Annotated in this window: 62 protein-coding genes; 14 read left to right on the top strand and 48 right to left on the bottom strand. The window is 56.2% G+C overall.

All coding sequences use genetic code 11. The features are described from left to right. The coding region (locus RBR60_RS07460) for a hypothetical protein (RefSeq protein ID WP_320355299.1) at positions 1-360 on the bottom strand (360 nt) is incomplete at its 3' end. A gap of 469 nt (positions 361-829) precedes the next feature. Between RBR60_RS07460 and RBR60_RS07455 the strand changes: the two genes are divergently transcribed. Continuing rightward, positions 830-3,067, top strand: a complete 2,238-nt coding sequence (locus tag RBR60_RS07455; protein ID WP_320355297.1) for an NADP-dependent isocitrate dehydrogenase — start codon at positions 830-832, stop codon at positions 3,065-3,067. Between the two features lie 247 nt (positions 3,068-3,314). Here the strand turns inward: RBR60_RS07455 and RBR60_RS07450 are convergent, their stop codons facing one another. The 21 genes from RBR60_RS07450 to RBR60_RS07350 form a co-directional block, all read right to left on the bottom strand. Next, the gene (locus tag RBR60_RS07450; protein ID WP_320355294.1) at positions 3,315-4,664 is read right to left on the bottom strand and encodes an acetyl-CoA hydrolase/transferase family protein; all 1,350 of its coding nucleotides are present in this window, start codon (positions 4,662-4,664) and stop codon (positions 3,315-3,317) included. A gap of 361 nt (positions 4,665-5,025) precedes the next feature. Then, positions 5,026-6,432 carry a DUF1302 family protein gene (locus tag RBR60_RS07445; RefSeq protein WP_320355292.1) on the bottom strand — a complete coding sequence of 469 codons (1,407 nt, stop codon included), beginning with the start codon at positions 6,430-6,432 and terminating at the stop codon, positions 5,026-5,028. An 89-nt stretch (positions 6,433-6,521) separates the two neighbouring features. After that, positions 6,522-7,325: an outer membrane lipoprotein-sorting protein gene (locus RBR60_RS07440; RefSeq protein ID WP_320355290.1), complete on the bottom strand. Its 804-nt coding sequence runs from the start codon at positions 7,323-7,325 to the stop codon at positions 6,522-6,524. Then, the gene (locus RBR60_RS07435; protein WP_320355288.1) at positions 7,315-10,329 is read right to left on the bottom strand and encodes an efflux RND transporter permease subunit; all 3,015 of its coding nucleotides are present in this window, start codon (positions 10,327-10,329) and stop codon (positions 7,315-7,317) included. The genes RBR60_RS07440 and RBR60_RS07435 overlap by 11 nt, the downstream gene beginning before the upstream one ends. Positions 10,330-10,703: 374 nt before the next feature. Beyond that, positions 10,704-12,842, bottom strand: a complete 2,139-nt coding sequence (locus tag RBR60_RS07430) for a methyl-accepting chemotaxis protein (protein ID WP_320355286.1) — start codon at positions 12,840-12,842, stop codon at positions 10,704-10,706. A gap of 20 nt (positions 12,843-12,862) precedes the next feature. After that, entirely contained in the window at positions 12,863-13,510 is a 648-nt protein-coding gene (locus RBR60_RS07425; RefSeq protein ID WP_320355284.1) for a TetR/AcrR family transcriptional regulator, read from the bottom strand. 109 nt (positions 13,511-13,619) lie between these two features. Further along, positions 13,620-15,737, bottom strand: coding sequence for an EAL domain-containing protein (locus RBR60_RS07420; protein WP_320355282.1), 2,118 nt, complete (start codon positions 15,735-15,737; stop codon positions 13,620-13,622). Beyond that, the gene (locus RBR60_RS07415) at positions 15,734-18,337 is read right to left on the bottom strand and encodes a hybrid sensor histidine kinase/response regulator (RefSeq protein ID WP_320355279.1); all 2,604 of its coding nucleotides are present in this window, start codon (positions 18,335-18,337) and stop codon (positions 15,734-15,736) included. The genes RBR60_RS07420 and RBR60_RS07415 overlap by 4 nt, the downstream gene beginning before the upstream one ends. 157 nt (positions 18,338-18,494) lie before the next feature. Beyond that, positions 18,495-18,950: a hypothetical protein gene (locus RBR60_RS07410; RefSeq protein ID WP_320355278.1), complete on the bottom strand. Its 456-nt coding sequence runs from the start codon at positions 18,948-18,950 to the stop codon at positions 18,495-18,497. Between the two features lie 180 nt (positions 18,951-19,130). Then, on the bottom strand, positions 19,131-22,802 hold the full coding sequence (locus tag RBR60_RS07405) for a DUF3683 domain-containing protein (protein WP_320355276.1): 3,672 nt from the start codon (positions 22,800-22,802) through the stop codon (positions 19,131-19,133). Between the two features lie 168 nt (positions 22,803-22,970). Beyond that, positions 22,971-23,126 (bottom strand): hypothetical protein, encoded by a 156-nt coding sequence (locus RBR60_RS07400; RefSeq protein WP_320355274.1) that lies wholly within the window; start codon positions 23,124-23,126, stop codon positions 22,971-22,973. Positions 23,127-23,233: 107 nt separating this feature from the next. Beyond that, positions 23,234-24,829 (bottom strand): peptide chain release factor 3, encoded by a 1,596-nt coding sequence (locus RBR60_RS07395; RefSeq protein WP_320355272.1) that lies wholly within the window; start codon positions 24,827-24,829, stop codon positions 23,234-23,236. After that, positions 24,826-25,758, bottom strand: a complete 933-nt coding sequence (locus RBR60_RS07390; protein WP_320355271.1) for a DMT family transporter — start codon at positions 25,756-25,758, stop codon at positions 24,826-24,828. Before RBR60_RS07390 ends, RBR60_RS07395 begins: the two co-directional genes overlap by 4 nt. A 137-nt stretch (positions 25,759-25,895) precedes the next feature. Beyond that, entirely contained in the window at positions 25,896-26,018 is a 123-nt protein-coding gene (locus tag RBR60_RS07385; protein ID WP_320355269.1) for a hypothetical protein, read from the bottom strand. Further along, entirely contained in the window at positions 26,015-26,701 is a 687-nt protein-coding gene (locus RBR60_RS07380) for a DUF4276 family protein (protein WP_320355267.1), read from the bottom strand. Before RBR60_RS07380 ends, RBR60_RS07385 begins: the two co-directional genes overlap by 4 nt. Then, positions 26,694-27,800 (bottom strand): AAA family ATPase, encoded by a 1,107-nt coding sequence (locus RBR60_RS07375; RefSeq protein ID WP_320355265.1) that lies wholly within the window; start codon positions 27,798-27,800, stop codon positions 26,694-26,696. Before RBR60_RS07375 ends, RBR60_RS07380 begins: the two co-directional genes overlap by 8 nt. A 505-nt stretch (positions 27,801-28,305) precedes the next feature. After that, positions 28,306-29,991: an energy-dependent translational throttle protein EttA gene (gene ettA / locus RBR60_RS07370; protein WP_320355263.1), complete on the bottom strand. Its 1,686-nt coding sequence runs from the start codon at positions 29,989-29,991 to the stop codon at positions 28,306-28,308. A 219-nt stretch (positions 29,992-30,210) separates the two neighbouring features. Continuing rightward, positions 30,211-30,801: a peptidylprolyl isomerase gene (locus tag RBR60_RS07365; RefSeq protein WP_320355261.1), complete on the bottom strand. Its 591-nt coding sequence runs from the start codon at positions 30,799-30,801 to the stop codon at positions 30,211-30,213. 104 nt (positions 30,802-30,905) lie between these two features. Further along, complete coding sequence (locus tag RBR60_RS07360) at positions 30,906-35,297, bottom strand: translocation/assembly module TamB domain-containing protein (protein WP_320355258.1); 4,392 nt, start codon at positions 35,295-35,297, stop codon at positions 30,906-30,908. A 38-nt stretch (positions 35,298-35,335) separates the two neighbouring features. Then, the gene (locus RBR60_RS07355) at positions 35,336-37,135 is read right to left on the bottom strand and encodes an autotransporter assembly complex family protein (protein ID WP_320355256.1); all 1,800 of its coding nucleotides are present in this window, start codon (positions 37,133-37,135) and stop codon (positions 35,336-35,338) included. A 14-nt stretch (positions 37,136-37,149) separates the two neighbouring features. After that, the gene (locus RBR60_RS07350) at positions 37,150-39,306 is read right to left on the bottom strand and encodes a DEAD/DEAH box helicase (protein ID WP_320355254.1); all 2,157 of its coding nucleotides are present in this window, start codon (positions 39,304-39,306) and stop codon (positions 37,150-37,152) included. Positions 39,307-39,353: 47 nt separating this feature from the next. Here RBR60_RS07350 and RBR60_RS07345 point away from each other — a divergent pair, with 47 nt between their 5' ends. The 4 genes from RBR60_RS07345 (at position 39,354) to pyrF (ending at position 43,560) form a co-directional block, all read left to right on the top strand. Continuing rightward, positions 39,354-39,908 (top strand): hypothetical protein, encoded by a 555-nt coding sequence (locus tag RBR60_RS07345; protein WP_320355253.1) that lies wholly within the window; start codon positions 39,354-39,356, stop codon positions 39,906-39,908. Beyond that, complete coding sequence (gene galU, locus RBR60_RS07340) at positions 39,905-40,735, top strand: UTP--glucose-1-phosphate uridylyltransferase GalU (protein WP_320355251.1); 831 nt, start codon at positions 39,905-39,907, stop codon at positions 40,733-40,735. Before RBR60_RS07345 ends, galU begins: the two co-directional genes overlap by 4 nt. 84 nt (positions 40,736-40,819) lie before the next feature. Beyond that, positions 40,820-42,799 carry a peptidase U32 family protein gene (locus tag RBR60_RS07335; RefSeq protein ID WP_320355249.1) on the top strand — a complete coding sequence of 660 codons (1,980 nt, stop codon included), beginning with the start codon at positions 40,820-40,822 and terminating at the stop codon, positions 42,797-42,799. 38 nt (positions 42,800-42,837) lie between these two features. Then, a complete protein-coding gene (gene pyrF / locus RBR60_RS07330) occupies positions 42,838-43,560 on the top strand; it encodes an orotidine-5'-phosphate decarboxylase (RefSeq protein WP_320355246.1) in 723 nt (240 codons plus the stop codon). Positions 43,561-43,646: 86 nt separating this feature from the next. Here the strand turns inward: pyrF and RBR60_RS07325 are convergent, their stop codons facing one another. The 7 genes from RBR60_RS07325 to RBR60_RS07295 form a co-directional block, all read right to left on the bottom strand. Beyond that, positions 43,647-44,879 (bottom strand): aspartate kinase, encoded by a 1,233-nt coding sequence (locus tag RBR60_RS07325; protein ID WP_320355244.1) that lies wholly within the window; start codon positions 44,877-44,879, stop codon positions 43,647-43,649. 158 nt (positions 44,880-45,037) lie between these two features. Then, positions 45,038-45,529 carry a tRNA (adenosine(37)-N6)-threonylcarbamoyltransferase complex ATPase subunit type 1 TsaE gene (gene tsaE, locus RBR60_RS07320; RefSeq protein WP_320355242.1) on the bottom strand — a complete coding sequence of 164 codons (492 nt, stop codon included), beginning with the start codon at positions 45,527-45,529 and terminating at the stop codon, positions 45,038-45,040. Beyond that, entirely contained in the window at positions 45,526-47,115 is a 1,590-nt protein-coding gene (locus RBR60_RS07315; protein WP_320355240.1) for an NAD(P)H-hydrate dehydratase, read from the bottom strand. Before RBR60_RS07315 ends, tsaE begins: the two co-directional genes overlap by 4 nt. A gap of 3 nt (positions 47,116-47,118) precedes the next feature. After that, entirely contained in the window at positions 47,119-47,838 is a 720-nt protein-coding gene (locus RBR60_RS07310; RefSeq protein WP_320355238.1) for a pyridoxine 5'-phosphate synthase, read from the bottom strand. Between the two features lie 21 nt (positions 47,839-47,859). Next, positions 47,860-48,327 carry an rRNA maturation RNase YbeY gene (ybeY, locus tag RBR60_RS07305; RefSeq protein WP_320355237.1) on the bottom strand — a complete coding sequence of 156 codons (468 nt, stop codon included), beginning with the start codon at positions 48,325-48,327 and terminating at the stop codon, positions 47,860-47,862. After that, positions 48,227-50,614, bottom strand: a complete 2,388-nt coding sequence (locus tag RBR60_RS07300; protein ID WP_320355236.1) for an HDIG domain-containing metalloprotein — start codon at positions 50,612-50,614, stop codon at positions 48,227-48,229. Before RBR60_RS07300 ends, ybeY begins: the two co-directional genes overlap by 101 nt. Continuing rightward, positions 50,611-51,621 carry a PhoH family protein gene (locus RBR60_RS07295; protein WP_320355301.1) on the bottom strand — a complete coding sequence of 337 codons (1,011 nt, stop codon included), beginning with the start codon at positions 51,619-51,621 and terminating at the stop codon, positions 50,611-50,613. The genes RBR60_RS07300 and RBR60_RS07295 overlap by 4 nt, the downstream gene beginning before the upstream one ends. Before the next feature lie 358 nt (positions 51,622-51,979). Between RBR60_RS07295 and RBR60_RS07290 the strand changes: the two genes are divergently transcribed. Genes RBR60_RS07290 through hisF form a run of 4 tightly spaced genes read left to right on the top strand, consistent with a single transcriptional unit; the run spans position 51,980 to position 54,738 of the window. Further along, on the top strand, positions 51,980-52,519 hold the full coding sequence (locus RBR60_RS07290; protein ID WP_320355235.1) for a CvpA family protein: 540 nt from the start codon (positions 51,980-51,982) through the stop codon (positions 52,517-52,519). Continuing rightward, positions 52,516-53,337: a nucleoside triphosphate pyrophosphohydrolase gene (gene mazG / locus RBR60_RS07285; protein ID WP_320355234.1), complete on the top strand. Its 822-nt coding sequence runs from the start codon at positions 52,516-52,518 to the stop codon at positions 53,335-53,337. The genes RBR60_RS07290 and mazG overlap by 4 nt, the downstream gene beginning before the upstream one ends. Further along, positions 53,321-53,953 (top strand): imidazole glycerol phosphate synthase subunit HisH, encoded by a 633-nt coding sequence (gene hisH / locus RBR60_RS07280; protein WP_320355233.1) that lies wholly within the window; start codon positions 53,321-53,323, stop codon positions 53,951-53,953. The genes mazG and hisH overlap by 17 nt, the downstream gene beginning before the upstream one ends. Next, the gene (hisF, locus tag RBR60_RS07275) at positions 53,950-54,738 is read left to right on the top strand and encodes an imidazole glycerol phosphate synthase subunit HisF (RefSeq protein WP_320355232.1); all 789 of its coding nucleotides are present in this window, start codon (positions 53,950-53,952) and stop codon (positions 54,736-54,738) included. Before hisH ends, hisF begins: the two co-directional genes overlap by 4 nt. 61 nt (positions 54,739-54,799) lie before the next feature. Here hisF and RBR60_RS07270 read toward each other — a convergent pair whose 3' ends face one another. The 19 genes from RBR60_RS07270 to RBR60_RS07180 form a co-directional block, all read right to left on the bottom strand. Then, positions 54,800-55,261 (bottom strand): hypothetical protein, encoded by a 462-nt coding sequence (locus tag RBR60_RS07270; RefSeq protein ID WP_320355231.1) that lies wholly within the window; start codon positions 55,259-55,261, stop codon positions 54,800-54,802. 280 nt (positions 55,262-55,541) lie between these two features. Continuing rightward, entirely contained in the window at positions 55,542-55,862 is a 321-nt protein-coding gene (gene flgM / locus RBR60_RS07265) for a flagellar biosynthesis anti-sigma factor FlgM (RefSeq protein WP_320355230.1), read from the bottom strand. Then, positions 55,859-56,299: a DVU0524 family FlgM-associated protein gene (locus RBR60_RS07260; protein ID WP_320355229.1), complete on the bottom strand. Its 441-nt coding sequence runs from the start codon at positions 56,297-56,299 to the stop codon at positions 55,859-55,861. The genes flgM and RBR60_RS07260 overlap by 4 nt, the downstream gene beginning before the upstream one ends. A gap of 99 nt (positions 56,300-56,398) precedes the next feature. Further along, the gene (locus RBR60_RS07255; RefSeq protein WP_320355228.1) at positions 56,399-56,902 is read right to left on the bottom strand and encodes an NUDIX hydrolase; all 504 of its coding nucleotides are present in this window, start codon (positions 56,900-56,902) and stop codon (positions 56,399-56,401) included. A 91-nt stretch (positions 56,903-56,993) separates the two neighbouring features. Next, positions 56,994-58,277, bottom strand: a complete 1,284-nt coding sequence (locus RBR60_RS07250; RefSeq protein ID WP_320355227.1) for a class II fructose-bisphosphate aldolase — start codon at positions 58,275-58,277, stop codon at positions 56,994-56,996. 146 nt (positions 58,278-58,423) lie between these two features. Continuing rightward, on the bottom strand, positions 58,424-59,032 hold the full coding sequence (locus RBR60_RS07245) for a lysine exporter LysO family protein (RefSeq protein WP_320355226.1): 609 nt from the start codon (positions 59,030-59,032) through the stop codon (positions 58,424-58,426). After that, the gene (locus tag RBR60_RS07240; protein ID WP_320355225.1) at positions 59,019-59,330 is read right to left on the bottom strand and encodes a LysO family transporter; all 312 of its coding nucleotides are present in this window, start codon (positions 59,328-59,330) and stop codon (positions 59,019-59,021) included. The genes RBR60_RS07245 and RBR60_RS07240 overlap by 14 nt, the downstream gene beginning before the upstream one ends. Positions 59,331-59,566: 236 nt before the next feature. Beyond that, complete coding sequence (locus tag RBR60_RS07235; RefSeq protein WP_320355224.1) at positions 59,567-62,896, bottom strand: hypothetical protein; 3,330 nt, start codon at positions 62,894-62,896, stop codon at positions 59,567-59,569. 167 nt (positions 62,897-63,063) lie between these two features. Then, complete coding sequence (locus RBR60_RS07230; protein WP_320355223.1) at positions 63,064-65,532, bottom strand: TonB-dependent receptor; 2,469 nt, start codon at positions 65,530-65,532, stop codon at positions 63,064-63,066. A 226-nt stretch (positions 65,533-65,758) separates the two neighbouring features. Next, positions 65,759-66,466 (bottom strand): 5'-methylthioadenosine/S-adenosylhomocysteine nucleosidase, encoded by a 708-nt coding sequence (gene mtnN, locus RBR60_RS07225; protein ID WP_320355222.1) that lies wholly within the window; start codon positions 66,464-66,466, stop codon positions 65,759-65,761. A 244-nt stretch (positions 66,467-66,710) separates the two neighbouring features. Next, positions 66,711-68,513, bottom strand: a complete 1,803-nt coding sequence (locus RBR60_RS07220; RefSeq protein ID WP_320355221.1) for an acyl-CoA dehydrogenase — start codon at positions 68,511-68,513, stop codon at positions 66,711-66,713. 173 nt (positions 68,514-68,686) lie between these two features. Next, complete coding sequence (locus RBR60_RS07215; protein WP_320355220.1) at positions 68,687-68,944, bottom strand: hypothetical protein; 258 nt, start codon at positions 68,942-68,944, stop codon at positions 68,687-68,689. A 129-nt stretch (positions 68,945-69,073) separates the two neighbouring features. Then, the gene (locus RBR60_RS07210; protein ID WP_320355219.1) at positions 69,074-69,616 is read right to left on the bottom strand and encodes a C-GCAxxG-C-C family protein; all 543 of its coding nucleotides are present in this window, start codon (positions 69,614-69,616) and stop codon (positions 69,074-69,076) included. 58 nt (positions 69,617-69,674) lie between these two features. Next, a complete protein-coding gene (locus RBR60_RS07205) occupies positions 69,675-69,983 on the bottom strand; it encodes a hypothetical protein (RefSeq protein ID WP_320355218.1) in 309 nt (102 codons plus the stop codon). A 125-nt stretch (positions 69,984-70,108) separates the two neighbouring features. Then, on the bottom strand, positions 70,109-70,714 hold the full coding sequence (locus RBR60_RS07200; RefSeq protein ID WP_320355217.1) for a DUF2284 domain-containing protein: 606 nt from the start codon (positions 70,712-70,714) through the stop codon (positions 70,109-70,111). An 81-nt stretch (positions 70,715-70,795) separates the two neighbouring features. After that, the gene (gene cobO / locus RBR60_RS07195; protein WP_320355216.1) at positions 70,796-71,353 is read right to left on the bottom strand and encodes a cob(I)yrinic acid a,c-diamide adenosyltransferase; all 558 of its coding nucleotides are present in this window, start codon (positions 71,351-71,353) and stop codon (positions 70,796-70,798) included. 82 nt (positions 71,354-71,435) lie between these two features. Continuing rightward, complete coding sequence (meaB, locus tag RBR60_RS07190; protein ID WP_320355215.1) at positions 71,436-72,407, bottom strand: methylmalonyl Co-A mutase-associated GTPase MeaB; 972 nt, start codon at positions 72,405-72,407, stop codon at positions 71,436-71,438. A gap of 1 nt (position 72,408) precedes the next feature. After that, complete coding sequence (locus RBR60_RS07185) at positions 72,409-72,813, bottom strand: cobalamin B12-binding domain-containing protein (RefSeq protein WP_320355214.1); 405 nt, start codon at positions 72,811-72,813, stop codon at positions 72,409-72,411. A 156-nt stretch (positions 72,814-72,969) separates the two neighbouring features. Further along, positions 72,970-74,652 carry a methylmalonyl-CoA mutase family protein gene (locus tag RBR60_RS07180; RefSeq protein WP_320355213.1) on the bottom strand — a complete coding sequence of 561 codons (1,683 nt, stop codon included), beginning with the start codon at positions 74,650-74,652 and terminating at the stop codon, positions 72,970-72,972. 1,243 nt (positions 74,653-75,895) lie between these two features. Between RBR60_RS07180 and RBR60_RS07175 the strand changes: the two genes are divergently transcribed. The 5 genes from RBR60_RS07175 (at position 75,896) to RBR60_RS07155 (ending at position 81,582) form a co-directional block, all read left to right on the top strand. After that, a complete protein-coding gene (locus tag RBR60_RS07175) occupies positions 75,896-76,645 on the top strand; it encodes a DUF6125 family protein (protein ID WP_320355212.1) in 750 nt (249 codons plus the stop codon). Between the two features lie 376 nt (positions 76,646-77,021). Continuing rightward, on the top strand, positions 77,022-77,807 hold the full coding sequence (locus tag RBR60_RS07170) for an ABC transporter ATP-binding protein (protein ID WP_320355211.1): 786 nt from the start codon (positions 77,022-77,024) through the stop codon (positions 77,805-77,807). Beyond that, positions 77,807-78,793 (top strand): iron ABC transporter permease, encoded by a 987-nt coding sequence (locus RBR60_RS07165; RefSeq protein WP_320355210.1) that lies wholly within the window; start codon positions 77,807-77,809, stop codon positions 78,791-78,793. Before RBR60_RS07170 ends, RBR60_RS07165 begins: the two co-directional genes overlap by 1 nt. Before the next feature lie 76 nt (positions 78,794-78,869). Further along, positions 78,870-79,622: a DUF4465 domain-containing protein gene (locus RBR60_RS07160; protein WP_320355209.1), complete on the top strand. Its 753-nt coding sequence runs from the start codon at positions 78,870-78,872 to the stop codon at positions 79,620-79,622. Between the two features lies 1 nt (position 79,623). After that, positions 79,624-81,582 carry a TonB-dependent receptor gene (locus RBR60_RS07155; protein WP_320355208.1) on the top strand — a complete coding sequence of 653 codons (1,959 nt, stop codon included), beginning with the start codon at positions 79,624-79,626 and terminating at the stop codon, positions 81,580-81,582. Position 81,583: the final 1 nt, after the last annotated feature.

Genomic DNA, 81,583 nt, shown 5'->3' with positions numbered 1-81,583 from the left:
GTGCTTTAATCCTGGAAACTTAGGATAAGTGGAACTAGAATCATATTTATCTCCCAAATAAATTTTTGATAGAGTCCTTAAATCATTCATTCGTGGGGTTGCGTCTATTTCAGGAACATTCATAATACGTTTTCCGATAAGATCTTTTATGGGGGTATCTCCATCAATAAAAATTTTGGGAGGCCCTGTATCTTCTTCAATGTGCCCAAGGGTTACGGTATAACCTTCTGCCTGCTTATCAGCGGCGGTTATGTGCTTAATTTTTGTATGCTGGTTATTTGGTGATTGTTTGACGGAGTTCAGGTTTTCAGGTGTTTTAGCTGTAACCTTAAAATTTGCTGTTGAATTCAAGGTGATCATCGCATTATCTCCTTTTTTCAATACTTTATCGTAATATTAACAAATCTTGATTATTTTAAAAAATTTTGTTCCCCGTTTTTATGGGGATTTTTATCTGGCAGGTCAGCTCAATGAGAATGCTGTATAGATGTATCGGCATTATAATGAAAAATTTTAGAAAAAAAATGAAATATTTGATTCTGAATAGCAAGTTGCGATGTCTTGTCGTAGCTCAAGCTGTTGTTTGCCCCGAATCCGTTGCAGTTGCTCCCCAGTCGGAAGAGAAGGGAAATGCGAAAGAATTCTTTTTCAAAGAGGCAGTAGTAATGAAGCAGAAGAAAGCATCCAGGAAGCGGATACGTTTTTTTCTGTTCGCAGGGTGATCCGGGGGCTAAGAAATTGCAATCCGGGGCGGGGTGTGGTAATGCATTTTCCGCATCAATGACGGCAAAAAGCCTTTCTATAACCCTGAAATCATTCGAGGCGGAAGATGAGCACCCATACCATAATCTATACGGAAGTCGATGAAGCTCCGGCCCTGGCCACCTACTCCCTGCTTCCCATCCTTCAGGCCTACACGGGCTGGTCCGGGGTGGTGATGGAAAAGAGGGATATTTCCCTTGCGGGCCGCATCATCGCCGCTTTTCCGGAGAGGCTGACTCCTGAACAGCGCCAGTCCGATGCTCTGGCCGAACTGGGCCAGCTCTGCCAGCAGCCCCACGCCAACATCATCAAACTCCCCAACATCAGCGCCTCCATTCCCCAGCTCAAAGACGCCATTGCAGAGTTGCAGGGCCAGGGCTACGCCCTTCCCGATTATCCCGATCAGCCCGTTACGGAGGCGGAAAAAGACATTCAGGCCCGGTACGCCAAAGTTCTGGGCAGTGCCGTGAATCCGGTGCTGCGTGAGGGCAACTCCGACCGCAGGGCTCCGGCGGCGGTGAAGCGTTTCGGGCAGAAAAACCCCCACCGCCTGATGAAGCCCTGGCCCTCAGAGTCCAGATCCCGGGTGGCCCATATGGATGGGGGCGATTTCTACGGCAGCGAAAAATCCATGACCTTTCCCAAAGACTGCCGGGTACGGATTGAATTTGTGGGGGCGGACGGTCAGGCCCAGGTGCTGAAAAAGGAGCTTTCCCTTCTGGCAGGAGAGGTGGTGGATACGGCTGTGATGAACGTCGTGAGACTGAGAGCCTTTTTTGCCGCCCAGATTGCTGCGGCCCGGGAAGAGGGGCTGCTTTTTTCCCTGCACCTCAAAGCCACCATGATGAAAATCTCGGATCCCGTCATGTTCGGTCACTGCGTTGCCGTTTATTATGAGGATGTTCTGACCCGGCACGCTGAAACGCTCAAATCCCTTGGGGCGAATGTCAACAACGGCTTTGCCGACATCGAAGCCCGTCTGGAAAAACTGCCCGAGGCGGAAAGGGAAGCCATCAAGGCCGATATCGCGGCCTGCTACCACAAGAGCTGCGGGCTTGCCATGGTGGATTCCCGCCATGGGATTACCAATCTTCACGTTCCCAACAATATCATTGTGGATGCCTCCATGCCGGTCTTTATCCGGGACGGCGGCCGCATGTGGGGGGCGGATGATGAACTCCATGATACCATTGCCGCCATTCCGGACCGCTGCTATGCCACCATTTATCAGAAGGTGGTGGAAGACTGCCAGAAGAACGGGGCCTTTGATCCGGCCACCATGGGGACAGTGGCCAACGTGGGGCTGATGGCCCAGAAGGCCGAGGAATACGGCTCCCACGACAAGACCTTTATCGCGCCGGGGCCGGGCAGTATCCGTCTTGTGGCCGAAGACGGGGCTATCCTGCTGGAGCAGACGGTGGAAACGGGCGATATTTTCCGCAGCTGCCAGACCAAGGACGCGCCGATCCAGGACTGGGTGAAACTGGCCGTGACCCGCGCCCGTGCAGCCGGAACCCCGGCGGTTTTCTGGCTGGATGAAAACCGCGCCCATGACCGGGAACTGATGGCCAAAGTGAAAAAATATCTTTCAGATCACGATACCACGGGGCTGGATATCCGCATTTTGAGTCCTGTGGCGGCCATGGGTTTCAGTCTGGAGCGCATCCGCAAAGGGGAGGATACCATTTCCGTTACCGGCAATGTGCTGAGGGATTATCTCACGGATCTTTTCCCCATCCTTGAAATCGGCACCAGCGCGAAAATGCTCTCCATCGTTCCGCTGATGCAGGGCGGCGGGCTTTTTGAAACGGGTGCCGGCGGATCTGCGCCCAAGCATGTGGAGCAGTTTCTCCGGGAAGGGCATCTGCGCTGGGATTCTTTAGGGGAGTTCTGCGCCCTGGTGCCTGCCTTTGAGCATATTGCCCGCACTTCCGGCAGCGAAAAGGCCCGTCTCATTGCCGAAACCCTGGATCAGGCCATTGGAAAATTCCTTGAAAAGGGCAAGTCTCCCTCCCGCAAGGTGGGCGAGCTGGACACACGGGGAAGCCATTTCTATCTGGCCCTCTACTGGGCTGAAAGCCTTGCGGCTCAGAAAGAAGATGCGGCGCTGGCAGGACGTTTTGCGGGTGTTGCCAGGGATCTTCTGGCGAACGAGGAAAAGATTGTTGCTGAACTGAAGGCGGCCCAGGGCAGGCCTGTGGACATCGGCGGCTATTTCCATCCGGATAAGGCAAGAACGGCTGCTGCCATGCGGCCGAGCGCCACTCTGAATGCCATTATTGATGCGGTTACGGATGCCATCTGAGGCCGTATGATGTGAACGTGCGTTGTGTTTGCGGAACAGGGGCTGACCCGTCCGCTGCGAAGCGGCGGGTTTTGCGTTAAGGATTTTCCGGTGGGCCTTCTTTATTCTTGAGGGGCAGACGAACGCAGTTTTTTTCCTGCACCTTGCCGTCTTTTTCCATGCAAAGGGCGGGATGGCTGTGAAAGCCACCCCGCCTGATCTTAAAAAAATCCCTTCCTATCCCCCTCTTTTTACGGCGGAAGAATTTTTAAGCGTCGTACTTGTTGCTTTTCACCCAGATATGCATTTTATCGGCTTCCCGGATGAGTTCTTCCCTGAGATCGGGGTGGGCGAGGTTGATGAGGGCTTCGGCCCGCTGCCAGGTGGATTTTCCCTTGAGCATGGCGATGCCGTATTCCGTGGCCACATAGTGGGTGATGGATCTCGGAACGGTGACAATGGCACCGGGTTGCAGGGTGGGAACAATCCGCGACTTAAGGGTGCCGTCCTTGTCCGTGTAGGTGGAGGTGAGGGCGATGATGCCCTTGCCACCCTTGGAGTTGAAGGCTCCGAAGATGAAGTCGAACTGTCCGCCTGTGCCGGAAATCTGCCTGTAGCCCGAAGACTCGGAGCAGACCTGGGAAAAGAGATCCACTTCCACGGCGTTGTTGATGGCCATAACCTTGGGGTTTAAGGCCACAATCCTCGGATCATTGACGTAGTTCACCGGATAGGAGGCGCATCCGGGATTCAGGTGCAGGAAATCGTAGAGTTTTTTGGTGCCCATGGCAAAGGTGTAGGCCATTTTGAAATGGTCGATGTTCTTGTTTCTTCCCGTTACCCGGCCGGATTCGTAGAGATCCACGCAGGAGTCCACCAGCATTTCCGTATGGATGCCGATGTCTTTGAGATCGCTTTCTGCGATGAGCTGGCCGATGAGATTGGGTAGACCGCCGATGCCGAGCTGCAGGGTGGCGCCGTCCTCGATTTCTTTCAGGATATGGCCCGCAATCTGACGATCCACCTCCTTGGGCGGGACGGGGGGCACTTCAATGAGGGGAAAATTGCTTCCCTCCACAATGAAATCCACCTTGGAAACATGGATGGATTCAAAGTTGCCGCCCAGGCAGTAAGGGACGTTCTCGTTGATCTCAACGATGATCTTTTTGGCCTTGCTCAGGTTGGCCCCGGTGACGGAGTTGGCAAGGCCGTAGTTGAGATAGCCGTTTTTGTCCATGGGAGCCGTGGTGATGAAGGCCACATCCGGCTCAATGTATTTGCGGATGAATCTTGGAGACTGGTGGTAGGTGATGGGCACATAGTTGCAGAGATTCTTGTCATGGAGCCTGCGGGAGATGCCGCTGAAATGGTAGTCCGAGGCGATGACGTGCTTTCTTAAGGGGTCTTTTTCAACGACCTTGGGAAACTGGGTGAAGCAGACGCCCCGGATTTCTACATTCTTCAGTTCTTCAATCCGGTTGGCCAGGGCCGCGTCCAGGCTGCGGGGGAAAAGGACAAATTCTCCGTAGAAAACATGATCCCCGGACTTTACCACCTTGACGGCGTTTTCTGCTGTGGTCAGTCTGGATCTGTACTCCTGGATGAAATTAAGGGGCATTTTTTCCTCCTGATTGTGGGGGTGTCCCGAAATGAAATGGTCTGGCGAAGGCCTGGAAGACCTACCACTCCAGGTCCTCCAGTCCAAGTCTGCTGTGTTTTTTTAAGGTTCAGGCAGAGGACTCTGCCTTGTGTGCCGGAAGCATCAGAGCCTCCATGCTCCGAGGCCCTGATCTGATGGCAGGGATACCGGAGGGTGGGGTGGGGGTCAAGGGCGTCTTCTTTTTCTCAGGCAGGGCAAGGGGTGGAAATGATGGCGGAAAAGTGCGTCGATCCTGGATATGAACTAAAATTCAGAAAAAATCGATATGATTTTAAAAAAGAGGATAAAGGCACTTTTTTTTAAGATTATTCAGATGTTTTCAGAAGAGAACACCGACCCTTAAAAAAGAGAAGTCTTTCTCCCTGAACTGTCCGAAAAGATCCTTTTCCGTGCCGCCGTCATAGAAGAAGGCACCCAGGGTGAAAAGGGTGTTCCGCGCAGGTTTCCAGGAAAGCTCGATCTGGTGCTGGCGATCCTGGGAATTCAGCCAGGTGAAGACCCGCCACATGCCGCTGATGCGGGAATCCAGGAGTGAATATTTCAGGGTGAAGCTGAAACCCTGGGTGAAGGCGTCCGCTTCCAGGGCCTCCTCGTGGTCATGGATGAGAACAGCCATGTACTGGACGTTGACGAAGAGATTACGGACGAAAAGGTCGTTTCGATCCATGCCGATGAGAAATTCTCCCTTCTGTTTTTCCGCAAGGCCATTCGTGAATCGGTTGAGAAGTGATGGATTTTTTTCAAAATTTACCCGTTCATGATGGCCTTCGGCCTGCCAGGCGCCTTCGGCCCGGAACACAAAGGACCCTGCGGTAAGCTCCAGATCTGTGCCAAAGACAAGGGCGTTGCTGTGAAAATAGGAAAGTTCGGTAGGCGTGGGCGGAATATCCATCACATAGGGCGGGGTGGGCAGGGGGATCTCGCGGATCACGCGGGAAACCTTCAGCGTGGGCATGGGATCCTTTCCCTTCCATGCATAAAGAGAGAGATCGGCGTGGCGCAGGGGAAAGGCGACTCTGAGCCCGAGGGAGGCGTCGGCTTCCCATTGCCAGTCTTCGTCTGCATTCCGGATGAGACCTCCGGCTTTGCGGAACGCTTCCATGCGGGAAGGGCTGAAATAGCTGTCCGGTTCCGGAAGCGAGGAGCCCACAAAGACCGGAGACCAGAAGGCTTCCACCCGCAGGCCCTGGGGCATGACCGTGTTGAGGAAAAGGCCTGGAATGCCTGTTTTTCTGTCGTTTTTGTCATAATAGAGAAAACTTGTCATGTCTTCGGGGTTGATGCGGTCCATGGGACGGATTTCATCCCCCTTTCCCCAGTAGAGAATTTTTCTGCCCGCACTCAAGGAAACATGGGTGCGTCCGGCCTGCCACCTCTGGGTGAGGTAAAGCTCCCGGATATCGGCCTCTGTCCCTTCGTCATCGTTTATATTCTGGTAATCCGCCCGTGCTCGCACTGCGAAGGTGGTGTTCCTGTGCTGTTTTTCAACAAAGAGATCCATGCGGTTTGTGGTTTTGAGGTCATGGGGAGACTTCATGGGATACCAGACGGAGGGCCGGATTTCACCCTCAAAGATCCAGTTGCCGGGCGAGGTGGATTCTGGCTGCGGGCTCGGGATCATTTGGCTTTGGCTGCCAAGAAGATCCGAGAAATCCAGGTCTCCGTCCAGATCCCCATCCAGATCCTGGGCCTGAAGGCAGAAAGGAGAAAGGAGGAGGGCCAGCATGAGGAAAAGGGGCCATTTAAAAAAAGGAGACCTTCCTGCAAAAGCAGGCCTTTCAGCGGGAAAAGAAAATTTTTTCCGGAAAAAGAATGTCATCGCCAGGTTTCTCCCATCTGATCCCTGTTGAAGCTCAAACCGTCAAGGCCCGTATCCACCAGGGCATCGGTGAGGGTGATTTCCGTTGTGTGTCTGGCTTTCAGATCCTTGGCCACGACCTTGAAGGGGATGTGGATGTTCTGGATTTTCCGGACATCGCCCGCCACAATCACCCGTTCCAGGCTGCCGTCCCTGCCGAAAAACCGCACCTGAAGGGGGACGAAGTTCTCCTTGTCGATCCAGCTCAGCTGCTTTGGGTATTTGGCGGAACTCTCTTTTGCAAGGGACTCCACCCGGAAGCAGTCCCTTCCGGAAAAGGCGGCATCGGTTTTTCGCTCATGCACATAATCGCTTATTTTCCGGCCTCCCAGATCCTCAAAGGAAAAATCCGTATCCTCAAAGGCGTTCTGTTTGTCGCTTAGGGCCACCTTTCTTGCCCTGCCCAGGGCCGGGATGTAGAGGTACTGATCGTTGTCCCGGTCTTGATTTTCGATGGTGAGAAAGGTGACTCCACGCTTGATGGAATCGAGAAAACGCAGGGCATGGAGGCTGACCTCCCCTTCGGTTTTCTGGCGCATGGCCACCTGCCGGGTGTCGGTGATTTTGTCTCCTGCCAGAAGCACCATGATGCCCCGGGTGGAAAGATCCTTTGCCGGTCTGTTGAAATGCTTCACCGTTTCCGCGAGGCTCTCACCCTCTTCTCTGGCCGTGGCCGGGTTGAAGGGGCCAAGCTCCGCCAGGGCGGGACCGGAAAGGCTGAGAAGGGCGATGAGCATCCAAAAAAGGGGTTTATGCCGCATGGGAATGTCCTCCTGAATCCAGGGTAAGGGGGTCTTGGCTGGAGCTGCTGACGGAGAGCTTTCCGGCCTCCCCGGTGATGGTGTGAGCCGGGTGAAGCTTTGCCGCAGTAAGGGTCAGCACTGCGGGAAGAAGGGTGACAGCGGCCAGGGCTGAACAGACCATGGTGAGGGAGATGAGCAGCCCCAGATGGACAAGGGGAATGAAGGCCGATGCGAGAAGCACAAGAAAGCCCGCTGTGACGGCTGCGGCATTGAAGAAAATAGCCTTTCCCGTACCCGCTGCCGTTTCTTTTATGGCCTCCGTGTGGCTCCGTCCCCGGTTGCGGGCATCGCGGTAGTGCACCAGATAATGGATGCCGTAATCAATGCCGATGCCGATGGCCACACAGGCGGTGATGGCCGTGGCCACATCCAGGGGAATGGCGGTAAAGCCCATGAACCCGAAGATGCCCATGATGGTGAAGGTGAGGGGAATGAGGCTGAAAAGCCCGTAAATAAAAGATTTCATGATGCGGCTGACCACAAGGAAAACCAGAACAAGGGAGATGAGGATGGAGCCGATCTGCCCTTTCACGATGAGCTGGTTGGCCTCGATGTAAAGAAGTCCTGCGCCGGTGAGCCTTGCCCCTATGCCTTTATCTTTCAGGATCTGGCCTTCCGGGCCGTTCAGGAAGGCGCGTACAGTCCGGGCCACCTCTTCCACCTTCGAGCTTGCGCCGGTTCGAAGCTGGATGCTGAGCAGTCCTTCCTTTTTTTCAGGATCCAGAAAGGATTTTGTGTCTTTGCGCTGATACTTGTCCATGTAGGCCTCATACTGGGCCTTCAGGGCCGTTTCACTCTGTTCTCCGGAGAGTTCTTCCAGCGTGGGCAGCCTGTAGCGGGCAGGATCATTGTCAAAAAAAGCCTGATTCATTTTCCGGATGAAATCTGCGACACTTACGATTTTTCCGATTTCAGGGTGGCTTGCCGTGAGATGGCGGCCGAGGGCTTCCTGAAAGCGGAGAAGATCCGGGTCCAGGGCGTCTCCCGGATTTTTTCCGGAGAAAACCACGGAAAGCCCGGTGGTTCCTGCAAAATGTTTGTTGATGAAGGTATCGTCTTTGCGGATGGGGGCCTCTTCCCTGAAAAAGGTGATGTTGTTCATTTCCACCCGGAGAAGGGAAAAACCTGCCATGGAAAGGCAGAAGAGACCCAGGTAGAGGGCGGTGACGGTTTTGGGTTTTTTGCAGCAGAAAAGGCAGATGCGGGTGATAAAGGGGCTTTTTTCCGCCGGAGTGATTGGGGGGAGGCTTTTTTCCCGGAACCCGAAGCGGATGAAAAGGGCCGGAGTCAGCACCATGGCGATGCCAAGGGCAAAGATCACCCCAAGGCCGATGAAAATCCCGAAATCCCGCAAAGGCACGATGCTGTTGCTGGCAAGGGAGATAAAGCCCGCAAAGGTGGTCAGTCCTGCCATGAGCACCCCGCCGCCGGTGAGGCTGAGGACGCGGCCTGCGATTTTTATCCTTTCGTTTCTGTCCGCAGCAGGGGGTGTCTTTTCCTGAAGGGCATGGGTCAGGTGGATGGCGTAGGCCGTACCCACGGCCACCAGCAGAACGGGCAGGGCCGAGGAGACAAGGGATACCGGCACTCCCGCATAGCCCATGATACCGAAACACCAGACAAGGGAGAGCAGCACCGTGAGCATGGGATAGAGCACACCGGAAAGGTTGCGGAACATGAGAAAAAGGCAGGCCATGACCACCAGGGTGACAAAGGGAAAAAGCCTCTGGATGTCATTTTCCATGGACTCACCGATGGCATCATCCACCACCGGTTCTCCGGCAAGGGCAGGGTGGTAGGGGGAGTCCCCGAATACCTCATCAAGGATTTGCCGCACCTCGGAAAGAAGCAGGGCCTTGTGGGCCTTGGTGAGATTGGGAGCCGTGCGGATCAGGATGAGGGCGCTCCGCTCCTCTTTGCTGTACAGGCCCCCTTCAAAGAGGGACCAGGCATGGAGCCGGGTTTTAAGATCTTCAAGGCTGCTTTCTCCTTCTGTAAAAATCCTGCCCGTCCGGATCTGCTTGGGGCTTTGCTGGAGAAGACCGGAAAGCTCAGAAAGAAGATCCGCATCCCGGAGGCTTTTTTCCTGAAGGCGGGAAAGAAAGATTTTGGAAAGCCCGGATCGCATGAGGCTTTCTTCTTCCTTGTGGAGAAGTTCGTGCAGGGCTTGGGGGGAGAGTTTTCCCCTTTCAAGGAGGATGCGGCTTAGGGTTCGGGCCTCATTTTTTTCGGAAAACCCCCTTGAAAGGAAAAATTCTTCCAGATCTTCGGGAAAGGCGAACTCCGGCCACACGGTATCACTTTCCATGAGGGAGGAGACCGTATCCACCCATACGCCCCGGTTAAACCCCCGGCTGTCCGTGGGCTGGCTGATGACACCCATGAGTGCGGCTCCGGGATGGGGCAGGGCGGCGACCATGCGGGAGAGGTGTTCCACTGTGGCCTGGATGAGGGTCTCCTGATCTTCTCCGTAAAGGGCCGGGGGCAGGGCTTCGGAAAGGGCTTCCTCCAGAACTTCACTTTCTGTGAAGAGGCTTGTTTCCGGGAGAACGTCCGGGCCTTCCATGCGCATGTGGTTCTGTAAAAGGGCGGTGATGAGCAGGGCCTCGGAAGGCCCAAGGGAAAAGTTCTTTTGCAGAATGCGTGCGGGAATGGTCTGGTTGGCGTTTCGGATGCGGTCTCCGGCTTTTTTGATTTTTTCCAGAAGAAGGGGGTCGTAGATGCCTTTTTCTGAAGAGATGGCAATGGCAATGCCTGAACCGGAGCCGAATTTTTCCTGGGTTTCCAGGAAAAAGAGTTTTTCCGCATTGCTGTCCGGCAGCATGAACATGATGTCGTTCTGGATGGAAAGCTGTTTTGCCCCGAAGGCCAGAAACAGGGTTGCGAAGAAAAGCAGGGGAAAAAGCAGCCTGGGCCTTCGGGCGAAGGAAAGAAGGATGGCGGCGCGTCTGGAGTCGGGCATGGACGGTCCTTTTTGGGGATCAGGTTTTGAATGACTCTTCAGTCATTTGTGGGCCGTGGGGAAAGAGCTTTTTCGGGTCTCCCCGACCCTCTTGACTGACTCGTCAGTCACATTAGGGTTTTTATTCCGAACTGTAAAGGGGTTTTTGAATCTGTACTCCAGATGCCTATCTGGAAAAAGAGCATTTGGACACCCTCAAAACTACATTTTTGCAACTCAACAGGCTAGATAAAAATTATGGGTAAAGCCCAGCCCAGAGGGAGGGGGGGCCTTGAGAATGGTTGTTTTCTCCCTTCTCCCACTGGGAGAAGGGCCGGGATGAGGGCAGAAAGCAATAAACAACCACGATGTTCATAAAACGGTATGGAAATGGTCTAAACTTTGAAGCGGCGCATCATGGTGCGGATTTCCTCTGAAAGTACGGAAAGTTCTTTCACAGTTGCCTGCACCTGGGTACTGGCGTTTTTCACCTGGCCAGCCGCAGCACTCACAGAAGCCATATCCCTTGCGATTTCATCGGATACGGAGGTCATTTCCGTGCTCTGGGTATCCGCCTCACGAACCATGTCCGAGGCTCTGGAAATGCTGGTGTTCACTTCCCGGATGGCGGCGGATTGTTCTTCTGTGGCCGTTGCGATGCCTGCCACAATGTCATTCACCCCCCGGATGCTTTTGACAATGCCCTGCACATCCGCAAGGGCTTTTCCGGAAACCTGCTGTATTCCCTCAATGCGGCTGCGGATGTCCCCTGTGGCTGCAGCGGTCTGTTGGGCCAGGGCTTTGATTTCTCCTGCCACCACGGCAAAGCCCTTGCCCGCTTCTCCGGCACGGGCGGCTTCAATGGTGGCATTCAGGGCGAGAAGGTTGGTCTGTTCGGAGATTTCACTGATGGCCTCTGTCACCCGGCCGATCTCCCTTGCCGCTTTCCCCAGTTCATCCATGATGACGGCAAAACCTTCGGTTTCCCGGACGGATTTTTCCGTGCTGGTATTGGCCTTGGCCGTATTGGCCGCAATTTCTGCGATGGTGCTGCCCATCTCTTCCATGGCGGAGGCAACAGAGCCAAGGCTTTGGGAGGACTGCACCATTTTTTCCGCCATGGCCTTTGCGGAAACGGCCATTTCTTCCGCTGCCGCAGCAACGGTTTCTGCGCGGGTGCTGGATTCTTCGGCTCCCTGAAGGGTTTGTTCGGATATGGCGGCAAGTTCGGTGGCAGAAGAGGCCAGGGTACTGGCGCCGTTGTTCATGGTGGAGAAGGTCTCCTTCAGCGAGGCCAGCATGGCATTGATCTGGCCCGCCATGATTCCCAGCTCGTCTTTTCTGGCAAGAAGCCCGGAAGATACGCTGCATGTCATGTCTCCTGCGGCAATGGCCCTGAAAAGACTTCCGGTTTCACTGAGGGGGCGGGTGATGCTGCGGGTGATCAGCCCTCCCAGAACCAGGGCCAGAAGGACACCGGTGAAGGTCGCTGCAAGGCTGAGGGTTTCCAGGGTTCTGGCTCTGGAGATGGATGTTTCTACATCCGTCCGGGCATGTTTGCGGCTGATATCCACCAGCTGATGAATATGGTCCAGAACTTTTTTCTGGGCCTGCGCCCCCCTCCCCGCCATTTCTTCCTGCATGGAGTGATGCAGTTCGTTCATTGCCTCAATGCGTTCATCGATGTCACGGATCAGGGCATCCATTCCCGCACTGGCGGCACGATCCATACCCCTGACATCGTTATCCAGCTCTTGCGTAAAGGCTGCGCTTTCGGCTGGGGTCCGCTTCCGAAGGCTTGCTTTGTAGGTTTCTCCCAGTGCGAGGTGGCTGGAAAGAAGATTTTTGATGTTCTGGGTGTCAAACCCCAAAGCCTCCATCAGCATGTGGGCTTCGGAGAGAAGTTTTTGGACATTGTCGGCTTCATGCTGGAAAGCTTTCAGATAACGCTCATGATCTTGAGGGTTTTGGCCCCGGATGAGAATATTTTTCCATTCCTGAATCTGCGTTTTGAAGTGGAGAGCTGCCCGATAGATATGGGCATCTGTTTCTGCCATAGCCTGGGGATAGGACAGTTTTCGGGCGATGGCGCTTCCGTCATAGCTCTGGGTGAGAGCATCCACTTGGCGGCTTAAGTCAATGATCCTGTTGTTGCTGTCCCGCCATTCCATAATGGCAGCATTGAAATCCCTGAAAATCTTTTTCTGATCCGGATCATGCAGCAGACTATCCAGTTCTTTGACGGCTCCGGCAAACTGTTTCCGGGCCTCTTCGATATGGGCGTAGTGATGCTGGCGGTTTTCCCGGGAAAGGCCGGGTGTGGCAAGGCTTCGCATACTGGCATGGAAACTCTCGACAAGGGTATTGATGGTAAGCATATGGTCGATGACGGGAAGGGTGACCTGGCCCATGCCGCTGATGGATTCTCTGCCGCTTTGGGATCCGTACAGGCCCATGGATCCTACGAGGAGGGTGATGAGGGTTACACAGATAAAGGCTGAAATGAGTTTTTTAGCGATACTGATGTTTTTCATGGGGCAGCTATCCTTATTTTCTAGAAAGACTGTAGGGTATCCGAATGCTTCCCCTCATTTTCTTTTCGCGTAAGGCCGTTCAGCATGAAGTGGCTCATCTCTTCTGCAATTTTTTCCACATCCAGGGTGCCGCGCATGACCATGAAGAAAAAGAAGCTGCGCTCCACCAGGCTTACGATGAAGACCGCCGTTGTTTCGGGATCCTGTACGTGGAGAAGGCCACGGGAATGCCCGTTTTCCAGTCTGTGGCGCAGAAGTTTGATGAAACCGAAGATGAGGTCCTCGTAAAGCTCTTTGAAGAGCCCGCCATGGCCGATGCCCTCCCGCAGAACAATTTCCGCTGCCTCGGCATCCGCCTGAAGGATGGAAAGGGCTTCCACCAGCATTCTGCGGAGGCGCAGGCGCAGTTCTTCCAGGGTTCGGCTGGTAAAGACATCCTCATCGGAATCAAAGATGTGGGTGAGGCCTTCCATGAAGGAACGGCAGATTTCCCTTGCGATTTCTTCCTTGGATTTGAAATAGAGGTAAAAGGTTCCCTGGGCGAGGCCCGCTGCGGAGACAATGTCCGAGACCCGGGCTTTCTGGAAACCCTTTTCCCTGAAGATACGCACCGCCGCATCCAGGATGTTCTGCCGTGTGCTGGCTTTATCGGAAGAAATGACGTTCATGTCATTTCGCTTAACCGAGTCCGGAAGGCGTGTCAACGTATCTTTTACTGAGAGGGCGGGCAGGTCCGGGATACCCTTTTCGGTTTTGCTGGGTGAGGCTTTTAAGTCTTCAGGTTTTCGTAAAAAGGGTTTCTGCGGGCAGGGGGCGGGAAAAGAGAAAGCCCTGGCCCAGGGGGCAGGTGAAACTTTTGAGAATTTCCTTCTGACCTTGGGTTTCAATGCCTTCGGCCACCACAGAAAAGCCCATGCGGAAGGAAAGTTCCATCACGCTGCGGACAATCTCCATGCATTCAGGTCTGTGGGGAAGGCCCGCCACAAAGCTGCGATCAATCTTGATCTGCTGCACGGAAAATTTCCGGAGCCAGGCGAGGTTGGCATACCCTGTGCCAAAATCGTCGATGACAATGGAAACGCCCAGTCCGCGCAATCGATCCAGGGTGGTCATGGCTGTTTCCGACTGGGAGAAGAGGAGGCTTTCTGTGATTTCGATGTGGAGTCTTTTTGCATCAAAACCACTTTTTTTCAGGCAACTCTCCACAACCTTTGCAAAATCGGCTTCCTCAAACTGCCGGGCGGAGACGTTCACCGCAAGGTAGGGTTGTTTATCCTCAGAGGGCCAGGCGGCGGCGGTTTTCAGGGCTTTTTCCAGAACCTGCTGGCCCAGGGGAACAATAAGCCCCGTTTCTTCGGCAAGGGGAATGAAGTCTGCGGGAGAAACCATGGAGCCATCGGGCTGTCGCCAGCGTACCAGGGCTTCATAGCCCGCAGTGTTTCCCGTATTCAGATCCACAATGGGCTGGAACCAGACGGGAAAGGCCCTTTCATGAAGCCCTTTACGGAGGGCACTTTCCATTTCCATGGCGCTGACGGCACTCTTGTGAAATTCCTTGTGAAAGACCTCAAAGCGTCCCTTGCCTGCGGCCTTGGCCCTGTACATGGCAAGGTCTGCATCCCGCATGACGGATTCCGCGTCCTCACATCCGCACAAGGGATGGACAATGCCGATGCTGGCTCCGATGTGCACGCTCCTGCCTTCCACCTCAAAGGGCCTGGCTGCGGCATCCAGGATGCGACGGGTGATATCCTGCACTTCCTGAAGATGATGGACGGATTCCACAAGAAGGGCGAACTCATCCCCGCCCATGCGGGCCACAAGATCCCAGGGCCGCACATGATCCCGGAAGCGTCGGGCCATCTCGCAGAGCAGATGGTCCCCTGCGGAATGCCCCAGGGTGTCGTTCACGGCCTTGAAGCGGTCAAGGTCCACAAAAAGGACGGCGCTTTTTATCCTGCGCTGCGGATCTTCAAGAAGGGTGTTGAGACGGCTTGCAAAAAGGTTTCTGTTGGCAAGACCCGTGAGGGCATCATGGGAGGCCTGATGGCGGAGATCCGCCTCCAGTCGTTTTCTTCTGGAAATATCTTCCAGCACAAGAAAGATGTCCGAGTTTTCCGACGTACTCTCAACGGGATAGCCCACAAGGGAAACGGGCACGGGATGGCCCTTTGCGTGGCGGGTGCAGGTCTCGCAGTGAACGGTTTCCCCTTTCAGGATGCGGGAGAGAAGATCCCGGTTTTCCGGGCTTTCTTCCGTTTCCAGCTCAGAAAGGGATTTTCCCGCAAGGCTTTTTGCAGCATAGCCCAGAATGCGCTCCACGCCGGGATTGGCTTCCATGACCCGGCCTTCGGGGTTGACGAGAAAGATGGCCTGGGGTGCATGGGCGAAAAGCTGACGGAAATAGCTTTCCTGGCGCAGGCGGTTTTCGCTTTCCGTTTTGAGGGCTTCCGCCATGGTCTGACACCGGGCCCGGTGGCGGGCAATGATGTGGTCCTGGTAGCGTTTCAGGGCCACATGGTTGTCCACCCGCCTGCGGGTGATGGCCGGGGCGATGGGTTTGCGGATGTAATCCACAGCCCCTAAGGCCAGCCCTTCGGCCTCATCTGCGGTATCGGTTTTGGCGGTGACAAAAATTACGGGAATGCGGCGGGTTTCTTCATCGGCCTTCAGTTCCCTGCACACGGAAAAGCCGTCCATGCCGGGCATCATGACATCAAGAAGGATGAGATCGGGCCGGGTTTCTGAGTTGCGGATAATCTCCAGGGCCTGGGCTCCGCTGGTGGCCACCTGAATGGCGTAGCTGTCCATGAGGAGGTTGCCGAGGATGTCAATGTTGGCAGGGGTGTCATCCACAATGAGCAGGGTTGCGGGTTGGAGAGAATCTGCATTCATGTAAGGGCTCCCTCGGGGGTGGAATCCAGACCGCCCAGAAGATCGGCGCGGATTTGGGCAAGAATTTTTCTGGCGTTCTGAAAGTCGTAACGCTCCGCCGCATCCATGAGGCGACGGAATTCCCGGACCCGGTTGCAGGCGGCAAAACTGCTTTCCAGTTCTGCGGTTTTGGCCTTGGCGTTCATGCGGTTGCCTGCAAAAAGGGCATCAAGCTCCGAGAGCGCAGAGGCAAAAAGATCAGAAGACAAGGCATGGCCTGGGCGGAGGCTGGCCTCCGGGGGCTGGGATTTCCGGATCTGGGCCAGTACCTCTTCCAGCGCCTGGCGGGCAGAGTCCAGGGCCATGTGTATGTTGCTTGGCCCCTGGTTTTGAAGGATGCGGCTTTCCAGTTCTGCGGCGTAAAGGGAAAGGGCCTGGGCGCCGATATTGGCGGCCGTGCCCTTGAGGGTGTGGGCAAGAAGACGGGCGCGGGCCTTGTCCCCTTTTTCCAGAGCCTTGAGAATCTGTCCGGGAAAATCCGCCTGGTTTCGGGCAAATTCTTCCAATACCCTTTGATAAAGACTTTCATTGCCAAGGAATCGGCCTATGGTCTTGCGGGTATCAAGGGAGGGGGGAGGCGTCGGGGGAGTTTCGGAAAAAGGGGCTCCTTGGGGCCGGAACCTTTCCAGTATGGCAAAAAGGGCTTCTCCCTGGAGGGGTTTGGTAAGATGGGCGTCCATACCCGCCTTCAGGGAGAGGGCTTCCTCCGCGGGCCCTGCGTCCGCCGTAAGGGCGATGATGGGCAGGCTTTCGAGGCCGGAAATGCTGCGGATCTTCCGGGTGGTTTCCCGGCCATCCATGCCCTGCATGCGCACATCCATGAGTACCACATCCACAGCCTCCCGCCGGAGCAGGGTCAGGGCCTCCTTGCCACTGACAGCACTTTTTATCTGAATGCCTGCGGGCAACAGCAGTTCTTCGGCCACCAGGCGGTTCACACTGTTGTCTTCCACCAGAAGAACCTTCAGCCCTTTGAGATTGGGTGCAAAAGGAGGGGGCGCGCAGGGGCGGATGCGGATGTCAGAGCCAAAGATCTCCATGATGGTGTCAAAGAGGGTGGAAGGCCTTAAGGGTTTGGCGAGGAAGGCAAGGCATCCTGGTGTGGCCAGGGCAAGACCTTCCTCTCCCGGCCATCCGCCCATGAGAATGACGGGGGGGAGGTCGGGTTTTTCCGCAAGCTCCCGGCACAGGGCCAGCCCGTCTCTGTCCTTGCCGTCTGCGTCTTTGAGGTGGCTGTCAAGGAGAATGAGATCCGGTATGGGGCCATGATCCAGGGCCTTGCGCAGGTCGGATCCGGTGTGGGCAAAGTCTGCGGAAAATCCGAAATCACTGAGATAGCGGCCGAGAACCCGCCTTGTGATGGGGTGGTCCTCCACCACAAGGCAGTGCAGGCGCTTCAGGTTCTCCGGGATCTGCGGGCGATTTTCGCATTGGGGCAGGGCGGGCAGGGGCAGGGAGAAGGAAAAGGCGCTGCCCCGGCCTTCTTCACTTTCAAGGCGGATGCGGCCTCCCATCTGTTCCACAATGCCTTTGCAGATGGCAAGGCCCAGGCCCGCGCCTCCGTACTGGCGGGTGATGGAGCCGTCGGCCTGGGTAAAGGGCAGGAAAATACTGACCTGGGCTTTTTCCGGAATGCCGATGCCCGTGTCCTCAATCCGGAAGGTAAGCCTTTCCTCTCTGGCGTTCACGCTGAGGCAGATTTCTCCGGACTCTGTGAATTTCAGGGCATTGCCCATGAGGTTGATGAGTACCTGGCGGAGACGCTGTCCATCCCCTGAAACGCTGACGGGAACTTCGGAAGCCACATCCGCAATGAGCTCAAGGCCTTTTTTTCCGGCCTCCGCAGCAAAGATGGCCGATACTTCCTCAACCATTTCCCGTACCCGGAAGGGAGCGGGGTTCAGGGGAAGTTGACCCGCGTGGATACGGGAAAAATCCAGGGTGGCGTTCATCTGGTCGAGAAGGGCCTGGCTGGCGGTCTGGATGACCCGGAGTTGTTCGGACTGGGAGGCGCTGAGGGAAGAGCTGAGCAGCACGGCGCACATGCCGGAAATGGCGTTAAGGGGGGTGCGGATCTCATGGCTCATGGTGGCAAGGAAGCTGTCTTTGGCCCGACTGGCGGCCTCCGCAGCATCCCGCGCCTTTTCAAGCTGATGGTAGGCAATTTCCAGGGCCTGGGTGCGTTCGGCAACCCGGCTTGCCAGCTCCGCCTCGCGGATGCGGATTTTGCGGGCCATCCAGTTCATGTGGCGCATCAGGGTGAGGAGTTCGTTTTCTTCCCCATGCTCGGGCGGGAGATGAAAGTAAGGATCCTTTGCGTCCTGGATGTCTTTGCAGAAAGCCATGATGCGGCGGAGGGGGCTTGTGATGAGCCAGGAAAGACCGGGGAGATGCGGACTCAGAAAGACCATGAACAGGCCTGTGATGGCGGCAATGCCCAATACATCCTGAAACTCTTTGTGCTGGAAGAGCCCGGACTGGGCCGAACTGAAACCTGCGGCGAGAAAGGGCAGGAAGATATGAATGGCGGTGATGAGGCGGTATTTATTGGCAAGGCGCATGAAGATTCCCTGGCTAAAGAGTCTTTAGGTCGGAATCTTTTTAGGTTTGACTAAAATTTTTGTCAAGAAATAGTTTGCCAGACCGTTTCTTGCCACTCTGCGGGGAAAGAAGGAGGAAAACCCGGCCAGCAGGAAGATCCGCCAGCCGGGGGGAATTTTATTCGCGATGGAAGGTGCGGGGAAGGCTGCGCTGGATCTTTTCCATTTCTTCTGCGCTGGGTGCGTCTCCTTCCCTGAACACCACCTCGTACTGGGTGAGGGTGATGCGTCTGACGGGGGTTTCGAGGATGTTTTCTGTTACGCGCTTGAGGATTTTGCGCATGCGCTTTCCCTTGTCCAGCATCTGTCTGCCCGTATAGGGACGGACAATGAGATCCAGGGCATAATGCATGCGGTCGTGTTTGCGCGTGGCCTCCAGAACGCCCTCCTGGGTGGCAAAACCGAGGGTGATTTCAGCCCGCACATAGGTACGGTCTTCCAGGGGGGCAAAATAAGAAAAGCTGTACTTATAGGGCGGTTCTCCGAGGAGAAAATCCAGCTGTTCACAGCCGGAGAAAAGAAAAAAAAGGGGAAGGATCCACAGCATTCTGAGGCGCAGGGAGGGACGTGACATTTTTCCTCCTTAGGGAATGGGTGCAGGGCAGGAGGCCTTAGGTTGGGGGATCTTACCCGGAGCGGGGAAGATCGGAATATCCTGATATGGCAAAGCCTGGTCCCGGAAAGGGGGACCAGGCTTTGTTCTCGTCTCCCGGAAAAACATCCCCTTTCCGTCAGAAAAGGGATCCTTCAGCATTTAAATGTTGACGGCATCGGTATTGGCGAGAAGGCGTTTCAGCTCCTTTTCCCACTGCGTGCCGCCAATGCGCAGGGCAATCTCTTCGGTGAGATGCCGTGGGGTAACGCCCAGGTCCATGTTGCGACCTAAGCCCTGAATACATGAAGGACAGTTTGTGAGTAACACAGGGGATGCCCCCTTGTCCATGCCTTCTGTGGCCCGTTTCAGGGTGGCGTGTTTGCGGATGCGCATGCGGTTGGTGATGTCCGTGCGGCTCAAAGACATGGTGCCTGCCTCGGAGCAGCAGTGGGCGGTGTTTTTGAGCGCCTCTCCCGTGGCTTCTCTGAAAAGGCGCAGGGCATTGCCTTCCAGGGAATCGTGGCAGGGTGCATGGTAGAGTTTTTCCTCTGCCACGCTGGGAATTTCAAGACCCTTTTCCATGATAAAGCCGGAGGCGTCCATGACCGGGCAGTCGAAGATATGGGCCGTCCCCAGCTCTTCCAGGGCTTCCTTGCAGGTGCCACAGGTGACCACACAGGCATCAAAGGTGAGGTAGCGGAGCATCTCACGGGTCTGATTGAAAAGAATGGTGTTGCGCAGGTTCAGGTGATCCCGTTGCAGGGTTTCCGCATTCACCTTGGCGGGAAAGCTGCAGCAGAGAAAGGGCGGAGGCAGCACCACCCGGACACCCGCCTTGAGCAGGATGTAGATACCCGCCTTGCTGATGACACTGTGCAGCCGCTCAGATCCGCAGCCCGGAAAGTAAAAGACCGTGTTGCGGGCCTCTCCCGGTGGTTCCATGACCAATACCTGATTGGGACCGCAGGCGGGAAGACTGTCCCTTAAGGTGTCTTTGGGAAGGGAGGGCATGGGTGCATCCAGAAGCTGGATGGGCTTGAGATCTTTGATCCAGGTCTTGTTCAGGGGCGAACAGGCAAACTTACCCACACGCAAGGGGCTTTTTTTCCGGATGCGGGTCAGGACTCTGGCTCCCAGCCTCTGGGCTTCGCCCCCATAGCGCAGCACCCCCTTGCGGAAAAGGGTATTATAAAGAGGGGCATTGCTTTTGAGGTAGCCCAGCACCATGCGGGTGGGGAGGGCCTTTTTCTTGAATTTAAGGGTTGCAAGGATCTCCCGCTCCAGGATGGAGACTTCGGCGGTGTCGATGTCCACCGGACAGGGAATCTTGCATTTGTGGCAGATGGTGCAGTGGTCTGCGATTTCCTCCAGATGCTTCAGGGCCCGGAAACGGCCCGTGTGGGTGCGCTGGGCATCATAGAGGATGGCTTCAATGAGGGCCGCCACGGCAAGATTCTTGTTTCTCGGGTGGTAGAAGAGATTCTGCTGGGGGTAAAAGGTGCAGCAGTCCGCCTTGCATTTGCCGCAGCGAACGCATTTGGCGATCTTGTCCGAGAGGGTCTTGAGGGAACCGTGCTGGAGGATCTTGGCTTCAATGCTTAAAAGATTGAAAGAGGGGGTGAAAACCTTTTCCGGAACATTGGGGTCTTCCAGTTTGCCGGGGTTCATCACGTTACCGGGGTCTATCTTTTTGCGATACTGGGTCAGGGCGAGGATCTGCTCTTTGTCAAAATACTTCATCTTGGTGATGCCGATGCCATGCTCTCCGGAGACCACCCCGCCTAAGGCCACGGCCTTGGCCATCACATCATCGGCTGTCTTGTTGGCCCTGGCCATCATCTCAAGATCGTTGGAAAATACGGGAATGTTCACATGGATATTGCCGTCTCCGGCGTGCATGTGGGTGGCAAGGATGATTTGCCGGGAGCGGACGGCCTTGATGAGGTCTGCGATTTCCGCAGAGATTTTCCTGTAACCCTGGAACAGCTCCAGAATGTCTTCCGTGAACTCCCGGAGCAGGCTTTCTGCGGCCAGCTCCTCGTGGGTGGCTGAGGAGAGGGCCAGGATGGTATCTTCGCAGAGTGGATCTGCGGTCAGGGCCTTGCCCTTGACCCAGCCCGCATCTTCTGCGTCCGCAGGTTGGGCGGTTTTGAGGTAGGATCGGATGGCTTCCACAGCGGCCCGCTGGTTGTAGCGATTTTCTTCTGCATTGTAATCTTCGGCAAAACGGGCGAAGGCGGCCAGTTGGTGCAGGGGCAGGACAATGTCCTCGTTGAGCTTGAAGGCATTGGTGCGTGCGGCAATGGCACCGAAACGCTTGCGATCCTGCCAGAAGCGCGTGGACTCCGCCTTGTCTTTGGCAAAGAAGATTTCCGTGTTGGGGTAAGGCTCCAGCAGGCGGGCGAGATTTTCTTTTCCCCGCTCCAGCTGTTCGGCCGTGTAGGCCACCATGTCCACGAGAAGCACGGCTTTGGGGATTTCGCTGCGGGCCGCTTTCACTTTGTAGCCGATGGCCTTGATGTATTCGTCATCAAAGTGCTCCAAGGCCATAAGGGCTTCCTCGCCCCTGTTCTCAAAGGTTTCGGACAGGGCCACGATAACCCGGCTGGCTTCCTCCATGTCTTTGCCGAAAAACTCCAGACAGCAGGTGGCTTTTTCCGGGTAAGCTTCATACAGGATGAATTCCGCAGAGGTGATGACCCCGTCGCAGCCTTCCTTCTGGATGCCCGGAACGCCGGCCAGGGTTTTGTTGGTGATGTCCTTCCAGAGGCCGGGCTTGCGGATTTCTCTGCCGCTGATACGGATTTCCTCGGTTTCCAGGGTATTCAGATTCTTGAGGACATAGATGACCGTATCCGAAGGCTGGATTTTGCGCATGGGATGATTGGTGCGCCGCACTTCCAGAAAACGGCCGTCGGGCATGGCGATCTTGAAGGCAATGAGGTTGTCGATGGCCGTACCCCAGAGAACGGCGGTCTTGCCCCCTGCGTTTTCCGCGATGTTGCCGCCGATGGTGCAGGCCCAGGCGGAGGTGGGGTCTGTGGCAAAGACCAGGTGCCGGGCTTCCGCCGCTTTCATGGCGGCTTCTGTCACTACCCCAGCTTCCAGGCGGAGGACGGGCATGGTTTTTTCCCTGCCGTCATCCCCGGTGAAGGATTGCTCCTCAATGCCATGAATGTGGTTGAGTTTTTCCGTATTGACCATGATACAGCGATCCCGTACGGGCACGGCTCCGCCGGTCAGCCCCGTGCCTGCTCCCCTGGGGATGGCGTGCATGCCAAGTTCCCCAATGGCGGCAAGGATTCTGGGGACCTGCTCTTCCCTGGAAGGACGCACCACGGCAAAGGGCAGGCAGAGCCGCCAGTCCGTGGCGTCCGTGGCGTGGCTGTTGATGCTGAAGGGATCAAAGGAGATGTTTTTATCTCCCACAATGGCCGACAGACGTTTTTTCACCTTGTTGCGCAGGGTTCTGATTTCCCGGATTTCCGTCTGAAGCTCAGCAAGCCTTGTGTGGCAACGGTCCAGAACAATCTGCACATCGGAATTGAGGGCAGCTTCGGCCACAGCTTTGAGATCTTTACCCGCGTTGGCGAAGAATTCATTGCGTCTGTGGCGGGAGGTGATGAGATCCTCATACACAAAGGGATTGCGCCTCAGAATAAAAAGATCACCGGCAAAGCGCATGAGCAGGCGGGCGGAGCGGCCTGTGACACGCTGGGACCTGAGATTTTCCAGCACCTGCCAGATATCGTTTCCAAGGATCTGGCAGATCACCTGGCGGTCGTCGGCGGAGGTGTAATTGTACGGGATTTCCCGGTAATTGACATGCATGATGGGGCTACCTCCCGGAATGCAGCAAGGAGAAGAAGGCTCTCCTTCTGCGGAAGATGGGGAAAAAACAGGGAAACGTCTCCTTAAAACATCAGGAACGTTTCCCGGCAGGAAGCCCAGGCGGATAAGGGCCGGGGCTGGCTGTAGAGCCCGCCGTCTTCTACCATTTTATGGGCTGGGATGGCAAGGAGAAGGGCCGGATGAGGATACGGGATTGTTCACGGGCTCAAGCTTTTCAATATGGGCGGTCTTGTCCGTAAAACAGCCGTTTTTTTCCACACTGGCCGCGCAGTTGGCCTCGGCATAGAGGATTTTTTTCTTCATGGTTCTCCCCGCGATGATCTGGATTACTCAACGCCTTTCAGGCGAGAGTCTTTGGGTCGCTTAAAGGCCCTTGAATCCTTTCCCTCCGGACTGCCTTCAAAGTGTACTCAGTCCGTCTCCCGTGTCTTGAGGAAGGCAATCCCCGGCCATTGTTCTTCCACAAAGCCCAGCTGCCATTCCGTGGTGGTGAGGAAGGTGAGATGGCCTTCGGCATCCCGTGCCAGGTTATGGCCGTGTTTTTTCTCAAATTCTCCATAGATTTTGGGATCTTCACAGCGTATCCAGCGGGCCACGCCGAAATTGACATTCTCGTAGATGGCGTCCACGCCGTACTCCGCCTTGAGGCGGTGCATGGTCACGTCAAACTGGAGGGCGCCCACGGCACCGAGGATATAGTCCGGCACGGTGATGGGCCGGAAAAACTGGACGGCCCCTTCTTCGGCCAGCTGGGTGAGACCTTTCTGAAGTTGCTTGAGCTTGAGGGGATTTTTCAGGATGACCCTGCGGAAGATTTCCGGTGCGAAATTGGGAATCCCCGTGAACTTCAGGGGTTCTTTCGCGGTGAAGGTGTCTCCGATCTTCACGGTGCCGTGGTTGTGTACGCCGATGATGTCGCCGGGCCAGGCCTCGTCCACGTTGCTGCGGTCCTGGGCCATGAAGATGGTGGCGTTGCTGATGATCATCTCCTTTCCCAGACGGTGGTGCATGACCTTCATGCCCCGGGTGAATTTTCCGGAACAGATCCGTACAAAGGCGATGCGGTCCCTGTGGGCGGGATCCATGTTGGCCTGGATTTTAAAGGCAAAGCCGGAAAAGGCCTCTTCCTCGGGACTGACCAGGCGGGTGGCTGCGGCTCTGGGGGAAGGGCAGGGGGCCATTTCCACAAAGGCATCGAGAAGTTCCCGCACGCCGAAATTGTTGATGGCCGAACCGAAAAAAACCGGAGTCTGGGAGCCGGAAAGGAAGTGGCGCATTTCAAAGGGGCTGGCGGCACCTTCGAGAAGCGCAATGTCCTCGCGCAGTTCATCGGCCTGGGAGCCTAAGATTTCATCCAGAAGGGGATCGGAAAGATCCCTGATGGTGATCACATCCCTGGGCTTGCTTTCCCGGCTGGGGTTGAAGAGGGAGATCTCTTTTTTGTAGAGATTGTACACCCCCCGGAACCGCTTTCCCATGCCGATGGGCCAGGACATGGGAATGCACTCGATCTGGAGTTTGTCCTCGATGTCCGAAAGAATATCGAGGGGGAACATGCCTTCTCTGTCCAGCTTGTTGATGAAGGTGATGATGGGCGTGTTCCGCATACGGCAGACGCCCATGAGTTTTTCCGTCTGGGTTTCCACGCCCTTGGCCGAGTCGATGACCATGAGGGCCGAATCCACGGCAGTGAGCACCCGGTAGGTGTCTTCGGAAAAGTCCTGGTGACCGGGGGTGTCCAGAAGGTTCACCTCATAGTCCCGGTAGTTGAATTTCATCACCGAAGTGGTCACGGAGATGCCGCGTTCCTGTTCAATGGCCATCCAGTCCGAGGTGGCGTGGCGCTGGGCCTTTTTGGCCTTGACGGCACCTGCGGTCTGGATCGCGCCACCAAAGAGGAGCAGCTTTTCCGTGAGGGTGGTTTTCCCTGCGTCCGGATGGCTGATGATGCCAAAGGTCCTGCGTTTGGCGACTTCCTGGGTAATTTTGCTGCTGGGAGTACTCATGATGGGGATATTCCTGAACTGGGGTGGGCCGCGGCAAGGGGCGGCGCAGGGGGTTCCGGAAGGCGGTTCTGGCTCAAGGCGACACCGGAAAGCACGAGGGCGGCGCAGCCATACTGGAGGGCGGTGAAACGCTCGCCCAGGATCAGCCAGCCGAAGAATACGGTGAATACGGGAATGAGGTTGACATAGGCCGAGGCCTGACTGGCCGGAATGCGGCTGACGCCATAATTGTAGAGACCATAGGCACCTAAGGTGATGCAGGCGCCGAGATAGAGAACGGAAAGGGCCGGGAGGGTTTCAAGGTGTGTCGGAAGCCCTGTTCCCGGAAAGAGCAATACGGGAAAGAAGAAAAGGCTGCCGCAGAAGGCCTGAAAACCCGTGAGGAGAAAGGCCGGGTAACGCTCGGAAAGGTGCTTGAGCAAGAGGGTATAGCCCGCAGCACAGACCATGGCCAGAAATTCAAAAAAATTGCCGAGAAGGGGATTGGGAGCACTTTCCGTGGCCGTTCCCGTGAGGGAAAGCCCGAGGGCCCCGGCCATGGCGATGCCAAAGCCCGCAAAGGTGCGTGCTGTCACCCGCTCGTGCAGAAAAACCATGGCGCTGATGGCCACAAGAAGGGGCAGCACCGCCGTGATCATGCCCGCCTGGGAGGCCGTGGTGAGGGTGAGTGCCTTGGCTTCAAAGATAAAGTAGAGGCAGGGTTCGCACAGGGCCATGAGGGCGAGAAGCTGTCCATCGCCTCTGCGGTAGCGGACTTTGGAGAGCAGGGGCAGAAGAAAGGGAAGAAAGCAGATACTGGCAATGGCCATGCGGGCAAAGATCACCACCAGGGGATCATAGGTAGCAAAGGCCAGCTTCAGGGCAATGAAGCTGGTGGACCAGAGGAGCATGGCGGAGATCAGGGCCGCATAGGGGAAAAAAACGGACACGGGAGTTTTTCCTTTCAGGCACAGCAATAAGAACCGGCGCAGGCCGGGCAGCAAGAAAAGCCGGAACCTCAAGGAAAAATTCCGTAAGGTTCCGGCTTCTCATATTCTAAGGAAAGCTCCTTAGCACATCCCCGGCATCAAGGGAATGACGAAGTGTGCCTTGGGCCGCTTCCGGCATTGAATGTGTCCTGAATGGATTCCTCGCCCCCGGCCTCTCCCGCATTGGTCTGATAGGGCTGGGCTTTAAACTTCAGTTTCATGCCTGCTCTCCAATCATGGCTTCGAAGCTCTCAATCCAGCCATTGAAAAGCGGGCATTTCTCACGCATCCGGTCAATCCCGATCTCCCGTGCAATGGCCATCCCTGTGGTGGTCTTGGAAAATTTTCCATTTTTTGACCAGGCATCAAGTCGCTTGGATGGTGCTGTCTCAGGATGGTTGTTGATGGCCTCGGGTTCACCGCATGCAGTCAGTACAGCCTTCACATGGGATTCTTTTTTTCCAAGCCGGGTTGCGAGAATAGCGGAGCTACTGAACAAAAGCGCCTCGAATTCATGAATGGCCATATACGGGATGAATCGTCTGTCCGCCCGTTGCTCCGGGAAACTGGCAACCACCTCTTTTTTCGTCGCTTCATTCACGACCCGAGCAATCTCAGAGGGTGTGGCGCCTGAAGGTACCAGCTCCAACCCCGGCCACTCCTTTGTACCGTAATAGTCGACCAAGGTCGTGACATAGGTATCCCGCCGCTGTTTCAGGTGCAGCCCTAAATCTCGTTTGACCCGCTCAAAACGTACATCCCCGCCTTTCTGGCCGGGTTTTGTCACTTGGGTCGCCCTCATGAAAATCATCTTCCGTGCCAGATAAGGTTTCAGCAGGGATTCGATGAATGTTTGCTCTGTCTTGCCTTCGACAATGGCCACCACCTCGATGCAATCACTCATAAACCGGCCCCCCGGAGATCACATTCTTCGTCCAGAGCTCACCCACCGAATAATTCTTCAGCCATTCGGAAAAATCGTCTTCCTTGAGCCGTTTGAAGGTGGAGGCATTCTCTTCACGGCTCACCACAATCACATCCTCAATGGCAAACTGGTCGATCAGCGCCGGTGACTGGGTCGCGACAATCACCTGGGTCCTTTGGGAGGCAACCTGGATCAGCTCCGCCAGAATGGGGATTGCCGCAGGATGAAGGCCCAGTTCCGGTTCATCGATGATAATGGTCGAAGGCGGATTCGGCTGAAGCAGGGCCGTGGCCAGGCAGATGAACCGAATCGAGCCGTCGGACAAATGATAGGGCTGCATGGGATAGTCAGAGCCTTTTTGCATCCAGCTGATGTTCACCTCCTCCCTGGCCCCGCTACTCCGGGGCTCCAGGATGAAGTCGTCCAAAAATGGAATGACAAGACGAACGGCATTGAGGATCTCCTGGTAGGCTCCGGGGCCCTTTTCCTTCAGCTTCAGGAGAAACGGCCCTATATTGGCCGCATCCATCCTCAACACTTTGTTATCCTGAACGATCTCATAGTTGCGCATTCCGGAGGTGGCGCTTGTGTCATGGAAATGATAGATCTGCCAGGAAGCGATGGCTTCATAAACAGGCTGGCTGTATCTGGCCCCGGCTGTTTGGAGCTTGATCTCCTCCACCATTTTAGACGTCCCGTCTTCGCTGTCCCCCAGATGCCACCAGCCGGTGGTGCCATGCTCATAATATCGCGCTTCGTCCTCGATGGCGCAGGCATTGCTTGGCGTTGGTACCAGCGTAAAACGAAACCCACGGGTACCGAAGCGTGTTTCAAACTCCATCTTTTCTGTGCATTTTCTTCCATTGAACAAAAGATCCCCCGCCCCGCCGTTATCCCGGACATAGCGATTCAGGTTGCCGTCGATCAGGGCCCTGAGCATCCTGAAGAAAGAGATCAGATTGCTCTTCCCCGCCCCATTGGCTCCCACAACCACATTGAGGCTCTTCACCTCAAATGCTGTGAGTTCGCGGATGGATTTGAAGCCCTTGATGGTCAACCGATCCAGAGACGTTCCCATGAGCCCTCCTTATATCGACTTCACGTCCGTGAGGTAGCAGGCGTAGCGGGTGAGCATGAAATCATCGTCCTTTTTTCCCTCACCCCCGGCCCCAGAGCTGGGCTTTACCCACAATTTTTATCAAGCCTGTTGAGTTGCAAAAATGTAGTTTTGAGGGTGTCCAAATGCTCTTTTTCTTTCACTTTCCTTAATGATCTTAAAGTCCTTAAGGTCATTAACGACAATACTAACGACCGGCCTCAACGCCATAAAGGAGCTGGTAGGGCAGACACAATCTGCACCTGCGAATGAATTGTGCAGCCTCTGTTTTGTAGGGGCAGGCCCTCGTGCCTGCCCCTTGGGTGAGAGTTCCATAAAGAATATTCTCACCCAAGGGGGGGAAACAGGCCTGCTGCCCACCATTTCCTCTATGTTAGTATCCCTGATTTCATAATTCCGGGCTTATGGGTAAAGATAAGCCCAGAGAGAGGGGGGAAAGAATATCCCCAGAGGCTTCTGTTCCGGCTTACTGCCGGGTCAGTCTTCTGTACTTCATGCGCTTGGGGATGAGGGCATCGGCCCCAAGGCGGCGTTTTTTGTCCTCTTCGTATTCCGTGAAGTTGCCGTCAAAGAAGACCACTTCCGCGTCCCCTTCAAAGGCGAGGATATGGGTGCAGATCCGGTCGAGAAACCAGCGGTCATGGCTGATGATGAGGGCGCAGCCCGCAAAGTTGGCAAGGCCTTCTTCCAGGGCCCGGATGGTGTTGACATCGAGGTCGTTGGTGGGTTCGTCAAGGAGCAGGACGTTGGCTTCGGACTTCAGCATCTGGGCCAGATGCACCCGGTTGCGCTCCCCGCCGGAAAGCACTTCCACCTTTTTCTGCTGATCCGCTCCCGAGAAGTTGAACCGGGCCACATAGGCGCGGGAGTTCACTTCCCGGCCACCCACAGAGACCAGATCCTGGCCGCCGGAGATCACCTCCCAGATATTTTTTCCTGCGGCAAGGGAGCCTCTGTGCTGATCCGCGTAACCGAGTTTTACCGTCTCACCCACACGGATGGCCCCTTTATCGGGCTTTTCCTCTCCTGAGATCATGCGGAAGAGGGTGGTCTTGCCCGCGCCGTTGGGACCGATGATGCCCACGATGCTGCCCGGCTGGAGCTTAAAGTTCATGCTGTCCACAAGGACTTTGTCCTCAAAGGCCTTGGACAGGCCTTCGGCCTCGATGACCAGATTGCCGAGACGGGGGCCGGAGGGGATGAAGATCTGAAGATCCCGATCCAGCTGTTCGTTGCTGCGGCCGAGCATTTCCTCATAGGCGTTGATGCGGGCCTTGGACTTGGCATGGCGGCCCTTGGGACTCATGCGGATCCACTCCAGTTCGCGCTCCAGGGTCTTCTGGCGTTGGGATTCCTGTTTTTCCTCATCCGCCAGGCGTTTTTGCTTCTGCTCCAGCCAGGAAGAATAGTTGCCCTTCCAGGGAATGCCCTCGCCTCTGTCCAGCTCCAGAATCCAGCCTGCCACGTTGTCGAGGAAGTAGCGGTCATGGGTGACGGCGATGATGGTACCGGGATACTGCTGGAGATGCTGTTCCAGCCAGGCCACGGATTCGGCGTCCAGATGGTTGGTGGGTTCGTCGAGAAGCAGGATGTCGGGTTTCTGTAAAAGCAGCTTGCAGAGGGCCACCCGACGGCGCTCCCCGCCGGAAAGGATGGAGACCTTGGCGTCTGCGGGCGGGCAGCGCAGGGCGTCCATGGCCATTTCCAGGCGGGCGTCGATGTCCCAGCCGTCCATGCGGTCGAGGAGATCCTGAACCTCGCCCTGACGCTCAATGAGGGCGTTCATGGCGTCGTCATCCATGGGCTCTGCAAATTTCTCGTTGATGGCGTTGTATTCCTTCATCAGGGCCGCCACCTTGCCCGCCCCTTCTTCCACCAGTTCCAGTACGGTGCGGTTTTCGTCGAGCAGGGGTTCCTGGGGCAGATACCCGATGGTGTAGCCGTCGGAAAGGATGGTTTCTCCGGAATGTTCTTTGTCTTCTCCCGCAAGGATGCGCAGGAGGGAGCTTTTACCGGAGCCGTTTAAGCCCAGGACGCCGATTTTGGCGCCGTAGAAATAGGAAAGGGAGATATCCTTGAGCACGGTCTTGGTGCCGTGCCGTTTGCTGACCTGCATCATTGTGTAGATGACCTTTTTGGTATCCACGCTCATGGGAAAAGCTCCTTATAGGGATTGTTCTGGTTCATAAAAGGGAAGCGCACCGTAAAGGGTGCGCTTTTCTTTAAGCCTGTAGGGTGGTTCGGGCCGACGGTTTCTTTCCGGATGGCCATGGATCTGGCCGTCTGGCCTTGCGGACGGCCGGTTTAAAACTGTCCTTATCTAAATGAAGATGGGCATAAGATCAAGGACATCCTTAGAAGACAAGGGTTTTCAGGGAATCTGGGTCACCTGGAGGATACGGACGGGATCCTTAGGCACGTTCTGGTGTCCTCTGCGGAAGGTGGTGGGCACCCGCTCAATTTGGCTCAGCACGTCCATGCCTTCCACCACCTGACCGAAAACACAGTACCCGAAACCCTGGGGCGTGGCGGCCTTGAAATCCAGAAAGGCATTGTCCACGGTGTTGATGAAAAACTGGCTGGTGGCGGAGTGGGGATCATTGGTGCGGGCCATGGCGATGGTACCTTTGAGGTTTTTCAGGCCATTGGCCGCTTCATTGGGAATGGGGTCCAGGGTGGGTTTTTGCTGCATGTCTTCGGTGAAGCCGCCGCCCTGCACCATGAAGCCATGGATGACCCGGTGAAAGAGGGTGCCCTCATAAAAGCCCGCAGTGGCATAGCGGAGAAAATTCTTCACGGTTTCCGGGGCCTTATCCGGGTAAAGCTCCAGTATGAGGGTGCCGAGATCCGTTTTCATGGAGATTTTAACGGGCTTTGGGTTCTGGGCCTCAGGGGTGTCGGCCAGGGCTGGGTGGGTCAGAAAAAGGGTCAGAAGAAAGATGAGAGAAAACATACGCAGCATAAGTCAGGTCTCCTTACGGGCTCTTGGGTGATTGAAGATGCATGATCAGGCTTTCTGGCCTGGTTTTTGGTTTTCGTTGTGTGTGGACTCTTCAAAAAAAGACATCAGTAATCCCTTTTCCAGAAAAGACCCATGCCGCCTCCCTTGGGGCCCACTTTACTTTCCAGGGTGATGCGGCGGGAAAGTTCCACATCCGCAGAAACCAGGTCATCGTTGGTTTTGAGGTCTTTTTCGATCCGCAGATAGACCCGGTCATGGACGTATTTTCCGGCACGCAGGCGGATGTCGTCATTGGCTTCTCCGTCGGATACGATGTTGAGATCATCCAGGCCGAGCAGGTTGCGGGCCATGCCCAGAGCGCCGGGGCCTCCGCCCTTGCCCGCCAGCTCCCGTGCAGCCAGGGCCAGCTGAGCGGCCTGTATGGGGGTGATGGTGGCAAGGGAGCGGCCAAAGAGCATCTGGGCCAGTACTTCATCCTGGGGCAGGGCCGGTTCCGAGGAAAGGGTGAACTCCAGGTCCGGGGGTTGTCCTTCCACCTTGAGGATACAGAGCACTTCTTTGCCTTCCTGCCGGGCTTCAAAGGAAACAAAGGGGCTGGGAGGCTGTCTGCCGTCCAGCATGATGTTGCCTTGGCTGAGGGTAAGGCGTTTTCCCAGAAAATCCATGCGGCCCCGTATGAGGCTGATGTCTCCGCGGATGACAGGGTCCGTGGCGTATCCGGCCAGGCTCAGCCTGCCCCCCCATTCGGAATCAAGACCCCGGCCCCGGACAAAAATCCTTGCGGGAAAGAAGAGGGCGAGATCCAGGGTGAGGCTGCCCTCCTCCCTGTGGACGCCGTTGCCGTTTTGTGTGCCGTTGGGACCGTGGATTTCCGTAACAGCAAGCTCGGCCACTTCCGGGCCTCCGAATTCTCCGAGAAAAATCTCCACACGGTCAAAGCGAAGCTCCCCTGCGATGTGCTGTCGGAGGAGGGATCCGTTGAGGGTGACCCGGCCTTTGGCAATGGAGGCCATGAGGGTATCGTTGTGCAGGGCTTTGAAGCGTTCCGCATCCAGGAAAAGGGAGAAGGGGAAGTTCTGTTCCGCAAGAAGATTCATTTCTCCATGCCCCTGGATCAGCCCCCCTTCACCGTCGCTGGCGCTGAGGCTGTGGACGTGGATGGCCTTCGGATGCAGCTCCAGGGCTGCGGCAATATCCTGGATATGGAGACCCAGGCCCAGATGCTGGTAGACCCCTTGCTCGATGTGAAGGGTTCCGGAGGGTTGGGGTGCATCGAGACTTCCGGTAAGGGCAAGGTCGAGGTGGGCAAGTCCCCTGATCACCTGACTTTCGGGCATGAAAAGAAGGCCGAGACGTGCGAGATCCAGAAGCCCCGCCAGGCGGACTTCCATGGCTGCTGTGCGGTCCGGGGCAAGGAGGAAGGGCTGAAGGGAAAAGTCTAAGGGCAGATGTCCTTCTGCCTTGAGAAGGGTTTCGCCTGTGTCCATGGTATGGATTTTGGCTTGAAGGTCGAAAAGGCCTGCGTCAATCCCGGCTTCCAGCAGGAGGCCCATGATGGGGAGTTTGCGGTTGTCCAGGCCCTGGGGGCAGAGATCCCGCGCTTTCACCTGCAGCGTGGCCTGGGGACTGTGCAGGGGGCCCTGCAAGGTCAGATTGGCATCGGCCTGGCCCTGCACAGGGAGGCGGAGACTTGTCAATGGAAAATCCTGGATGGAGAGGTCCATCTCCACCCTTTCCTGGTCCAGAAACCCCTTGAGTCCGATGCGGGCGGAAGCAAAATCCAGGAGAAGGGGGTGAAGGTGGATCTTCTTGTCTCCGTGGCGGAGGGCCCAGGGCTGGATGAGGGTGATGGGATTTTCATCCCAGTGGCCCCTGAGGGTTTCAAGCTCCAGATGCTGGCCCTGGCTGTGGCCTTCATACCGGGCCTGGAGCTGGAGGGCAAAGGGTGCAAGGGCCTGACCCTGGAGGCTGCTTTCCAGAAAAAGACGCTCAGGAGAGCCCTGTATGCGGTTTTGGCTTTGCTCCAGGTGTATGTCACCGGCCGCAAGGTTTTGGAGGGAAAGGGTGATATCCAGCTCCGGATTTTGGGAGAGATTGCGGATTTCGCCTTCCAGACTCAGGGTTTCCAGGCTGAAGCCATCCATGGCCCAGGGGGTGAGGGTGAGATTCAGCCCTGCGTCCAGGCCCTGTTCTCCGGGGAAGATGCGGAGCCGGAATTCTCCTTTGCCCTGCATATCAAGGTCCGCAAGCCGGGCCAGGGGGCCAGGGTCCTGCACATGGCCTTTCAGGTCTGCCCGCACCGCAAGGGTGTCCAGGCGCAGGCTGGCCTGGCTTGTGAGAACTCCGCCGGGAAAAAGAAACTGTCCTTGTGGAAGAAAAAGCGTCTTTTCTTCCAGAAGAAAATCGGTTTTTCCATTCAGAGCCAGGGGGCCGCTGCCGACGTCGATGGAAAGGGTGCCCCTTGGCCCTGCGGGAAGGTTTTCCGCATCCAGGGACAGCCTTAAGGAAATGGCTTCTTCTTCCCGGAGGCCCAGGTCTTCACTTTCAAGAATACTGTGGAGATGCATGGATTCTGGGCTGCCCTGAACCCGCATGCGGAGGTCCGCACTGCCTTTCAGGCTCTCGTGGATGAGCCGGAGCTGGGGGAGGTGCAGAAGGAGACCTGCCTGCAGATCCTGATCCATCAGGGAAAAACCGCCTTCCCCTGTAATCCGGAATGCGGCTCCCGTGAGGGTGAGATCGGTGAGGAGAAGGGTGAGGCTTTCTGCCTGCCTTGGATCCGGACCGATGAAAAGACCATTGCGCAGGTTGAGCTCTCTGCCCCCTAAAAGATCCAGAGGAGCGGGCAGGCCGCTGGGATCCTGGATTCGGGTATCGAGATCCAGGTGAAGATTCAGGGGATAAAGGCTGCCCCGGGCATGGGTTTGCACCCGCCCTTTTCCGCCCATGCTTCCAAGACCCCAGGGTTCAAGCCAGGGCGTGAGATCTCCGAGGGCCAGGCGAAGCTTTGTGTCCACCTCCCCTGTGAGGGCGTAAAGGCTGCCCTCTGCCCTGAGGTCGAGGTCCTTTCCCGCAATGCTCAGGGATTCAAGGCGCAGAAGGTGGCGGGAAAGGGCGTAGGCGAGGTCAAAGTCGGCCTTAAGGCTTGGGGGCAAAGGAATGTCCGGAAAGGATGGGGCGCGGGCTGTGATGCGTCCGGTGCAGATCAGGTCGGGAAGTCCATCCTTTTCCGGAACAAAGGCAAGCTTTCCTTCAAGATCCAGCGCTTTTACGGTGAAGCCCCCTGCCTTTGCATCCTGAAGGGAAAGCTGAAAGCGGGTGTCAGGGCCTGTGACAGGGCCTTCTGCCCCAAGGGAAAGCCGGATTGCCGGGCCAAGGTCAAGGCCCAGCCACTGGGCAAGCTTCTGGGGTTTTTCCATATCCAGGGACAGATCGGCTGCAAGCTCAAGGCTTTGGGGATTCAATTCCGCCTGGGCCTGCAGGCCCAGGGTGTCATTGTGAAGCCTGAAGTCTGAAAGATGGATTTTTCCTGTTTTTTCCCGAAGCAGCAGGGCGTCAAATCGGCCTTGTTCCACAAGAAAGGAAAGGGGGGCGGGCAGGCGTTCGGGATCCAGCCGGAAAAAGCCTTTGAGACCTATGCGGGCCTCTTCCTGGAGGCTCAGGCCTATGTGGGTGGAGAGGGTGTTTCCGGAACCAACCTCCATGAGGAGGTTTCCCTCAAAGCTTTCCTGAGTGCCCTCCCCATCCAGGGTCAGATGGACGGGAAGGTCGGGAAGGCCCACAAGGGCGAGGAGTTTTCCGCTGGGCTCCTGAAACCGGGCCTTAAGGTGGAGATTTTCCCTTTCAGGGAAAAAGTCGGCTTCCAGGTGAAGGTCCAGAGGAGGCCCCTGGAGGGCTTTGATTTCCAGTCGGGCTCCAAGGCCTTCCCTGTCGGCGCTGGCGCTGCCCTGAAGGCGTAAGCGCATGGATTCCCCCACCAGGGACTCTGCAAGGAAGATTTCTTCAATGGCAAGGCTTCTGACAAAAAACGGCGGAAGGACAGGCAGGGAAAAGCCCGCATCTTCCTGGGGAGGGGCGGGCTTTTTTTGCCCGTCTGCGGGAATGCGGTGCAAAGCAAGCCTTCGGGCGTGGGCCTTCAGGATCCCCACACGGCCGGAAAAGAGCTCCTGACCTGAAAAACGAAGGTAAAGATCCTTTCCCTGGAAAAAAGGACCTTCCTGATCCAGAACCTGCAGGTCTTTGATGCGGATTTCAAAGGGCAGGGCTCCGCCCAGGCCCTTGATTTCTATTCCGGAGCCGTCTTTTTTCTGGAGAAAGTGATTGAGGGCCTGCTCCAGGGTGCGGTGGCCTGCCTCGGTGCGGAAAAGGAAAAAGGGAAGGAGGGAGGCAATGAGAATGAGGCTGAGAAAGGTCCAGAGCACAAAGGGCAGCATGCGTGAAGAAGCCCCAGGCGTGTATTCAGGATCTTGCGCCTTGTGTTCGGAAGGGATGACCATGGTGTTCCTTATGAAAACTTTCTTGAAATCCGGGCCTTCTAAAAGGCCTGACCTATACTGATGTAGATCTGGAAGGGATCGTCTTCATCCCTCGGATTCAGGGGAAAACCCACATCCAGACGGAAGGGGGCGAAATCCGTATAATAGCGCAGTCCTAAGCCTGCGCCCCAGTGAAAATCATCTTCAAGCTGGAGCTGGGACTGGGTGAAAACCTGGCCCCCATCCAGAAAGGCCACAAGGCCGAAATTGTTCTGCATGCGCCACCGGAGTTCAAGGCCGGTTTCAATGATACTGCGCCCGCCCACCACCTTGCCCTTTTCCTGGGGACCGATGGACTGATAGGCATAGCCGCGGATGGAGCCGCCGCCGCCTGCGTAAAAGCGTTCATCCGCAGGCACTCCCAGGTTGGATTCTCCGAGAATGGAGCCCGCATGCCCCCTTGCGGAGAGAACGAGGCGGTCTTCTCCCACAAGGGGGACATGGGCGGAAGCGCCGCCCACAAGCCGTATGAACCAGGTGCTGATATCCAGGGTGTCGGAAAAGGGTTCGGCCTTCCACTGAAGGCGCAGGCCCTGGGTAGGATTGAGTACGCTGTCGCGCCCCTCCCAGGTGATTTCCAGGGGAAAGGAGAGAAGGCCGACGGTCTGGCGATCGTCGCCCTGGGTGATATCGCTGATCCGGTAATGACTGCCAATAGCCGCAGACCACAGGGGCGTGAGCTGGCGGAAAAGCTTGACCCCCAGTGCGCCGCCTTCGCTCTCATAGGCTTGGGATTCCTCTTTGCCCATCCAGCCGGACAGGGTCAGAGATTGGCGCGGGTCGAGAAAATCCGGAATCCTGTATTCGGAGGCCATCCTTTTTTGTTTTTCTGCCACAGTGAGACTCTGGGAAAGGCGTTCCCCCATGCCCCTCAGGTTGCGATGCTCCCAGTCCAGGCGGGCACCGGTTCCCGTGTCCGTTTCATAGAAAACCCCGGCCTTCAGGGTTCTCGGGCTGCGTTCCACCAGATGAATATGCACGGGCAGGGAAAGATCTTCGTCCGGTTCGGGAGGATAGCGGATATCCACAATGGCGAAAAGGCCGTCCTGCATGAGGCGGCTGCGAAGGCGGTTGAGGCGGGAGGCCTGAAAAAGCTCCCCTTTTTTCCAGGGAATGCGGTTTTCCACATACCGGGGTTTGACCCGTTTTTCGCCTTCAATGGAAACCGAACCGAAAAAGGCCTGGGGCTCCGCCCGGAAAGTATAATGGAGGCTTAAGGTGCGCTGGCTGTGGTCCACCACGGCTTCGCGGATATCCGCTTCAGGGGAGGGGAAACCCTTTTCCCGCAGAAGATCCTTAAGCCTTTCACGGGCCTTTAGAATTTCCGGGGCCCGCGCCCGGGTTCCGGAAAAAAGCCTGAGTTCTTCCGCTGTGGGCAGGTTCTGTGCGGGAAAGTCCGGATCCATGGCTTCGATCCGTATGCCGTTGAGGACATAGGCAGGCCCTGTTTCCACGTCAAAGAAGATTTTTGGTGGAGTGGCCTGAAGATCCGATCTTATGGCGATGCGGGCCTCATAAAAGCCTTCGGAGCGCAGGGCTTTGATCATGGCGGCAACGTCGTTCTCGGCCCGGCGTCGGAGCATTTCCGGTGTGGATGGCGGGCGTTCCTTCAGGGTGAAGGTGTCGGAAACGGCTTCCAGGATTTCCTTGATTTCCGCAGGCATGCGTCTCTGGATTTCCGCCTTGTAAGGGTCCTTTGCAAAAAAAGGCAGAAGATTGGCCATTACCGGAAAGGGCAGAAAGATCCAAAGGATCAGGGGGATGGTCAGTCTTCTGGAAAAAAGAAAGAAGGAAGCCATATCAGTCCTGAAACCTAAAGCGTATATGCATCCGTAACCGGTTCCCGCAGAATCTGGTCTGTGGCGGCCATGGCGCACCGGGCTGCCTTGGGAAAGAATTGGCCAAGATTGCCCACATGCCTCAGGTTTTCCGCCGTGCGGAGAAGGAGCCGGACCAGATCCCCTTCGGCCAGAGGGCTGTTTTTATGGATATTCTCCCAACTTCTTCCGGAAGTCCAGTGGTATACGGTCACCGCAGGTGTCAGATAGAGGGGGAAAACGGGAAAACCCTGGGCGATCATTTCCTTGGCAAAGGGAGCCAGCTGCTTTCTTAAGTGCAAAAAGGCCTTAAGCAGTTTTTCCGGGATCTGATCTTCGGGAATATCCTGGTCATCTGCTTCCCTTTCATTGACAAAGCAGGCCATGAGAGCGGCCAGAATGGCGGGGTCATTTTCCGGAAAAAGCCTGCGCCGGAAGCCCTCGGCCACAAGAATGGGCTGATCAATGCGCAGCTGGGCGGCCCACATGCCATCTTCGGTGAGGCGATCCTGGGAATCCACAAAGGCCTTTTCCTTGAGAAAGGCAAGGTGGCGCAGAAAGTCTGCAAAAAGAAGTTCAGCAGCACCTTTGCTGGCTTTCTGGGAGTTTTTTCCCGTAAGTCTGTGGGCAATGCGGAAGGCGGCGAAACTGCGTTCCATGATGGCCCGGATCATATCCGGCGTGTGGGACAAAAGAAGGTTGAGGGCCATGGAAAAATCAATGCGGATCTGGCTTTCCACCTCCGAGGGGGGGGCTGTGATGAGCCTTCCGAAATGGCGCAGATCCATGAATTTTCCCGGAAGGGCCACGGCGAATCCGATGCGGTCTTTACCCCTGCGTCCGGCCCTTCCCGTCATCTGATGGAATTCCGTGGCGGAAAGGGGGGTGAATTCTGATCCGTTGAAGCGATCCGAATTGGCGATGAGCACGGTGCGCGCCGGAAAATTCACCCCTGCGGCCACGGTGGAAGTGGCAAAGACCGCATCCAGCAGGCCTTCGGACATCAGCGTTTCCACCACCATCTTCCAGGCGGGAAGATGGCCGGAGTGATGGGCGGCCACGGCCCGTTTTTCAATGTACATACGCTGGGGATGGCGGGCCGCATGGGGCCAGAAGCGGGTGAGTTCGTCCATGCGGGTGCGTAGGGCGCATGCCCGTTCGGGGTCGCTGAGAAGCCCTGCTTCGTCGCAGAGGGTGATGGCGGCGTCGCAGTCGGACCTGGACTTCAGAAAGAAAATGGCGGGCAGAAGGTTGTAGTGCCGGAGCACGGCCATAATGTCTGCCATGTTAGGAAGCCTTCGGGGAGGGGCCAGCAAGGGGGGGCGATCTGTGCTGAGGTATTGCAGGATCTTTTTGTGCAGTCCCTTTTTTCCCGCATGGCGGGTTTCATCGTATTCCGCAAGAAAGGGAAAAAGGGTGCCGCTGGGATGGAAGAACAGGGGATGCAGGGGGACAGGCCTGCGGTTGGCCCGGATCAGGGTGCAGGTCTGACCACGCATGGATTCCAGCCAGGCGGCAATCTCTTCGGCATTGCCGATGGTGGCGGAAAGGAGGAGCAGGGGAACCCTTGAGGGCATATAGATGATGGTTTCTTCCCAGACCACGCCCCGTTCCGGATCTCCGAGGTAATGGGCCTCATCCAGAATCACAAGGTCACAGCGGATGTCCTCGCCTGTATGCATGGCATCGTAGAGCTGGTTTCTGAGGATTTCCGTGGTGCCGATGATCAGCGGAGCATCCGGATTTTCCTTGCGGTCGCCTGTGAGAATGCCCACATTCTCCGGCCCGAATTTTCGGGAAAAGGCCGTGTGAATGGCGTTGGTGAGGGCTTTGAGTGGGGAGGCGTACCAGGCCCTTTTACCTTCCAGGAAGAGTTTTTCTATGGCCTGTTCCGCGATATAGGTTTTGCCGGACCCTGTGGCCGCAGTGACCAGGCAGTCGCCCTGGCCTACGGCTTCAATGGCTTTTTTCTGGAAAGGGTCCGGCACAAAGGGTCTTGCCTCAGGAACGCCGATGCGGGCGAAGATGGGCTTGAGCTTGGGGTCTGCGCCGGGTTTCATGCCTGGGGCGGCATGGGCCGGTCTTTTTTTACGACGGTCTGGGGATGCGGGTTTGTGTGCTGGGGATCTGGGTGCTTTTCTCGGCGGCGTCATGTCTGGGGCACACTCGTTTGGGCGGAAAGCCCGGAAAGGGTGGGAGGATGGGAAGCCCCCTTAAATCAGAAGATTCAGGGAATACAAGCCCGGCAGAAAAATCAATAAGGACGTACGCATGGGCTCCTGAGCATGCTCCTTTGGGTCAGGTCGGGGTAAAAAGCCCTGGGACAGAGCCTGAAAAAACAGGCTTTTTTGTTCGAATAAAGCATGCACACCCTCTGGGCTATACCATCCGGAGCAAGGCCGGGCAAGGGAATTGTCAGCAAAGACCCCAAGGCTTCCGGTTTTTTGATGCTATGGAATACCTGGGTGAAAGGGGGGCGTGTGATTCTGAAAAGAAGAGGGCGGGAGAAACGGTAAAAGGCTTTGTTTTCTTGGTGGCATCTGGTATTTTTGCAGAATTCTGTCCCGGATTCCGGAATAAGAAACGTTTTTTCCTGGGGGGCGGGAATGGGAAGACGCCTGAAGCATCAGAAAGCCGGAGGCTGTGGATGGAAAGATTTTTCTTAAGACGGAGTCGTCAGTCTTCATTCTGGGATGTCAAGGGGTTTTACTGGCGCGTTGTCAGACACACACATTTGGAGAAAGGAACATCATGATCCGAAAATGTCTTTTTCCCGCAGCGGGCTACGGAACCCGTTTTCTGCCCGCAACCAAGGCCATGCCGAAGGAAATGATGCCCATTGTGAACAAACCCCTCATTGAATATGGGGTGGAAGAGGCGCTGGAGGCGGGGATGACCGATATGTGCATGGTCACCGGACGCGGTAAGAATGCCATTCTCGATCACTTTGACATGAACTATGAACTGGAACACCAGATTTCCGGAACCCAGAAGGAAACCCTTCTTGCGGATATTCGCGCCATTCTGGATCGGGCCAACTTCACTTACATCCGTCAGCGAGAGATGAAGGGGCTGGGGCATGCCATTCTGACGGGTCGGCCCCTGGTGGGAGATCATCCCTTTGCCGTGGTGCTGGCCGACGACCTCTGCATGCATCCGGAAGAGGGGGTTTTGGCGCAGATGGTGGGGCTTTATAAGCAGTTTCGCTGTTCCATCATTGCCGTGGAGGAAGTTCCGGCCGAAGAAACCCACAAGTATGGGGTTATTGCCGGCAGAATGCTGACGGATCGACTGATCTGTGTGGAGGATATGATTGAAAAACCTGAGCGAGGGAAGGCACCCAGCAACCTTGCCATCATCGGGCGCTATATTCTGACACCGGATATCTTTGACATCCTGGAAAAGACGCCGCCCGGTAAAAACGGAGAAATCCAGATCACGGATGCCCTGTTGCAACAGGCCCGAACGGGCTGTGTGCTGGCGTATAAGTTTAAGGGAAAACGCTTTGATTGCGGAGCTGTCAAGGGATTCATTGCAGCCACCAATTACTGTTATGAGAATTTTTATCTCCATGGCGAGTGATGCCCGCTTCGGATGAAAGACCCTGCCTGCCTCCTTGTCCGCCGTCTGCATGGAATTCTTATGGCTTGAAAGATGATATATACCATGACCAACCCTGATGTTCCCGTTCGACCCGCTATCCTGGCCCCTGCCGGAGACCGGGACAGTTTCTTTGCCGCCCTCATCGCAGGAGCGGATGCCATTTACTGCGGGCTCAAGGCCTTTTCGGCCCGCATGGAGGCGGATAACTTTTCCGTGACAGAGCTGGCCCGGCTGACGGAGATGGCCCATGACCGCAAGGTGCGGGTGCATGTGGCCCTGAACAATGAAATTAAACCCGATGAGGTGGAAAAGGTCTTTCATCTTCTCCTGCGCCTTGCACGGGACGTGAAACCCGATGCCCTTATTGTGCAGGATCTGTGCTTTGTGTCCCTGGCGCGGCAGGCGGGCTATGAGGGAGAGCTGCACCTTTCCACCCTGGGCAACCTGTCTTTTCCCGAAGGTCTGCCCGTGGCCCAGGGCCTGGGTTTTTTCAGGGTGGTACTGCCCAGGGAGTTGGATGTGGATGGTCTGCGGCTCATGGCTGCGGCCTGTCCCAGGGGGCTTTTTCTGGAAAGTTTTGTCCATGGTGCCCTTTGCTACGCCGTATCCGGCCGTTGTTACTGGAGCAGTTATCTTGGGGGCAAATCGGGCCTGAGGGGACGATGTGTGCAGCCCTGCCGTCGCCTGTACCGGAAAGAAAAGGGGGGGGATGGGGGGCGGTTTTTTTCCATGCAGGATTTAAGTCTGGATGTTCTGACCAAGGTTCTGGGTGGGATTCCGGAGGTGGACTGCTGGAAGATTGAGGGCAGGAAAAAGGGGCCCCATTATGTGTATTACACCACCACGGCTTACCGCATGCTCCGGGATGAGCGGGATCTGCCGGGTCGTAAGAAAAACGCCCTTGCCCTGCTGGAAATGGCCCTGGGAAGGCCTGCCATGCACTACCGCTTTCTGCCCCACAGACCCTGGCAGCCCCTGGCACCGGAGGCTGAAACGGGTTCGGGCCTTCTTCTTGGCCGGGTGAAGGGAGGCGGACGCGAGTTTTTCCTTACGCCCAAGATCGCCCTTTTGGCCGGAGACCTGCTGCGGATCGGGTATGAAGGCGAGGGCGGGCATGTCCTTGTCCGGGTTAAACGCGCCATTCCCAGAGGCGGACGTTTTCATCTGAAAGATGAGGGAAAGACGAAACCCAGGGCAGGGGCTGCGGTTTTTCTCGTGGATCGCAGGGAACCGGAACTTTTGGCGGAAATCCGAAAGCTGGAGGCCCTGTTCAACGCCTCTGAAGTAACAGAGCCCCAGGCCGCTCACCAGGCCCTGGTTTTTCCCAGGCCTTTGAAAAAAAGCGGGCCTTCCCGGGAGATGGTGCTGAGCCGCTCCTTCCTGGGCCTGGGAGGCTCTGGAGAGGAAAGGGCGATGTGGGTGGATCCGGAAAAGGCTCCGAAGGTTCCGGAGGGTGCGGTGCGCCATGTGTGGTGGTGGCTGGACCCTGTGATCTGGCCCGAAGACTCCGAGGCCTGGAAGAAGGCGCTCCAGGGTTTGATTCGTAAAGGCGGCCGTCGGTTTGTTCTGAATGCGCCCTGGCAGGTGGGGCTTTTTGAAAAAACGGAAGGTCTGGAACTCTGGGCTGGACCTTTTTGCAATATCACCAATGTGCTGGCTGTGGACGTGCTGCGGGAGATGGGATTTTCAGGGGTGATGGTGGGTCCGGAGCTGGGAGAAGAGGATTTTATGAGCCTTGGAGCGGGGAGTTCCCTGCCCCTGGGTTTGGTTCTTTCCGGATTCTGGCCCCTGGCCATTTCCCGTCTCGGAGTTCTGGAGCCGGGGGAAAGCCTGATCAGTCCCAAGGAGGAAAGGCTCTGGGGGCGGACCTATGGGCGGAATCAATGGCTTTTTCCGGACTGGGCCTATGATATCCGGGAGAAAAAGGCACACCTGGAGAGGGCCGGATACAGGCTTTTTGTCCACATGGAGGAACGTCTGCCCAAGGGTATGACGGGCAGGCAGCGACCAGGATTGTGGAACTGGAATCTGCGTCTGCTCTGATTTCTGATCATCCCATTTTTTAAAAGAGGAGGGTTGCCATGCCCCTTTCATGCGCCCAGCGCCTGATTTTTGCCCTGGATTTTCCTGATTTTTCAAAGGCGCTGCCCATGCTTGTCCGTCTTTCGGGAAAGGTGGGGGTGGTGAAGATCGGCCTGGAGCTTTTTCTCGGTGAAGGGCCTTCCATTGTTCCCCGTATCCGGGAGAAGACGGATGCCCGGATATTTCTGGACTTAAAGCTTCACGACATTCCGGCCACGGTGGAGCGTAGTGTGCGCAATCTGGAAAAGCTGGGGGTGGACTATCTCACCCTGCATACGGCGGGCGGGCGGGAGATGCTCTGCCGTGCGCGGGAAGGAGCAGGGGAGAACATGGCCCTTCTGGGGGTGACGGTACTCACCAGCAGCAGCGTTCAGACCCTGGAGGAGACGGGCTGCGCACTGGAAGGAGAAAGGCCCTTAAAGACCCTGGTGGCAAAACGAGCCTTTCTGGCCAGAGAGTCGGGCCTTTCCGGCGTGATCTGTTCTGGCCATGAGGCTTTGGAAGTGAAAGCACTCTGTGGTCCGGAGTTTCTGGCTGTGACGCCGGGTATCCGGCCTTTATGGAGTGTGGAAAAAAAGGACGATCAGGAGCGGGTCATGACACCGAGCCTGGCATTGGCCGCAGGGGCGGACATGCTGGTCATCGGTCGTCCCATCCGGGATGCGGCGGATCCCGAAGCCGCAGTGGAAAGAATTCTTAAGGAAATGGCAGACGCAGGATAGCCAGAAAAAACAGCACACCCCCGATCATGAAGGCAAAGCGCAGCTGATCGGGGGTGAAATGTTTCATGCCCTTTTGCTTTTCTGGGTCAGGGAAGGGTTTCTTCGGGTTTGTCCAGGCCAAAGGTCGTGTGCAGGGCGCGTACGGCCAGTTCCGTGTATTTTTCCTCAATGATGCAGGAAATGCGGATTTCCGACGTGCTGATCATGAGCATATTGATGTTTTCCTCGCACATGGCGGCAAACATCCTGGATGCAACCCCGGAATGGTTTTTCATACCCACTCCGATGACGGAAACCTTGGCAATGTTGGCGTCGGACATCACCTCTTCAGCACCGATTTCCTCGGCGACCCTGCGACTGATTTCCACCGCTTCCCGGAGGTCCGTTTTGGGCACGGTAAAGGTAAAGTCCGTGATGTTTCCCGTTCGGGTGTTCTGGATGATCATGTCCACCAGGATGCCCGCTTCGGCAATGGGGTTCAGAATTCGGAAGGCAATGCCCGGACGGTCGGGAACTCCCTTCAGGGTAATTCTGGCCTCGTTCTTGTTGCAGGTCACGCCGGATACCACCAGGCGTTCCATATCCGCATCTTCTTGCATTACCATGGTTCCTTCCTCCTCCTTGAAGGACGATCTCACATGCACCGGCACATTGTATTTTTTGGCAAATTCCACGGAGCGGATCTGCAGGACCTTGGCGCCGAGGCTGGCCATCTCCAGCATTTCGTCATAGCTGATTCTGGAAAGTTTCTGAGCCTTTTTGCAGATATTGGGATCTGTGGTGTAGACGCCGTCCACATCCGTATAAATTTCACAGACAGCGGCCTTCAGGGCTGCGGCCAGAGCCACTGCGGAAGTATCCGAGCCGCCTCTGCCCAGGGTGGTGATGTTGCCATGGATGTCCGCGCCCTGGAAGCCCGCTACGATGACGATCTGACCATCGGCAAGAAGCCTGCGGATGCGGGAGGCTCCGATATTGAGAATGCGCGCGGAACCGCAGGCGCAGTCGGTCACCACTTCAGCCTGATGCCCGAGAAGGGAGGTGGCCTTGTAGCCCATGGATTTCAGCATCATGGCAAGAAGGGCGACGGTGGTCTGCTCGCCCGTAGCCAGAAGTACATCCAGTTCCCGCTTGTCCGGCCGTTCGCAGGCCTCATGGGCGAGACGGATGAGGTTGTCCGTGGTTCCGGACATGGCGGAAAGCACCACCACCATCTCGTTTCCTGCATCATAGGTCTGGGCTACCCTGAGGGCAACATTGCGTATGCGCTCGATGTTGCCCACGGAGGTGCCGCCGTACTTTTGTACGATAAGTGCCATGTACACCACTCCTTCGAGGCGTGACAGATAGGTTGTAAGCCGGATACCCTGTTTGCCATGCCTGAAAGTGCAGGGTTTTAGGATGCGGGACCAAAAAAAAGCCAGGATCCCTGGCGCGGCATCAGGAACGGCTTGGGGTTTGGGTATCCATACCGGCTTTATGCCGGAGGGCAAACTTGTTGCCAGCTCCTTAGCAGATCCTGAAAGTGAAGTCCATAGGCCTGTGCGTGGAGTTTTCGGGTTGTTTCCCCATGGATTTCAATGTGAATCCGGATATCAAAGATTTCCGTATCTTCCATGCGCTCGGCCCATTCCACCACGGTGACGGATTCGGAAGCCATCAGATCGGGAAGACCAATATCGAGAACCTCCTCCATGTGGCCGAGGCGGTAAAGATCGGCATGATAGAGAGGCAGGCGGGCTGTGTAGGCGTGGATGAGGGCGTAGGAGGGACTGGTGACATAAACGTTTTCCGGCACCCCCAGCCCACGGGCAAAGCCCTGAACAAAGAGGGTTTTCCCAGCACCGAGATCTCCGGAAAGGGCCAGACGGCAGGGACGCAGGATAAGCCGACCCAGGGCCTGGGCCATGGCAAAGGTATTTTCACTGGAAAGGCTTTCCAGGGTGAGGGTGCCGGTCGGGGTGCTCATGAAAAGGCCTGACTCCGGTGTGGGGGGGATGGATATTTTTTCTGGAGACGGGCCAGCACTGCGGGAATCTCCGCTGCAACTTCAGAGGGAAAAAATCCCTGAGGCCCCCGGGTGCTGGCAAGAAGGTCTGCTGCCATGCCGTGGACAAAGGCGGCCAGGGGGCTGGCCTGATCCACGGGAATTCCCTGGGCCATGAAGGCGGCCAGGATACCGCAGAGAACATCCCCGGAGCCTCCTGTGGCCATGCCGGGATTGCCCTGGGTGAGGATCCGGACAAAACCTCCGGGTTCTGCGGCAAGGGTACCCGCCCCCTTGAGAAGCAGGTGACAGTGGTGAAGCATGCTGAAATTTCTGGCGATGGTGATTCTGTCCTGCTGAATCCTTGAAACCGGGATCCCGGAGAGTCTGGCCATTTCTCCGGGATGTGGGGTGAGTACGGTGGAAGCCGGACGTGTGTCCAGGCTTGCCATGAGGTCCGGATGCAGAGACAAAAGGGTGAGGGCGTCCGCATCCAGCACAAGGGGGAGATCCGTTTTTAAAAAAAGCCTCAGAATGCGGGCGGAAGCTTCTCCCGTTCCCATCCCTGGTCCTGCGGCCAGAAGCGTTTTGCCGGGCAGGGCTTTTTCCAGGGCCAGGGCCGCATGCTCTGAAAATCCCTGTCCATCGCCAGGCAGGGTAAGAACCATGGCTTCTGGGGGAATACCCGGCAGGGGCAGGCTGGTTTCCGGGACCGCCAGGGTGAGAAGACCGGCTCCGGCCCGGAGGGCACCCATGGCGGCCAGCACCGCAGCTCCCCTTGCGGTCGGGATTCCGGCTGCAAGGAGGATATGGCCGAAGTGGCCTTTGTGACTGTCCGGCCTGCGCACAGGAAGGCAATCGGAGGCCCAGGATTTCGTTGGAAGGCCCAGGGTGAGGGGGAACTTCCGACGTACCTGAGCGGGAATGCCGATGTCCACCACATGGAGCTGGCCTCGCATGCTGCGGCCGGGTTCCAGAAAAAGTCCAGGCTTGGCAAGGCCGAAGGTGACAGTGTGTTCCGCACGGATGGCTTCGCCCAGGATCACACCCGTATCCGCCGCAATGCCCGAAGGGATGTCAAGGCTGAAGACGGGGGCGGGGCTGGCGTTGACTTTCCGGATGAGATCGGCCCAGAGACCCTGAACCTCACGATCGAGCCCGATACCGAAAAGGGCGTCCACAAAAAACGCGGCCTTATCAATGTAAGGGGCCAGGCCGGACAGATCTCCGGGGCTTTCCAGGATTCGGGTCTCCCCGCCCGCCTTTTCATACAGCTCTCGGTTGATGCGGCTTTCGGGGCTGAGCCTTTCGGGGTTTCCCGCCAGGATCACCTGGGTATCCGCACCCCAGCCCAGAAGGTAGCGGGCCGCAACCCAGCCGTCTCCCCCGTTGTTCCCGGAGCCGCAGAGGATCAGAATCCGGTTTTTTTCCACAGGCCAGAGGCTTGCGAAAATGCGGGCGGCTTCCCTTCCCGCGGTTTCCATGAGGATGCGGCCGGGAAGCCCGAACTCTTCCATGGTGCTGCGATCCATGGCGGACATGGTGGCGGCGCTGACCAAAGGATGCATGGGTTAAAGGCTCCTGACCAGGGCAGCCATGCGGCGTACGGCCTTTTCCATTCCCACCAGGGCGGCGTGGGACACGATGCTGTGGCCGATGCTGAACTCCTCAATCTCAGAAACGCCTTTGAAGGCAAGGATGGATCGGTAACAGATGCCATGACCGGCATGGACCCCAAGACCGATTTCCCGACCCTTGCGGGCTGCGGTGAGAAGGGCCTCAAAGGCGGCTTTTCTGGCATCCGGCGCGTTGGCGTCGCAGAAAAGGCCGGTGTGCAGTTCCACAAAATCCGCTCCCGCAGCTAAGCTGGCTTCCACCTGTCGGGGATCGGGGTCCACAAAAAGGCAGACAGGAATGCCCGCACTGTTTAAGGTTTCCACGGCATGGGCCACGTTTTTCTGGTGGGTGACGACGTCCAGCCCGCCTTCTGTGGTAAGCTCCTCGCGACGTTCGGGTACCAGAGTGACCACATCCGGCAGCACTTCCAGGGCGAATTCCAGCATTTCATCGGTGGCACCCATTTCCAGAATGAGTCGGGTCTGCACCGTATCCCGGAGGATGCGTACGTCCCTTTCCTTGATATGACGGCGGTCTTCCCTGAGATGCACCACAATGGCGTCGGCTCCGGCCAGCTCGGCGATAACCGCCGCGGCAACGGGATCCGGATAGTTGGTTTTACGGGCTTCTCTGAGGGTGGCGATGTGATCCACGTTCACGGCGAGTCTGGGCATGGAACCTCCTTTTGTATCGGGTCAGGGAGAAAGCCATCCGGCAAGCGTTTCGTTTTTTTCCAGCATGCGCACCAGTTCTGTGCTTTTGGCCTCCATGCGTTCTTCGGCTTCGGGGCTCTCTTCATGGTCATAGCCGAAGAGGTGGAGAACGCCATGGACGAGGAGCTGGGTGATGCGCACCTGGGGATCCATCTTCCATTCTGCCGCTTCACGCAGGGCCGTTTCCGTGGAAATCACCACATCCCCCAGGAGTTCAGGGTTGATGTGGCCGAATTCCCCTTCGTTCATGGCAAAGGCCAGGACATTGGTAGGCGCGTCCTTCTGGCGGTAATCCCGGTTGATTTCCCGCATGTGCGCATCATCCACAAAAAGGACAGAGAGTTCTCCCTCAGGACATCCCAAGGCGTTTAAGATGTGCGTCGCCTTTTCCGTCAGGTTCTGTTCGTTGAGGGGCATCTGATTCTGGGAGTTGTCGATCTGTATGACCATTTTTCTTCTTTCCGCCGGGGGCTGCGCTTTCCGCGTATTCGATGCGGTGGTGGTAAATGCCGTTTAAAATTTTGTTGAAGCTGCGGGCGATTCTGTGGAGATCTTTTAAGGTGATGTCACATTCATCCAGCTGGGAGTCGGAGAAAATGCTGTTGATCATTTTCTGGACCAGTCCCTGGATCCGTGCGGATGTGGGATTTTCCAGGGTGCGGGAGGCGGCTTCCACCACATCGGCCATCATGACAATGGCGGCTTCCCGGGTCTGAGGTCTGGGGCCGGGGTAACGGTAATCATCGGCATTGACAGGCTCCGCCTCCCCTTTCAGGGCCTTGGCTTTTTCGTAAAAGAAGCGGATCAGGCTGCGGCCATGGTGCTGAGCGATGATGTCCATGATGGCTTCGCCCAGTTTGTGCTGACGGGCCATGCTGACGCCGTCCCGCACATGGGTGATGAGGATGAGGGCGGACATGGACGGCGCCAGTTTGTCGTGGCTGTTTTTACCTCCGCCTTGATTCTCAATGAAATAAAGGGGTTTTGAGAGTTTGCCGATGTCATGGTAATAGCCGCCCACGCGGGCCAGCAGGGAGTGGGCACCGATCTCCGCGGCTGCGGCTTCAGCCAGGGTTCCCACGATCATGGCATGGTTGTAGGTGCCGGGCGCTTCCAGCATGAGGCGTCGCAGAAGGGGCTGTTCCGGGTTGGCGAGTTCCAGAAGCTTGATGTCGGTTGTGTAATCAAAAAGGATTTCCAGAAGCGGTGCAACGCCTGCGGTGAGAATACCGGAAAGCATGCCGCCCGTAAAGGCCAGAATCAGGGTCCAGGCCATGAGGGCGGGGCTGATTTCCTCCAACTGAAGAAAGACTCCTGAGGCAAGCAGAAGATGCAGGAGGCCAAGTTTCCACCCGGCTTTGACAAAAACCTTACGCTCTCTGCAGTCCCGCATCCAGTAGGCGGCCATGGCGCTGCTTATGATAAAAAAGAGGGCAAGGGAAAGATCGGTCTGCATGACAAGGGCCGCAAGGCTGCCCAGGATGAGGGCAAAGGGCAGGGCCTGGGCCATGCCGAAGAAAAGGCAGACCAGCATGGAGGCACCCGCCACAGGCAGGGCCATAAGCAGGGGAATCTGGGAAGGAAAGGCCGCAGCTTCCGTGACAAGGGGCTGGATGAGGAGCTGGAAGCCCTTGGACATGGCCAGCACACTGATGAGAACAGAAGTGAGAAAAAGCATATTCTTGTTGGGATTGCGGCTCTGGGACACAGGACGCCGGAAGCAGAGGCAGTACCCCGTGAGAAGGACAAAAAGGGCAATGAGCACGCTTCCCGCATTGTTGCGGAAAATGTCCTGGGTCCGGATCTGGGAGGCCAGGGCATTGAGTTTGAGTTTCTGGACAGGGGTGACCCTCTCCCCTTCCCGGAGCAGCATTTCTCCGGCTTTGATCTGGTAAAGTACGGGTTTGACCTGGGCCACGGCTTCCTGCACCCGTTTCTGAGTTTCACTGCGGTTGAGGGTGATGTTGGGGCGGGCGAGGCGCTGGGTCAGGTCCACGATGAGATTGATGAGATTGTAGTTCATGCCCCGCAAAAGGGGCTCGCCCACAATGCGCACCATGGTAAGGGCCTGATCCGGTCCGTAAAAGCGGCGCAGGTTGGTTTCTATGGTTTCCGTACCCGTGGCCAGGGTTCTCAGGGTAACGCCCCTGTCCATTTCATCCAGAAGGACGGTTTTGTTGGCCACAATGCCATTTTCAAACAGGGTTCTCAGAATTTCCACCAGCTTGTCTTCAATGTCCTGGGAAAATCCTTCCTTCTCCAGAAGGCGGAATGCCCCCTCACTGACGGGAATGCCCAAAAGGGCCTCAAACCGGGGCCTGGCGGCCATGAGTTTCTGGGAACGTAAGCTTTCCGGAGATGGCGGTGTGATGCCTTCTGCGGGAGGGGGCAAGGGGTCGGTGAGGATTTTACGCATTTCCCGGAATCCGGCCTGCACACCTGCCATGATTTTTCCGGCAAGCTCCGTATCCAGGTCATAGACGGCGCGGACCGAAGCCGCAACGGCCTCGCGGTTGGCCTCCGTGGCTTCGGTGTTTTCAATGATGAAATCCCTGGGCGCCTTGATGTTGCGGGTGGCCACGTCGCCAACCTCCAGGTTGTAGTGGAGGGCGGGCATGCCGGGTGCCATGAGCAGGGAAAGGGAGATCAGGATCAGGGAAAGCAGGCCCAGACGGACGGCGTTGTGGGTTCCGAGAAAACGGGCCAGGGCCTTTTTTCGTTCGGAAAATTTTGTCATGCGGTCTCCGGCCGGAAGGGTTCCGCGCCGGTCTCCTTTGCCTGAAGTTTTTCGTAGGCGTCAATGATACGCCGGACAATGTGATGGCGTACCACGTCTTTTTGATCAAAAAAGGTGAAGGCAATGCCTTCAATGCCCTGGAGAATGTCCATGGCCTGAAGAAGGCCGGATTTTTTCCGGGTGGGCAGATCAATCTGGGTCACATCGCCTGTGACAATGGCCCGGGAGTTGAATCCGATGCGGGTGAGGAACATTTTCATCTGTTCCACCGTGGTGTTCTGAGCCTCATCGAGAATGATGAAAGCATCGTTTAAGGTGCGGCCCCGCATGAAAGCTAAGGGAGCCACCTCAATCACCCCCTGCTGAATGAAGGCTTCGGCCTTTTCAAAGGGCATCATGTCGTGCAGGGCGTCGTACAGGGGACGGAGGTAAGGATCGATTTTGTCCGCAAGGTCTCCGGGGAGAAAGCCTAAGGATTCTCCGGCTTCCACCGCAGGTCGGGTGAGGATGACCCGATTGACCTCACCTTTGGCCAGGGCAGCCACGGCCATGGCCATGGCCAGGTAGGTTTTGCCCGTGCCCGCAGGGCCGACGCCAAAAACAATGTCGTGGGTGCGGATGGCATCGATATAGGTTTTCTGGTGGGGGTTTTTGGGGGTGATGCAACGCTTTTTGGCGGTTACGTAGATGGTATCAAGGAAAATATCCTTTAAGATGATTTTTTCATTGGCCTGAAGCGCCTGAACAGCATAATCAATGTCATTGGGGTAAACGGGGTAGCCGCTGCGCAGAAGGCCGTAGAGCTGGTCGAGAACTTTTCTGGCAAGACGGATCTGGGAGGCCTGTCCCTCCATCATGAGGGTTTCTCCCCGGGAGTTGAGGGAAACGGCAAGGCTTGCGGCAATGCGCTGGAGGTTCTTGTTGTGCTCACCAAAAAGCTGACGGGTGAGATGGGGATCTTCAAAGGTGTGGACTTCCTGGATGTGGCCTTGGTTGTGCTTTTTCATCGCCATTCGGCGGAGTGCGCCGTCCTGTGGTTGCCGGATCTGGCCTCAGAAAGCAGGCGGCCCCAGACCCTTGGATGTTCAAAAAGGGTGGGGCTTGCGGTACCTGACCTTCTGGCCATGGTCGTCCTTCCGGACTTCATCTGGTTTCATAGCACAGTCCTGATTCCAAAGGCAAACATCCCATGCATGGATCCGGGAGATTCCCAACGGAAAAAGGAAAAAGCGGCCGTATTGACGCCATGGGGGGGATTTGGTACGAAAGGCCGGGTCCTTCCCGGAATCAGGTGATGAAGATCGTTTTGGGTTTGGGCGAAACGCATGGACGGGTGTTTTTTAACTTATGAAGGCATGAGGTCTTATGAATCCGCTTGATGTGGGCATCCTTTGTATTGTGGGCTTCTGTCTGGTCCGGGGTATTTTTCGGGGACTGATTCGGGAAGCCTCTTCCATCATCGGCGTACTGGCGGGGTTTTATGCTGCGTACACCTATTACCCCCTGCTCACGGGAACCCTTGGAAAGTGGTTTGCGGATCCGGACATCGCCAGAATGCTGGCGTTTTTCTGTATTTTTCTTGCGGTTTTTGTGCTGATTGCTCTGCTGGGAACCCTGATCCGCACCCTTTTGTCCGTGGTTTTCCTGGGGTGGGTGGACCGCCTGGCGGGGGGAGGATTTGGTTTTGTGAAGGGGGTTCTCATTGTGTCCGTGATCCTTGTGGGCCTGACCGCCTTTTTACCGAAAAACCATGAGCTGCTGGGTGGATCCCGCCTGGCGCCCAAAGCCATGCTGATCTCCGAAGGCCTTGCGGCCTTGGTGCCCCAGGATATGAAGAATCTTTTTCATGAGAAGCTGGAGTCTTTGCGGAAATCCTGGCCAGGCAGGGAAAAGGGGCGTCTGTGAAGGGGGATGGGGTTTATGCCCTGGATTCTCTGTGGGAAATCCTTAGGCGTCTGCGCGGGGAAGGCGGATGTCCCTGGGACCAGAAGCAGACTCCCCTTTCCATGGTACGCCACCTCCTTGGGGAAAGCTATGAGTTGGCGGATGCGGTGGAGGATACGGATGCGGAAGCGGTCTGTGAGGAGCTGGGCGATGTCCTGTTCCAGCTTGTTTTTCTGCTTTTTTTATATGAGGAAAAGGGCCTTTTCACCTTCAGCGATGTCATGGGCGGTATTGTGACCAAGCTGATCCGCCGTCATCCCCATGTTTTCGGGAATGAAAAGCTGGACTCTGCGGATGCGGTGACGCGGCGCTGGGAAGAAATCAAGGCTGCAGAAAGGTATGAGAGCCCGAAAACCTCTCTTTTGGCGGGGATTCCCAGAAATCAACCCGCCCTGGATCTGGCCATGACCGTTTCCAGGAAGGTGGCGGCAGTGGGCTTTGACTGGGCGGATGAGGCCGGGGTCTGGGACAAGGTTTCCGAGGAGATGGAAGAATTCCGGGAAGCTCTGCAGAGCAGAAAAGAGGCTTCGTCCGCCATGGAATTCGGGGATCTGCTTTTTTCTCTGGTGAATGTGGCAAGGTTCCGATCCATCGACCCCGAAGGGGCGTTGCGGATGATGGTGAAAAAATTTGTCCGTCGCTTTCAGCACATGGAAGCCTCCCTGGCGTTGGAAGGAGAAACACCCGAATCCGCAGATCAGGATAAACTGGAAAAGCTCTGGCAGGCAGCCAAGAACCGGGAAGGGAAGGAAGAAGAAAAGCATGATCGCCATCATTGATTATGACGCGGGCAATCTCACCAGTGTGGCGAGAGCCCTTGGCTTTCTTGGACAGAAGTATGTGATTACCCGCAGGAAGGAAGAGATTCTGGCAGCAGACCGTGTCATTTTTCCCGGCGTGGGAGCTGCGGCCTCGGCCATGGAAAGCCTGAACCGCTATGGGCTGGATCTTGTCCTGAAAAGGGTGCTGGATTCAGGCCGTCCCCTCCTTGGGATCTGCCTTGGCACCCAGATTATTACAGGATTCAGTGAGGAAGGACATATCCCCTGCCTGAATCTGATTCCCGGACGGGTGAAGGCTTTTTCCAGAGAAATGCGGGATGAGGCGGGAAAAGCTCTGAAAATTCCCCACATGGGCTGGAACCAGGTGCGGGTGACCCAGGCCCATCCTGTGCTGGCCGATATCGGGGAGGAAGACGCCTTTTATTTTGTCCATGGTTATTACCCCGAACCCGCAGATCCGGCCCATGTGCTGGCTGAGACGGATTACGGCATCACCTTTGCCTCGGCCATGGGCTTTGGTAACCTGGTGGCTACCCAGTTTCATCCTGAAAAGAGCGGCAGACCTGGGCTGCGTCTTCTGGACAATTTCTGCCGTTGGGAGGGAAAACCATGAAAAGCGCCATGAGCAAACGCATCATTCCCTGCCTGGATGTGCGGGAAGGGAAAACCACCAAAGGTGTGAAGTTTGAAAACAATGTGGATATCGGGGATCCTGTGGAAATGGCCCGCCACTATTATGAGACCGGCGCGGATGAACTGGTTTTTTATGACATCACGGCTTCCCATGAAAAGCGGGGCATCATGATTGATGTGGTGCGCAGGGTGGCGGAAACCATTTTCATCCCCTTTTCCGTGGGAGGGGGCATTGCTTCCGTTGCGGATATGCGGGAAGTGCTGTTGGCCGGAGCGGAAAAGGTGAGTGTGAATTCCGCGGCCATCAAGAATCCCAGGCTGATCTCTGAGGGGGCTGAGGCCTTTGGCAGCCAGTGTGTGGTGGTGGGCATGGATGTTAAAAGGGTGGAGAAAAGCGAGAAGATTCCTTCGGGCTATGAGATGGTGATCCATGGTGGCCGCACCTTCACAGGCATTGACGCTCTCTTCTGGGCCGAAGAGGTCACCCGGTTGGGAGCCGGAGAAATCTGCCTGAATTCCATTGACGCAGACGGCACCAAGGATGGTTATGAGCTGACCCTTACGGCCATGATCGCAGAGGCGGTTCCCATTCCCGTTATTGCCTCCGGCGGCGGGGGGGTTCCGGTGCATTTGGCGGATGTCCTGACTTCAGGTCGGGCGGATGCGGCCCTGATTGCCTCCATGGTACACTATGGGGATTATACCATCCCGGAAATCAAGGAGTATCTGCATGGGGCCGGGATTGCCGTCCGGCGACGCTGGTAAAAGGTATGAGGAAAAGGGGCGTCACCGTTTCCGGAAAGAAGGACGCCCTTCCTATGGAGGATTAAAGAAAATCCCCTCTGCGGAATTTTTCCACTTCTACCCTGGCCAGAAGGGCGGTGCGTCGGGCAAAATCCTGCACAGGGTTTTCGCTGTCCGGGCTCTGACGGAAAAGGCTTTCTGCTTCTTCTCCCAGGGCGTCCGCCATGGGGGTAAGCTCTTTCAGTGTCTGCTCCGGATTCATCAGGGCTGCGGAAAACTGTTCCATGGTCTGGATGAGATCCTGAATGCGCATTTCCACTCCCGAGGACTCGAAAAGATCACCCAGTGGCATTGTCCGGAGAGGCGGGAGCGTTCCCTGCACGGCGGTACCGGAAGAAGATGTCATGGGAGTCATGGCCGTTCTCAGAGCCTCCTGAAATCCTGGGCCGGAAGTTTTCTGGCGCGGATCTGCCGCAGTGGTCGTCTCTGTATGCCGGATGCCAGAGGCCGGTGTGAATTCGGGTCGATTTGTGATGCGGTCCATACGGCCTCCTTATGAAAAAGGGAATCGCTTTTTCAAAATTCTTTTAGCAAATGTGGTGCCAGAGTAAAACCCCTTTACATTCCGGAATGTGACCCCCTGGATAAACAAAACCGCCAGGAAATTTTTTCCTAGCGGCCTGGGCGGGTGGAGAAAGGGGGAAATTTTTTCTTTTGAACCCTTGGGAATATCCTGATTCCGGAGGTCAGAATTCCGATCTCTAAGCTTCGGTTGCCCATACTCCTGAGCAGCGCTGCGGGCAATCAGAAGAACCTCATCGGTGTCAGATCATGGATTCCCTGTGGGTTGCGAGCATGGCTTTGGCGATGCGCTCGGGATCCGGTACATAGGTGCCGCTCTGGATCTGATGCTTAAGCCTTTCGATGCGCTCAGACCGCAGGTCGCTTGTGCCTGCGTTTTCCTGGCGGGGTGTGCCCTGGGCTTCCATCAGATCCCTGGAGCCGGAAGAAAGGCTGACTTTGTCGCCTCGGTTTTCCGGACCTCCCTCGGTTTTCTGACTGGCCTTGCCCCTTTCCCTGAGAGGCTGCATTTCCCTGGCCTGAGCCATACTTTTGATGCTGGAAATCATGGTACTGACCTTCATGGCGCCCTCCTCTCTCCTGCCATATTCCGGCTGATGGTTTCCCGCGTCAGGGCTTCCAGCCGTCTGAGCACGATGTCCCCATCCCTTAAGGAGACGTGTCGGGTTGTTTTCTGGCCGTCGTCGTCCAGGGTGTTGTAGATGAATTCTTCGGGCGTTTGCTGGGGTTCGAAAGCGATTTTTTGTCCCATTTCTTCTTCCAGCCGACCGACAATTTCCTTTTCCACCGCATCCTGGGGACCATGCCGGGTAATTTTTTCCACAATATCCGCCGTGATTTTCTGGATCATGCCTTCACGTTTGCCTTCGGCGGAGAGGTCCACCCGTTCACTGTGTTCCCGAGCCTTCGCACTGCCGTACCCGTCCATCAGCCGATTGCGCGTGATCTGTCGGCTGTAGAGCTTCAGTACGTTGTGGATCTGGTAGCTCGGTACATGCATGGCCCGCTCCTTTGATCTGGCAGTTTTATCGGCCTCTGGGCAGGGGATCTTTAGTTTTTTTTCATCCAGTCCGCATTTAGGAATAGTTTTTCTTTAAAGTCAAGGCATGTAAAGGTCCCGGTAAATCCGGACAAAGCGTCTGTGGCTGTCAAAGGCCAGTTCGGGCAGGGCATCCATGGGAAAAAAGGCCAGCTCCTGGGCGTCATCTCCGGAGCGGGCAAGGCCTGAAAAATTTTGCACCAGATAGCCGGAAATCAGCACTGCGCCGTAAAGGGCGCTGGGATGGGCGGTGACACCGATGAGTCGCTCAATTTTTCCCCGAAGGCCCGTTTCTTCAAAAAGCTCCCTCAGTGCCGTTTCCTCCGGCAGTTCCTCAAGCTCCATGAAACCGCCGGGCAGGCACCATTCCCCCACTTTTGGGGGGACGGCGCGGCGCACAAGGAGCAGGTGGCCCTGGGGGTTGATCACCAGGGTGCAGGCCGCTGGAATGGGATTCTGATACTGGATTTTATCACAGACAGAGCAGCAGAGGCGTCTTCTGCCTTCGGCAAAGCGCTCTTCCAGAAGACCTGCGCAAAAGGGACAAAATTTTTTCTGCTGCATGGAGTCTCCTCAGAGTCAAGCCCAAAAACCTTTTTCCGGAGGCGGGTATAGCGCCTCCGGTTCTGTCCCAACCGTGCAAGGCACGGCGTTTTTACTCGTCAAAGTCGCCTTCAGGTCCTTTATCCGGATTGAGCAGGGCGGCTTTTTCCATGATCTTTTCCCGGGTCCACTGGGCGGGATCTTCCATGCGCTGGGCCTTGGGGCCGGGGTCATAGCTTTCTTTTTCAAGGATTTCAGCGATCACAAGGGGAGCTGTGTCCCTTGCATCAAAGACATTGACAAGAAGGTCGTAGGTGAAGGCCTCAATGCGTGCGGCCATACGCTCCCGGATGGCTCTGGGCTGGCCGAGGATCTTGTTTTCAAAGGGAAGATTCAGTTTTTTGAAATTGCTGCCCTGGATGCCCTTGCTATCGGCATAGGCCTTCATTTCAGCCCAGAGTTTTTCATCCAGGCCTTCTCCCGCCACTTTCTTCACATCTCCGTTGGCGTCCATCACCGCATTGCCAAAGGCGTTCACCTCCATGCCCCAGCCGATCATCTGCAGAGCTGTGGCCACATTGGCCTTGGTGGTGGCGGTTTCTCTGGCGATGCGTCGGAGTTTGGCGGCGTCGTTTCCTGAAGTGCCATGCTGGGCACCGGAAATTCTGTAGGGTGCAAGGGCGTTGTGGATTTTGGCGGTCAGCTCGATCTGGATGCCATCCTCATTGGCTTCAATGCCGTGGGTGGTGCCGTTGTTCAGCGCGATCCAGTTGGGGAAGATGCCGTGGGCGTTGAGACCCTGGATGAGGAAGAGGGCTTCTTCCGGAGTGGAAAGGCCCTGGTTCCCCTTGATTTCCCCCACCTCTGTTTCAAGACCCGCCCAGGTGGGAATGAGGTCGGAAACGGCAATATTGGTGAGTAGGTTCAGGGCGTCGGGCATGTGGGAGGCATCGATGGCGATGGATGTGATACCCGCCTCAAAAAGGGAGGGAATCTCCTCACGCGCTCCGGCAAGGTCGCTTTCCTTTTTGATGCCGTAATGGTCGGCATGGATGGCAATGGGAATGGTGATACCCAGCTCATTGGCGATGGCGTCCACCTGGCGGGCCATGTTCCAGAGGCTGACGGGACAGTAGGCGTCTGCGCCGCCTTCGGAGCGGGCAATTTCAATGAGGATGGCGGCATTGGCCTTCTGGGCCGCCTGGAGTACCCCCCGGATGATGATGTGGCTTCTGGCGTTGGCGGCAATGGTCATACAGCCGCCCTTTTGGATCATGGCGTTGTCAATGTATTTGCCGCTGACAAGAAGGGCTTTGGAATTGGGGAAAAGCCGGGTGATATTGGGCGGTCTGCCGATACGCACAGCTTTTTCAAAATCCGCGTTGTAAAGGGTCATGGTGAGTCTCCTTGGGGCTTTTCTGCCGCCCGCGTGTGCAAAGGGGTTTTAGGAAGAGGATGAGCCGGGATTTTCCTGGGTCCGGCTTTTTTGTATGAAAAAGGGCATGATCCGCCTGCCCTTTATAGGGAAGAATGCGGTCAAGATCAAGCACCGGAGCTGAGGAGGGCTGTCACCAGAACGGGCGTCAGCAGGGTGAGGACCAGCCCTGAAAAGACAGCGATCAGGGCGTACTCCCTGCCTGTGAAGCGTACAATGACGGGCAGGGTGGTGTCCATGGCTGTGGCGCCGCCTGCGGCGATGCCGGAAAGTCTGCCGCACCAGCGCACGAGAAAGGGGGTTGCCGTGAGGGCGAAGATTTCCCGGAAGATGTTGGAAAGCAGGGCAATGAGGCCTAAGGCTTCTCCGGATATGCGAGTGATGAGAATGCTGGAGAGGGAGTAGTAGCCGAAGCCTGCACCCACGGCGGCCCCTTCCCGGAAGGAAAGGCCCGGCAGAAGCCAGGCTGCGGTAAGACCGGAGGCCAGGATGGATCCGAGGGCAATGGCCAGGGGGACAAGAACAATGGGAAGGCGAATCCGGCGGAGCATGTCGAGGGTTTCCCGTCTGCCGCCAATGCCCATGCCCACGAGAAAGAGAAGGAGGTAGAGGGCCAGGGCGGAAAGGGCATCTGCGGGCAGTTTCTGAAAAAAAGGGAAAACAAGGGCGCAGAGCAGGCCCAGAAAAAAGGCAGCGATGATTTTAAGGCTGCCCATGGTTTTTTCCTTCAGAAGCCCTGGGGGCGCTTGGGGCAAAAAAGAGTCGGTAGACGGGCCAGATGAGAAGAATGCTGCCCATGATGGCGGCAAGGCTGAGAATGAGGGCGAAAAGTCCGGAAAGGCCCAGGGCAGAAAGAATGTCCGGATTGAGGCCTGTGCCAAGGCCTAGGGTGAAAAGAAGAAGGTAAACGGCCCAGGACGCGGCTTTGTCGGAAAAATGAAGGATGAGAAGCCGCTTGCGCAGGAGAAAGCCCGCAAGGATTCCAGCGCCCAGAAAAAACAATACGCTTTGCATGACAACCTGACCTGCCCCAGAAGGCATGGATTTTTTTGGATCGTTGGAGATAAAAAGTCCGTTTTAAGGCCTGGGGTGCCTTTGGGAATGAAAAGGCCCCAAGGCCATACACCGAGCTACCCTGGCCTGTCAATATGCGCTTTTTTCGGTGAGAGATGGGCCAGGGAACCTGTCCCTGGCCCTGTTTTTTTTCTGTCCTCAGGTTTTTTTTGCAGAGCCTGTGCGCCTTGATCCTTTCAGGGGTTCCTGTACAGGGGCGTGGGATCGAGGATGTCAGGAATACCGTCTCCATCGGAGTCCATGTCCAGCTCAAGGCCCGAGAGCCTGATCTGTTCGGGAGTGGCCAGGGGATGGAAGAAGTTGGGTCTGCCGTCCTTGTCCGTATCCACAAAAGCGACATCCGTATGGGGAAAGTCATCATGGTTGGCAAGGGCTGAACCGATTCTGAGGTAGGCGGCGTTTTTCCTGGCCAGGTAAGGAATCTGGTCCGCCACGGAGACGGCCCTGGGCGTGTCTCCAGCCAGGGCATAGCCTTCGGCGATGTTACTCAGAACGCCGATGCGGTCGTTTTCACTGAAAATCCCAAGGGCTGTGATAAAGGCCGTATCCAGCTCCATGCGCGCGAGATCTGCCCACCCTGCTTCCCGGAACTGGCGGGCAAGGCGTACCCTGATATCCGCTGTGTCTTTGGTGGCTTTGTTGATCTTGTCCGTATCGTCTCCGGCTTCATCCAGAATGCCTTCGGCCTTGGGGCTGAGGAAGACAGCCAGGTTTCTTGCCCTGGCCGTGCGCTGGGTTTCGGTGAGAAGGGAGAGCAGGGAAAGGCCCGCATTCATCACCTGGAGGGTGGCGCGGGTTCCAAACTGGTTCTGCAGGGCCTTTTCTGCAGCATCCAGGGCGTTTTCGGCTGTCCTGGGATCCTGGCAGGCGTCCCAGGCCCTGGCAAGGGCCATCCAGGCATCAAGGAGGATCACAGGATCCGTGAGAGGGGCATAATCCGTGGATGTGAAAAGGACCCGGCCCTCTGTGTCCACAAGGGGAAGATAGGCGGCGTCCACATTTCTCTGGGAGAGGCGTCCTCCGAGAATGAGGGTTTCCGCCTTTTCAAGAAGGATTCTCGCGCTGTTTTCATCCCCCGCACGCATAAAAAGGGGAGCAATGCGGGCATAGCCTGCGGAGAGTTTTCTGGAAATCCGGTCCGCAGGAGAGGCCTGAGCCAGGGGGTCCATGGCGTCGGCATAAAAAAGGGCGCGTTCCAGAAGACGGAGGGCTCCGGTTGCATCTCCCTTCCGCAGAAGAATTTCCGCTCCCCTTGGAATCTGACTGGTCTCAAAGGTGAGGGCGCGGATTTTTTCCACGAGAATGGCATCCCTCAGGGTGCTGACAGGCTGGCTGTAGAGCGCCACAAATTCCATGGCTTTTTCAAGATTGCCCTGGCGCACGTAATAGTCCGCCCCATGGGCATAGGCCCGGGCCTTGTAGCGTGCGTTGTTGCCCTGGTCAGGAAGATCCCGGGCCACCTGAAGCGCCAGATCTTCTTCTTCCAGGGAAAAGAGGATGGCGGCAAGGGTGGGCATGTAGACATGGGTTTCAGGGAGGGTGAGGTTGAGGTTCTGTAAACCCGAGGGCGTTTCGGACCTGAGGCCGTCATCCTGCCGCAGGGCGTGGATGGTGTCAATGATGGCCAGGGCCTGGCTTTTAAATCCCGCATCCGCGTAGCGCTGGGCCGTGTCCGCCAGCATGTAGACCTTCAGTTTATAGTGGTACTGCCCTCTGCTTTCATTGGGCGGAATGGTCTCGGAAAAACGAAGCAGTACCCCAAGGGCTGCGGTGAGTTCCTGGGCCGGGGCCTGGCCGGGTCGGGGAGGATAGGCTTCCAGCATGGCATCTACAGTGCGCAGGGCTGCCATGGCGATGCGCCCATGGTTGGTGGTACTGAGGTTGAGGCCAAGAATCTCCTCATCAATAAAATCCATGATGGACTGCATGGCCTGGGTATCCTGGATCTTTGCCCATTCGGCCAGAATGTGGAGAAGCTGGTTGATGTCACTGCTGTCCAGGGTTTCGCCCTTATGGCGGATGCGCGGGAAAAGGAGTTTTTCCGCCTCCCTCAGGGCTGCGCGGGCATCGGTGAAACGGCTCCAGGCAATGTGGGCGCGCGCCAGGTAAATCCAGGCGTCGGCGCGGGAAAGGGAGTCGTACATGCGTGTCTGGATGATGCTCTGGGCCTCATGGAAAAAACCGGCTCTGGCCCTGGCCTTCACCACCTGGGCCAGCACTGCGTCCCGGGTTTCATCGTCGTAAACCCGGTCCATCAGTCTTTCGGCCTGAAGCACGGGGGAAAGGTTGGAGTTGAAATAATAATGCATGCGTTTGTCGTTGTCGTCGCCCGGATGATCATGGGACATGAGGGGAACTTCCACCCTGTAGGGGATGGAGGTTTTCAGAATTTCTGCCAGCAGGGGGTCGTCATGCAGGCTTGCAAGGTCGGCTGCATCAATGCGGCCCTGGGCCAGGGGACCGGAAACCGTGTACCCGGTCTGGCTGTCTTCTGAGGGGGTCACATCGAGAAGTCTGAGGGTGGGCAGGGTATACCGCAGAAAGCGGGCCATGGTGGGGTCGTCGGCAAAGGCGTCTTCCCGTTTGGCCAAGGTCTCGGCCAGGATGACCATATTTTCCGCATAGGTGGCCTGACGATCCTGAAAGAGCGGGTCAGCAGGCCCGATGGCGTTTTTGAAGGCCCCCATGAGACTGGCTGTGAGAAGGTGGTTCCGGGTTCTCTGTACCATGATATCCATATTGCCATGGGCCATGGCAAGGCCTGCGTAAAAGGCTTCAAGACCGGCATTCTGATCTTTGTTTCCCAGAAGTGTTTCAAAAACAGGGGACTGGAGGCCCCCGTCCTTATCAAAAAGAGGGGGGTTTTCGGACCGGAGCAGAGCCGCAGCCATCTCTCCAAAGGCTTCTCCGGGTTTCTCAAACTGCCGGGCCAGGTGGGTGAGAAAGAGGGTGCGCTGGAGCATGCGGGGATCTTCCGTGGGTCTTCGGGTGAGAGGCAGATCGTCGGGAAGCCCCAGCCAGGTACGGACGCGCTCCTGGGCCCGGAAGGGATCGGGTTCCTGGGCCATGACGGCCACCACAAGGGTGGTTGCCGGAGAAAGCAGCACGGTTTCGCCTGAGTCAAAAAGGGCCAGGGGGGTGGCCAGGGAAAGATCCGTGAAAAGGGCTCCGGTTCTGTGATCTTTGCCGCCCTGGGAACGGAGGATGCCGGAGGTGCGGGATGCGGGTGTGATTTCAAGGGTAAAGTGTCCCTGGGCGTCACTGCGGGCGGCCTGGGCTTTGCCTTCCAGATAGATGAGGGCATCGGCGATGGGAGGATCCTCAATGACGCCGCCGAGGCTCAGGGTGGCGGGGGGTTTAGGCGTGGGCGACACGCTGCTGCTTCCGCCGCCATCTCCGCAGGCAAAGAGAAAAAGGCTTACAAGGAGAAGAAGAAATCCCCTGTTCAGGGTGGGAGACCGGAAAAGGTGACTCTCATGTGGGCGCGGTGGGACAAAGTCTTTCATGTTTTCCTCCGGAAAAGGCAGGGATAAAAAAGGCCTGAGGCCGGTCTTCCTGGGTGCCCATGCTGTGCAGGGCAGCTGTGTCTTTTCAGATAAAATGTCACAGAATGTCGGGAACATAGAAGAAAAATCCGGGCAGGTCAATGCCCCTTGAAGGGTCCTTCCCGATCTCAGTAGCGAAGGCCTGCTCCCAGCCAGAGTTGGCGGCCGGTGAGGGGAATCCGTGCGGGGCCTGTGAAAATGGCATGGTTAAAAACATTGAGGACCTCCGCGGAAAGCTCCAGGGAAAGTCCTTTGGCCAGGGGAATCTGCCAGTGCAGTCCGCTGTCAAAGCGCAGATAACTTTTCAGGGTTTCCTCCCGAAGGACGGGAACGGAAGCACGCAGCGGGTAGCCGTGGACATCCACCCCCGCCAGTTCCTGGGGCAGCTCCTTTTCCTCCCCCGTATCCGTACGGATTTTATAGGCGGCCCTGTAACGGGCCCGGGTGCTGATGCGGATACCGGCAAAGGTGTCCAGGGTGTGGAGAAGATCCGCAGACCAGGGGCGTGCGTAATCCATTCTGGGAAGCTGATTTTTGTCCTGAAAGCGGCCTTGAAAAAACACATAACGTTCTTCCGGCGCTGAGGGAGCCTCATCATTGTAACTGGAGGTGGCGGAGATATTTTCCTCAAAGGAAAGACGGGCCATGATCTCATGCCTTTTCCAGGCGCGCTGCCAGGAAAGGTGGAAAGCCTTGTAGTCACTGCTGCCCTCATTGGTATAACGGGTAACCCGGAAACCGCTTTCCTCTGTGAGGGCCTCCCCTGCGGTGATCTGGTTGCGGGTGCGTCTTTCCACCCAGGTGGCGGCGAGTATGCCGCCCATGAGGGGAAGATCTGCGCCTAAGGTCCACTCATCGCTGTAGGGCAGGGCGAGGTTTCTGTACCGATAGTGGCGGACATCCTGGCTGTAGAGGGTCCAGCCTCCGGGTCTGCCCTGTTCCAGCCCCCTGTGTTCCATGTAATATACGGATCCCCTTTTTTCCCGGAGCCTGAGGTAGATGGCGTCCCCTCCCTGATAACGGGCGGCTCCGGCCCGAAGACGGAAGTCTTGGTTTTGCACGGGATGCCAGGCGGCAAAGATCCGTGGGGAAAGGGCGGGACTGTCCTGACTGTCAGGAAACTGGAGGCGGAGTCCTGGGCGCACAACAACGTTGTTCCAGTGGATTTCCGAGCCAAGGTGGGCGGCAAGATCCCATTGCTCCACTTCCACATCATAGGGGGTATAGACCGTTCTGCGGTAAAAGAACTGATCCCCTGGAATACAGTCCAGGGCCCCGTCCGCGCAGACAAGATCCAGTACCTTCCGGCTGGCTGTATACACCCAGACGGTTTCTGGTCTTTTTTCCCGGAGGGTGTGATGGTCAAGGGAAAGGCCGGTGTCAAAGGAAATTCCCCAAGGCCCCCTTTCCTGGCGGTGGGTGCTGAAACCAAGGTGGAGGGACGAGCTGTCCTGCTGACGGAAGAAATCCCCATAACCGCCCTCCCTGCTGGAGTCGAGGTCGCCTTCGCGCCCCCATTCCGTGGCGGGTCCGTATTCCCATTTTCGCCACAGGGAGGGCGCTTTTCTTTCGTTTTCCGCGCGCATATGACCGGCATGGGCCCGGAGAACGCCGGAAGTCCCTTCCACTGTGGCGGAAACCTGGCCCTTCATGCCACCGCCCCTGTAGGTGAAGCGACTTTCCCGGGCGGAGGGGATAAAGTTTTCCGCCTCATAGGGCGTGGCCTGGAAGAGAACCTCAAAGGTTTTTCTGCTGTCCGGCCGGTGTACCAGTTTGCCGAACACATGGTCTGCGGTGCGGGTCTGGGTGTCCTTTGTGCTGAGATGGGCCACAGGAAAGGTGGATTTCAGGCGTTTGACGGAAAAGAGCAGGGCCTGGTTCTGGGAAAGGGGGGTCTCAAACCCGGCCCTTACCTCATTTTTTTCGAATCTGGGCTGATAAGGTGTTGCAGGACTGGCCTGCAGATCCTTTTGCAGCTCCCAGGGGATGTGAAAGGACGTCCACTCGTTTCGGGTTCCTCGCCACCCCGCCCAGGCGGAAAAGGTCTCTTTGGGGTTTCGGGTACGGGCGGAGACCACGCCGCCTGTGAAACCGCCATAGGCTGCGGGAATGTCATGGCTGTATACGGTGAGGCTTTCCAGCAGATCCAGATCGGGAAACAGGGCCATGGCGTGGCCGGGAATATCGTGGATGGCCAGGCTGTCCGAAGAGGCGGGAGACATCAGGCCGTTCATGCCCATGCCGTCCATGCGGAAATCGTTTTCATGGAAGCGGGCGCCGCTGATACTGATGCGTGCGGGAAGAATCTCGCCGCCTGTAAGGCCGGAATCGGAAAGTTCTTCAATCTGGACGCCGCTTGCACTCTGAAGCACGTCGGTGAGGGTGCGGTTGCCTGCGGGCATTTTTTCCAGAAGGGGGCCTTCAAAGCGAGTGAGACCGCTTGCATCGGTTTCGCTCCTGTCAGGAACAAGGAGGGGGGCCAGGAGAAGGGCGGAAGGGGTTTTAGGCTCCGGTGGGTCTTCCGAAGCCAGACAGGGAAAAGCGCCCAGAAAGAGGGGCATGAGAAAGGAAAGGGGGAGAAGGAAAAAAAGGGGCATGGTGACGCTCCGTCGGGCCCGGAAGGGCTTGGCAGAAAACGGTTTTTGATTTCAGTCTGGAATCCGCATCCCTGTCTATGCTTTTGATTTTTGACGGGAACATCCCATATTTTGGAACACTTTACCATTTGAAATATCAGAGGAGGCCGGAAAGCGGGGGCTTTCCAGGGGATCCCCCAAGGCCGGGGCAGCAAAGGAGGAGAGAAGGGGAGGCCCGGATACAGGGTTAAAGGGAGGATGAAGGCCGTTTTTTTTCAAGGAGATGCATAAGGTAATCAAAGGTGAAACCCGCGCTGATGGCGGCATTCTCCTTTTCAAAGGCCGTAAAATCCGTAAGGGAGTTTTCATCCGCATGGTCGCAGATGGTGCGGATGCAGACAAAGGGGATGCAGTTGATAAAGGCCGTGTGGGCGATGGCCGTGCTTTCCATATCCACACAGTCCGGCGCATGGACCGCATGAATTTTTTCTTTTTCCTCCGCGTTGTTGATGAAGCGTTCTCCACTGGCAATCCTTCCGGCTTTGACCCTTTTGTGATGGGTGGAGCGGATCATTTCTTTGAGCGTATGGACAGCGTCTGCATCGGAATAAAAGGCGGCCTGGCAGGGAAAACAGTGCTTCATCTGTCCCCTGCGCACATCATGGTAGGTGAGTTCCTGGCCGATGATGACGTCACCGATCCTGTTTTCTGGGTGGGTGGTGCCCGCAATGCCTGTATTGATAATAAAATCCGGATGAAATCCGCATATGGCCTTCTGGGTGATGGCCGTGGCATTGACCTTGCCGATACCGCACTGGATGATCTGAATTTCAAGGGGATCCATGCGTGTTGAAAAATAGGCCATCCCGAACAGCTGTCCCGCAGGTCGGGCTTTTAATTTTAAGACCAGTGCCTCAATTTCCGTTTCCATTGCGCCTATGACCAGAATCCGCATACCCTGCCCTTCCTTTGGGATCTTCAGGTGATCAAGGCCTTGGGGATGGGCCTTTTTTTTCGGTGTGCGTTTATCCCCCCCATGCCACAGGGGCATGCACCGAAAGGAACGTTGTGGGGAAGAATAAATCTGCCGACACACCGGGGAGGGTGGGTCGGCAGGCGGCTTCCGGCGGGGGCGTTGTCGGAAGCCAGGGGTTGATCAGGTCGGTGAAAATCACCGACCTTGTGGAACGCATCAGGGATCAGCCGCCGAATCCGGCGTCTTCCATGGCAATGGCTGCACCGTCCATGGTCTGAATGGCAGCAAGCCTGCCTGCGGTGATGGGCAGCTGGGAATTGATGAAGAAGCGCGCTGTGGTGACCTGGCCCTGATAGAAGGCGTCATCCTTTTTCTTCTGCCCGATCTTGGGGGCTGCCACGGCGGCCCGCCACAGGAGCATCCAGGCCATGGTAAGATCCCCTGTGGCTTCCAGGAAGGGATGGGTGAAGGCAAAGGCGTCCAGCACCTTGTCGCTGCCTGCGGCCTTGCCCAGGATGGCTGCGGTTTCCGTGTAGGTATTAAAGAGTTTTTCAAGGTTTTCCGCCAGAGGTCTGACCGCGTCAATGCCCCGGGCCAGCTCGATGGTTTTGCGGATTTCTTCCAGGAAGGCCATGAAGGCGGCCCCTTTTTTCATGCCCATCTTACGACCCACAAGGTCGATGGACTGGATACCGTTGGTGCCTTCATAGATCTGGAAGATGCGGCAGTCGCGGAGCAGCTGGGCCACGGGATATTCTTCGATGTAGCCGTAACCGCCGTAAACCTGCACGCCATGGGAGCAGACCTCAAAGGCCTTGTCCGTGATGTAGCCCTTGATGATGGGGGTCAGCACTTCCTCCAGATTGCGCAGGCGTTCTTTTTCCTCTGCGCTTTCAACAAGCTTATGCCGATCCTGAACCATGCCGTTGAAATAGATCAGGCTGCGCATGCCTTCCACCAGGCTTTTCATGAGCATGAGCTGGCGGCGTACGTCCGGATGGCGGATGATGGCGGAGGGGCCTGCTTCCGGAGGATCGGTCATATGTTTGGTCTGGATGCGCTGGCGGGCGTAATCCAGGGCGTACATGAAGGAGGCGGTGGCGTTGGCAAAACCCTGGAGCCCCACCATCTGACGGGCTTCGTTCATCATCTGGAACATGTGGGCCATGCCCTTGTTCTCTTCACCAATGAGGGTGCCGATGCACTCGCCCTTGCCGCCCAGAGTGAGCGAACAGGTGGAGTTGCCGTGAAGTCCCATCTTGTGCTCAATGCCCGTGCAGACCACGTCGTTGAAAGCTCCCAGGGAGCCGTCGGCATTAATGCGGTATTTGGGAACCAGGAACAAGGAGATGCCACGGGTGCCTGCGGGGGCGCCTTCAACGCGGGCCAGGGTGGGGTGAATGATGTTTTCCACCATATCCTGCTCACCGCCGGAGATGAAGATTTTTGCGCCGGAGATGGAGTAGGTGCCGTCGGGATTGCGCTTGGCTGTGGTGGTGAGAGCCCCCACATCGGAGCCCGCAACGGGTTCTGTGAGCAGCATGGTGCCGGACCACTTACCCGAATACATGTTTTTCAAGACCTGGTCCTTCTGGGCCTGGGTGCCGAAGCTTTCAATGAGACGGGCTGCGCCATGGGTCAGCATGTTAAAGAGCATAAAGGAGTTGCAGGCCCCATAGAAGTATTCGTTGGCCGCCAGCCCCACAGCCGTGGGCATACCCTGTCCCCCCCATTCGGGAGAGTCACTCATGGCCAACCACTGGCCGTCGCAATAGGTTTTGTAGACCTTATGGAAGGCTTCGGGCACCGTCACCTTGCCTGCGTCAAACTGGCAGCCCGGGTTGTCGCTGATTTTCTGTAAAGGAAGGATTTCCTTGATGGCCAGGTTCCGGGCCTCAGTAACGATGAGGTCTATGGTTTTGCGATTGAAGTCGGCAAAACGGGGAGCTTTTGCAAGTTCCGACACCTCGAACTGTTCATGGAGAACAAAATCCACATCGCGACGGTCAGCAATCAGTTGGGCCATTTCAAATCTCCTTTAAAGAATCGGGTGAATGACGGTTTTGGACGGGGAAAAGGTTTTTCCCGCATCTTGGGATAACTGGGTTTTTTACAAAAATGTTTTGCAGGAAAAGGAAATCTTGCCAAGACCGGAGAAAAAACCCTTTTCCTTTTTGTTTTTTTTCGGGTCAGGATTTTTCATCCATCCGCCGGATCCGGATTTCTGGTTTCTGAATTTCCGGGCTGGGTGGAAAGGATGGATTCGGGAACAAGATAGCTTCGCATTTTTGAAGCAAAATAGACCAGAATCCAGGTGTCATCGGCGGTTCTGCCTCCGCGTCTGCCCACAACCCTGCCCATGCAGCCGTTGAAGGGATGCTGGGGGTGGTCAACCATGACCTGAGTACCCAACGCCATCATGCGTTTTACCTCCACAGGCCGGATCTTCTCAGTCAAAGGGTGCGGTTTCCAGGGGAAAGGCTCCCCTGAAACCGACCCATGGCCCAGGGAGGGCTGTGACACAAGAGGGCTTTTTTGACCGGCCAGGTTGCGGGTTTACGGGGAATGCCGCCGTTTTCATCCGGATCAGTCTTTCAGATTCTCCACATTGGCCCCGAAGGGGCTTGTGGCAAGGTGGTCTTTGTCAGAAAGAATGAGATCCGCAGCAATACCTGCGGCTTCCGTGATCACTTCCCGGCAGTAGAGGGCGTGGTCCCGGCAGAGCCAGTCGGCTTGCCATTTTTCGGTCAATTCCCGGCAAAGGGTGTGGGGAAATTTGTCTTTGAAACGGTTTGGGATCTGGTTAAAAATGCGGTAAACGCCGGGTTTTCCGTACAGCTGCTCCTTGGAGCGTTTGGCCACTTCCCTGGGCTCTTCCCCCTGGGGCAGCTCGGTTCTGCCATGCACGGCGCTTACGGCCATGACGCAGCCCACAAGGGCACCGCAGGTATCCCCGAAAAGCCCGATGCCGCCCCCGAAACCTGTGGCGCATTTTTTCGCTTCCACGGGCATTCCCGTGTCCACAAGGGAAAATACGGCTTCTGTGATGCATTCTGCGCAGTTATAGCCAAGGGAGAAATTCTTTCTCGCCCTCTGACGGATTGCCTCGATTTTTTCTTCTTTGGTCATGACACTCCCCCGATTTCATGATGCCTGAAGGTAGGGTGAACAGGTCCGGTTTCGGATCTTATGCGCCCTTGGGAATAAAGGGTGAAAAGGCGTAATCCTTGTCTTTGACCCGAAACACGGCCCGGTCTGCTTCGTTTTCCATGAGTTTACCTTCTATGATGCGTTTGCATCCGAAATCATAAAAGGTGATCTGATGGGTGGGCATGGCTTCTCCGGGAATGCCCTGGTCTTTGTATGCCTTTTGCTGTTCTTCGGCGGATAACTGCCGTATGCGCAGCTGCTGGCAGCGTTCCCGGTTTTCTTCTTCTCCGTGACGTATGGATACGAGATAGTTCCCGTAGGTTTTGATGGGCATTTTGATTTCCATGGCAGTCTGTCCTTCCTTGCCCCTTCCATGGCGGGGCGGTTTTTTTGCGCATCCTGCCATGGGAAAAAGTCGGGCATGGCGGATGCAGGCAAGGTACACTTTCCCTGCAAGAAACAGCGGGGCTTTCAGAGGAGCAGAACCCCGGTCCAGGTGACCTTGTCTGATATGGGAAAGTGGGTTCCAAGCCCGGCCCTGGCGACGGTGGCCACCACATCAATTCCCATGGCTTCCATGGATGGCCGTGCCCTGAAGGGATGGCGGCAGAAGCTGTCCTGGGTGACAGCCACGCAGACATCACAGAGCCTGCAGCATCCGCCGATGAGGCCAAAGGCAAATCGACGCTGGTACGCAAAAGCCCATTTTTCCGCAAGATTCACCAGATCATGCAGCTGCCTTGCGGGTGCGTATACGTCGGTTTTGTCCAGGGTTTCCGGCAGAGGTGCTGTGATCTGAATCAGGAGGGCCTTTGCATAGCGGGTGAGGGCCTGACGGAAAGCCTCCAGGGAGGGAACGACAAGGGGAGGGCACATGAGGTTTTTACCATAGCTGTCGCACAAGGGAATCTGACATTTCAGACGCACCCGTTCATCCACCACAATGTCGGCAGCTTCGACGATCTTCACCACGGAAGCACCCGCCTGCACGAGACGTGAAGAAAGTGCCTCCAGGATATCCTGAATTTCTACGGCCTCATCAGGGATGGGAAGGTTCGTTTGGCCGGGGCTCATCATTCCTCTTACCTTTTTTTTCTGTCCATGGATGGGTTTTTCCTGGCTTGGGTTTCATTCTGCCCATGACCGCAAGGGCGCGGTTCAGTGCTCAATACCCGCCCTTGCCGTGACCCCTTGGTGATAATGGTGCTTGATTTCTTTGATCTCACTCACCATGTCGGCGAGATCCATGATTTCCTGAGGCGCATAGCGGCCGGAGAGGACGAGATCCATCCGGGGGGGCTTGGCCTTGACCATGTCCACCACATCCTCCACGGCAACGAGGCCGAAATCCATGGCCACGTTGATTTCATCGAGAATGACCATCTGGTATTCACCGGAGGCAATGGCTTTCTTGGCGATGGCGAGACCTTCCTGGGCCAGCTCCACATCCAGGGGCGCAGGGTTGTCTTTCATGACAAAACTGGCCAGGCCGCACTGGATGGTGGTGAGTTTTTCGGACAGGTACTTTTCAATGGCCATGATTTCCCCGTATTTTTCTCCTTTCATGAACTGGATGATCAGAACCTTGTTGCCATGACCGATGCTGCGGAGGGCCTGACCCAGGCAGGAAGTGGTTTTGCCCTTTCCATCGCCCGTAATCACAAGCACCAGTCCGCGGTTAAAGCGCTCCATGGTTGCTGCTATCGATTCTTGCATATATTCTCACCCCGAAAAAAAGCCCGGATCCCCCGCCACGGGGGGACCCGGGCCTGGCTCATTGGTTCAGTGCAGGATCCCTTCAGCCCATTTTCAGAAAGCGGCCTGCGATTTCCTCGGCCAGGGTATAGGGGTCCGTTTCTTTGTTGACCAGCTTGCGGATCATGGCATCCAGCTCCCCATTCTGCATGAGGGAATTTAAGATGGGATCCAGGATGGCGCAGCGGATGGCTTCGTTGAATTCCGTGGCTGCCTTCCGGTTGGACCAGCTGCCGATGAGATTGTTTTTGACAAGATGCTCATAATGCTCGTGGATGGTCTGAGCCAGATCCATCACGCTCTGGCTGAATGTAGCCGGTTGAAATGCGTTTTCACATTTGAGGATGGGCGGACGCCAGCCCGCAGGAAAAGCGGAATCCGGCGCCATGTTCAGCATGGTGATGAGTTCCTTGCGCAGCTTGGAGGAACCTTCCCGTTCCGCCTTATTGATGACAAAGATATTGGCGATTTCCAGGATGCCTGCCTTGATGGCCTGGATATCGTCGCCCATGCCCGGTATGAGAACCACAAGAACCGTGTGGGCATAATGCATGATGTCCACTTCCTGCTGTCCGGTTCCCACGGTTTCCACGAGCACGATGTCCTTTCCCATGACATCCATGATGTGGATGGCGTCGCCCACAGCCCTGGACAGGCCTCCCAGGGCACCACGCGTGGCCACGCTTCTGACAAAAACACCAGGATCCTCCGCATGGCGCTGCATGCGTATGCGGTCTCCCAGGATGGCACCGCCGGTGAAGGGGCTGGTGGGATCCACGGCAATGACACCTACGGTCTTGCCCATCTTGCGGAAAGCCTCAATGAGGGCATCCACAAGGGTGCTTTTTCCGGCACCTGGTGATCCCGTTAATCCAACAACATGTGCATGACCCGTCAGAGGAAAAATATCCTTCATGGTGCTGCGGGCTTCATGGACATTGTCTTCGAGGTGTCGGATAAGCCGTGAGGCGGTTCTGACATCCCCGGATTGGATTTTTTTTACTTTATCAGTCATGTCAATCTCTCTTTTTGACATTTTTTCTGAACCAATCTACGATATCATCCAGTTTTTCTCCGGGGGTGAATAAAGCCTTAAGACCTGCGTCATAGAGAAACTGAAAATCCTGGTCCGGAATGATGCCGCCGCCCACAACGGTGATATCATCGCCGCCCCTTTGCCTGAGCTGGTCCACAACCGCAGGGAAAAGATAACGGTGGGCGCCGGACAGGCAGCTGAGCCCCACCACATCCACATCTTCCTGAATGGCGGCTGCGGCGATCTGCTCCGGCGTCTGGTGACAGCCCGTGTAGATCACTTCAAAACCCGCGTCCCGAAAACAGCGGGCCAATACCCTGGCCCCACGGTCATGGCCGTCCAATCCAGGTTTTGCAATCATCACTCGAATGATATTTTCAGGCATTTTCCATACTCCTCTGCGCACTTCTGGCGCATCCGTCTTTCGTTTTCACAGAACTTCCGGTGAGAGGCAGACCCTTGGGAAGGTAGCATTTCTGCGTCCATGCAGCATTTTTCCTTCCGATCTGCATATCCTTGGCCCCGACTCAGACCTGGCCTCTCAATAGAGGCCCGGATCCCGGTATTCGCCATACACTTCCCGATAGACGTCGCAGATTTCCTGGACGCTTGCCAGGTTCTTCACGGCTTCAATGCAGTGGGGCATGACGTTCTCGCCATTTTTACAGGCGTTTTTGATGTCGTTGAGGGATCTTTTCACAGCCTTGTCGTCCCGCTTTCTGCGAACGGCCTGGAGCTGTTTGATCTGCTCCACTTCCACGCTGTCATCAATTTCGACCAGGGGAATGGGCGAGGGTTCAGAGGAGACATACTTGTTGACGCCCACCATGATTTTTTCACCCGCGTCAATCTGCTTCTGGAAGTGATAAGCGGCGTCTGATATTTCGAGCTGGGGGTAGCCCTTTTCAATGGCTGCCACCATCCCGCCCATCTCATCAATTTTGTGGATGTACTCCCAGGCCTTTTCTTCCATCTCGTTGGTGAGGGCCTCAACAAAATAGGAGCCAGCCAGGGGATCAATGGTGTTGGCGGCACCGGTTTCCTCGGCAATGATCTGCTGGGTTCTGAGGGCAATCTGAACCGCGTGATCCGAAGGCAGGCAGAGTACCTCATCCAAAGAGTTTGTATGCAGAGACTGGGTGCCTCCCAGCACGGCAGCAAGGGCCTGGGTGGCTGTGCGGATGACGTTGTTGTAAGGCTGCTGTGCGGTGAGGGAGCATCCTGCGGTCTGGGTATGGAAGCGCATCCACCAGGACCGCTGGTCTTTGGACTTGTAGCGATCGCGCATGGCCTTGGCCCAGATTCTGCGGGCAGCCCTCAGTTTGGCGATTTCCTCGAAGAAGTCGATGTGGGAGTTGAAGAAGAAGGAGAGTCTGGGGGCGAAGGTATCGACGTCCAGACCTTTGCGGCGGATGACGTCTTCCACATACTCCATCCCGTCCCTGAGCGTGAAGGCCAGCTCCTGCACGGCGGTGGCGCCTGCTTCCCGGATGTGATAACCGCTGATGGAGATGGTGTTCCAGCGGGGAACGTATTTGGCCCCGAATTCCACCGTATCGCTGACAAGTTTGACGGACGGGTCCGGAGGACACATCAGGGTTTTCTGGGCGATGAACTCTTTGAGCATGTCGTTCTGGATGGTGCCGCCGATCTGGGTGAGGGGAATGCCCTTGAGTTCTGCTGCGGCGCAATACATGGCCCAGAGTACCGTTGCGGGCGGGTTGATGGTCATGGAGGTGGTGACCTTATCCATGGGAATGCCATCAACAAGCTGCATGAAATCTTCCAGGGTATCAATGGCCACACCACATTTGCCGCCAGCCCCCCTGGCCTTGGGAGAATCTGTGTCATAGCCCATCAGCGTGGGAAAATCGAAGGCTGTGCTGAGACCCGTTTGTCCTTCGCGCAGAAGCATGTGCCAGCGCTCGTTGGTGGTTTTGGCATTGCCCATTCCTGAAAACATCCGGAAAGTCCAGTATTTTCCACGGTATCCTGTGGGCTGGTTTCCTCGGATAAAGGGAAACTGACCCGGATAACCAATGTCATTTTCAAAATCCATGTGCTGAATGTCTTCAGGCCCATAGATGCGTTTGATTTCCAGGTCTGAGACAGTGGACCAGCGAGGCTTCTGATCCGGACCTTTGGCGATAACTTTTTTGACTTCATCTTCCCATTTTTGTCTCATCCGGCTGGACTTTTCCAGCAGCTCCTTGGAAAAATACATACGTTCACCGATCCTTTTTTCTTAACTTTTACGTTAACTGCACACTCAAAGCGGCCTCTTTAAGATGGACGGATCTACGAAATTCCGACGGGTCAGGGATATAGCCCCTGATTTGTCAGAATGCTTAACAAGGATTGCAGCCTGAAAACGGCATGAGTCGGGTCTTGATCCGCATGCTACTTTATACGGCAAGCAATCCTTGATTTGCCTGAAAGAAAAGAAAAAAACTGGGGGTCAGGATCTGGCCTGACCTGAAAAAAGCCTTGGGAGGTTTTTCCCCTTAAGGGCTTTTCCGTATTCCTGCTCCCTATCGCTAGGGTTGCGAGAGCCTGCCATTGAAACAGCGCACACCTTTCACCCGCAGATGACACAAGGTGTGAAAGGAGAGCCCATGGGATGGTTCAACGCACCCGATTTCCACCCGTTTCGTGCTTGTATGGATCTCCCCTCAGACACCCGCCATGGGGCGGACTCTTCGGATTCTGAAATTTTGGGTTTAAGGGTTTTTGGAGTGGATGCGGCAAGGCAGGCCGCAGACAGGATAGAGCGTAATCGAAATTTTTTGTTATTGTTTCCGATAGGATAAGACTGTCTGCCAATGTTTGTTTTTTAAAAGTTCATCAATGCAACTCATGTGCCATTGTTTGCCATGCATGGGATATGGTCAGGGCTTTCGGGCAGGCATGCGGAAGAAAGGGGGCTGGGGAGCCGTGGGACTGAAAGTGAGAGTCATCAGATTTTTTCGCAGAACATTCTTCTGCTTTTGAAGATTCATGGGGCTCCTGGCCTGGGGAGCCAGGTCCGGGTGGGAGTGTGGATGTGTGGAGATATCGCCACAAAACGTGGCTTGGGTTAAAATTTTTCATTTTAACCAATGAATTCAAATATTTTTTTGAAGGCGCCCGGAAAGACTGTGTGGCGGACCCGCGCATTCTTTCCGGAAAAAGGAAGGGTGAATGCGGGAAAGGGGCGGGGATGAGGGGAAAGAAAGCCCAGGATCGAGCCCGACAGGGCGACAAGGAAAGCGGGGAGAAAAAGATAACGGATGTGGAGTGGTAAAGGGCCTTTACACAAAAGGCTTGAGGGGAAGGCCTTCCTGTGAAAGGGGAGAAATTTGCGTTGAGGATCCGGATTTTTGTTTCACCCAAGGCCTTTATCTTGCAAGGCAGGGGACACACGCTTACCCAGGCAAGGCATGAGGCTTTGCATGAATCATTAATCTTTTCAGGATAAGGACGGTACGATGTCGAAAGATACGGGGGAAAAGAAATCGCCTGAAGCCATGGCGGCTATGATTCTGGATCTTTTTCATCGCAGCATGGTGCATTACGGGCTTTGGTTTGCCGAGGTGCGGCACCAGCTGGGCTCTGAAAAAAGTCATGCGATCATCACCAAGGTCTCAGGGAACGTCCTTGATGTGTATATGAACCGATTTGCAAAGATTCTCGGTGTTCCCATGAAAGACGGACTTCCCGCGCCCCTGCTGGATCTGCCTGTGGAAACCCTGGAGACTTTGCGGGAGGCCGTTTCCCTGAACTGGCTGGCCCTGGATGGTCTCTGGTTTCAGGGTGTGGAATTTGCCCACGGAATGAATGATGCCAAGCGTTGCAATGACTCCTGTTGGGCGCACTTTTCGCCCTTTGAAGCAGCCATGATCCGCAAAAGCCTGGGGCTTGGGAAAAGGGCGGGACTGGAAGGATTGAAAAAAGCCCTGAACCATCGGCTTTATGCCTTTATCAATGAACAGAGCATCGAAGATACAGGGCCGGATCGCTTTGTTTTTCGCATGCACAAGTGCCGGGTGCAGGATGCGAGAAAACGCAAAGGCCTTGAGGATTATCCCTGCAAGAGCGCAGGCATGGTGGAGTATCCCTTTTTTGCCAGTGAGCTGGATTCCCGTATCCGGACCCATTGCATCGGATGCCCGCCGGATGCTCACCCTGAAGAATGGTGGTGCGCCTGGGAGTTCATTCTGGAAGAAAATGAAGGCTAGGGCGTTTGGGTGTAAGCGTTTTTTATTTCTTTAGATTTTCCATAGATTTTTTAAGGAAATCCGGGCTCCCTCGGGATGGAGGAGTTCCGGATTTCTTCAGATTTTTTTCGTTACGATCCTGCCAGCGTTTTTCCCATCCTTAAAATCTCCAGACAGATGTTCTGATCCAGAATCGTGATGGCCATTGTGATCTTTTGCCAGGAGAAACAGACATGGAGAAGGGATTCTCTGCAATTCCTGCGGAGACAAGGGTTGGGGTTTTTATCCCCTGGAAGATAAAAGAGTGGCGGCTTCGGAGGGTTGCGGCATGGTCGCGGAGTTCTGATTCGGACGAGAGGCGGATTCCGGGGTTCAATCCCCTGCAGGAGGGCATGGGATGCAGGGATTGAGAGCAGAGGGTTTATGCTTTTCCCGCAGAGACGGATTTTCTCTGGGCCCACTTGATTTTAAAATGGTGAAAAAGGAGTTCTGCTGCATCGTGGGGCCCAATGGAGGGGGGAAATCCACATTTTTACAGCTTCTGGCCGGTGTGCTGCCCCCTGAAAAGGGGCAGATCCTGTTGAACGGCCTGCCCCTTGGAACCTTGTTGCGCAAAGAAGTGGCTGGGAAACTGGGATATCTCCCCCAGGAGGTGCGTCCCCTTTACAGTTTTAACACCGAATCCGTTGTGGCCATGGGGCGTTTTTGCGTGGATGGTGGTCATCTGGGTGCGTCTTCCACGAGGAAGGCCGTCTTTGCTGCCATGGAAAAAACCCGTGTGGCCCATTTGCGGGGGCGTTCCTTTTCAAGGCTTTCCGGCGGCGAAAGGCAGCGGGTGCTTTTAGCTTCCGTTCTCTGTCGTCAGCCGGAAATGCTCCTTCTGGATGAACCCACAACAGGCCTGGACCCTCACCATGGGGCGGAGTTTTTCCGGCTTCTGAAAAGGGAATGCCGTGATCACTTCGCAGCCCTGGTGGTGAGCCACGACCTGAATCTTGCCGCGGTGTTTGCCGACCGGATGGTTTTCATTGATAAGGGGGGGATTCTTGCCGATGGGCCGCCCCATGAGGTTTTGCAGTCGAGGGCCCTGACCGATGCCTATGGTAAGTTCATGCGTTTCTGGCCCCATCCTGACAATGAAGGAGGATTTGTGCTTCTGCCCGAAAGGGAGAAGGCCTCCTGATGCATAAAAAGCGTGTCTCCCATGGGATTTTTTATGTCGGACTGGCGCTTGCGGCCTTTTTTTGTCTTCCCTTCTGGGGGGCTGAGTCCACGCCCTTTGGGGTGATTTTTCAGCTCCTGGGTGAGGAGCAGAATGTGGCGGCGGAGATTCTTCTCCACCATCGTTTCCCAAGGGTTTTGCTGGCTTTTGTATGCGGGATGGGGCTTGCGGCCTGTGGGGCGGCTTTACAGGTGATGCTGGAAAATCCCCTGGCAGAGCCCTTTGTTCTGGGGATTGCCGGATGCGCTGCTGTGGGTGCTTCCCTGGCCCTCTCCTTTTCCGGACTTTTTGTACACTGGGGTCCCTTTTCCTCGGTGCAGTTGCTGGCCTTTGGCGGGGCCATGATGGCTGTGGGGCTTTCATTGAAAATGGCGGCCCGTTTTGGCGGAGCCACGGAAACCGTGATTCTTGCGGGTGTCACGGTGAATATCCTCTGTGGCGCTCTCATGCTGCTGATCCGTTACAGCGTGGATCCTTCCCAGCTTGTGGTCATGGACCGCTGGCTCATGGGAGGATTGGATGTGGTGGGGTGGAGTAATCTTTTTGCCATGCTGCCCCTGATTCTGATCGGCAGCGTTCTTCTTTTTCCCCTGGGTCCGAGTCTCAACCTGATGGCCCTGGATGCGGGGCTTGCCCTGGCCCATGGAGTGCCTGTGGCCAGGGTGCGTTTCCGTATCTGCCTTGCCACAGGCCTCCTTGTGGGGGCTGCTGTGGCCGTATCCGGGCCCATTGGCTTTGTCGGATTGATTGTACCCCAGGCCGTACGCAGAATCTCCGGGCCGGACATGCGTTCCGGCCTTGTTTTTTCTGCCCTTGCGGGCGGCGTGTTTCTGGCCTTCTGCGATATGCTGGCAAGAACTCTGGTAGCCCCTACGGAAATGCCCGTGGGCATTCTGACGGCCATGATCGGTGGGCCTCTTTTTCTGCGGATGCTGTGGGTTCGGTGACGTTTTTCAGGATTTTTTTATGAGACGCCGGATGCGGTGAATGACATGAATATTCAAAATAAGGAGATGATGGAAGATGCATAAGCCCTGTATGATGAAAATCTTTGTTCTTGGTATGTTGGTTCTGTTTGCCCCCCTTGGGATTCAGGCCGATGGCCTGGTATCCGCCACCTTTGAGGATGTGGATCGCTCCCTTTTACAAGAGGGATACTGGAACGGCAGTGACGAAAGTGGTGGCATTCATTCGGGTGCTATGCGTTTTCTCAACACCTACAACAAAGATTGGCAGGCGTGGAGTGGTTTTGCCGTATCCACCCACAAGGATGCTTCAACAGAGGGCTATGAAAACCAGTACAGCGCCATTCCCGGCGAAGGGGTTGAAGGGTCGGAAACCTATGCGCTGGCCTATGCGGGTGGGGAGCCTCCTGCGTTCGTGCTGGATGCGGAGGCCACCCTCAGCGGTATGTATGTGACAAACACCACCTATGCCTATTTTTCCATGAAAAAGGGCGATGATTTTGCAAAAAAATTTGACACAGGCGACTGGTTTCGCCTCAGAATTACGGGATGGGATTCAGCAGAGAAAGAGACGGGGTCTGTGGATGTGTACCTGGCGGATTTCCGGGAATCCAAAAGGGAAATCCTGGATACCTGGCAGTGGGTGGATCTGTCATCCCTTGGAAAGGTAAAGCGTGTAAGCTTTGCCCTGGACTCCACTGATAAGGGGGAGTGGGGTATGAACACGCCCGCCTATTTTGCCCTGGACAATGTGGGTGAGCCCAGGCTGAGTGAAGATATTTCCTGTTTCCTCCAGAGTCTGGGTTTCTGATATGAAGTCTGGGCTCCGGCTGTTTTACATTTTCTGTGTCTTGTTTTTTGCCTGGACCGGAGGGGGGCCGGGTCTGAGTCTGGCGCAAAACGATGCCCTTGTCCTTCCCGCGCTGCAGGTCACCGCAGGGCGGGAAGAAAGGGAGGAGGGTCGTTTTGCAAACCCTGTGCGTGTGCTGGAGAGGGAAGATCTGGACCGGATACCGGGCGGGCGTCTGGAGGATATCCTGGCGCGGGAAGCAGGGGTTGTACCCCGGGGCGGCGCAGGCAAGGCAGGGGGGATTGATATCCGGGGCATGGGGGATACCTTTTCCAGCAATGTGCTGATCCTTCTTGATGATGTACCCATGAACCCGAAGGATCTTTCGGGTGTGGATTTTTCGGCCATCTCCCTTTCGGATATCGAACGCATTGAAATCCACAGAGGTGCTGGGGCTGTGACCTGGGGCGATGGGGCTGTGGGCGGCGTGGTAAGAATCTTTACCCGGACAGGGGAAGAGAAAAAGGCCGCCTTTGACTCTGAGATGGGAAGCTTCGGGTACAGAAAAAACCGGGTCCGCCTTTCCACAGGGACGGGTCCTGTGGGTCTTCGCCTGGCCGCAGGAGAGGGGGAGGAAAGCGGTTTTCGGGAAAACGGAGGTTTTTCTTCCCAGGATGTGGGCCTGGATCTTTTTTCACGGGAAAAGGAGGTCTGGACCTTTGCCCTTTCCGGACATGTGTACAGTGATGCCTATGGTCTGCCGGGTCCGGTTCCTCAGGGTGGGGATGTCCGGAAGGCGTCCACGCCCTGGGATGGGGGGGAAACCCTTGAAAAACGGCTTTCCGCCCAGGTGGAAGGGGATTTTGCCTCCCTGGGCCGGTTGAAGCTGCAGCGCAGCTTACGTTACCGCAACCAGTCCATGGAGATGACGGGCAGACAGGATCCTCTGCCTGCGGAAGTTTTTCCGGTTGTGGATATCCGCAGCACGGAAAAAACAGGGCGTGTGGATTATCATCTGCGGCCCTTGGGAAAGGGGCTTCGGATCCATACGGGGCTGGATCACCAGGAAAGCCACTATGTGCGTACGGATCCGGATGCTAACCTTGGCCAGCGCCACAATGGCCGCATGGAAGGGGTGGGCGGTTTTGTACGTACGGATCTGGATTTCAGGGAAAAGCTGCATGTGTTTCTGGGTGGCCGTTTGCAGAAAGTCACGGGTGACTACCGGGAAGATCGTTTCCATGCAGGGGGCTGGCGGCAGCGGGAGCTGCGGAACAGAAGCTGGAACATGCAGGCCTGGGATGCGGGGCTTTCTCTGGATCTGTATTCCTGGCTGACCCTCTATGCCTCTTCTGGCACCAGCTTTCGCAGCCCCAATGTGGATGAGCTGGCCCGATCTTCTCCTGAACTTCAGCCCCAGGAGGGAAGACACTGGGAGGTGGGCCTGCGTTCCGCCCTTCCCGGCATTTTGCGGTTTGAGCTGGGCTTTTTTTCCATGGAGATGACAGAGGAAATCCATTACGACACCCATCTGCAGGAAAACCGGAATTATGAAGACAAAACCCGAAGACAGGGCCTTGAAACCGCCCTCAGCCTTTATCCTGGGCCGGACTGGAGCCTTCGCATGGATCTTACCTGGATGCAGGCGCGTTTTGCCGGAAAGGACACGGTGATTCCCCTGGTTCCGGAGGTGCATGGGGGGGTGCAGGTGGCCTGGGATCCCCTGGAAGATCTGGGCGTTTATCTGGCCGGTCGCTGGTTTGGAAAACGCTATGACGGCAATGATGGGGATAACAGGGAAAAGCCCCTGGATCCCTATCAGGTCTGGGATCTGCGTTTTCGGCTGAAGCAAAAGCCTCTGGCTTTTTTTCTGGAAGTGAACAACCTCTGGGATGCTTCCTACGCCCTGGCGGCGTATTCCGGCTCTGTCTATCCCATGCCGGGGCGGAATCTGAAGGTGGGGGTTGAGGTTTTTTTCTGAG

Source organism: Desulfobotulus sp., from assembly GCF_034006065.1.
GTDB lineage: Bacteria > Desulfobacterota > Desulfobacteria > Desulfobacterales > ASO4-4 > Desulfobotulus.
The sequence above is the reverse complement of the archived record's forward strand: the minus strand, read 5'-3'. Positions and strand labels throughout refer to the sequence as shown.

Excerpts from the sequence above, each read along its gene's own strand:
- RBR60_RS07270 (WP_320355231.1), bottom strand. The coding sequence starts at position 55,261 with ATGGACCGCATCACAAATCGACCCGAATTCACACCGGCCTCTGGCATC.
- hisH (WP_320355233.1), top strand. The coding sequence starts at position 53,321 with ATGATCGCCATCATTGATTATGACGCGGGCAATCTCACCAGTGTGGCG.
- RBR60_RS07235 (WP_320355224.1), bottom strand. The coding sequence starts at position 62,896 with ATGAAAGACTTTGTCCCACCGCGCCCACATGAGAGTCACCTTTTCCGG.
- RBR60_RS07180 (WP_320355213.1), bottom strand. The coding sequence starts at position 74,652 with ATGTATTTTTCCAAGGAGCTGCTGGAAAAGTCCAGCCGGATGAGACAA.
- RBR60_RS07175 (WP_320355212.1), top strand. The coding sequence starts at position 75,896 with ATGTCGAAAGATACGGGGGAAAAGAAATCGCCTGAAGCCATGGCGGCT.
- RBR60_RS07445 (WP_320355292.1), bottom strand. The coding sequence starts at position 6,432 with ATGCTGGCCCTCCTCCTTTCTCCTTTCTGCCTTCAGGCCCAGGATCTG.
- RBR60_RS07355 (WP_320355256.1), bottom strand. The coding sequence starts at position 37,135 with ATGGCTTCCTTCTTTCTTTTTTCCAGAAGACTGACCATCCCCCTGATC.
- RBR60_RS07395 (WP_320355272.1), bottom strand. The coding sequence starts at position 24,829 with ATGAGTACTCCCAGCAGCAAAATTACCCAGGAAGTCGCCAAACGCAGG.
- RBR60_RS07345 (WP_320355253.1), top strand. The coding sequence starts at position 39,354 with ATGGGAAGCCCCCTTAAATCAGAAGATTCAGGGAATACAAGCCCGGCA.
- pyrF (WP_320355246.1), top strand. The coding sequence starts at position 42,838 with ATGCCCCTTTCATGCGCCCAGCGCCTGATTTTTGCCCTGGATTTTCCT.
- RBR60_RS07450 (WP_320355294.1), bottom strand. The coding sequence starts at position 4,664 with ATGCCCCTTAATTTCATCCAGGAGTACAGATCCAGACTGACCACAGCA.
- mtnN (WP_320355222.1), bottom strand. The coding sequence starts at position 66,466 with ATGCGGATTCTGGTCATAGGCGCAATGGAAACGGAAATTGAGGCACTG.
- RBR60_RS07245 (WP_320355226.1), bottom strand. The coding sequence starts at position 59,032 with ATGGGCAGCCTTAAAATCATCGCTGCCTTTTTTCTGGGCCTGCTCTGC.
- RBR60_RS07300 (WP_320355236.1), bottom strand. The coding sequence starts at position 50,614 with ATGACAAAATTTTCCGAACGAAAAAAGGCCCTGGCCCGTTTTCTCGGA.
- RBR60_RS07295 (WP_320355301.1), bottom strand. The coding sequence starts at position 51,621 with ATGAAAAAGCACAACCAAGGCCACATCCAGGAAGTCCACACCTTTGAA.
- RBR60_RS07325 (WP_320355244.1), bottom strand. The coding sequence starts at position 44,879 with ATGGCACTTATCGTACAAAAGTACGGCGGCACCTCCGTGGGCAACATC.
- RBR60_RS07430 (WP_320355286.1), bottom strand. The coding sequence starts at position 12,842 with ATGAAAAACATCAGTATCGCTAAAAAACTCATTTCAGCCTTTATCTGT.
- RBR60_RS07400 (WP_320355274.1), bottom strand. The coding sequence starts at position 23,126 with ATGAAGAAAAAAATCCTCTATGCCGAGGCCAACTGCGCGGCCAGTGTG.
- RBR60_RS07385 (WP_320355269.1), bottom strand. The coding sequence starts at position 26,018 with ATGAAACTGAAGTTTAAAGCCCAGCCCTATCAGACCAATGCGGGAGAG.
- RBR60_RS07315 (WP_320355240.1), bottom strand. The coding sequence starts at position 47,115 with ATGCATCCTTTGGTCAGCGCCGCCACCATGTCCGCCATGGATCGCAGC.
- RBR60_RS07375 (WP_320355265.1), bottom strand. The coding sequence starts at position 27,800 with ATGGGAACGTCTCTGGATCGGTTGACCATCAAGGGCTTCAAATCCATC.
- hisF (WP_320355232.1), top strand. The coding sequence starts at position 53,950 with ATGAAAAGCGCCATGAGCAAACGCATCATTCCCTGCCTGGATGTGCGG.
- RBR60_RS07455 (WP_320355297.1), top strand. The coding sequence starts at position 830 with ATGAGCACCCATACCATAATCTATACGGAAGTCGATGAAGCTCCGGCC.
- RBR60_RS07170 (WP_320355211.1), top strand. The coding sequence starts at position 77,022 with ATGCAGGGATTGAGAGCAGAGGGTTTATGCTTTTCCCGCAGAGACGGA.
- tsaE (WP_320355242.1), bottom strand. The coding sequence starts at position 45,529 with ATGAGCACCCCGACCGGCACCCTCACCCTGGAAAGCCTTTCCAGTGAA.
- RBR60_RS07380 (WP_320355267.1), bottom strand. The coding sequence starts at position 26,701 with ATGAGTGATTGCATCGAGGTGGTGGCCATTGTCGAAGGCAAGACAGAG.
- ettA (WP_320355263.1), bottom strand. The coding sequence starts at position 29,991 with ATGAGCGTGGATACCAAAAAGGTCATCTACACAATGATGCAGGTCAGC.
- RBR60_RS07405 (WP_320355276.1), bottom strand. The coding sequence starts at position 22,802 with ATGCATGTCAATTACCGGGAAATCCCGTACAATTACACCTCCGCCGAC.
- RBR60_RS07335 (WP_320355249.1), top strand. The coding sequence starts at position 40,820 with ATGACCAACCCTGATGTTCCCGTTCGACCCGCTATCCTGGCCCCTGCC.
- RBR60_RS07200 (WP_320355217.1), bottom strand. The coding sequence starts at position 70,714 with ATGATGAGCCCCGGCCAAACGAACCTTCCCATCCCTGATGAGGCCGTA.
- ybeY (WP_320355237.1), bottom strand. The coding sequence starts at position 48,327 with ATGGTCATACAGATCGACAACTCCCAGAATCAGATGCCCCTCAACGAA.
- RBR60_RS07250 (WP_320355227.1), bottom strand. The coding sequence starts at position 58,277 with ATGACCCTTTACAACGCGGATTTTGAAAAAGCTGTGCGTATCGGCAGA.
- RBR60_RS07165 (WP_320355210.1), top strand. The coding sequence starts at position 77,807 with ATGCATAAAAAGCGTGTCTCCCATGGGATTTTTTATGTCGGACTGGCG.
- RBR60_RS07365 (WP_320355261.1), bottom strand. The coding sequence starts at position 30,801 with ATGCTGCGTATGTTTTCTCTCATCTTTCTTCTGACCCTTTTTCTGACC.
- RBR60_RS07440 (WP_320355290.1), bottom strand. The coding sequence starts at position 7,325 with ATGCGGCATAAACCCCTTTTTTGGATGCTCATCGCCCTTCTCAGCCTT.
- cobO (WP_320355216.1), bottom strand. The coding sequence starts at position 71,353 with ATGCAAGAATCGATAGCAGCAACCATGGAGCGCTTTAACCGCGGACTG.
- RBR60_RS07255 (WP_320355228.1), bottom strand. The coding sequence starts at position 56,902 with ATGCAGCAGAAAAAATTTTGTCCCTTTTGCGCAGGTCTTCTGGAAGAG.
- RBR60_RS07220 (WP_320355221.1), bottom strand. The coding sequence starts at position 68,513 with ATGGCCCAACTGATTGCTGACCGTCGCGATGTGGATTTTGTTCTCCAT.
- RBR60_RS07230 (WP_320355223.1), bottom strand. The coding sequence starts at position 65,532 with ATGCCCCTTTTTTTCCTTCTCCCCCTTTCCTTTCTCATGCCCCTCTTT.
- RBR60_RS07185 (WP_320355214.1), bottom strand. The coding sequence starts at position 72,813 with ATGCCTGAAAATATCATTCGAGTGATGATTGCAAAACCTGGATTGGAC.
- RBR60_RS07310 (WP_320355238.1), bottom strand. The coding sequence starts at position 47,838 with ATGCCCAGACTCGCCGTGAACGTGGATCACATCGCCACCCTCAGAGAA.
- RBR60_RS07160 (WP_320355209.1), top strand. The coding sequence starts at position 78,870 with ATGCATAAGCCCTGTATGATGAAAATCTTTGTTCTTGGTATGTTGGTT.
- flgM (WP_320355230.1), bottom strand. The coding sequence starts at position 55,862 with ATGAAGGTCAGTACCATGATTTCCAGCATCAAAAGTATGGCTCAGGCC.
- meaB (WP_320355215.1), bottom strand. The coding sequence starts at position 72,407 with ATGACTGATAAAGTAAAAAAAATCCAATCCGGGGATGTCAGAACCGCC.
- galU (WP_320355251.1), top strand. The coding sequence starts at position 39,905 with ATGATCCGAAAATGTCTTTTTCCCGCAGCGGGCTACGGAACCCGTTTT.
- RBR60_RS07360 (WP_320355258.1), bottom strand. The coding sequence starts at position 35,297 with ATGGTCATCCCTTCCGAACACAAGGCGCAAGATCCTGAATACACGCCT.
- RBR60_RS07205 (WP_320355218.1), bottom strand. The coding sequence starts at position 69,983 with ATGGAAATCAAAATGCCCATCAAAACCTACGGGAACTATCTCGTATCC.
- RBR60_RS07425 (WP_320355284.1), bottom strand. The coding sequence starts at position 13,510 with ATGAACGTCATTTCTTCCGATAAAGCCAGCACACGGCAGAACATCCTG.
- RBR60_RS07420 (WP_320355282.1), bottom strand. The coding sequence starts at position 15,737 with ATGAATGCAGATTCTCTCCAACCCGCAACCCTGCTCATTGTGGATGAC.
- RBR60_RS07290 (WP_320355235.1), top strand. The coding sequence starts at position 51,980 with ATGAATCCGCTTGATGTGGGCATCCTTTGTATTGTGGGCTTCTGTCTG.
- RBR60_RS07210 (WP_320355219.1), bottom strand. The coding sequence starts at position 69,616 with ATGACCAAAGAAGAAAAAATCGAGGCAATCCGTCAGAGGGCGAGAAAG.
- RBR60_RS07435 (WP_320355288.1), bottom strand. The coding sequence starts at position 10,329 with ATGCCCGACTCCAGACGCGCCGCCATCCTTCTTTCCTTCGCCCGAAGG.
- RBR60_RS07415 (WP_320355279.1), bottom strand. The coding sequence starts at position 18,337 with ATGCGCCTTGCCAATAAATACCGCCTCATCACCGCCATTCATATCTTC.
- RBR60_RS07260 (WP_320355229.1), bottom strand. The coding sequence starts at position 56,299 with ATGCATGTACCGAGCTACCAGATCCACAACGTACTGAAGCTCTACAGC.
- RBR60_RS07350 (WP_320355254.1), bottom strand. The coding sequence starts at position 39,306 with ATGACGCCGCCGAGAAAAGCACCCAGATCCCCAGCACACAAACCCGCA.
- RBR60_RS07410 (WP_320355278.1), bottom strand. The coding sequence starts at position 18,950 with ATGTCACGTCCCTCCCTGCGCCTCAGAATGCTGTGGATCCTTCCCCTT.
- RBR60_RS07240 (WP_320355225.1), bottom strand. The coding sequence starts at position 59,330 with ATGCAAAGCGTATTGTTTTTTCTGGGCGCTGGAATCCTTGCGGGCTTT.
- RBR60_RS07155 (WP_320355208.1), top strand. The coding sequence starts at position 79,624 with ATGAAGTCTGGGCTCCGGCTGTTTTACATTTTCTGTGTCTTGTTTTTT.